The following is a 115343-nucleotide window of genomic DNA, read 5'->3' as shown; positions in this document are numbered from 1 at the left end:
ATAATGCGGGTTCAACAGAGCCGTATAGCCCTGAATGAAACCCTGTCTTTCCAGTCGGCGCACACGCTCAAGGCACGGCGTCGGGGAAAGTCCCACACGTTTTGAAAGCTCGACGTTGGAAATACGCCCATCCTTTTGCAATTCATTAAGAATGTTACGATCGATACGGTCGAGATCTTTGCCAGGGCGCTTCTTGCTATCTACCATTATTATTGTCTCTCTGTATTCCTTCCCTACTCCTGCCTGGACCCTGTGCACATCACTGTTCAGAGCCTGTACCCGTTAGTCATCACATCGCCTGGTTATGTATTAGACGCGATGCGGATTCGGGTTCTGTTGGTAAGAAGACCGTTGCCCGAAGGCAGTCACCGATATCACGTATGGCGTCTGTCCACGCCATGCGTAGATTTCACTGACCCGGTAAAAATGGCATTTACGTGCATGCCTATGCGGCATGCGGTTAACGCGGTTTTTTTTCTTCCTTGAATGTTTTCGCAAAAGCGCAGGGGATTGTCAAAGCAAAACATCGATTTTTAGTACAACATGCCGGATATTCATTACGGCAGGGTATTAATCCTCATTTTATTGCCGTACAAACGAGCGAATTTCGGTGCAAAGCGTGATGTTATAGCGCTTAATTCATCGTCGCTGGCTATTGCACATATCGATATCAAAATTGCTGCGCTCTTTTTTTACGGCAACAAATTCCCTACAATCCAGCCAAATGTCTGCCAACAACAATGGGGATCTCATGGGCACGGCCAAACACAGTAAGCTGCTAATTCTTGGTTCTGGACCTGCGGGATATACCGCGGCGGTCTATGCTGCACGCGCTAACCTGCAACCGGTTCTGATTACCGGCATGGAAAAAGGCGGTCAGCTGACCACCACCACGGAAGTGGAAAACTGGCCAGGCGACCCGAACGACCTGACCGGGCCGCTGCTGATGGAGCGTATGCATGAGCATGCGACGAAATTCGAAACCGAAATTCTGTTCGATCATATCAACAAGGTTGACCTGCAGAACCGTCCGTTCCGTCTGACGGGCGACAGTGGCGAGTACACCTGTGATGCACTGATCATCGCGACCGGCGCTTCTGCTCGTTACCTCGGTCTGCCGTCTGAAGAAGCATTCAAAGGCCGTGGCGTCTCCGCCTGCGCAACCTGCGATGGTTTCTTCTATCGCAACCAGAAAGTGGCGGTTATCGGTGGCGGCAACACTGCCGTGGAAGAAGCCCTTTATCTGGCGAACATCGCCTCTGAAGTGCACCTGATCCACCGTCGTGACACCTTCCGCGCAGAGAAGATCCTGATCAAACGTCTGATGGATAAAGTGGCGAGTGGCAATATCGTGCTGCACACCAACCGTACTCTGGAAGAAGTCACGGGCGATCAGATGGGCGTTGCCGGTCTGCGTATTCGTGATACCCAGAACACCGATAACGTCGAAACGCTGGAAGTGGCGGGTCTGTTTGTGGCGATCGGTCACAGCCCGAACACCGCGATTTTCGAGGGGCAACTGGAGCTGGAAAACGGCTACATCAAAGTGCAATCCGGTATTCACGGCAACGCGACCCAGACCAGCATTCCTGGCGTATTCGCTGCTGGCGATGTGATGGACCATATCTACCGTCAGGCGATCACCTCTGCTGGCACCGGCTGTATGGCCGCGCTGGACGCTGAACGCTACCTCGACGGGCTGGCGGAACAAGGTAAATAATCTTTACAAGTCAGTAACAAACGTAAATAAAGGCGGCGATAAGTCGCCTTTATTGTCTCTCCGTTGTAACATTGCGCTGCCCAACTTCTAATAACGTCACCTGCTAAGTACGCAATGGAAAAAACCCGTCAACAAGAATTAACACGCTGGCTGAAACAGCAAAGCGTTCTTTCCCGCCGCTGGCTAACCATCTCCCGTTTTCTGGGGTTTGTCAGTGGTCTGTTGATTGTTGCCCAGGCATGGCTGCTGGCCCGCATTCTTAATCACATGATCATGGAGAACATTCCGCGCGAAGCGCTCCTGTTGCCCTTTATCGTCCTGATCCTGATTTTTGTTCTTCGTGCCTGGGTGGTCTGGCTGCGTGAGCGCGTGGGTTTTCACGCCGGACAGCATATCCGCTATGAGATCCGCCGTCAGGTGCTTGACCGCCTTCAGGAGGCCGGTCCGGCGTGGATCCAGGGTAAACCCGCGGGAAGCTGGGCGACGCTGATCCTTGAGCAGATTGACGATATGCATGACTACTATGCGCGCTATCTGCCACAGATGGCGCTAGCCGTCTTCGTTCCGTTGCTGATTGTCATCGCCATCTTCCCGGTCAACTGGATGGCAGCGCTGATCCTGCTGGGCACAGCCCCGCTGATCCCGCTGTTTATGGCGCTGGTGGGCATGGGCGCCGCGGACGCTAACCGACGTAACTTTCTGGCTCTGGGTCGCTTAAGCGGCCATTTCCTTGACCGTCTGCGCGGCATGGAAACGTTGCGCATTTTTGGCCGCGGTGAAGCGGAAACTGAAAATATCCGCCTCGCATCGCAGGATTTCCGTCAGCGCACCATGGAAGTGTTACGTCTGGCGTTCCTCTCCTCCGGCGTACTCGAATTCTTTACCTCGCTGTCGATTGCGCTCGTGGCAGTCTACTTTGGCTTCTCGTATCTCGGCGCGCTGGATTTTGGCCACTACGGCACGGCGGTGACCCTTTCAGCCGGTTTCCTTGCGCTGATACTGGCCCCCGAATTTTTCCAGCCGCTTCGCGATCTGGGCACCTTCTATCATGCAAAAGCGCAGGCCGTGGGCGCGGCTGACAGCCTGAAGACGTTTATGGAAACGCCACTGGCGCATCCGGAACGCGGTGACGTGACGCTGAACGCCAAAGAGCCGGTTACCCTTGAAGCGCGTGATTTCTCCATTCTGTCGCCTGAAGGCAACGTGCTGGCAGGCCCGCTTAACTTTACCCTTCCGGCCGGAAAACGTGTGGTGCTCGTAGGCATCAGCGGTTCAGGGAAAAGCTCTCTGCTCAATGCGCTATCGGGTTTTATGGCCTACACCGGATCGCTGCGGATCAACCAAACTGAACTGCGCGATCTCGATCCGCTTGCCTGGCGTAAACAGCTTAGCTGGGTGGGACAAAACCCTCAGCTTCCTGCCGCCACGCTGCGAGACAATGTGCTACTGGCTCGCCCGGATGCGCGTGACGATGAACTGCAATCCGTGCTCGACCGCGCCTGGGTCAGCGAGTTTCTGCCGCAGCTTCCGCAGGGTGTCGATACCGTTGTCGGTGACCAGTCTGCCGGCCTGTCAGTCGGTCAGGCCCAGCGTGTGGCGGTTGCCCGCGCGCTGCTTAACCCATGCCAGCTCATGCTGCTCGACGAGCCAGCAGCGAGCCTTGACGCACACAGTGAGCAACGCGTCATGGATGCCCTGAATGCGGCCTCGCGGCAGCAGACCACCCTGATGGTCACCCATCAGCTGGAAGGTATTGCTGACTGGGATCAGATCTGGGTCATGGAAAATGGTCATATTGTTGAGCAAGGCGATTACGCCTCTCTCGTTGCCGCGCAGGGCCCGTTTGCCACCCTGCTGGCAAACCGTCAGGAGGATATCTGATGCGTGCTCTGCTTCCCTATCTTGCGCTCTATAAACGACATAAATGGATGCTGCTGCTGGGCATTGTGCTGGCGATTGTTACCCTGCTTGCCAGCATCGGTCTGCTTACGCTCTCCGGCTGGTTCTTGTCCGCTTCGGCCGTCGCGGGGTTCGCGGGTTTATACAGCTTTAACTATATGCTTCCTGCGGCAGGCGTTCGCGGCACCGCAATCACGCGTACTGCCGGACGTTATTTTGAGCGTCTGGTCAGCCACGACGCCACTTTCCGCGTGCTACAGCACCTGCGCATTTACACCTTCAGCAAACTGCTACCCCTCTCCCCTGCCGGGCTGGCACGTTTTCGTCAGGGTGAGTTACTCAACCGTGTCGTAGCCGATGTCGACACGCTGGATCACCTTTACCTGCGCGTCATCTCACCCATCGTGGGGGCGTTTGTGGTGATTGTGGTGGTCACGCTGGGGTTGTCGGTTCTGGACGTTCCCGTTGCGCTCACGCTGGGTGGCATCATGCTGCTGACGCTGATTATCCTGCCACCGCTGTTTTATCGTGCAGGTAAATCCACCGGCGAGAACCTGACGCGACTGCGCGGCGACTACCGACAGCAGCTGACATCCTGGCTGCAGGGACAGGCGGAACTGACCATTTTTGGTGCCAGCACGCGTTATCGCAGTCAAATGGAAAGCACTGAGCTGAACTGGCACGAAGCCCAGCGCCGCCAGTCGGAGCTGACGGCATTCTCCCAGGCGCTGATGATGTTAATCGGCGGCGTGGCGGTCATCGCCATGCTGTGGATGGCTTCAGGTGGCGTAGGCGGGAATACCCAGCCCGGCCCTCTGATTGCCCTCTTCGTTTTCTGCGCCCTGGCCGCATTTGAAGCGCTGGCCCCGGTGACGGGCGCCTTCCAGCATCTTGGACAGGTCATCGCTTCTGCCCTGCGCATCACCCAGATTGCCGAGCAGGAGCCGGAGGTTACATTCAGCGGCGCTCAGACCGCCGTGCCGGTGCAGGTTGCGCTGACCCTGGATAACGTCACCTTTGCCTATGAAAAACAGGCGCAGAACGCGCTGGAAGGGATCACGCTGTCTGTTAAAGCAGGCCAGCGGATTGCGCTCCTCGGTCGTACCGGTTGCGGTAAATCCACCCTTCTTCAGCTACTGACCCGTGCCTGGGATCCGCAGCACGGTCAGATTCAGTTTAACGATACGCCGCTGACCGACTTCAGCGAACAGACGCTGCGCAAGACCGTGAGCGTGGTTCCGCAGCGCGTGCACCTCTTCAGCGCGACGCTGCGTGATAACCTGCTGCTCGCGGCACCTCAGGCCTCCGACGATGATCTGCGCGCCATGCTGGAGCAGGTTGGGCTGCAAAAACTGCTTGAGAACGACGGGCTGAACGGCTGGCTCGGGGAAGGCGGTCGTCAGCTCTCCGGCGGCGAGTTGCGCCGTCTGGCGATTGCACGCGCGTTGTTGCACGATGCGCCACTGATGCTGCTTGATGAACCCACCGAAGGGCTGGATGCAACAACCGAGAGCCAAATCCTTGATTTACTGGCCCATGTTATGACCGGAAAAACCGTGCTGATGGTCACCCACCGCCTGCGCGGGCTGGCGAGTTTTGATCAGATAATTGTGATGGACAACGGACATATTATTGAGCAAGGTAGTCACACAGAACTGTTGGCGAAACAGGGTCGCTACTACCAGTTTAAACAGCGTCTGTAGACTATATTTGTACCGATCCTAACTCGCGTATTGGAGTTCTGCTGTCATGCGCCTGGTCCAGCTTTCTCGTCATAACATCGCGTTCCCTTCGCCGGAGGGAGCGCTGCGTGAACCTAATGGGCTGCTGGCCCTTGGCGGCGACCTCAGTCCTGCGCGGCTTTTGATGGCTTACCAGCGCGGCATTTTCCCGTGGTTTTCACCCGGCGACCCGATTTTATGGTGGTCGCCCGATCCCCGTGCCGTGCTGTGGCCGGCGCAGTTTCACCTGAGCCGCAGCATGAAGCGTTTCCATGCGAAATCACCCTACCGCGTCACCCTGAATCATGCCTTCGGTCAGGTCATTGAAGGCTGTGCCGAAGACCGTCATGAAGGAACCTGGATCACCCGCGATATCATTACCGCCTATCACCAGCTGCACGAGCTGGGTTTCGCGCACTCCATTGAAGTCTGGCAAGACGGTGAACTCGTCGGCGGGATGTATGGCGTTGCGCAGGGGACGCTGTTTTGCGGCGAATCGATGTTCTCCCGTGCCGTGAATGCCTCGAAAACCGCGCTGCTGATCTTCTGCCAGGAGTTTGCCCAGCGCGGCGGAAAACTGATGGATTGCCAGGTCCTCAATGAGCATACTGCCTCGCTCGGCGCGGTTGACATCCCCCGCCGCCACTACATAGAACATCTGGACGTTTGCCGTCAGGAGAAGCTCCCGCGAGACTTCTGGGTACCAAGAACGCTCTTTATGCCCAATGCCTAAATGTTTTCCGCATATTTTTTGTGAGGGTGTTATAATTATGCCGCAGAGTAGGTTCTGCCTGTTGCCTCGCCGCCGTTTGGGTCCTCCGCTTCAGATAACGTCCTGACGTTTATCCTGTTGTATCCCCTTTACGAATGCGCTTTCCGTTCGGTTGTACCGTGACGCTTGGGCAATGCGCCGAAACTATTTTGCTGCGTTTTAAACGCGCAATTCTTTACTTAATTGATGAATTTCGGCATTATCTTGCCGGTTCAAAACTTGGTAGTGATACCCCAGAGGATTAGATGGCCAAAGAAGACAATATTGAAATGCAGGGTACCGTACTTGATACGTTGCCTAACACCATGTTTCGCGTAGAGCTGGAAAACGGTCACGTGGTAACTGCGCACATCTCCGGTAAAATGCGCAAAAACTATATCCGCATTTTAACGGGCGACAAAGTGACTGTTGAACTGACCCCGTACGACCTGAGCAAAGGCCGCATTGTCTTCCGTAGTCGCTAATTGTTTTCGCCTGTAATGGCAGATGAATATATAAAGGTCGGGTTAACCCCGGCCTTTTTTATTTAACGGTTTAATGCCGGGCAGGAAGATGTATTGTCATGCGGGGCTGCGCCGGCGTGATTAAATCCCCGGCCATGGAATGCGCCATCTCATGCAGCAATCCCGTCAGGTACGGCAGCATATCCCGATCAAAATGGGACACCAGCAGCACGTGGTTTACTGCCCGGCAGTAGTCGCACTTTGTTTCGGTATCTTCCAGAAGCCACGCTTTTTGTCGCGGTGGTTCAGCGTCCTCCTCAAATTCCACTATCTGAAAATCACGCATTGATTCTGTGAGTCCGCTTTTGACTTCTTCCAGATACGCGCCTAAACAGCGGCACACGGGCTGCGTTTGCGGGTGGGCGTTGCAGTCCAGCAGAATTTCGGTGAGCAGCATGCAGCGCCCGGCCAGGGTCGGGAGATCGGGGTTGAGGGAGAGTTCGCTGTAGAGCTGGGAGAAAGAGTTTTCTGTATTCATTGGGTAATACCTTCACACACGTTGAGTTACCACCGCAGGAAACGCCAGATTCGCTGGCGGCGGACGAAAAGGAATTGGCGTACCAGTGTGTGTGCTACTGGCGCTTCAAAAGAAGCTTCCGATTCGCCCGCCAGATGCAGAATTATACCCTTTTCCTTAGGGCGAACGAAGCCTGCAGCAATGGTGCTGCTCACACACTTTCAGGACGCCAATCCTGACACCTGATTTTGCAGGTGCGCCGCCATTCTAGGACTGTGAATTTATACAGCAATGAGTGAGATGAAAATATGGAAAGCGCCTCGCAAAGTTTCGGTGCGGGCAGGGATAAAAAAACCGGGCAGTGAGTTGCCCGGTTTTTAAGACTAATGCAGGAAATTAGTGAGCCGCTTCCGGCTTGTGTTTCTGCGCACTCTGGAAATCGTACGTCAGCTCATTCTTCTCCTGGTCCAGCGCGACCGTCACCTGACCGCCGTCTACCAGCAAGCCAAACAGCAGCTCGTTCGCCAGCGGTTTCTTCAGGTTGTCCTGAATCACACGCGCCATTGGACGGGCACCCATCGCACGGTCGTAGCCTTTCTCAGCCAGCCAGTTGCGGGCCTCCTGGCTCACTTCCAGCGACACGCCTTTCTGATCCAGCTGAACCTGCAGTTCGACGATGAACTTATCCACTACCTGATGGATAACCTCGGTAGAGAGGTGATCGAACCAGATGATGTTGTCCAGACGGTTACGGAACTCCGGCGTAAAGATCTTCTTGATCTCTTCCATCGCATCGGTGCTGTTATCCTGATGGATAAGGCCGATAGATTTACGCTCCGTTTCACGTACACCGGCGTTGGTGGTCATCACCAGCACTACGTTGCGGAAGTCCGCCTTGCGCCCGTTGTTATCGGTCAGCGTCCCGTTGTCCATCACCTGCAGCAGGATGTTGAACACGTCCGGGTGCGCTTTCTCGATTTCATCGAGCAGCAGTACCGCGTGCGGATGCTTGATCACCGCGTCGGTTAACAGACCGCCCTGATCAAAGCCCACATAGCCCGGAGGCGCACCAATCAAACGGCTGACGGTGTGACGCTCCATGTACTCGGACATATCAAAACGCAGCAGCTCAATGCCCAGCGCTTTGGAAAGCTGAACCGTTACCTCGGTTTTCCCCACACCGGTCGGACCGGCGAACAGGAAGGAACCGACAGGCTTATGTTCATGCCCCAGTCCGGCACGGGCCATCTTGATGGCTTCGGTTAACGCCTCAATGGCTTTATCCTGCCCAAAGACCAGCATTTTCAGGCGATTGCCAAGGGTGCGCAGCGTGTCGCGGTCGCTCTGAGAAACGCTCTTCTCAGGGATACGCGCGATACGGGCCACCACGGTCTCGATATCCGCCACGTTAACGGTTTTCTTACGCTTGCTGGCTGGCATCAGACGCGCACGCGCCCCTGCCTCATCAATCACGTCAATAGCCTTATCCGGCAGATGACGATCGTTGATGTATTTCACCGCCAGCTCCACCGCCGCACGCACCGCTTTGGCGGTATAACGCACATCGTGGTGCGCTTCGTACTTCGGTTTCAGACCGTTGATGATCTGCACGGTTTCTTCAACAGAGGGTTCAGTCACATCGATTTTCTGGAAACGACGCGCCAGGGCACGATCTTTCTCAAAGATGTTGCTGAACTCCTGATACGTTGTGGAACCAATCACGCGGATCTTACCGCTGGAGAGCAGCGGTTTGATCAGGTTAGCGGCATCCACCTGGCCACCCGAGGCCGCACCGGCACCGATGATGGTGTGGATCTCATCGATAAACAGAATGCTGTTGGTGTCCTGCTCGAGCTGTTTCAAAAGCGCCTTAAAGCGTTTTTCAAAATCGCCGCGGTATTTAGTGCCCGCCAGCAGCGAGCCAATATCCAGCGAGTAGATGGTGCAATCGGCAATCACTTCCGGTACGTCGCCCTGCACAATACGCCAGGCGAGCCCCTCGGCAATCGCGGTTTTACCGACGCCGGATTCACCCACCAGCAGCGGGTTGTTCTTGCGGCGACGGCACAATACCTGGATCGCGCGCTCCAGCTCTTTATCGCGACCAATCAGCGGGTCGATACCGCCAACGCGAGCAAGCTGGTTGAGATTGGTGGTGAAGTTTTCCATACGATCCTCCCCGCCTGCTTGCTCTTCATTGTTATTGACCTGATTGCTGGAATCCGATGCCTGGTTCGGCTCGTCTTTACGCGTTCCGTGAGAGATAAAGTTAACCACGTCGAGTCGGCTGACTTCGTGTTTGCGCAGCAGGTAGGCTGCCTGTGACTCCTGCTCGCTGAAGATGGCGACCAGCACATTTGCGCCCGTCACTTCGCTACGTCCGGAAGACTGGACGTGGAAGACCGCACGCTGCAACACGCGCTGGAAGCTGAGCGTCGGCTGCGTGTCGCGCTCTTCTTCACTGGCTGGCAGCACCGGTGTGGTTTGTTCGATGAAGGCTTCGAGTTCCTGACGTAGCGCCACCAGATCCACGGAGCAGGCTTCCAGCGCTTCGCGGGCAGATGGGTTGCTAAGCAGTGCGAGCAGTAAATGCTCGACGGTCATAAACTCATGTCGGTGCTCACGCGCTCTGGCGAAAGCCATATTTAAACTGAGTTCCAGTTCTTGATTGAGCATAGGCACCTCCCCCAAATTTTATGCCTTATCAGGCCTTTTCCAGCGTACACAGCAACGGATGCTCGTTCTCCCTCGCATAATCGTTCACCATCGCGACTTTGGTCTCCGCCACTTCGGCGGTAAAGATGCCGCAGATAGCTTTGCCACGATAATGAACGGTAAGCATCAGTTGCGTTGCACGTTCTACATCATAAGAAAAGAACTTTTGTAGCACGTCAATAACAAATTCCATCGGCGTGTAATCATCGTTCATTAACATAACTTTATACATAGATGGCGGTTTTAGCGCGTCACGCACTTTATCTTCCGCCAGCTGGTCAAAATCCAGCCAGTCGTTGGTCTTACCCATTTTGCATAACCACTTTGAATCTACCTCAGATGTTAGATAACAATCATCTATTACTGTCATCCGCGATGTCTGTCACAAACTGTTGCAATAGCGTTAACTGCTTCAAACTTTGGTTGATTATTGTCCCATCTCAAGCGCCAAACGCTTGACGACTTCTTTCGTTTCTCTAAATTGTACAAGCGTGAGATGGCGAGGTTTTGAACAGCCCCCACTCCACCACCGGTTCATTCCATCTTAACTTATAAGATTTACGAAGGATGTCGAAGCATGGAAATGGGTACTGTTAAGTGGTTCAACAACGCCAAAGGGTTTGGCTTCATCTGCCCCGAAGGCGGCGGCGAGGATATCTTCGCTCACTATTCCACCATTCAGATGGATGGTTACAGAACGCTCAAAGCCGGGCAGTCCGTCCGGTTCGATGTACACCAGGGACCAAAAGGCAATCATGCAAGCCTGATCGTACCCATTGAAGCAGAAACGGTCGCATAGCTCTCTGTTTTATTGTGTACATCCCGCCGTCAAAATGCCAGCCCGATCGGCTGGCATTTTTATTTTCAGCCTATTCGCGAGCCAACGCATCCACAGGATCCAGACGCGCCGCATTGCGGGCAGGCAGCCAGCCAAACAAAATGCCGGTAAAAGTCGAACACAAAAATGCGGTAAGAATGGCCACCGGCGAGAAACCAATCTCCCAGCCGGGTAAAAAAAGCTGCAGAGCAAACGCGATCATCATCGACAGCGCAATGCCCATCGCGCCGCCCACCAGACACACCAGCACCGCTTCAATCAAAAATTGCTGCAGCACATCGCTGGCTCTGGCACCGACGGCCATGCGGATGCCAATCTCCCGGGTACGTTCCGTGACCGATACCAGCATGATATTCATCACCCCGATACCGCCAACCACCAGCGAGATCACCGCCACCAGCGTCAGGAACAGCTGAAGAGTACGTGTGGTCTTTTCCGCCGTTTTCAAGAGACCGTCCATATTCCAGGTGAAGAAATCTTTCTTCCCGTGACGCAACGTCAGCAGCCGTTCCAGCTGTTGCTCGGCCTGCGCGCTGTCGTAGCCCTCCTTCACGCGAACGGTGATGGAGTTCAGCCAGGACTGCCCCATAATCCGCCCGGAGATAGTGGTATAGGGCAGCCAGACGCGCAGGATCTTGCTGCTGCCAAACATCGACTGTTTCTCTTCCGCCACGCCAATCACCGTCGCAGGCATGTTTCCGACCAGGATAACCTCGCCCACCACGTTGGTTTTATTGGGGAAGAGCTGCCGGCGCGAGTTGGCATCAAGCACCACCACCTGCGCCCGGCCCGCTAACTGCTCGGCATTGAAGGTGGCACCTTCGCTGAAGGTCATGCCATAGACGTTAAAGTAATCGCCGCTGACGCCGTTGGCGCTGGCAGCAACGTCAACATTGCCTACCCGCAGACGGAGGTTTTGCGAGACCGCCGGCGTGGCCGAATTCACCCACGGCTGCTTCTGGATAGCCGCCAGATCGTCATACTTCAGTGCCTGCTGATACTGCGGCTCGTCATCGCCAAAATCTTTGCCGGGATAGACATCAATGGTGTTGGTCCCGATGGCCCGAATATCCGCCAGCACCAGCTGTTTGGCCGCGTCGCCCACGACCACAATCGACACCACCGAGGCGATACCAATGATGATGCCCAGCATGGTCAACAGGGTGCGCATTTTATTGGCAGCCATCGCCAGCCAGGCCATGGTCAGCGCCTCACGAAACCCGCTGGAAAATTGTCCCCAGCCGGTTGACGCCGGCAGGACTTCTTTCGGCGCCGCCGCCCGGGCGTGTCGCGCCGGCGGGTTGCTGACCAGCTCTCCGTCGCGGATCTCAATGATGCGCTCGGCCTGCGCAGCCACCTGCGGATCGTGGGTAACGATGATGACCGTATGCCCCTGATCGCGAAGCTGGTGAAGGATCGCCATCACCTCTTCACCCGAATGGCTGTCGAGCGCCCCGGTCGGTTCATCTGCGAGGATCACCTGACCGCCGTTCATCAGCGCGCGTGCGATACTGACACGCTGCTGCTGGCCGCCGGAGAGCTGCGAGGGCTGGTACTCCACCCGCTCCGCCAGCCCCAGACGCGTCAGCAGCATCTGGGCGCGCTCAAGGCGTTTTTTCCGCTCGACGCCGGCATAGACCGCCGGCACTTCGACGTTCTGCGCCGCCGTCAGGTGAGAGAGCAGATGGTAACGCTGGAAGATAAAACCGAAATGTTCCCGCCGCAGTATTGCCAGCGCGTCACCGTCCAGCGTGGAAACATCCATTCCGGCCACCCGATAGGTGCCGCTGGTGGGTCTGTCCAGACAGCCGAGAATATTCATCAGCGTCGATTTACCGGAGCCGGACGCACCGACAATCGCCACCATCTCGCCCGCTTCGACGCGCAGGGTGATCCCCTTCAGCACCTCAACCGGGCCATCACCCGACGGATAGCTGCGACGAATGTCATTCAGCTCAAGCAACGCCGTCATTTAGCGGCTCCGGGCAGGCTTTCGCTGGTGACAACCTCCTCACCCTCTTCCAGCCCTTTAACCACCACCACGTCGGTGTCATTACGCGCACCAATGACCACTTCTCGCTCACGCGTTTCGCCGTTGCGCAGCACTTTCACTTTATAGCGGCTCTCGCCGGTGGATTCACCCAGCGCAGAGAGAGGAATGGTGAGCACATTTTTCACGCCGGTAAGCTGAATGTGCACCTGTGCGGTCATATCCAGACGCAACACGCCCTGCGGGTTAGGTACTTCGAAGCGCGCATAGTAGAAGATGGCATCGTTCACTTTTTCCGGCGTCGGCAGAATGTCTTTTAGCGCGCCTTCATAACGCGTCTGAGGATCGCCGAGGACGGTAAACCAGGCTTTCTGCCCCGGCTTCAGATGAATAACATCCGCCTCTGAGACCTGAGCTTTCACCAGCATGGTGCTCATGTCTGCCAGGGTCAGAATGTTGGGCGCCTGCTGCGCCGCAATCACCGTTTGCCCCTGCAGCGTGGTAATTTGAGTCACTTCCCCGGCCATGGGCGCCACAATCTGCGTATAGTCGAGGTTGGTTTTGGCCGTATCCAGCGAGGCCTGGTTGCGCTTGATCTGCGCATCGATAGTCCCGATCTGCGCCTGCTTAACCGCCAGCTCGGTGGCGGCCGTGTCTAAATCTTGTTTCGAGATGGCCTGCGTTTTGGCCAGCGCCTGCTGACGCGTTAACGTCACCTGGGCCAGGTTACGCTCAGCCTGCGCCTGTGCACGCTGGGCATGCAGTTCCATGAGCGTGGCTTCCACCTCACGGATCTGGTTTTGCGCCTGCTCAGGATCGATAACGCCCAGCAGCTGGCCTTTTTTCACCTTGTCGCCAATCTCAACCGACAGCGTTTTCAACTGACCGCTTACCTGTGCACCCACGTCAACCTTGCGCAGGGCATCCAGTTTTCCCGTCGCCAGCACGTTTTGCTGCAGCTCGCCCGGACGGACAATCAGTGTTTGATACTGTGGTACAGGGGCATTCAGGATCTGCCATAGCCAGAACCCTCCCCCGATAACAATTACCGCCAGCAGCAGAAACCACGTTCTGCGTTTTCCCTTGAGGTTCATAAATATTCCAAATAAATGTTCTGGCAATTATAAACGTTGATTCTATCTAAACGACTCCTCAACGAAACCCCCGCGCACCGAAATCGCCTCAATTTGTTGATGAGATGTTGAAATTTCGCCTGCTGAAATAGAGCCCTTCCTTCAGAAGCAGGATCTAACATGTCTTCCATCGTCGATACACTTTTTTCTCATCAGCCCCAGCCTAAATCCGGCTGGCAGCTCTTCAATAATCTGGCCTTCGGGAAGATCACACCGGGGCTGGCATGGCAAAACCCCGCTTATCGACGTAAGTTCATGCTCCGTTCGCTGATGACACCGTTCAGCACCACGCGTCTGCTGTCAGAGCTGGCAAAGCAGCCGCGCCTGATGCAAATGTTGCAGGTGCAGCCGGGGCTGCCGTGCCGCCTGCACCGCCCGTGGTTAACGGTGGACATGGATCGCCGACAGGCGCTGGAATCGCTAACCTGGCACTACCAGACCATGACGCGCCAGCTTCCGGCAACGCTGGTCAAGGGTTACCTTTCACCGCAGGGGGCAACCCTGCTGACCCTGACCGGAAAAGACGAACAGCAGTTTACTGTGCGCCTGTGCGCCGACGCCTTCATGGATAAAGAGGGTGAAGCCACCCTCGTCTTTTGTAACCATCAGAATACCGTGCTGGCGGAAATGACCTTCACGCTGTGCCCGTTTGAAGGAAAAACAACGCTGTTCATCGGCGGCCTGCAGGGGGCAAAAGCACATGTTCCACATGAACTGATCCAGGGGGCGACCAAAGCATGTCACGGCCTGTTCCCGAAACGCCTGCTGGTTGAAACGGCAATGACGCTTGGCGCAGCTTTCCCGGTTGAGCATATTGTCGCGGTGAGTAACGCCACGCATATCTACCGCAGCTGGCGTTACCGCAAGAAAAAAGAGGGAAAACTGCTGGCCGATTATGACAGCTTCTGGCTCTCCCTCGGCGGGCAAAAACAGGATAACGGCCACTTCATGCTGCCGCTCGCCATGCCCCGTAAGCCGATGGACGAGATTGCGAGCAAAAAGCGCGCTGAGTACCGCCGCCGCTATGCGCTACTGGACAGCCTGACGCAACACGTCACGCAGGCGACCCGCGCTTAATCCGCTTTCCCGCGTGCCAGCCACAGCACGCGGGAGAACATCTTGCGCAGCAGCGTCGGCACGGACTCCACGCCACGTCTCCCCGCTTCCGTCGCCACCTCAATCGCTAAATCAGGTTTTGAAGAGCGGTGGATGGCTTTGGCAATCACGCGCCGCATGTTCATTGGCACATCCACCGGCACCATCGCAATCCGGTGGAACACGTCGTCGAACCCCTGACGGTACATAAAGTGCTCCATGTCCATGGCCGGCAGCATGGTTAGGTGGTCGCGCTCTTCTTCGCGCTCATTATTCAGCAGGCCACGCACGGTCGCGGCATATTTTTTCCCCGCTTCGTCACCATCCACCAGCACATGCCATTCAATGCCCATCCGCCGGGCGAATTTGATCAGCGGCTTGATCCCCGACTGGGCAAATTCGATAACCTTGATACCTTCGGCATCAAAATGGTGTCCGCACTGACGCGCCAGTTCGTTGATAACCCAGGTTTCCGTTTCTCCCTCAACCAGCAGCCAACAGCGGGCGAACAGCGACGACGCACGATTAAAGCGGATGTGGAACGAGATACGGCGCCCCTCTTCCGCATTCATCCCGCCCGGCCCGAGGCGATAGGCGGTGACGCGGGAAGACTCACGTACCAGACGGCAGACGTGCTCAACCGGGGTCAGCGACAATAACTCGCCGGAATTGGTGGTGGTCACGCGCTGCAGCGGCAGCAGATTCAACAGGTGCCACGCCACCGAGAGCATGATCGGGTGCAGGCGCGTTTCCGGGTCTTCCACCAGCAGCAGCGGGCGGGCGTCACGGTCGAGACGAACGGTGCCCTTGGCCTGCAAGAGCGTCGAAAACAGCCCCAGCAAAATCACCCGATGGGTACGGCCACCGGGCCTGTCGATCATCCGGTTAATGATATCGAGGTAACGCCAGCTGCGTTGTTCATCGTGAGAGCGGCGGCGCATCAGACGATGACGCGACTCCGACGTCCCCTGCTCGGAAAAATAGTGTTCCAGCAGTTGTACCATTGCCGACAACCCCTGGCGGATTTGACCATCGGTCAGATTTTGCGGACGCGCCACCAGCTCTCGCGCCAGGAAATCCAGCTCGCGGGCGGTCACTTCCACTTCCGGCATATTTGGTACAGTGCCGTTGCGGATCCGCCGCATAAAACGCGCATCACGCAGGCGCAACACCGGCATCAGGCGAATCAGGTGGCGAGCTAGGTCGTCGATGTCATCCAGCGGAATGGGGTTGGCTTTCTCATCGAGGAAATCACGCAGGGTTAATACGCCCTCGTTTTCTGCCATCTCACCTTCCAGCCGGTAGAAAATTCGGTGGAAACCGTCGTCGCACGGGACCCAGCAGGGTGATAACGGCCGGAAGCGACGCACGCGGTGACGCCCCGGCTCGGATTCGCGGAACGTCAGAATAATGTGCAGGTGTTTTTCGCGGCCATTCACATCGCCGGGAGGAAACCAGAAATCATCATGGGCAAAATGATACAGATCGTCTTCGGGCGAAAGCAGCAGCGTCAGCGCATCCAGCAGGCTGGACTTACCCCACGCGTTCTCACCGATCAGGACGTTGTTCTGCTCAAGCTGCAGCGACAGGCGGTTAATACCGCGGAACCCAACAATTTCCACACGTTCGAGAAGCATAAATCCCCCGCGAGATGATCACTTTTTCCTTTAAGTTATCAGCAGTATAGCGGCAGGAACTTTGACACGACAGCACAACCTTCGTGCTGTAGAGAATTGGTCTATGCTCTATTTACCGTCGATTTGAACAAGGAATGACATCACGTTGCCATAAATCAAATTAACCGAATTAATTTTAGTGGCGAAGGGATGTTTTTGTTTTTAAAATAATGGCTCTTTGAGTCGTCATCCCTTTTTTGACGATATCCCGCACGCAGGAACGCGTGTGAAGTTTATTATTGAGGTGGTTATGTTTAGAAAATTAGCAGCAGAATGCTTTGGTACATTCTGGCTGGTGTTTGGTGGCTGCGGTAGCGCCGTTCTGGCAGCAGCATTTCCGGAATTAGGTATTGGTTTTGTCGGCGTTGCGCTGGCATTCGGTTTAACCGTATTAACCATGGCGTTTGCCGTGGGTCATATTTCCGGTGGTCATTTTAACCCGGCGGTGACATTAGGTTTATGGGCGGGCGGTCGTTTCCCTGCTAAAGAAGTCATTGGTTATATTGTGGCCCAGGTTGTTGGCGGGATTATTGCTGCAGCGGTTCTGTACGTTATTGCCAGCGGTAAAGCCGGCTTTGACGCCGCCGCAAGCGGCTTCGCCTCAAACGGTTTCGGCGAACACTCCCCTGGCGGTTACTCCATGCTCTCTGCCATCGTGATTGAAATTGTGCTGACCGCAGGCTTCCTGCTGGTGATCCACGGCGCAACCGACAAACACGCCCCGGCGGGCTTTGCACCTATTGCCATTGGTCTGGCGCTGACGCTTATCCACCTGATCTCTATTCCGGTCACCAACACCTCCGTAAACCCGGCGCGCAGTACTGCCGTCGCAATTTTCCAGGGCGGCTGGGCGCTTGAGCAGCTGTGGCTGTTCTGGGTAATGCCAATCATCGGCGGTATTCTGGGCGGCGTGCTGTATCGCACCCTGCTGGAAAAACGCGATTAATTGCGTGTGCAGTCGGGTAGCACTTACGCTTACCCGACCTGCATGACAACACTCAGGCCGGGTCAGGCGTTGCTGCCACCCGGCTTTTTTGTTGCTCCTTTACCTGACAACGTTTATTGGGTAGTGTCTCTGGCGCTTAACAGATATTCACAAGGACCCGTTGTTCATGTTTTCAGGACTCCTCATCATTCTGCTGCCTCTGATTGTGGGCTACCTTATCCCGCTGCATCGCGAATCCGCGTTACGGCTTATCAACCGTTTTCTGAGCTGGATTGTCTACGTCATTCTTTTCTTTATGGGGATAAGCCTGGCGTTTCTGGATAATCTGGCCACCAATCTGCTGGCGATCCTGCATTATTCTGTCGTCACCTGCGCCGTTATTTTGCTGTGCAATATTGCCGCACTTTTCTGGCTTGAGCGCACTATTCCGTGGAAAAATCACCACCATCAGGAAAAACTGCCGTCACGAATTGCAATGGCGCTGGAATCTTTAAAATTATGCGGCGTCGTGGTGCTGGGTTTTGTTCTTGGGTTAAGCGGATGGAATTATTTACAGCACGCGACGGAAGCCAGTGAATATACCCTCATTTTCCTGCTGTTCCTTATCGGTATTCAGCTGCGAAATAATGGCATGACGTTGAAACAGATTGTCCTTAATCGCCGTGGAATGATCGTCGCGGTTATCGTCGTCATTAGCTCACTGGTGGCGGGCGTGATTAACGCTTTTATTCTCGGCCTGCCGTTAAAAACCGGTCTGGCAATGGCCTCCGGATTTGGCTGGTATTCCCTTTCCGGTATTCTGCTGACCGAATCGTTCGGTCCGGTCATCGGGAGCGCCGCCTTCTTTAACGACCTGGCGCGGGAATTAATTGCCATTATGCTGATCCCGGGCCTGGTGCGCCGCAGTCGCTCGACCGCACTGGGGCTGTGTGGCGCCACGTCGATGGACTTTACCCTGCCGGTTCTGCAGCGTTCAGGTGGGCTGGAGATGGTGCCTGCCGCCATCGTACACGGCTTTATTTTGAGCCTGCTGGTTCCCGTTCTGATGGCGTTTTTCTCCGCCTGATACTCCTCTGGCGGTAGGCTTTCTGCCGCCAAAATTGCGCTAAATCAATCTCCCTCTATTTTGTAGAAGAAAGCCCTTTTCACCGTTCAGTCACAGGCATAACCTCAAACATGTATATCAAATATAACTTTAACAGGTGTGATTATGTTTTGTGTGCAATGTGAACAAACCATCCGTACCCCGGCAGGCAATGGCTGCTCTTATGCGCAAGGTATGTGCGGCAAAACCGCAGAAACATCAGACCTGCAGGATCTGCTGATTGCCGCCCTGCAAGGCCTTTCCGCATGGGCATTCAAGGCCCGCGAATATGGCATTATTGACCACTATGTAGACAGTTTCGCCCCCCGCGCCTTTTTCTCCACGCTGACTAACGTTAACTTTGATTCCCCGCGCATCGTCGGCTATGCCCGCGAAGCAATTGCGTTGCGTGAAGCGCTGAAAGCGCAGTGCCTGAGCGCCGATGCCAACGCACGGGTAGAAAACCCAATGGCAGACCTGCAGCTGGTAAGCGACGACCTGGGCGAGCTGCAGCGTCAGGCAGCAGAATTCACCCCCAATAAAGACAAAGCGGCGATTGGCGAGAACATTCTCGGCCTGCGTCTGCTCTGCCTGTACGGCCTGAAAGGGGCCGCGGCCTATATGGAACACGCGCACGTCCTGGGCCAGTACGATAACGCTATCTATGCTCAGTACCACAAAATCATGGCGTGGCTGGGTACCTGGCCTGCCGAGATGAATCCGCTGCTCGAATGTTCAATGGAAATCGGCCAGATGAACTTCAACGTGATGCGTATTCTGGATGCCGGTGAAACCCGCACCTACGGCCACCCAACGCCGACGCAGGTTAACATTAAAGCGACCGAAGGCAAGTGCATCCTGATCTCCGGCCATGACCTGAAAGACCTCTATAACCTGCTGAAGCAGACCGAAGGCACGGGCGTTAACGTCTATACCCACGGCGAAATGCTGCCCGCACACGGCTACCCGGAACTGCGTAAATTTAAACACCTGGTCGGGAACTACGGCAGCGGCTGGCAGAACCAGCAGGTTGAGTTCGCCCGTTTCCCGGGCCCCATCGTGATGACCTCTAACTGCATCATCGACCCCACCGTTGGCGCGTATGACGACCGCATCTGGACCCGCAGCATCGTTGGCTGGCCGGGTGTGAGCCACCTGGAAGGGGATGATTTCGGCCCGGTCATCGCCCAGGCGCAGCAGATGGGTGGCTTCCCGTACAGCGAAATCGAACATCTGATCACCGTCGGCTTTGGTCGTGAAACCCTGCTCGGTGCCGCGGATTCACTGATTGACCTCGTGAGCCGTGAAAAACTGCGCCATATCTTCCTGATTGGCGGCTGTGACGGCGCGCGCGGTGAGCGTAACTACTTCACCGATTTCGCCACCAGCGTACCGGAAGATTGCCTGATCCTGACGCTGGCGTGCGGTAAATACCGTTTCAACAAGCTGGACTTCGGCAACATCGAAGGTTTGCCACGTCTGGTCGATGCGGGTCAGTGTAACGATGCCTACTCTGCCATCATTCTGGCCGTCACGCTGGCGGAAAAACTGGGCTGCGGCGTCAACGATCTGCCGCTGTCGCTGGTACTCTCCTGGTTTGAACAGAAAGCGATTGTCATCCTGCTGACCCTGCTCTCACTCGGCGTGACCAACATTGTGACCGGCCCCACCGCACCCGGCTTCCTGACACCGGATCTGCTGGCCGTGCTGAACGAGAAGTTTGGTCTGCGTTCCGTGACCACCGTAGAAGAAGATATGCAGCAGCTGCTGAGCGCGTAAGGAGTTATTCATGACCATGCCAACCTCACAATGCCCGTGGCGGATGCAAGTTCATCACATCCATCAGGAGACGCCGGATGTGTGGACGCTGTCCCTGCTGTGCCATGACTACTATCCGTACCGTGCAGGTCAGTATGCGCTGGTCAGTGTCCGCAACTCAGCGGACACGCTGCGCGCCTACACGATCTCCTCAACGCCGGGCGTGAGCGAGTACATCACGCTCACTATCCGCCGTATCGATGATGGCGCAGGCTCGCAGTGGCTGACCCGGGACGTGAAGCGCGGGGATTACCTCTGGCTGTCGGACGCACACGGGGATTTCACCTGTGACGATAAAGCGGAAGATAAATTCCTGCTGCTGGCCGCCGGGTGCGGCGTCACGCCGATCATGTCAATGCGTCGCTGGCTGGCGAAAAACCGTCCGCAGGCTGATGTTCAGGTGATCTTCAGCGTGCGCTCGCCGGAAGATGTGATCTTTGCCGAAGAGTGGCGTAACTATCCGGTGACGCTGGTGGCGGAACATAACGCAACCCACGGTTTTGTCGCCGGACGTCTGAGCCGTGAACTGCTGCAAAGCGTCCCGGATCTCGCGGATCGTACCGTGATGACCTGTGGGCCGGCGCCGTATATGGATATCGTTGAGCAGGACGTGAAAGCGCTGGGCGTGACCCGCTTCTTCAAAGAGCAGTTCTTCACCCCGGTGGCGGAAGCGGCAACCAGCGGAATTACGTTCACCAGACTGCAGCCTGCTCAGACTTTCTTTGGCCGGGTCGGCACCACGCTACTGGACGCGCTGGAAAGCAACAACGTGCCGGTGGTGGCAGCATGCCGTGCTGGCGTGTGTGGCTGCTGCAAGACCAAAGTGGTCTCCGGTGAGTACACCGTGACGAGCACCATGACGCTGACCGAGGCAGAAATCGCCGACGGATACGTGCTGGCGTGCTCGTGTCATCCACAGGGCGATCTTGTGCTGGCGTAGCGAATGACGGGGGTAAGCGCTCGCGTTTACCCCCGGTTAGTACGCCTACCGCCAGACCGGCGCTTTCCCCAACGCAAAACGCCCAGCGCCTAAACATGCTACCGCCAGCGCACCGATAAAGAAGTACACCAGGCTCTCAATCGCCCAGGCACCTACCGCGTCCAGCGCAAAGGTTTCCCCCGTCCCGACCATCAGCCACGCCACAATCATGGTAAACGCCAGCACCAGTGCCGCCGGGCGCGTAAAAAGCCCCACGATAATCAGGACAGGTGCCACCACTTCGCCAATGAGCACGCCGTAGGCGATAAACCCCGGTAATCCTTTTTCCACCAGCATGCCGCTGATGAACCCCACGCCACCCAATAACTTGTGTAAACCGTGAAAAAGCATCAGCCCACCGACGGCAAGTCGTAACAAGAGTTTGCCGGCATCGTCGCACGATAGCTTTTCATTAACAGCAATTAACAATGATTTAACCATTTGAAATGATTCCTGTTTTCATCTGTGTGATGACCAGATTATGCCGAATCATTGCGGGTGAAAAGCACCTTTTAATAAGGGGGAAAGCGCGGCAATACAGTGACTTTCTTCTAAGCTTGTAAGCGATATCACTTAAAGGAGATGGACACCCATGAAACAAACCGTGGCTGCATACATAGCAAAAACCCTCGAGCAGGCAGGCGTAAAGCGCATCTGGGGCGTAACCGGCGACTCCCTGAACGGGCTGAGCGATAGCCTCAATAAGATGAAGACCATTGAATGGATGCCAACCCGTCATGAAGAGGTTGCCGCCTTCGCGGCTGGGGCGGAAGCGCAGGTAACGGGTGAACTGGCCGTCTGCGCCGGATCGTGCGGACCGGGCAACCTTCACTTGATCAACGGCCTGTTTGACTGCCACCGCAATCACGTACCGGTCCTGGCGATTGCCGCTCACATCCCTTCTTCCGAAATCGGCAGCGGCTATTTTCAGGAGACGCATCCTCAGGAGCTGTTCCGTGAATGCAGCCACTATTGCGAATTAGTTTCCTCACCAGAACAGATCCCTCAGGTTCTGGCCATTGCAATGCGCAAAGCCGTGCTTAACCGCGGTGTTTCGGTGGTCGTTATTCCCGGTGACGTGGCGCTGAAGGCCGCGCCTGAAGGTGCCAGTTCGCACTGGTATCACGCCCCACAGCCTGTCATCACGCCGGCTGAAGAAGAGCTCAAAAAGCTCGCGCAGCTGCTGCGTTACTCCAGCAATATCGCCCTGATGTGCGGCAGTGGCTGTGCGGGCGCGCACAAAGAGCTGGTGGAATTTGCCGGCAAGTTAAAATCCCCGATTGTTCACGCCCTGCGCGGCAAAGAGCATGTCGAATATGACAATCCGTATGACGTGGGCATGACCGGACTGATCGGTTTTTCCAGCGGTTTCCACACCATGATGAATGCCGACACGCTGATCCTGCTCGGCACCCAGTTCCCGTACCGCGCGTTTTACCCGACGGATGCCAAAATCATTCAGATTGATATTAACCCGGGCAGTATTGGTGCCCACAGCAAAGTCGATATGGCGCTGGTAGGGGACATCAAATCCACCCTCGCCGCCCTGCTGCCGCTGGTGGAAGAAAAAACCGACCGGAAGTTCCTCGACAAAGCCCTCAGTGATTACCGCGATGCACGCAAAGGACTGGACGATCTTGCCAAACCGAGCGACAAAGCCATTCATCCCCAGTATCTGGCGCAGCAAATTAGCCATTTCGCGGACGACGATGCCATTTTTACCTGCGACGTGGGCACCCCGACCGTCTGGGCGGCACGCTATCTGAAGATGAACGGCAAACGCCGTCTGCTGGGGTCGTTCAACCACGGTTCGATGGCCAACGCCATGCCGCAGGCGCTGGGGGCCAAGGCCACCGCACCAGAGCGTCAGGTGGTGGCGATGTGCGGCGACGGCGGGTTCAGCATGCTGATGGGCGATTTCCTGTCGGTTGTGCAGATGAAGCTCCCGCTGAAAATCGTGGTCTTTAACAACAGCGTGCTGGGCTTTGTGGCGATGGAGATGAAGGCAGGTGGCTATCTGACGGACGGCACCGAGCTACACGACACCAACTTCGCGCGCATCGCTGAAGCCTGCGGCATCACGGGTATTCGCGTAGAGAAAGCCTCAGAAGTCGATGAAGCCCTGCAGCGCGCCTTCTCCATCGACGGTCCGGTACTGGTGGACGTGGTGGTGGCGAAAGAAGAGCTGGCGATCCCACCGCAGATTAAACTCGAGCAGGCCAAAGGATTCAGCCTCTATATGCTGCGCGCCATCATCAGCGGACGCGGTGATGAGGTAATCGAACTGGCAAAAACCAACTGGCTCAGGTAAAACATTTCACATAACCTCTTAAATTAAAGGGATGTGAAATGATTGATTTACGCAGTGATACCGTTACCCGACCGGGTCGCGCCATGCTCGAAGAGATGATGGCCGCCCCGGTCGGGGACGACGTCTACGGTGACGATCCAACGGTGAATGCGCTGCAGCGTTATGCCGCCGAGCTAAGCGGTAAAGAGGCTGCCCTGTTTCTGCCATCCGGCACCCAGGCCAACCTGGTGGCGTTGCTCAGCCACTGCGAACGCGGTGAAGAGTATATTGCCGGTCAGGGCGCGCACAATTACCTGTACGAAGCAGGCGGTGCGGCGGTACTGGGCAGCATTCAGCCTCAGCCGATTGATGCCGCCCCGGACGGCACCCTGCCGCTCGACAAGGTCGCGGCGAAAATCAAAGTCGATGATGTGCATTTCGCCCGCACCAGGCTGCTCAGTCTGGAAAACACCCACAACGGCAAAGTGCTGCCGCGCGAGTACCTGAAAGCAGCGTGGGAATTCACCCGCGAGCGCAAACTCGGGCTGCACGTGGACGGCGCGCGCATCTTTAACGCCGTGGTGGAGTATGGCTGCGAGCTGAAAGACATCGCGCAGTATTGCGATTCGTTCACTATTTGCCTGTCTAAAGGGCTGGGGACGCCCGTTGGCTCGCTGCTGGTGGGCAATGCGGACTACATCAAACGCGCGGTCCGCTGGCGTAAGATGACCGGCGGCGGGATGCGCCAGGCCGGTATTCTGGCGGCAGCCGGACTGTACGCCCTGAAAAACAACGTGGCCCGCCTGAAAGACGACCATGAAAACGCCGCGTGGATGGCCGCACAGCTACGCGAGATTGGTGCAGACGTTATGCGCCACGATACCAACATGCTGTTCATTCGCGTGGGCGAAGAGCACGCTGCCGCGCTGGGTGAGTTTATGAAAGCCCGTGGCGTGTTGATCAACGCCTCGCCGGTGGTACGCCTGGTTATGCACCTGGACGTTAATCGTCAGCAGCTGGCAGACGTGGTGAAACACTGGCAGGCGTTTTTACAGCGCTAAGGAGCAGAGCGTGCCGCAGCGTATTCTGGTACTCGGTGCCAGTGGGTATATCGGTCAGCATCTCACCACTGCGTTAAGTCAGCAGGGACACCAGGTGCTGGCCGTGGCACGCAACACGGAGCGTCTGCAAAAGCTGCACCTGCCCGGGGTGACCTGTCACAACGTCGATCTCAACTGGCCCACGACGCTGCCGGCGTTACTGGAAGGGGTCGACACGCTTTACTACCTTGTTCACAGCATGGGCGAAGGGGGCGATTTTATCGCCCACGAGCGTCAGGTGGCGATGAACGTCCGCGACGCGCTGTTGCTCACACCGGTGAAGCAGGTGATTTTTTTAAGCTCGCTGCAGGCGCCTGCTAACGAGCAGTCCGATCATCTTCGCGCCCGTCAGCTCACGGCTGAGACCCTGCGCGGCGCCAATATTCCCGTCACCGAACTGCGGGCGGGGATCATCGTCGGGGCCGGCTCCGCCGCGTTCGAAGTGATGCGCGACATGGTGTACAACCTGCCGGTGCTTACCCCGCCGCGCTGGGTGCGATCGCGCACCACGCCGATTGCGCTGGAAAATTTACGCCATTATCTGGTGGCCCTGCTGGACCATCCGGCTGAGCAACACCGTGTGCTTGAGGCTGCCGGCCCGGAAGTGCTGAGCTACCAGCAACAGTTCGAACATTTTATGCGCGTCAGCGGCCGCCGACGCTGGCTGATCCCCATTCCCTTCCCTACCCGCTGGATCTCGGTGTGGTTTTTAAACGTCATTACGTCCGTGCCGCCGACGACCGCAAAAGCGCTGATCCAGGGGCTCAAACACGATCTGCTGGCCGACGATCGCGCGTTGCGTGCGCTGATCCCCCAGACGCTGATCCGTTTCGATGACGCGGTACGCAATACGCTCAAGGAAGAGGAACAGCTGATGAACTCCAGCGACTGGGGCTACGACGCCCAGGCGTTTGCCCGCTGGCGGCCTGAGTACGGTTACTTTCCTAAACAGGCGGGCTGCACGGTGAACACCCCGGCAAGTCTGGCGGACCTGTGGGAGGTGGTGAATCAGATTGGCGGCAAAGAACGCTATTTCTTCGGCAATATCCTCTGGCAAACCCGTGGCGCACTGGATCTGCTGGTAGGACACAGGCTGGCGAAAGGCCGTCCTGCGCACCCGTATCTTGCGGTAGGCGATACGGTTGACAGCTGGAAGGTAATTATCGTCGAGCCCGAAAAACAGCTGGCGCTGCTGTTTGGCATGAAAGCGCCCGGCCTGGGACGGTTGTGCTTTACGCTAAAAGACAAAGGCGACCATCGTGAACTGGACGTTCGTGCCTGGTGGCACCCGCACGGTATGCCTGGGCTTTTCTACTGGTTGTTAATGATCCCCGCTCACCTGTTTATCTTTCGCGGAATGGCGAAACGTATCGCGCAGCTGGCAGAACAAAAGACGAAAATAACTCAATAAAACTCTTATTCTTTCACCTTTCCCATTGCAACCCGCCGTAATTCACGAAAGAATGCGCACGAAATTCTTTTTCAACACAGTGGATTGATATGAAGGTACTGGTTACCGGGGCGACCAGCGGCTTAGGCCGAAATGCGGTCGAGTTTCTGCGCAACAAAGGCATCAGCGTCAGGGCCACCGGTCGCAACGAAGCGATGGGTAAACTGCTGCAAAAAATGGGCGCAGAGTTTGTCCATGCCGACCTGACGGAGCTGGTCTCCTCTCAGGCCAAGGTGATGCTGGCCGGTATCGATACGCTGTGGCACTGCTCCAGTTTTACCTCCCCGTGGGGTACCCAGGAAGCTTTTGACCTCGCCAATGTGCGTGCCACCCGTCGTCTGGGTGAATGGGCCGTGGCCTGGGGCGTGCGTAACTTTATTCATATCTCCTCCCCGTCTCTCTATTTCGACTATCACCATCACCGCGACGTGCAGGAAGATTTTCGCCCGGCGCGCTTTGCCTGTGAGTTTGCCCGCAGTAAAGCGGCCAGCGAAGAGGTGATCGATCTGCTGGCGCAGTCGAACCCGCACACCCGTTTTACCGTATTGCGTCCTCAGAGCCTGTTCGGCCCGCATGACAAAGTGTTTATCCCGCGTCTGGCGCAGATGATGCACCACTACGGCAGCGTGCTGCTGCCCCGCGGTGGCGATGCGATGGTGGATATGACGTACTACGAAAATGCGGTCCACGCCATGTGGCTGGCAAGCCAGCCGGACTGCGATACCCTGATTTCCGGTCGCGCGTACAATATCACCAACGGTGAGCCCTGCACGCTGCGCAGCATCGTGCAAAGGTTGATTGACGAGTTGCAAATCGACTGCCGTATTCGTTCCGTGCCCTACCCGATGCTGGATATGATTGCCCGCAGTATGGAGCGTCTTGGGAGTAAATCGGCGAAAGAGCCTGCGTTGACGCACTACGGTGTCTCAAAGCTCAACTTTGATTTTACGCTGGATATCACCCGCGCAGAAAACGAACTGGGGTATAAGCCGATTGTCTCCCTGGATGAAGGGATTGTGCGTACTGCCGCCTGGTTGCGTGACCACGGTAAATTGCATCGCTAGTTGAGCGCGTTCATCTCAGAGAACAGAGACGAAAACGGCAACCCGAAGGTTGCCGTTTTGTTTTACAGCGCCGTCCAGGCGTCTGACCACGCCAGACCCGCGCCTGGCTCGTAGTACGCCGGGGCATTGTTACACCAGCCGCTGTACGGGAACGGTTTGCACTGGAACAGTTTACCGTGGTTATTCACGATATCGCCTGCCTTGTACTTGCTGTTCGCGCTCCACGCGGCGTAAGCACCAGAGGTACCGTCGTTTTCAGACGGCGTCGTGGCTTTCGCCTTAACGTTCAGCAGATAGGAGGTGGTGCTGCTCAGCTCGCCATCGCTCACGGTCAGGCTGACTTCGTACTGTTGAGCCGTCGCAGACTCGGGCGCGGTAAAGGTCACCACCGCCTTGTCTTCACCGGTGACCGTCTGGCCATCCTGTGAACGCCAGGTGTAGGTCAGCGTGTTGCCGTCCTGGTCAGTGGATCCTTCTGCGCTCAGGGATACCTGCGCGCCCGCTTCCACCGCACCGATTGGGCCCGCAATCTGCGCGACCGGGGCGTGGTTCACCACGGTCGGTTCTGCCGGCGTTTCGTCCGGAACCGGTGCCGGTGCCGGGGTTTCATCTTCCGATGGCGTCGGTGCCGGAGTGACCGGATGCTCGTCCGGCGTCACGGCGGAACCGTCATCGTTGATGATGTTGACGTTATAGAATTTCTTCACGCAGTTCGTGTAGTCACCTTCTTTAAAGGCGCTGAACGGCGTCTGATAACCGACCAGCTGGCAGGAATACGTTTTACCGTCTGGCGTATCGGCACTCCATCCCCAGTCCTGCTCCCAGTAAATCTTCAGCGCACCGGAGCCGCCTTCATCGAACTGCTTCATGTTGGCACAGCCGAGCACTTCATTTGCCGGGACAGGCACTTTCAGGTACTTCGCAAACTCTTTGTAGTACTTGATACGGTTTTCAGACTGGGCAATCTCAGTCGGGCCGCCACACTCTACGCCACCGTTAATGATCTGGGTGGTCACGCCGAAGCCCGGAACCAGGCCGTTGGCTTTGTCATGATCGTTTGGCTGCCAGGTGCCGTCGATAACCTGCAGCATGCTCGGTTTCGGCGGCTGCGGGTAGGCGAAGAAGAAGATGGCGCTTGCCAGGTTCAGCCAGGTGTCAGCCACCAGCTCCGGCTTGTCGAGCAGCGTGCGGACAGTGCCGAACATCGCTTCAGAGAACGGACCGTAGTTGTAGTTATAAGACAGCTGTTTTGCCCCACGGCCAAAGTAACTCACGAAATCGCCGTCTTTGTCTTTGCCGCACGGCCAGGTTTGTCCCTGCCAGATATCAGGATTACATTCGCCGTTGTAACCGCCTTTCTGCCCTTCGGTCCAGCCCATTTCGCGAACGTGAACCAGCGCCTGACGCCATTCGGCTTCCGGACGCCAGCTTTCGTGGCCGCCGGTTTCCTGTGCGAAGTGGGCAAACATGGTGGCCAGCTCTTTACGGCAGATGGCGTCGCTGTCACGGCCGTCGTTGTAGGTCTTACACAGCGCCGGGAATTTGCCCACCGCTTTCAGGAAGTTACTGTAGGTGTAGGACTGCGCTCGCATCGGGAAAAGGTATTCCCAGTCGCTGGCCTTCACAATGCCTTCAACGCGTTTGACGTTATCCGGGTTCGCTGCACGGCCTGGCTCAATCAGCTCAACCTGGGCATTATCCAGCGTACGAATGGTGTCTTTAACCGACGCCATCAGTGGAAAGTTAGTCAGTTCCTGTTCTTTCTTCGCCAGATCGCTGGCTTTCAGGGTGAACGGCTCGCTGGTGGTTGCCTGCAGCGTCGCAGCCTGTGCCATGAAAGGCGCAATGCATGCACCCGCAACGAGCACGCTCAGTAAGGTCCTTTTGGTCATTTCAACTCATCCTATATATAGCAACAAGGGTTAATGCAATCACGGTTTATGTATTATTCCCTTAATAAATAAACCAAAGAGTGCGGTAATTTTTCATTTTCTGAAGCGCACCTCTTGGTACGCTTCAAAAAACAAAAAGCAGAATTAATAAGAGGAACGAGGTTTTATCTCCTGATATTTCGCCCAGACCTTGCGGGCATAATTCATACGCTTTGAATAATTCTCTTTTTTCACTCCCGCGTTATAAGCCCCGACGGCTTCCCAGTTATAGCCATATACGTTGATCATCGTCGACAGTATTGACGCGCCCACCATAATGGAGGTGCAGGGCTCGGTCACAAGCCGGTTCTCGTCAATGCCCTGGCGCTGCAGTTCGCTGAAATGCGTGCTGTTAATCTGCATTAATCCCACATCCCGCGAGCCATCCTGATTCCACCCCACGGCATTCGGATTCATACCGGATTCCACCTGCGCAATGGCATATAATAAATACGGATCGACATGATAATAATGCGCCGCTTTATCCCAGCAATTTGCTGCCGCACTCTGACTTAAAATAAGCAATAACAATAAAAAGCGTTTCATCTCATTACCTGTTTATTTACTGACGATCCTTCTCCTTGCGCACGCTGTCTTATTCCGGAAGGGGTTGACCACACCCGAAATGGGGTGTGGTCAACGATTGCAGGCGATATCAAACCCGCAACCTCAGGCTAAGAAGGTTATTTGCAGTCTGCTGACGCGCCTTCTTTCACCCATACATCGCTGTTACCTGGTTTATCACCACGGGTCCACCATTTCGCACGGTAGACATACCCCTGGTAGGTGGTCGTATCGCCACCGTTGTAAACCACATCTGAACGCCAGTTCATTTTCACCTGGCTGACCAGCTCCCACGCATCCGCGTCAAAGCCAGGTTTATTGCCCTGTGTCCAGTACTTCGCTTTCCACACCAGGTTGTCGGCGCTCACGGTGTCACCACTGTTGTAGATTTTGCTCGCACTCCAGGCCGGGTACTGGCTGGCATTGGCATCAACAGGTGCATCACAACTGCCGGTGGCAGAGCCTTCATCAGAAGGTGGCGTGACCTCATCGGCAGGTGGTGTCACCTCGTCAGATGGCGGCGTGACCTCATCGGCTGGTGGTGTTACCTCGTCAGATGGCGGCGTGACCTCATCGGCTGCTTTTGGCGTGACAATAACCTGCACGTTCGATTGAACGCTGGTTTTACCGTCGCTGACCACCACGCTCAGGGTGTAGGTGGAATCGGAAGCGACAGCCGGTGCGGTGATATTCACGTTCGCGGTGTCAGTACCGGTTGCGTTCATGTCCGCCGGCACGCTCCAGGCATAGGTCAGCGCGTCACCATCCGGATCGGCCGCCTGCGCATGCAGGGCATAGGTTTCACCCGCCTGCAGCGTGATGCTTTCCATCGGGTTGACCACGGGTGCCTGGTTCGCTTTAGGTGCTTTGTTCACGACCTGAACATCAATGGCGTTCGTCAGGCCTTTCGCATCTTTCACCGTCAGGCGGAAGGAGAGCGTCTGGTTCTGAGTCACTGCCGCCGCGCCGAAGGAGGCTTTGGCTTTCGTGCTGTTGGTAAGGGTCACGGCTGGACCGGAAATCTGGGTCCACTTATAGGTAATGGCGTCGCCGTCCGGATCGCCAGACGCAGAGCCATCGAGGGTGACGGTAACAGGCCCGGTCACGGTCTGATCGGCAGCCGCAGCGATCGGCGCATGGTTGGTGACAACGGGATCAACCGGCGTTGAACCGCCGCCCAACAGGCTTTCGTTCATCGCATTAAGGATGTCGCCATTGTCCGAGTCGATGGACCAGGAGAACAGACCGCCCAGATTTTTCGCCAGCACATACTTACCTTTTGCCGTGGTAGAACGCGCGTCTTCATAGGTAATCAGATCGCCGGTGGCTTTATTGAACAGATACGGCGCTTCTGCCGCGGCATCGTATTTGTATTCCCAGCCTGGCTTGCCTTTGTACTCGTTCGCAATCTGACGGTAGTCAACCACGCCCGGTTCCCAGGTGCCTTTGACCGCCCCCGTTGCCGTACCGGTGAACGGATTGTCGCCGGTGTAGCCATGAACGCCGGTCCAGCCGCGACCGTACATGCCCGCCCCTACAACAATCTTGCCCGGCTGCACGCCCTGTTCCAGCAGCGCGTTCACGCCGTTTTCAGTGGTGTAGTTGGTGTCCGGTTTCCACTCCGCGCCGTGCAACGCCGCCTGGTGGCCGAGATCAGTGTTGCTCCAGCCGCCGTAGAAGTCGTAGCTCATCAGGAAGATGTGGTCGAGGTACTGCTGCGCCGTGGTGTAATCCACGTCTTCAATTTTGTCTTTACCGGAACCAATGGCGGTGGTCAGTTCGTACGTACGGCCCGTTTCTGCTGACAGCTCGTTCAGCATCGCGCGCAGATCGTGCATCACCGCGGTATAGGTGGCTTTGTCCTGAGCAGGGTTGCCAAGATTTTCCGACACGCCACCACCCCCCGGGAATTCCCAGTCAATATCGACCCCGTCGAAGAATTTCCAGGTTTTCAGGAACTCTTTCACGGAAGAGACGAAGCGCGCGCGGATCGCGGAATCATGCATCTGGAAGAACGGATCGGACATCGTCCAGCCGCCAATGGAAGGCAGCACTTTCAGATCCGGATGGGCTTTTTTCAGCGCCATCAACTGACCAAAGTTACCTTTGTAGGGGTCGTCCCAGTTGGTCACGCCGGCCTGCGGTTTTTGCAATGCCGCCCACGGATCGTGAATGGCCACGGTGTAATCCTGACGGCCCGCACAGGCGCGCTGCAGCGCGGCGAAGCTGTTGCCGTTCTCAACCGTTTTTAACCCGTCGTTGATGCCATCACCGCCACAGATCGGAATGAAACCGTACAAAATGTGGTTCAGGTTCGCCGCAGGGATTTTATCCACCGGGAACTCACGCCCATAGACGCCCCACTCAGGGAAATAGGCACCCACCACTTTGTCCGTATGTTGAGAGAAAGTTTTGTTATTTTCCTTCAGGGTGGTGTTCAGCGGCAGCAGATGGCTTCCGTCCGTGTCCGCCACGATGATCAGTTTGCTGGCACTTTTAGAACACCCGCTGGCGTTACAGAGTTCAACCTGCTCCTGATAGCGTCCGCCCTTTTTCACTTTGAAGGTGGCTGACCCGGAGGCGCTTGCGGCGCCACTCCACACGGCCTGACCATCCAGAAGCACTTTCGCCGAGGTTGGCGCATCGCCGCTCCAGACGTTCCACTCAACTTTCACATCCGCGCCATCATGGACTTTCACAAGGCTGTTATAGTCTTGCGCTGCCTGGTCAACTTCAACAATCGCAAACTTATCATTGCCACTGCTGAGGGTTGGCGTACCTGGCGCCGCCGCGAAGGCAGAGCTGGACGCCGCTGCAACGAAAAGCGCCAGATATTTAGGCTTCATAAATTTCATTTTTATTTCCTGATAAATTTATTTGTAAACGTTAATGACCCATGTCTTCCTTTAAAACATGGAATAGTTTTTTACAGACTTTGAATTTCAACTTAAGCAATAATCGTTAACCGCTATTTCTGTGGCGCGCTGTATTCCTCCATTAAAAGATACAAGCTCGAATTCTGTGAAGCTTATGTCTTTAACGATACGCTGAATAAATACTGTATTCCTTTCATTCCCCAATCGAAAAAATCACTAAAAAAACTTGACCGGTGTATTCAGAATGTGGAACAGGCAACCTGATAAACAAAAACCGTCATGCCGGCAAAAGCTAAATAAGGACCGAAAGAAATAATGCGGTTATTTTTATTCGCATGTCTTGTCGCGAAATATCCGACAATACCGCTTAACGCGGCAATCAATTCCAGGGTGGGCAGTGCCTGCCAGCCGCACCAGGCGCCTAACGCCGCCAGAAGTTTAAAATCGCCATAGCCTAATCCTTCTCGTCCGGTAAGCAGACGAAATGCCCAGTAGAGAGACCAGAGCGAAAGGTAGCCAGCCACCGCCCCCACCAGCGCATCCTTAAGCGGCAGCGTGTGGTCAACGAGGTGTAACAACAGTCCTGCCCACAGCAACGGCTGGGTCAGACAGTCAGGGAGCAACTGATGCTGCCAGTCAATCATCGCCAGCGGCAGCAGAAACGCGGCCAGCAACCACAGTGAGAACAACGCCGGTTCGCCCGGAATGCACAAGGCGGTGAGGCCAAAAAAGAGCGCGGTGACGAGTTCGAGCATCAATAAGCGCAGCGGGATGGCCGTGCCGCACTGCCTGCAGCGCCCGCGCAATACTAGCCAACTGACCAGCGGGATATTCTCCCAGGCCGCAAGATCATGCTGGCACACCGGGCAGTGAGAGGCCGGAAATAGCAAGTTGCCCGCGCCTTCCTCCTCCATCACCATGCCCGGCACGCGCTCGGCGACAACCCCCAGAAAACTGCCCACCATGCTGCCCAGGATCGCACTCATCACCGGGAACCCCACCGGATAGATTTCCCGCATCAGCGCAACGGTGTTCATGCGGTTTTGCGCCAGGTGAGCTGCACTTCGGCTTTCACATCACTGAGGTGATCGACCGGCGTAAGGTTCATTTTTTGCAGCCTGACGCCGGAGGTCTGGTTGATTTCCCGCAGCCAGTTTTTTAATTCATACACATTTACGCGGTTCACCACGAACGATAAGGTTTGCCCGTCCTGACGCACCTCCGTCAGGGAAAGGTTAATTTCATGAGCGCTGTTCTCCACCACCGTGCGCGGGTTATCCGTTTTAATGATCATCACCGGAAGGTGGTGTTTATCTATTTCTCTGCGCATCCAGTTCAGCGTCTCTTTTTGTCGGGTCAGCGTTGATTTGCTATTTTGAATCATATTATCCAGTGGCATCATGCCCGCGTAATAAACAGCCGCGGCCAGGAGGGCAACGGCACCGGTTTTTAAAATATATTTCTCCCGGATGCTGTATTGTTGATAACGCGACGTAAGCTTCGTGATTCGCTCTTTCATTTATATTTCCCTGCGATCATGGCGGTATAAGGTGCAGTGGTAGAAACAGGCTGTAGGGTGAAATCAAAATGCTCCCCTGTTTTCTCCACAAACGACTGCAGTGCGGCCTGGCTTTGCGCACTGACGCTCAGGGTCAGCGCATTTTGTTGCGCATCGTACTCAAGCAGGGAGATCTCAAGTGCGGGTACGGCCTGCCTGGATTGCTCAAGATCATCCAGCTGCAGGAATACCCCTTTGTGCTGCTTTTTCATGTTTTGACCAAAGTGGTATTTGATATTGGTCTGCTGGCGCATGCTGGGAAAATGGTGCTGATAAACCTGAACGATCTCCTGCTGAACCCGATTTTCCTGCTGTACCAGCATCCAGGCCATCGCGATCCGCGGGCCCAGCAACAGCCCGAGAGACAGCAGGCCCGCCGCCGCCATCGCGATTTTTATTCCTTTAGACGCGCTGCCTTTCCCTGCCTTCGGGCTGAATTCACCGTGCAGGAGGGTGACCCGACAGGATTGCCACTGGGGCTGGATCAGCACCAGCGGATGCTGCCACGGTTGCAGAAGATCCACCCCGACACCGGCTGGCGGTTCGCCGTAACAGCACACGTCACCGTCTGGGGTTTTTTGCATCAGCAGCGGCAGCAGGCTGGCCTCCATTTCGCTGGCGACATGGGGCGACAGGCGCAGCCAGTAGCGGTCATCCAGGGCAACCAGCGTGCTTCCTCCTGCCGTCACCGGCAGCAGCCAGGCATCCGGCAGCACCTGAATCACCTTCAAACCGGCCTCCTGGCAACGGGCTAACCACCCGCGCAGAAGATCGGTATCAATCGCCACCGCGTCAACGTCGGCCCCCTTTTTGTGAAGCACCGTCCAGTGAAGGTTGTCCACCTCGCCAATGAGCGTCTCTTCCGCCAGCCACGAGAACGCCGCCGTCTGAGAGGCAACTTTTTTCGGCAACGTAAAATGGCGGAAGATCATGTTGCCCGCGGGCAACAGTAAACAGACCCGGGCCGCGAGAGGATGGTCTGCCAGCGCGTCAAGGCGCTCCACAACGTCAACCTGCTGGCTGCCGGAAGCACACCACATTATTTTCCCGCCCTCACGGCTGTCGGGACGAACAAAAAGTACCTGTTTCATAGCCATCTGCTTTTCTTATTCAATCATTCGGTAACGACGTTGCCACGTCACGATCTCACCGGCTTCGTTATTGACCTGAAGCTGGCTTACCACGCGAAGCGTTAGCGCATCGGTGTTGCCGGTATAGTTAACGCGGAAGTACCGGCTTTGGGTGGAGAGTTGTCCGGCCACCTGCGGAAGGTCGTCTTTCACCTGCGGGAAGGCCTGCTCCAGCGCGTTGCTGAAGGTTTCCATATTTTCCCAGCCGGTTTCAGGACGCGATTCAATCAGGCGAACGGCATCGTCTTGCGTTATTTTTCCGGGGAACATGGCGGCCAGTAAGGCGGCCTGTTCCGGTTTCAGGGTGTTCACATCCACCTTGCTGGCGGTATCCGGTAAGGCACACAGCAGCGTGCTCACCTTCCGGTATGCCGTTGCCGGAAATGCCGGCAGCAGCGTGATCTCAGCGATCGTGCGCATCATCTGGTTTGCGGGCTGCCGGGGGGGCACCACGCCCGCCCAGGCATCGCTCTCCGCCCCCTCGCTGGCCGTGGTGGTATCGCCATCCAGATAGTCCACCAGCTGCGAGTAAACCTCGTGCGCCATGGACTGGCTGAGGCCACTCCCGGTCAGGAGTTGCTCAACAATCTGCTCTTTCCGCGGTTTTTCCGGCACCGCGGGCGCATTTTGCCCCTGCGCGATGTCATCGGCCGCCAGCAGGTTATTCACGTTGAAGCAGTCCTGGGCGTCTTCCACCTGACTGACCACCGTGTAATCGTCACCCCGGGTCTCCAGCGGCTGGTGCCAGTCACCCTGCAGGCTAAGGGCTTTACTCTCACCGCTGGCGTCGCTCTGCAGACGATCTTTGACCACCGTCTCCTGAGCCTGCATGGCCCAGCGCAGCTGCTGCTGACTCACCTGGTAATGGGTTTTCTGCAGATTGCGGCAGAACTGCTGGCTGATTCTGGCAGCCAGCGCCGACATCATGACCAGCAGGATCAGTACCACCAGCAGCGCGACGCCTTTCTGTTTACGTAAAGCCTTCATGATGTCGCTTCCGCTGCAGGTGGCGCGGCAGGTGCGTCTGCGGGCGCTGGCGCGGCGGCCTCGGGGATATCGCCCGGCGTCGTAAACACCCAGCGCCAGGTTTCCCCGTTTTCCATCGTCAGCGTCAGCTCGACGCCATCCGGCAGATGTGCCGGGTCGTTCCAGCTTTTTTGCCAGCCCTGACGGTAAAAACGCCACTGCAGGGATTTCACCTCGCCGACAATCGGCACCGCATCGGGTCTGGCATCCGCCGGGCTGTCAATCACCGGCCAGACATCCCGGTACAGTCGCCCCTCTTCCAGCCGCCAGCGCACGCGCTCCAGCTGTACGGTTCCGCTCACGCCGTTCAGCGTGGTCAGCTCAAGGCCGTCATCCCCCTGACGAAATGTATCCGGCTCGTTGCGCGGCGCACGCGCCTGAAGCTGATAGAAATCGCGCTCCATCAGGCTCCAGGCACGCTGAAGCTGATTGAGCTTTGCCGCGCTGGCCTCCGTCGCCGAACTGGTGCGCATCGCCCCGTCGAGGATTTGCCAGGCCAGGGTGCTGATCACTGCAAAAATGGTCAGCGCAATCATGATCTCCAGCAGGGTAAATCCCCGCTGGCGTCGGATTTTCTTCACGGTTCCTCTCCCGGCGCGATAACCTGCAGTGAAATAACCGGCTGGCTTTCATCGCCTTCTGCATAGACGCGGATGGCATTCGCCCAGCCGTTAGCCGCGGTTTTTACGCGCTGCTTTCGCCAGGCCCAGCTGCGCCCGCCCATGACCTCTGCCCCCTGCGCTTCAGCGTCAGGAAAATCACGTCTGTTGAGCTGCGCATCCGCCAGTTGATTTTCGGCGACCCAGCTGGCCTGCAATGTATCGGCCAGCCCGTGGGTGAAACGCACGTTCAGGGAGACCGAGTTCATCAGCGCCAGTGCGGCGGTGGAGAAGATGACCAGCGCGACCATCACCTCCAGCAGAGTCATCCCCTTTTGCTCTCTCTTGCCATTAGCCATCGTTTTCTACCGTTACAGGGGCCGCGCCTTGCGACACCACGCGGAAATGGTGCGCGTTGTCGCGGCTTTGCAGCGCCAGCGTAAAGCGGCTGATTTCACCGTCCGGCAGAAATAACACCTGCGGTTCGGATGTCACCGTGGCGGCGAGACGCTGCGGCGTGAGCGAGACGTGCATCTCCGGCGGGAAATCACCCCGGGTCGTTATCCGCCCCGCGGATAACGACACCCAGTGACGTTCACCGTTTTTATCCTCGAGCGTCACCAGCCGGTATTTATCCGCGGTCATAACCAACCCCACGATATTTCCGTCCATCACTGCCCGGTCTGAACCATAATCAACGAGGGCTTTTAATTGCTGACCAAATATATCTGCACCGCTGCGTGAGGGTATTGTTGAAACCACCATCATGGCGCAGCTGGCAAATATCACCAGCGCCAGAATAATTTCCAGCAACGTAAAGCCGCGTTGACGTTTCATTATTTCTCTTTCTTATCCAGAGACCAGTTTGTAATATCATCGGCGGTATTGGCTTCGCCATCCGGACCTGCGGAGAAAACGTCTACGGCACCGTGTTCACCCGGGCTGACCAGAATATAATCCCCGCCCCACGGGTCCTGCGGCAGGCGGCGGATATAACCGTCCGCACGGTAGCCGTTGGGAATGGGCGCAATCTCTGGCTTCGTGACCAGCGCCTGCAAGCCCTGCTCGGTGGTGGGATAGCGGTGATTATCCAGCTTATACATATCCAGCGAGCCTTCGAGCGCGACGATATCGCTGGTCGCTTTTTGGGTATCCGCTTTTTCTTTATTACCCATTAAATTGGGTACCACCATACTCGCGAGTACGCCGAGAATAACAATAACCACCATTAATTCGAGCAAGGTGAAGCCCGCCTGGCGAGCCAGGTGTTTACGTTTTATAGCCATGATTTAACCTACCATATTATTAAGTTGCAGAAGCGGTTGTAATATTGACAGGACGATGAATAAAACAATCGTCGCCATAGATACCACCAGTGCCGGTTCAAATACCGACAGCGTTAACGTAATACGATGCTGTAATGCCGATTCCTGGTTTTCCGCCGCGCGGTCCATTAAATGGCCTAATTCCCCACTCTCTTCCCCTGAGGCAATCATATACAGCATGGTCGGCGGGAATAATTTCGCCTGCTCCAGAGCCGCATAAAGCGATGCCCCCTGGCGCACGGTATCCGCCGCCTGCTCCAGCACCTGCCGGGCATACCGGTTTTCGATCCCGTCCATCGCGATATACATCCCCTCCAGCAGCGGCACGCTGCTGGCCTGCAAAATGCTCAGGGTACGGATATAGCGGGCGCTGTTGATGGCGCAGACCAGCTTTTTGACGGGCGAACCGTTCACCAGCCAGCTGTGCCAGCGAAAACGATTTTTAGCGTTTCGAAGCCAGGCCTTAAAAACCATCATCCCGCCTGCCAGGCTGCCGACGATATAGAGGCCGTAAACCTGCAGGAAATCACTCACCGCGATCAGCGTGCGGGTGGTGATCGGCAGCTGCTGTTTCATATGGGTGAACTGCTCAATCACCTGGGGCACAACCGCCACCAGCAGAATGCCGATCACCGCGATGGCCACCACGGTCAGGGTGATCGGGTAGACCATCGCCTGCGTCAGTTTGCTTTTCATCTTCTGACGCTGCTCGTTGTAGTCGGCCAGCTTTTCCAGCACGTCGCCCAGATGGCCGGTCTTTTCACCGGCCATTACCAGCGTGCAGTAGAGCTTGTCGAAGCTGCGCGGAAACTGGCTGAAAGCATCAAACAGCGTATGCCCTTCCACTACCTTCTCGCGGATGTCCACCACCATCGCCGCGAGCTTTTTATCCTCCGTCTGTTTCGCGATTGCCTTCAGCGCGCTCTCCAGCGGCAGCGCAGCGTTGACGAGCGTCGACAGCTGACGGGTAAACATCGACAGCACCGGCGTGGAGAGTTTTGCCCCGGCGTTCGCATTACCGGCAGCCGCAACCTCACGGATTTCGTTGATGCTGACGGGCATCAGCTTTTGCTCGCGCAACATCTGGCGGACCTGCTTTTGCCCCTCAGCCTGCAACGTGCCACGCCGGGTTTTGCCCGCGGTATCCATCGCCGTCCAGGCGTAGAAGGCCATTACGCATCTCCTCCGCGCTCGGCGGTGACGCGCATCACCTCTTCCAGCGAAGTGACGCCGCCGATCACCTTCAGCAGCCCGTTCTCACGCAGGCTGTAGGCCTGCTTAAAGAGCTCGGTTTCGATGGCCATTTCGTCTTTATCCTCATGAATGGCGCGGCGCAGGGTGCTGTCGACCACCAGAAACTCATGAATACCGGCGCGCCCCTGATAGCCGCTCTGGCGGCAGTGTTCGCACCCCACCGCGCGATAGATCGCGTGTGGCGGCTGGTCCATAAAGCTGAACAGCGCCTTTTCATTGTCATCCAGCGGACTGGTGGTACGGCAGTGCGGACACAGCCGACGCACCAGACGCTGGGCAATGACCCCCAGTAACGATGAACCGATTAAAAACGACTCCAGCCCCATATCCCGCAGGCGGGTTATCGCCCCGGCGGCGCTGTTGGTGTGCAGCGTAGACATGACCAGGTGACCGGTGAGCGACGCCTGCACCGCAATTTGTGCCGTCTCGGCGTCACGGATTTCGCCGATCATCACCACGTCCGGGTCCTGGCGCAGAATCGCGCGCAGCCCGCGGGCAAAGGTCATGTCCACGCGCGGGTTAACCTGCGTCTGCCCCACCCCTTCCAGCTCGTATTCAATAGGATCTTCTACGGTCAGGATGTTGCGCTCATGGCCGTTCAGCGCCGAGAGAATCGCGTACAGGGTGGTACTTTTACCGGAACCCGTTGGCCCGGTGACCAGGATAATGCCGTGCGGACGGTCAATCAGCCCTTGTAACTTCTCCCGTTCTTCATCAATCAGCCCAAGCTTGTTGATATCAGGCTTGAGATTGCTTTTATCGAGCAGACGCATGACCACGCGTTCACCATACTGGGACGGAATGGTCGATACGCGCACGTCGACCGCCTTACGGCCAATGCGCAGGGAAATACGGCCATCCTGCGGCAGACGTTTCTCCGCGATATCCAGCCGGGACATCACCTTGATACGCGAAACCAGCAGCGGCGCGAGCTTACGCGCGGGCTGCAACACCGGTCGCAGCACACCGTCGACGCGAAAGCGAATGCTCAGCGTACGCTCGAAGGTTTCAATATGAATATCCGACGCGCCCTCTTTTACCGCCTCGCCGAGAATGGCGTTGATCAGGCGGATCACCGGCGAGTTTTCATCGTTATCGAGCAGATCTTCGTTATCCGGGATCTCCTCGGTTAACGCCATCAGATCGATATCGGCGTCCATATCGTCCACCAGTTGCTGGGACACCCCGCTGCTCTGCTGCCAGATCCTGGCCAGCATTTCATCGAAGGCTTCCGCCGTCAGGGTGACCGGGACAAACGCGCGTCCCAGCACCCGGCGCACTTCCAGCAGCGCGAGTGCCGGTGTGTCATCACGGATATAGACCGCATCGTGATAAAATAAAACGCCGTTATCTTTTGCGTAGCCGCTGCTACACAGGGTTTTGCTCAGTTCGTCCACGTGATACCTCCGCCTTACTCTTTAAACGGATTGCGGGACGCGCTGGTTTTCACCGATGCAGCACTCGCAGCAGGGAACGCGGGTAACACGGCGTTATCCGCCGGTTCAATGATCCCGAGCTTTTTCTCCTCAACGCGCTGCTGCTGGCGGGCGCGGATCTGGTCATATTTCTCTTTCGACGCCGCGCTGTAGTTGTCGTCGTCACGCAGCACGGTGGTATGAATAAAGACCATCAGGTTGCGTTTGGACGCGTCCTGCGAGGTGTAGCGGAAAAGCTGCCCGACCAGCGGAATATCCCCCAGCAGCGGCACTTTGGAGACCGACTGCTTAGTGACATTCTCCATCAGGCCGCCGAGCACCACCGTTTGCCCGCTGTGCACCATCACTTCGTTATTGATGGTTCGGGTATTAAAGGTTGGGCCAAGGCTGGCGTCTTCCGTTGCGCTGTTGTCGACGCTTGAGACTTCCTGCTCAATCTTCAGGTGGATCATGTCGCCGTCGTTGATTTGCGGCACAATTTTCAGTTTGGTCCCCACCGTCTTGCGCTCTACGGAGTTAAAGACATTATCACCACTGGTGGTCTGCGAACCGGAAAGCACCGGCACGTCCTGACCGACATTAAATGACGCCTCTTTGTTATCCAGCGTGACCACGCTTGGCGTGGAAAGAATGTCGTTTTTGCCGTCAGTTGAGAGCGCGGTCATCAGCGCACCGAAATCACCGTTAAAGAAGCCGGTCGCCAGGCCAGTAAAGCTGGCGCCCTTGATGGTGCCATTTTTTATCTGACTAATGGGCAGGCCGGTGGAGCCGAACTGGACGCCACCGTGCTTGCCGGTCCACTGCACGCCGAGATCCAGACCGTTGCCGTCCTGCACTTCAGCAATGATGGCTTCCACCAGCACCTGCGGACGGCGGATGTCGAGCTTGTCGATCACCTTCTCAAGGGAGTTCATCACGTTAGGCTGCGCGGTGATCACCAGCGAGTTGGTTGACTCGTCGGCGGTAATATTCAGATCGGTTGCCGCGGTGGCGGTTTTCGCCTTTGCGGTGCCGGCTTTGTCTTTCAGCTGTTCGCCAATACCGGTGAGCACCGGAACCACTTTGGTGGCGCTGGCGTACTTGAGATAGAAGACGCGGGTATTCCCCTCGTTGTTCTGCTCGCGATCTAACTCATGGATCAGGCTGCGGGTACGCGTGCGCGCATCTTCCGAACCGCTGATCACCAGGCTGTTGGTTTCGTCATCTGCCACCACTTTGGTGGCCAACTGCGGCGCGTTCTGCCCTTTCTGCTCTTCGTTGTTGAGATTATTCAACATGTCGGAGAGCGCTTTGGCGGAAGCAAAGCGCAGAGGGACGATTTCGCGACGCTGAACACCGTCTTTATCCACGCGCTGGACCAGATCCACCAGCCGGTTCACCACGGACGCTTTACCGGTTAACAGCAGCACGTTGGAAGGCTCGAAGTGCACCACGTTGCCGATGCCGGTAGCATCGTTCAGTTGACGCAACAGCGGCGCGAGTTCACGCACCGGCACGTTTTCCATGCGCACGACACGGGTAATAATCTCATCGCCTTTGCCCGGGTTTGTGCTGTCTGCCAGCGGCGCACCGGCGGTGCGGGCCACGCTTGAGCGCACCACTTTAACCATGCCGTTATCCATCGGGATCACCGAGAGGCCGTAGAGATCCAGCACGCTCAGGAAGAACTGGTAATACTCATCCTCCGTCAGCACGTTGTAGGTTCTGACAGATACGGAGCCCTGAACCGACGGGTCGACGAGAATGGTTTTGTTAAGGTTGCGGCCTACCGTATCGATAAACTCGCGGATATCGGTATTTTTAAAACTCGCGCTAAAGTTGGCTGCGAGCAGCGAACCCGAATATAACGACAATGCGGTCAGCGCCACGCACGCCCATGGAAATTTCTTCATGTCTGTACACTTATTAATTGTTAAGAACATTGACCCGAATATTTTCAAGGTGAGCGTGACGTCTGACGACAACCTCCGCTTCTTTCATTTTTGACCATTCAGCAATAATATTTTTTGCCTTTACTTCATCGGTCATATCGACAGCATTCACTTCGACTGCCACGTCCCCTTTTTTCAGTCCTGAATGGCTATAAAAGGAAGAGGCATTCCGGGGATTAATGGCATAGCCTTCCAGTTGGCCTTTTTCGACAACCGGTTTTAATACCAGATAATCATTCAGATGCAGCGTGTCTGCGCCTGCATCTTTTGTCGATTTGGTTACCGGGCCGCTATCAACGCCGCCCTTGAAATAATCCGGTTTCTTTAAGGCCAGCGTCTGCGTGATGCCTTCATAATTCACGACGACACTGTCTTTGTTAATTTCCTGAATAAAGGCATCGTTAAACCCGGTCAGCGGCTCCCCTTCGCGGTAACTCTTCTGGCCCGCGGGCGTTTTAATAACAGCGAAGGAAAGCCAGGGGTCATCACTGCGCACAATGCCTTCTATTTCCGCCGCCAGCGGGACTTTTAGCGCAGCCGGCCCAGTGTCCTGACGCGCTGCCGCCGTGAAAAGGGTGAATGTTTTCTCTTCGCGGCGGTTTTTCAGCGGCTGCGCATCAGAGTTAGCCAACCTATTCGTAACCTTTTTATAATCTTTAAACGTGAAATACCCTTGCTGGCCGCTAAAAATTAACAGCGCCAACATCATGCAAGGGGTTATCCACCGTGACAGAAATGAGAACCTCATTTTTCATCTGGCCTTTAACAAAGCGAAAATAAGCAGCATCACGCTGCGACAAAACGTGTGAAGAGAGTAATGAGACGCGGTGAAAACGACCATCGACTTCGCCACCAACTTTAATAAAGAAAATTATTGACCGTCTAAAATCGAGGTGTTAGGACATTTCTGCCGGATATTTTTACCCAGTTGAAAAATTGATCGCCCCGTCTCCTTACCGTAATTTCACGACCTGTTGCTATTCCTAATCAGAGACGGTAAGTCGTTATGTATCAGAGCCACTTTACTTTTAAAAACCCGCCCTTCAGGAAGGTCACCCGCTTATCCGGGGATTTTCTGGTGCCTTATCATCAGGACGTCTTTAACCTGCTGAAAGAGAAAACCCAACAGGCGGGATTATGCGGGCTCTTTAGCGACGATACCTCGCTGTTGGGCCAGTTCAGCGATGCGCTGAAAAACAGCGACAACCGCGTTCTTGCCATCAACGCGTTTCCAAAACTGAGCGCCAGTAGCCTGCTGTACAAGCTCAGCCCGGACACGAAAGCAATCGCCAGCCGTATTCAGGCGGTCGATACCGTGCTGCAGCAGTGGCAAGCCGGGAAAACGCAGGCCACCGTGCTGGTCATTTCCCATACTGAAGCCATGAAAGAGACCTGCCGGACGGTGCTGGGGATGTTGCTCACCCGTGCGCAGGAGCTGGGGTTTCATTTATCGGTGGTGCTGACGGGCGCGGAAAATCAGGCGGCGCTGCTACAGCAATCTGATCTGCGTGAATATGTGCATACCCACCACACCTTGCGCCCCCTGACCTGCCGTGAATATCTCAGCTACGTGCAGGCGCAGTGCGAAGAGCACGGGGGCGAAAGCTCGCCGTTATCCCCGGCGCGCGTGCGTAAGATGCACGCAATGACAAAAGGGAAAATCAGTGAACTGAATGCGCTGGCGCACCTGTCGATGCTCGCGGCCTGGACCGAACGCGCAAGCCAGGTCAGTCCGCGACATTTACGCCTGGCGGCCGCAGAGGTGCTGCCCGCGAAAAAACAGGGTAAGCGTCTGGCAACGGTTTCACTGTTTGCCTCTGTGCTGTTCGCGGCTTGCGGCTGGTATTTCACCGCCTCAATGACTGCTCGCCTCCCGGTTTCTCTGCCGGTCCCGATAAGCTGGAAACACACGGCCGCCCCCGTTCAGGCCCCCGTCGTGCCGGTTATCGACAAGGAAATAGTCAATCAGCCGGACGCGATGCATCAGCTTTATCTGATGTGGGGGTATGACGCCTCGGCGGACGATGCGCTGTGTCAAAACGCGGTGAAGGTAAACCTGATGTGTAAGCAGGGAAATGCCTCTCCGGATGCGCTGGCAGGCGAAGGTTATCCGTGGGTGAGCGAGCTCAAAACCGGCAATCATCTTAACTATGCGGTGGTCGCCCGCGTCGGAGAAACCTCGATGGACCTGCTGATGAATAACCGGACCTGGCAGGTCAGCCGCAGCTGGTTTAACCGGCATGCAACCGGAAACTATACGCAACTGCACCGCCTGACGCCGGAAGGTAAAGACGCCATCAGCGCAACCAGTGACGGCAAAGAGATGACCTGGCTTGATCAGCAGCTGAGCCAGGCCCTTTCTCAACCTGAAACCCACGCTCAGCGCTGGACTGCGGAGATGATGAAACGCACCCGCGCGTTCCAGCAAAAAATGCACCTGCGTGTGGACGGTATTCCCGGCGAAGAGACATTGATGCAGTTAATGCGGGAAACCAACACCACGCCGAGCGTATTGATCCAGGCTTCGCATGCGATACCGGATGCGAAAATGCAGGAGAAGCATTCCTGATGTCTACTATCAGCCTTGCGGCTCAGCGCAGTTACACCACTGGGGAAGCGGTCTGGTTTTCATATCGCCTTCCCGGACTGAGAAACGTTTTTGCCCACACCGTTTTAGGACTCCTGGGTCTGTGCGCCATGCTGATGGCCGGGTTGTACGCGCATGTGTATTGGGATCTGCGCCACCCTGCACCCGCCCCCATCAACGCGAGCAGCGCCAGACCGGAAACACAGCTTTCAGATATGCATTATGTGTATGTGAGCAAACCCTTCCCGCATCCGCACCCTAAACCTGCGCCGGTGCATGAGGATATGCCTGCCCTGCAGGATCTGCCGATTAACGGCGATGATACCGACTGGCAGCAGGCGCCTGAAGGAGCGGCTCAGCACGATATCGCGCGGGATACGTTACCCGGTACCGGGGCGCACACCGACGCTTCTGCACGGGCTGGCAGCGACAGTTCCTCATTAACAGAATTGTTTAAGCAGGCGTTAAAAGAACAAGAGCAGGATTATTCGCAAGGCAAAATTCCCGCGCCGCCGGTTGACGAAACGCAGGATATTTCCCGGTCCCCTTTACGTCATAAAGGAGACCGGCTGGAGTAATTAATATTTTTCAGGCAAGGATGTCAGGTTAAGGAGTCGCCCCTTTTCCACCACAATATACTGACCCTTTTTCAGGTCAGAGAGAATTTTAATAATGGTACTGCGTGCCAGGTTGGTGTATTCCTGAATATAGTCATATATGTTGATATCACGCTGATGTTGAACAATCAGTTCATTAATCTCGTATAAAAATTCGCGCACTACCGAATAGGCACTGCGGGCAACCAGCACATCGTCACGCTTGCTCAGCATACAAATATACCAGGAGAGCACTTTCGTCAGTTCCGGCCACAGATTGTTTTCAGTCATTAGCTGGGCGAAGGCCTCTTTTTTTATCGAGCGCACGACGGTATTTGACCGAATGAGGCCATACATGTGCGTGGCGCTGTAAAACATAGAACAAAGCCCAAATATACACGGCCCCTGAACGGTGAACATGCACAGTTCATCAGATTCGCGGCGGAACTCAACGTCGCCACTGACGATAATATGAATATACTGTGAATCACTGGTAGATATTTTCTGCCACTTTTTTAACGTCTTCTCTTCAAATCCTGACGTTGCAGAAATAATTGCGTTGACTTCGTTTTGCGGACGTAATTTTTTACCGTAGATGCTTAACATTATTATACCCAATTTAAGATGTGAAATATAAAACTCAGGATTAAGACGTAAGGCCTCAACCCAGGAATATTTTCCTGATGAAACACTCAAGGAGAAAATAAAAGTAGAAATTGTTTACGTTAATTTGCTGCTTTACTTAGCAAGCTATGTGTCCATCTTAAATCCGGATAATTTTAAGTCAATTAACTAAAAATGAATTGAGTTTGTACTTAAGATTAATCTTACTTAAATTACGCGGAAAATACTCACGAGGGGGTATCCCGCAGGATCACCCCTGTCCGTACTTTTCCAGAAGCGCTTCAGCGATGGCCAGCGTTTCGCGGTCAGCCACACCATTCCACAGCTGTGGACGGAAGTGCATTTGAAACGCGGTAATCACTCTTTTCTGCTGCTGGGCTGTGGCAGCCTCAGGCACTTCATAGCCATACCGCGCTAACAGATCGAGCAGCAGTGCGCTGTCCACTTCCTGATAGCGTGGCTGCCCATTGAGATAAAAGTTGACGCGGTCCGGATCGGGCCAGGCACCAATTCCCTGCTGCGCCAGTTCGCGCCAGGGAAACAGCGGGCCGGGATCGTCTTTACGCTGGGGGGCAATATCAGAGTGCGCGACGACGTTCTGCGGCTTAATGTCGTAGCGGGCGATAATGTCTTTGGCGAGCGGGATCAGAGCAGCAATTTGCGCCGGCTCGAACGGGGTGAAGTGTTTTACTCCCGCCGTTTTTTGCCAGCCCCGGTTTTCCAGCTCAATCCCCACGGAGGTGTCATTAATACGGTTGGTGCCGCGCCAGAAGCTGATGCCGGCATGCCATGCCAGTTCGCTCTCCGGTACCAGCTGCCAGATACGCGGTTTGCCCTCAGGGGCAGGCGGTTTGGCGGGGATCAGGTAGTGAGAGCTGACATTCTTGTCGGTTAACGTCGCCAGCGAGCTGTCAAAGTCATCGGCGGTGTAGTGGATCACCAGCACCTTTATACGCGGGTAAGCCGCCTGGGCCTGATGGCGGGTATCCAGCTCATAGGCACCTTTATCAATAATGCCTTTTTCCGTGGCGCACCCTGCCAGCAACAGCGCCAGCAGGAGTGTGGCAAGCGAGCGCTTCATCGACGGGTTTTCACCGCCGTACCGCTTACGCTCACCATCAGCATGCTGGCATCTTTACCGACCGTTTCGTAGTCAATATCGATACCTACCACGGCATCTGCACCCAGCGCCTTGGCCTGCTCGCCAAGCTCTTTAAACGCAATTTCGCGGGCTTTGCGCAGCTCTTTCTCATACGCGCCAGAACGTCCCCCCACGATATCGCGAATGCCGGCAAAGAAGTCCCGGAAAATGTTCGCGCCCAGTATGGCTTCGCCGGTGACCACGCCGCAGTACTCGGTAATAGGTTGCCCTTCCAGGGTAGGCGTTGTTGAAAACTGCATACTTTCTCTCCTTCTTTAGCGTTCAATGCCTTAGGTACAGCATTATCGGTTCGTTACGCTATGATTGAAAGGATAGTTAATAAATAAGGAAATCAACATGCGCTATTCAGCTTTAACACTTTTCGTGCCCTGCGCGCTGGTGCTCAGCGCCTGCACCACCACGGTCACGCCAGCCTTTAAGGATATTGGTACCCGCAGCGGCCCATGCATTGAGGGCGGCCCGGATACCGTGGCGCAACAGTTCTATGATTACCGCATACAGCACCGCAGCAATGATATTACCGCCCTGCGACCGTATCTGAGTGACGGCCTGGCGAAACTGCTGAGCGACGCCACCCGCGATCCGCAGCATAACGCGCTGCTTAAATCCGATCCGTTCTCCAGCCGCGCCACGCTGCCTGACAGCGCCGAGGTCACCAGTGCTTCAACGATCCCAAACACCGATGCGCGAAACATTCCCCTGCGCGTCAAACTGACCCAGGGAACCCAAACCTGGCAGGATGAAGTGCTGATGATCCGTGAAGGTCAGTGCTGGGCGGTGGACGACGTAAGGTACGTCGGTGGCAGCGTTCACGCCCCGGCAGGCACGCTCCGCCAGTCGATAGAAAACCGCTAAGCCTCCCGTTTAAAAAGCGTTAACCCCGTAAAATGTGCGGCATTTCATGCGGAATGCCGACATTTATACTCGCCGACATTGCCGTTCGCTATTTTGTGCTATGTTTAGAGGGTATTGCGGGTTATATTTAACTTTTAACGCAGAAATATTGCATAACTATTCTGTCAACGGTACTATCTGCGGCCTCAATTGCTATAGATTGCCTGGATGAGTAAAGACTGCCCCGATGAGTATTAAACTAAACGGCATTAACTGCTTCTACGGCGCACACCAGGCGCTGTTTGACATCACGCTGGACTGCCCGGAAGGCGAAACGCTGGTTTTGCTTGGCCCAAGCGGTGCAGGTAAAAGCTCCCTTCTGCGTGTCCTTAATCTGCTTGAAATGCCCCGTTCGGGTACGCTGGCTATCGCCGGTAACCATTTTGATTTCGCGAAAACACCGTCTGATAAAGCGATTCGTGAACTGCGTCAAAACGTTGGCATGGTCTTCCAGCAATACAATCTCTGGCCGCATCTGACCGTACTGCAAAACCTGATCGAAGCCCCGTGCCGCGTGCTGGGCTTAAGTAAAGATCAGGCGATCGCGCGTGCGGATAAGCTGCTGGAGCGTCTGCGCCTCAAGCCTTACAGCGACCGCTATCCGCTGCACCTGTCCGGTGGTCAGCAGCAACGTGTGGCGATTGCCCGTGCGCTGATGATGGAGCCTGCGGTACTGCTGTTTGATGAACCGACCGCGGCGCTGGATCCCGAAATTACCGCCCAGATCGTGAGCATCATTCGCGAGCTGGCGGAAACCCATATTACTCAGGTCATCGTAACCCATGAAGTGGAAGTGGCGCGCAAAACGGCCAGCCGCGTGGTCTACATGGAAAACGGGTATATCGTTGAGCAAGGTGATGCGAGCTGCTTCTCAAACCCGCAAACCGATGCGTTCAAAAACTATTTATCTCATTGATTGTGTCAGGGGAAATGATAATGAAAAAAGTATTACTTGCCGCGCTGCTCGCCAGCGTCACCCTTTCCGCTACCGCAGCCCAGACGATTCGTTTCGCGACTGAAGCGTCTTATCCTCCGTTTGAATCCATTGATGCGAACAATAAAATTGTCGGCTTTGACGTGGATCTGGCAAACGCCCTGTGTAAAGAGATCGACGCAACCTGTACCTTCAGCAACCAGGCGTTCGACAGCCTGATCCCAAGCCTGAAGTTCCGCCGTATCGACGCCGTTATGGCCGGAATGGATATCACCCCTGAGCGTGAAAAACAGGTTCTGTTCACTACCCCTTACTACGACAACTCTGCCCTGTTTATTGGTCAGAAAGGCAAATTCACGTCGGTTGATCAGCTGAAAGGCAAGAAAGTGGGCGTGCAGAACGGCACCACGCACCAGAAATTCATCATGGATAAACACCCGGAAATCACCACCGTTCCGTATGACAGCTACCAGAATGCGAAGCTGGATCTGCAGAACGGCCGTATTGATGGCGTGTTCGGCGACACCGCCGTGGTGACCGAGTGGCTGAAAGCCAACGATAAACTGGCGCCAGTGGGCGATAAAGTGACCGACAAGGATTACTTCGGCACGGGTCTGGGTATTGCCGTTCGTCAGGGCAACACTGAGCTGCAGCAGAAATTCAACGCTGCGCTGGAAAAAGTGAAGAAAGACGGCACCTACGAAACCATCTACAAAAAATGGTTCCAGAAGTAATTCCTGATGAATGAAATTTTTCCTTTAGCAAGCGCCGCCGGGATGACCGTCGGCCTTGCCGTTTGCGCACTGATTATCGGCCTTGTGCTGGCGATGATCTTTGCGGTATGGGAATCAGCAAAATGGTTCCCTGTCGCATGGGCCGGCTCAGCGCTGGTCACCGTGCTGCGTGGGCTGCCTGAAATTCTGGTGGTCCTGTTTATCTATTTTGGCTCCTCGCAGCTGCTGTTAACGCTGTCGGACGGCTTCACCCTCAATCTGGGTGTGGTGCAGATCCCGGTGCAGATGCAGATTGAGAACTTTGACGTCAGCCCGTTCCTGTGCGGCGTGATTGCCCTCTCTCTGCTCTATTCCGCGTATGCTTCGCAAACCCTGCGCGGTGCGCTGAAAGCGGTTCCGCAGGGACAGTGGGAGTCTGGCCAGGCGTTAGGCTTGTCGAAATCGGCGATCTTCTTTCGTCTGGTGATGCCGCAGATGTGGCGTCATGCGCTGCCCGGGCTGGGTAACCAGTGGCTGGTGCTGCTGAAAGATACCGCGCTGGTAAGCCTGATCAGCGTGAACGATTTAATGCTGCAAACCAAAAGTATCGCGACCCGTACCCAGGAGCCGTTTACCTGGTACATCGTGGCGGCGGCTATCTACCTGGTGATCACGCTGGTGAGTCAGTACATCCTCAAGCGCATTGATCTGCGTGCGACGCGCTTTGAACGGAGACCAGGCTGATGCTTGACTATTTTCCGGAGCTGATGAAAGGGCTGCACACCAGCCTGACGCTGACCGTCGCATCGATCATCGTGGCGCTGATCCTGGCGTTGATCTTTACCATCGTCCTGACGCTAAAAACGCCGGTGCTGGTATGGATTGTGCGAGCCTACATTACCTTATTCACCGGTACACCGCTGCTGGTGCAGATCTTCCTGATTTACTACGGCCCGGGTCAGTTCCCGTCGCTGCAGGAGTATCCGGTTATCTGGCACCTGCTTTCTGAGCCATGGCTGTGCGCCCTGATTGCCCTTTCGCTGAACAGTGCGGCCTATACCACGCAGCTGTTCTACGGGGCTATCCGTGCCATCCCGGAAGGGCAATGGCAGTCCTGTGGTGCGCTGGGCATGAGCAAGAAAGACACGCTGGCTATCTTGCTGCCGTACGCGTTTAAACGTGCGCTCTCCTCCTACTCCAACGAAGTGGTGCTGGTTTTCAAGAGTACGTCTCTGGCCTACACCATCACGCTGATGGAAGTTATGGGCCACGGGCAGCTGCTCTACGGACGCACCTATGACGTCATGGTGTTCGGTGCCGCGGGCGTGGTCTATCTGGTGGTGAACGGTTTGCTGACGCTGATGATGCGCCTTATCGAACGTAAAGCGCTGGCGTTTGAGCGCCGTAATTAATCACCGATTTGCATAAATTTTATTGACGAAGACGGGCAAGTCTAATGACTGCCCGTCTTTTTTTATGGATTAAATAATATTTAATCATTTTTATTGAATATAAATTCATTAAATGGCATTGTATTTCCATGCCGCAGACACGGCGCATAAGACAGACTGACAGACGGGAGCATTACAATGAAAAAGTTAGTTCTGGCCGCTTTACTGGCCACTTTCGCCGCTGGCGCATCAGCTGCAGATAAAATCAACTTCGGCGTTTCGGCCACCTATCCGCCGTTTGAGTCGCTGGATGCCAGCAACCAGATTGTCGGTTTTGATATCGACCTCGCCAAAGCCCTGTGCAAACAGATGCAGGCCGACTGCACGTTCACGAACCATGCGTTTGACAGCCTGATCCCGTCGCTGAAATTCAAAAAATACGACGCGGTGATCTCCGGGATGGACATCACGCCAGAGCGTAGCAAGCAGGTCACCTTCACCGACCCGTACTACGCCAACTCGGCGGTGGTCATTGCGAAGAAAGGAGCTTACACATCCTTTGACCAGCTGAAAGGCAAACGCATTGGGATGGAAAACGGCACCACGCACCAGAAATACCTGCAGGACAAACATCCTGAAGTGAAAACCGTGGCCTATGACAGCTACCAGAATGCCATTATCGACCTGAAAAATGGCCGTATTGATGGTGTCTTCGGTGACACTGCGGTGGTGAACGAGTGGCTGAAAACCAACCCACAGCTGGGCACCGCGACCGAAAAAGTGACCGATCCACAGTACTTCGGTACGGGCCTGGGCATTGCGGTGCGTCCGGATAACAAAGCCCTGCTGGAAAAACTGAATGGCGCGCTGAAAGCAATTAAAGCTGACGGCACGTACAAGAAAATCAGCGATCAGTGGTTCCCGCAATAACAGCTTTTTGTCGGGTAGCCTGGCCTACGGGGGTGGTCTGTAGGCCGGGCAAACCCGGCAATTTCACAGTGGAACAAAGAAGCGAAAACGAGCCCCGTTCGTGGACTCCATCAGCCTGATCCCCCCGCCGTGCAGTTCCAGCATGCGTTTCACAATCAACAGCCCCAACCCGCCACGGTTTTCCCGTGATGCCTGCGGATTTAACGCCGAAGGACGCTCAAACAGATCGTTGCGAAGAGAAGCATCAACGCCGGTTCCATTATCAGCCACCTCAACCTGTAGCTGCGCGTTCTCCTGCCAGACCGCCAGACGGACCTCTCCACCGGTCGGCGTATGCCGCATCGCGTTATCCAGCAGGTTAGTCACCACCCGCTCAATCATCGAGACATCGGCATTCACCAGCGGCAACGGGCCCGGTACATCAATGCGCAGGTTCACCTCCCGCGTGCGGGCCGTGAGTTCAAATTTCTGCGCCACGTCTGAAATCAGCTCACCCATGGCAAAACGCTCGCGCTGCGGTTTGATGCCGCCGTGCTCAAGGCGCGCCAGTTCAAACAGCTGCTGCGAAAGATGACGCACTTTCTGCCCCTGGCGCAGCGCCGTGGCGAGATACTGCTGGTGCTCCTGTGGCGTCAGCGTCGCGGATTTCAGCGACAGGGTTTCGAGATAGCCCAGCAAGGAGGTGAGCGGCGTGCGTAAATCATGCGAAATATTGGCGATAAACTCCCGGCGCTGGCGATCGCTGTCGGCCAGCTGATCCCACTGCAGGGTGATTTTACGGGCCAGCTCGATAAACGTATTGCGCAGCGTGGCCACTTCATCCTTTACCGTGGTTTCTGTAGGCTGCGCCGCCAGCTGTTTAATGGCGCTAATGCTGTCCTGCTCCAGCCCGGCCACTTCCTGCGTAAGACGTTTGACCGGACGCGTTACCCAGTACCAGACCAGTAACCCCGCCAGCAAACCAAACAGCGCGACCCACATCAATGACCACAGGACGGTGCTCCAGAGCGCCTGATGCCAGGCCATCTCCGCCAGCGCGTTTGACTCTTCGCCCTGCAGAATAATGTACAGATAGCCTTTCAGTTCTCCGTCCTGACGCAACGGCGTTGCGCTGAAAACCTTTTTGTTCTGGCTTCGCGGGTCATCGCCCAGTACCGGCCGTGCGGCATCACTGAGGAAAGTCTGCACCGGCCCGAGGTCGATTTTTTGCCGCTGGATATGCCCCGGCGGCGCGGCGTCAGCCAGCAGTTCGCCATCAGGCGAGACAACGTACAGTTCGACGCTTGGATTGAAGGTCATCAGCCGGTCAAAGAGCGGTTTCAGCGCGTGGCGGTCAACCCTGCCCTGCGCATCCAGAATCGGTTCCCGCTGGACAATCTGCTGCGCCAGGCCACCAGACAGCCGCTGCACCATCGCATTACCGTACTGCGTGGTGCTGTAAAGTTGCACCGCGCAGGCGATGGTCGCACAGAGCGTCAGCAGCAGAATAAACAACAGCGTCAGGCGCTGGCTCAGGCTAAAGCGGCGCATCGTTTGGCTCCGCAAATTTGTAGCCTTTGCCCCAGACGGTGCGAATGATCTCCGGCTCGGCGGCGTCCTTCTCAATCTTGATGCGCAGGCGGTTAATGTGGGTGTTGACGGTGTGTTCGTAACCTTCGTGCTGATAGCCCCAGACCTGTTCCAGCAGCGCCAGACGCGAGAAAACTTCACCGGGATGACGGGCAAAGAAGTACAGCAGTTCAAACTCGCGCGGGGTGAGATCCACCACCTGGCCGTGCAAAAGCACGCTGCGCGCCAGCGGGTCGAGCGTCAGGCCGTGAGCCTGAATATTCCCGGCACTTTGCGCCTGCCCCATCGCCTGCTGGCGTCGGAACAGCGCCTTGATACGCGCAATCAGCTCCTGTACCGAAAACGGCTTGGCCAGATAATCGTCCGCCCCGGTTTCCAGCCCGGTAATACGATCGGTTTCGCTGCTGCGGGCGCTGATGATGATCACCGGCAGATAGCGGGTCATCTGGCGGATGCGACGGCAAATCTCCAGACCGTCGACGTTGGGGAGCATTAAATCGAGGATCACCGCGTCCCACGGCTGCTTCTCGAGGCGCTGTAAGGCATTGCCCCCGTCGGGCTCGTGGGTGATGGCGTAGCCTTCATCTTCTAAGTTGAGGCGCAGAAGCGCCGCGATATCGTGGTCATCTTCCACCAGCAGGATCTGCTTCATGGGTAAGCCTTCTTCAATTCTGATGAGATAAGCTTACCTGATTTCGCAGGCGGACAGAGTTCACATTTTGTTTAAGATTTAACGAGTAGCGTCAGGACTTCATAATGCGCGGTATGCGGGAACATATCGAACAGCTGGACGCGTTCAATGCGGTAGCCCGGCAGCATCGCGATATCTTTTGCCATCGTCTGCGCGTTGCAGCTGGAGTAGACGATGTAGTCCGGTGCCATCTGGCTCAGATAGTCGCACAGCGCTTTCCCGATGCCCCGGCGCGGCGGGTTCACCAGCACCAGTTCAGGCACATTGTCCTGCCCCGTCGCGAACTGCGTGGAGTCCAGCGCCTGGAAGTGCAGCCGGGTCAACCCAAGCTCTGCAGCAGACTGTCTGGCACAGGCAATCGCTTCGGCGGAGATCTCAATCCCGGTAAGCTGCATGTCTGGCGTGGCGCAGTGCAGACCGAAGCCGCCCACCCCGCAGAACAGATCCCACATATGATGGATATTTAACGCCCGCACCCAGTCACGGGCGGTGGCATAAAGCGCACTCGCGACGGTCGGGTTGGTCTGGAAGAAGCTTTGCGGACGGATCCACAGCGGTACATCGTTGAACGTTTCTGCCAGCGCATGCTGTTCGGTGAAGAAGATCTCCCGCTCCCCTTCCATGATAGCCATATGCACCGGCTGAATATTCGCAGTGATAACGGTTAACTGCGGAAGCTGTTGCTGAAGCCATGGCAACGCCGCGCGAAGCTGCTCCACCTTGGCTTCTGAGCGCAGAACAAAGCGCAGCATCATGCTGCCGTCTACCTGGCTTTCGGTAAGAAGAAGGTATTTCAGCTCGCCGCGCTTGCGGGCAACGTTATAGGGCGTTAATCCGGCACGGGCAATAAACGGTTTGAGCGCAGCAAAGACCGGGGCGAACGAGGCGGGATAAAGCGGACAGTCGGTTAAATCTTCAGGCGTACCCTCGCGATGCAACATGCCCAGCAGCGGTTTTTCAACACTGCCGCTCACCACCATTTTGGCTTTATTACGAAAGCCCTGCTCCGGCCCGCTGACGGGTGCGCACCATTCCCCCACGGCATGGTCTGCCAGCAGGTGTTGCAGGTCGGCCATTTTGGCGGTGAGTTGCTGAGAAACCGGCTGTTCTATCCACTGACAGGAGCGGCAGCGACCGGCGTCATAGAGTGCGCACTGCATATCAAAACCTTAAGAATCACGAGGGCTGCGATTATACACATTATTGCAGCTGGAAGAACCGCCGACTGGAAGCAGGCACGAACAGGAAGAACAGCACCAGCATATCCGGGAGTTTTTGCAAAAACAGCGCGTGCAAAATCTCGCGTTTTGATCCACCCGCAATGCTGAACAGTTCCGGATAGCCATACCCCAGCGAGGCGGCCCACAGATAGCTTGCCGCCGTAATTTGCGTCAGCAAATAGACCCAGCGCGCCCAGTTGCGTCCTCTGACCAGCGAAAATGCGCAGTAAATCTCGATAAACACCAGTACCAGGCTGCTCAAAAAGACCAGCGTCAGGTTCCACGTCTGTACGCTGCGGTGAATGAATTCAGCCATACCGCGCACACCCAGGGTGTTAAGGATCATCAGCACATCAAGACAGCGGATCATAATAATAGCGAGCGCCGCCACCTGCACCAGTGCAGGAACGTTTGGACGAGCGTGCGTAAGACGTGATTTTTTTAATAATCCCAATGTTTTACTTCCCTGAAAAACAGTGCCGCGTCATGCGCGGCACATCACTGGAAATTTTAAATCCTTCAGCCGCGTCTTGCACGCTGGATATCACGCACACGTTGTTTTTCCGCGCGCGCCATCAAATACCAAGCGATAAATCCGACAATTCCGACCACCCCGAGGATAATCGAGGCCAGGGCGTTAATCTCCGGATTGACCCCCATGCGTACGCTGGAGAAGACCAGCATAGGCAGCGTCGTCGCGCCAGGTCCTGAGACAAAGCTGGCGATAACCAGATCGTCGAGCGACAGCGTAAACGCCAGCAGCCAGCCGGAGATCACCGCCGGCATAATCATCGGCAACGTGATGATGAAGAAGACCTTCAGCGGCGTCGCACCGAGATCCATCGCCGCCTCTTCAATGGAGCGGTCCAGCTCGCGCAAACGCGAAGAGATAACCACCGCCACGTACGCGGTACAGAAGGTGACGTGCGCCAGCCAGATGGTGAGCATACCGCGATCTGCCGGCCAGCCAATGGCATGCGCCAGGGCGACGAACAGCAGCAGCAGCGCCAGACCGGTGATAACGTCTGGCATAACCAGCGGCGCGGTAATCATAAAGGCAAAGCCGTTCGACCCCCGAAAACGCCCGAAGCGCACCATGACCAGCGCGGCAATGGTCCCCAGCACGGAGGCCATCGTGGCCGCCAGCGCGGCGATGGTCAGGCTCAGCCCCACCGCGCTCATCATCGCGTCATCATGGAACAATTCGCCGTACCAGCGCGTCGACCAGCCGGCCCATACCGTTACCAGTTTGGAGCTGTTGAACGAGTAGATCACCAGCATCAACATGGGTGCATACAGGAAAGTAAAGCCAATCACCAGGATGGCAATTCGCCACGGGGAGCGCACTACCGGTAAGTTGTTCATCCGTGGTCTCCCATCTGTTTCTGCTGATGTTTGTGGAACCACATGATCGGTACGATCAGCAGGAGCAACATCACGATCGCCACCGCAGACGCCACAGGCCAGTCGCGGTTATTAAAGAACTCCTGCCACAGCACACGCCCAATCATGATGCTGTCCGGGCCACCGAGCAGTTCCGGGATAACAAACTCCCCTACCGCCGGGATAAAGACCAGCATCGACCCGGCAATAATGCCGCCCCGGGTCAACGGAACGATAACGCTGAAGAAGGTTTTAAGCGGGCGGGCACCAAGGTCAAGCGATGCTTCCACCAGCGAATAATCGATACGCGTCAGCGCCGTATAAATTGGCAGCACCATAAACGGCAGATAGGCGTAAACAATCCCGATATAGACCGCGAGATTGGTATGCAGGATTGTCAGGGGCTGATCGATAACCCCAAGCCACATCAGGAAGTTATTCAGCACACCGTTGTTTTTCAGGATCCCCATCCACGCGTAGACGCGGATCAGGAACGAGGTCCATGACGGCAGGATCACCAGCAACAGCAGAATGTTGCGCGTCGAGGATTTACTGTGCGCCACGGCCCATGCCAGCGGGTAACCCAGAAGCAGACAGCAGATCGTCGAGATCGCCGCCACCTGCAACGACTGCAGATAAGCTTCGAAATAGAGCGGATCTTCCGTCAACTGCAGGAAATTGCCGAGGTTAAGGGTCAGCGTCAGCTGTCCGTCAGCCCAGTCCAGCAGGTTGGTATAGGGCGGGATCGCCCGCGCCATTTCCGCCAGGCTTATCTTAAAAACGATCAGGAACGGCAGCAGGAACAGCAGGATCAGCCACACGTAAGGCATGGCAATCACCAGCTTGCGTCCGTGATTCATCTGCATGCGCGCCAGCCAGTGCGCGAAGCCACCCGGTTTCTCAACGCGGGCTGGAGGTTCTAAGGTACTCATTGTCCGCTCCTTATACCGTCAGCACTACACAACTGTCCGCATCCCAGCACAGGCGCACTTCGTCGCCCCAGGTCGGCTGTCCCTTGCGATAACGATGTTCGTTCTGCAGCTGGGCGCTGAGCATCTGCCCGCTTTTCAGACGCACATGGTAGATGGAGAGGTCGCCCAGGTAAGCAATGTGCACCACTTCCCCGACGGCGAAGTTAAAGCCATCGGCCGGCGGATCTTCGCACAGCATGATCTTCTCCGGGCGGAGCGCGACATACACCGGCACGTTATCCACCACCGAGCTATCCGGATCGACCTTAAGCGGATGCTGCAGCCCCGGCGACTCGATTACCAGACCGTCATCCTCGCGCGATTTTAGCAGCCCTTCGAAAACGTTGACCGACCCGATGAACTCCGCGCTGTAGCGGGTGGTCGGATGCTCATAAATCTCTTCCGGCTCGCCAATCTGTACGAACTTACCGCGGTTCATGATCGCAATACGCCCGGCCATGGTCATCGCCTCTTCCTGGTCGTGGGTAACCATCACGCAGGTCACCCCCACGCGCTCAAGGATATCCACCACTTCCAGCTGCATACGGTCACGCAGTTTTTTATCCAGGGCACCCATCGGCTCATCGAGCAGCAGCAGCTTTGGCCGTTTCGCCAGGCTTCTGGCCAGCGCCACGCGCTGACGCTGGCCACCAGAGAGCTGATGCGGTTTACGCTTCGCGAACTCCTGCATGTGCACCAGGCTGAGCATCTCTGCCACGCGGGCGGTGATTTCGGCTTTCGGCAGTTTGTCCTGCTTAAGACCAAAGGCGATATTCTGCTCCACCGTCATATGGGGGAAGAGCGCGTAAGACTGGAACATCATGTTTATCGGGCGCTGATACGGCGGCACGCGGGAAAGATCGACACCATCCAGCATGATTTGCCCGGCGGTAGGCTGTTCAAAACCGGCCAGCATACGCAGCAGGGTCGATTTACCGCAGCCAGATGCGCCCAGAAGGGCAAAAATTTCACCTTTGTAGATAGTCAGGCTGACGTCGTCCACGGCATGCTGACCATCGAAAGATTTGGTGAGGTTACGAATTTCAAGAAGCGGGGTCAGCGCTTTACGGACTTTCGCCTGCGGGCGGGGGATCGCGTCATTCACGGGGTGCTCTCCGGCAGAAATCAAAACTGGTGCAAACGCACCATCAGGGTGCGCATCGTCGGGCGGCGCTCACGCCAGCCCGACCGACGGGTTTAGCAGGCCCGGTGAGCGTTTTCGCCACCGGGCAACCGTACCGGACGCCGTTATTTACCGCTTTTCACTTTGGTCCACGCACGGGTACGTACGCGGTCAATTTTTGGATCCTGAACTTTCAGGGTGAACAGCTTGGCAAACACATCCGCCGGCGGATAGATAGCCGGGTTATTGCGGATCTCTTCGCTGACCAGCGGCACAGAGGCCTTGTTGCCGTTAGCGTAGTAGACGTGATCGCTGATATGCGCGATAACTTCCGGACGCATCAGGTAGTTAAGGAACTGGTAAGCTTCGTCTTTGTTTTTCGCGTCAGCCGGCATGGCGAAGACGTCGAAGAACGCCAGCGCGCCCTCTTTCGGAATGAAGTAGGAAACATTCACGCCGTTTTTGGCTTCTTTGGCGCGGTTAGCCGCCTGCCATACGTCCCCTGCCCAGCCAATCGCCACGCAGATGTCGCCGTTTGCCAGGTCGTTGATGTACTGCGAGGAGTGGAAGTAACGAATGTTCGGACGCAGCTTCAGCAGCAGATCGGTTGCCGGGCCGGTGTAATCATCGGCCTTGCTGCTGTTAGGATCTTTGCCCAGGTAGTTCAGCACGGTGGCGAAAATCTCTTCTGGCGCATCCAGGAAAGAGACGCCGCAGCTTTTCAGCTTCTCAAGGTTTTCCGGCTTCAGCACCACGTCCCAGCTGTCGAGTTTGACATCTTTACCCAGCACCGCTTTGACTTTATCGACGTTATAGCCAATACCGGTGGTCGCCCACAGATACGGCATCGCGTATTTGTTGTCCGGGTCATGCTTGGCGACCAGTTTAAGCACTTCCGGATCGAGGTTTTTCCAGTTCGGTAATTTGCTCTTATCGAGCGGCTGGAAGACACCTGCCGTCAGCTGACGCTCAAGGAAGCTTGCGGAGGGTACCACCAGGTCAAAACCGGTACTGCCCGCCATCAGTTTCCCTTCCAGCACTTCGTTGGAATCGAAAACGTCATAGACCACTTTAATGCCGGTCTCTTTTTCGAAATTAGCGACGGTATCCGGCGCGATATAGTCAGACCAGTTATAAACGTGCAGCGTTTTTTGTTCCGCAGCGAGCGTGCCGGCAGAGACGGCCATCAGAGCACCCGCAACCAGACCCGATAACCATTTTTTATTCAAGGCGATCATATCGTTATTCCTTCTGAAAGCTCGTTAACAAACGAACTAAAACTGTGCAATCTGAAGATATGCAATAATCATGCATAGTTTGTCGCTCTGCACGAAATAAAAAGAAACCTCTTTACCCGGCAGGATCCGCTCGCTTTTTTAAGCATCGCAAGAATAACTGTAGCCCGTGTCTCCGGCTATAGCCCAGACGAAAAAACGCCTTTTATCAATTTTTTATGCAGGTTATGTCTACGTGATAAGCCGAAATGGCGTTTGGGGAGGTGAAAAATTCTTTAAAGAAAGGTTAAAAGCAGCAGAAAAAATGGCGTTATGCAGCCGCTATGGCAGCGACTGCGCAAAAGTCAGACAGGCTTAGTGAAGAAAATTGGGAGATGCATCATTATTCTCTGCATCATCTTCCGTGCTATACAGCAGATGGTGCGCATTCGCTTCCATCATTACCATCGAAATTTGCTCTTCACTCAAGCGCATAAACCAGGAGAACTGCTTGAATGAGAGGCCGGCACCGGAGAATAAAGACTGGCAAACGACCAGTTTTGGCAGATTATCATCCTGTATATCGAGAAATGCTTTCACCGTCAAAGAACTGGCGTTGATGGCCGACAGGTCAGAGGCCAGGGCCAGCAGCGCAGACGGTTTCACTTCGGCCAGCGCAGAGAAGAGGATCACGTCGTTAATGAGATCGATTTTGGCATCGAAAATACCATCGAAATTTTGCATATGAGGCAAATGCAGCGCCTGGCAGGAATCACATTCAAAGAAAGTGATTCCGGCATCATCGAGCCATTGACGTAACGTATCCAGTGTTGGAACGACCTGTAAATCCATCGCTGTGCAGCCTCTTTAATAAAAACTTCGCATAGAGTACGCAAAAAGTGCGCTGTAATCCATTTAACCGCCCGTTTTCAGACAGTAGCCCGGCGTTGCGTGGCGCTCGACCCATGAGATCATTTTACCCGCAATATCGACCCCGGTGGTTTTTTCCACCCCTTCCAGTCCCGGTGAGGCATTCACCTCCATCACCAACGGCCCGCGCGTCGCCCGCAGTAAATCAACACCCGCCACATCCAGCCCCAGCGTTTGCGCCGCCTTCACGGCAATCTCACGCTCGCGATCGCTGATATCCGCGACTCTCGCCACGCCGCCACGGTGCAGATTAGAGCGGAAGTCGCCCTCTTTTGCCTGGCGTTCGATGGCCGCAACCACCTCGTTACCGACAACAAAACAGCGAATGTCGCGCCCTTTGGCTTCTTCAATGTACTCCTGCACCAGAATATGGGCATTCAGCCCACGAAAGGCGTCAATCACGCTTTCCGCCGCCTGCCGCGTTTCGGCCAGCACCACACCGATGCCCTGAGTGCCTTCCACCAGCTTGATCACTAACGGCGCGCCACCCACCATATCGATTAAATCGCTGGTGTCGTCCGGTGAATGCGCAATGCCGGTAACCGGAAGATCGATTCCCTGCCGGGCAAGCAATTGCAGCGAACGGAGCTTATCGCGGGCCCGAGATATCGCAACGGATTCATTGAGCGGATAGCTGCCCAGCATCTCAAACTGGCGCAACGCGGCCGTGCCGTAATAGGTTATCTGGGAGCCGATGCGGGGGATAACCGCATCAAAATGCGGGAGCTTGCGGCCTTTGTAATGAATCGATGAGGCAGCAGGATCAATGTTCATATAGCAGGACATCGGATCGAGGATCTCAACCTGATGCCCCCGTTTTGCCGCCGCTTCTCGCAGGCGTTTACATGAATAGAGCGTTCCATCCCGGGACAAAATGGCAATTTTCACCCTGCACCTCTCTAAAGACATGGAAAAAGCCTGCGTATCATACACGCAGGCAGGCGCAGGATGAATGGGCTATCGTGTCGCCCAGCCCTGTTTGTGCAGATAGTCGAGAATAAACGGGCGATTCTCTTTAATGATGGTGCGACGAATGTGGTCACTCCAGGTATCGCGACGGTTATTGCTGTCGCGCGTCATGTAGTAGTGCGCCAGCTCTTCATCGTATTGCGCCAGCACATCCTGATCGACAGGCTGGTAGTGGTTTTCATGCACCAGCATCGCCGCAGGCAGGCGCGGCTTGAGGTCCGGGTTATCCGCAGGCCAGCCAAGGCACAGGCCAAACAGGGGCAGAACATGTTTTGGCAGCTTCAGCAGTTCGGTAACGCTTTCGATATTGTTACGCAGCCCGCCGATGTACACGCCGCCCAGCCCCAGCGATTCCGCCGCCGTGAACGCGTTTTGCGCCATCAGCGCGGTGTCCACGACGCCCAGCAGCAGCTGTTCGGCAAGGCCAAGCTCGGCTTGCGGGCAGATCTGCAGATGGCGGTTAAAATCGGCGCAGAACACCCAGAACTCGGCTGCCTGTGCCACATGCTTCTGTCCACCGGTGAGGGTCACCAGTTGTTCACGCATTGCCGGGTCGGTAATACGAATAATGGAGCTGCACTGCAGGAAGCTGGAGCTGGATGTCGCCCTTGCACTGTCAATAATGGCTTCACGCTGCGCCGTCGTTATCGGCTCGTCGGTGAAGTGGCGAATTGAACGATGGGAACGTAGCAGGTCTATGGTTGGCGTCATCTTGTCTCTCTTTGTCTTGCGTGAATCATATCGCAGCCAGTATAGGCAATGATGCGCGCGATGTAATTGGCGAAACATAGCTGAGAGGTATTATAACGACAGGCGAAACCTTCTTTAATGACGGCAGGTTATCGGGCAATATAGACCCATTCGCCGTCAGGCTTGTTTTCGAGGAGAGAGAAATGTTTGCAGTAATTTTTGGTCGTCCAGGGTGCCCTTACTGTGTGCGCGCGAAAGAGCTGGCTGAGAAACTGACCGAAGAGCGTGATGATTTTAACTTCCGTTATGTCGATATCCACGCGGAAGGGATCAGCAAAGCCGATCTGGAAAAAACCGTGGGTAAACCGGTTGAAACCGTACCGCAGATTTTCCTCGATCAGAAACACATCGGCGGTTGCACAGACTTTGAAGCATACGCTAAAGAGCATCTGGGCCTGTTTGCCGCTCAGTAATGCTAAGACGCCCTCACCCTGAGGGCGTTTTTATTTGTGCTGTCTGCGCCGGGCCAACATGCTATGAACAAACAAAAAGCATAGCGCTCCCAGTGCGCACCAGAAGACGCCACTCAGCAACCACGCCAGCTCCTGCCAGAAACTTCGCGTAGAAATATACAGTGACCGCATCAGCAGCAGACACAGCGGCGCTGCAAGTATTGCGCCCAGTAACGGTTTCACCACTTCCCCCCGGCGGGAGAGAAAACTGGCAGCAGCCCCTGGCAGGGTGAAAAAGAGCAACCCCAGCTCCGGATGACCCGACGCCCTGAACGCCCCCTTCACATTAAAAGCGAGGGACATGCAAACGACAATGAACAGCAAAAAGCAGCTGATCACCCCCGCCCAGTTTCGTTTAATGTTCAAACTATCCTCCTGACTTATCTCTATCAAATACACTTTCGTCGGGTAGACGCCCAGTCAGATAAAGCAATGCGGCAATCCTTGCCAAAGTACACACAGGGTGAAGCGATAATAGGTGGCTGTCAGTAGCTAATACGATTAAACTAACCGCCAGCTAATGTTTTAGGGAATAAAGCTGGAAACAGGGAGCGTTAAAGCCTTTCCCTGACCCAGAAAACAGTAGCCCAAAAAGTCCTTTCATTCAACAACTTACTGGTAAACAAGAAGTTAGCCTCCGTGAATATAAACGTCGCAGACTTGTTAAATGGGAATTACATCCTGTTATTATTTGTGGTACTGGCGCTGGGCCTTTGCCTGGGTAAATTGCGCCTTGGTTCGGTTCAACTTGGTAATTCCATTGGCGTTTTAGTCGTCTCACTATTATTAGGCCAGCAGCATTTCAGCATTAACACGGACGCGCTCAACTTAGGCTTTATGCTGTTTATTTTTTGTGTTGGTGTGGAAGCCGGGCCCAACTTTTTTTCAATTTTCTTCCGCGACGGCAAAAATTATCTGATGCTGGCGCTGGTCATGGTCGGCAGCGCGCTGCTGATCGCCTTAGGGCTGGGTAAACTGTTTGGCTGGGATATCGGGCTGACGGCCGGTATGCTCGCCGGCTCGATGACCTCCACGCCGGTGCTGGTGGGTGCAGGCGATACTCTGCGCCACTCCGGCATGGCCGGTGCGCAACTCTCTACCGCGCTCGACCACCTGAGCCTGGGCTATGCCCTGACCTATCTGATTGGTCTGGTGAGCCTGATTGTGGGCGCCCGCTACCTGCCAAAACTGCAGCACCAGGATTTGCAGACCAGCGCTCAGCAAATTGCCCGCGAACGCGGTCTGGACACTGACAGCAAGCGTAAAGTCTATCTGCCCGTGATTCGCGCCTACCGCGTTGGGCCAGAGCTGGTTGCATGGGCGGACGGGAAAAACCTCCGCGAGCTGGGGATTTACCGCCAGACAGGCTGCTATATCGAACGTATTCGCCGTAACGGCATTCTGGCAAACCCGGACGGCGACGCCGTGCTGCAGATGGGCGATGACATTGCCCTGGTCGGTTACCCGGATGCCCACGCCCGCCTCGACCCGAGCTTCCGCAACGGTAAAGAGGTGTTTGACCGCGATCTGCTCGACATGCGTATCGTCACCGAAGAGATTGTGGTGAAAAACCATAACGCCGTCGGCCGTCGTCTGGCACAGCTGAAGCTGACCGATCATGGTTGCTTCCTCAACCGCGTGATCCGCAGCCAGATTGAGATGCCAATTGACGACAACGTCGTGCTGAACAAAGGCGACGTTCTGCAGGTCAGCGGCGATGCACGACGCGTGAAAACCGTTGCGGACCGCATCGGCTTTATCTCTATTCACAGCCAGGTCACCGACCTGCTGGCCTTCTGCGCCTTCTTTATCGTTGGCCTGATGATCGGGATGATCACCTTCCAGTTCAGCAACTTTAGCTTTGGCATCGGTAACGCTGCCGGGCTGCTGTTCGCCGGCATCATGCTGGGCTTCCTGCGAGCGAACCACCCGACCTTCGGCTACATTCCGCAGGGGGCGCTCAATATGGTGAAAGAGTTTGGTCTGATGGTCTTTATGGCGGGTGTCGGCTTAAGCGCCGGTAGCGGCATTGGCCACAGCCTGGGTGCTGTTGGCTGGCAGATGTTGGTTTCCGGACTTATCGTCAGCCTGGTACCGGTAGTGATTTGCTTCCTGTTCGGTGCCTACGTGCTGCGCATGAACCGCGCCCTGCTCTTCGGGGCAATGATGGGGGCCCGTACCTGCGCCCCGGCAATGGAAATTATCAGTGATACCGCACGCAGCAATATTCCTGCGCTGGGCTATGCGGGCACCTACGCTATCGCTAACGTACTGCTTACGCTGGCGGGTACGCTGATCATCATCATCTGGCCTGGACTCGGATAACTCTTAAGTTCTGCGCACGACGAAAAAATTTTCGTTACGCGCAGAACTTTTTTATCAGGGGGCAGTCATAACTATTGCCACTGCTTTTCTTTGATGTCCCCAATTTGTGGAGCCCATCAACCCCGCCGTTTTGGTTCAAGGTTGATGGGTTTTTTGTTGCCTGAAATTCCCCTCTTCAACATTCCGCCTTCCCTCTTTCCATTCAAACATATATGCTTAACCATATATATAACCAACCGCAGGAAAGCCGATGCTACATCCGGTCCAACTTTTCAAAGCCCTCTCCGACGAGACCCGCCTGTCCATCGTCATGCTTCTGCGCGAAGCCGGGGAACTGTGCGTCTGCGATCTCTGTTCCGCCACGGCTGAATCACAGCCCAAGGTATCGCGCCATATGGCACTGCTGCGTGAATCCGGGCTGGTGAGCGATCGCCGGGAGGGGAAATGGGTTTATTACCGTTTGTCCCCCACTATGCCGGCATGGGCTGCCACCGTGATTGACAACAGTTGGAACTGCTTGCGGGAAGAGACCCGCGTAAAGCTGAAAAACCGTCTTCCGGGCGCGTGTTAAAACACATTCATAAAAACAGATATAACGGAGTTCACGATGTTTCTGGCTGGGGCAATTTTTCTGTTTACACTGGTGCTGGTCATCTGGCAGCCCAGAGGGTTAAGTATCGGCTGGAGCGCCACGATGGGTGCTGTACTGGCGCTGGTCAGCGGCGTGATCCACATTAACGATATTCCGGTGGTGTGGGATATTGTCTGGAACGCGACGGCCACGTTTATCGCCGTCATCATCATCAGCCTGCTGCTTGATGAGTCCGGATTTTTCGAGTGGGCGGCGCTGCACGTGGCCCGCTGGGGTAATGGCAAGGGCCGGTTGCTGTTTACGTATATCGTTCTGCTGGGTGCGGCCGTTGCGGCGCTTTTTGCCAACGACGGCGCGGCGCTTATCCTCACGCCCATCGTTATCGCCATGCTGCTCGCCCTCGGGTTCAGCAATCAGGCCACGCTGGCGTTTGTCATGGCGGCTGGATTTATCGCCGACACTGCCAGCCTGCCGCTGATCGTTTCGAACCTGGTCAATATCGTATCGGCAGACTTCTTCTCGCTGGGGTTCAGCGAATACGCCTCGGTGATGATCCCCGTGGATCTCGCCGCGATTGCGGCCACGCTGGTGATGCTGCACCTGTTCTTTCGAAAGGACATTCCGCCGACATACGACCTGTCAAAACTCCGCGAGCCTTCCCGCGCGATTAACGATCTTCCAACCTTCAGAACGGGCTGGATTGTTCTGTTACTGCTCCTTGTCGGGTTCTTTGTACTTGAACCGCTCGGCATTCCGGTCAGTGCTATCGCGACAGCAGGCGCGTTGATTTTGTTTGCCGTTGCAAAGCGCGGGCATGCCATTAATACGGGAAAAGTGCTTCGTGGCGCACCGTGGCAGATCGTTATCTTCTCGCTGGGGATGTACCTGGTGGTGTATGGCCTGCGCAATGCCGGGCTGACGGAGTATCTGTCAGGGGTACTCAATCTCCTTGCCGGGCATGGCCTGTGGGCCACCACGCTCGGTACCGGGTTCATCACGGCGTTCCTGTCATCCATAATGAACAATATGCCGACCGTCCTGATTGGGGCACTGTCTGTCGATGGCAGCACGGCATCGGGTGTGATTAAGGACGCGATGATTTATGCCAACGTGATTGGCTGCGACCTGGGTCCGAAGATCACGCCTATCGGCAGCCTGGCCACCCTGCTCTGGCTCCATGTCCTGGCGCAGAAAAACATGACGATCACCTGGGGCTATTATTTCCGGACAGGCATCATCATGACGTTGCCGGTTCTGTTTGTGACGCTCGCCGCGCTGGCGTTACGTCTCTCCTTCACACTGTAATGAGTAACGGATATGAGCCATATCACCATTTACCACAATCCAGCCTGCGGCACCTCGCGCAACACGCTGGAGATGATCCGCAACAGCGGCACTGAACCCGAAATTATTCTGTACCTTGAGAACCCACCGTCTCGTGATGAACTGACCAGACTGATTGCTGAGATGGGGATTTCCGTGCGGGATTTGCTGCGCAAAAATGTCGAACCTTATGAACAGCTGGGCCTCGCCGCGGACCGGTTTACCGACGACCAGCTTATCGATTCTATGCTGCAGCATCCGATCCTGATTAACCGTCCGATCGTGGTGACGCCGCTGGGCACTCGCCTGTGCCGCCCTTCCGAAGTCGTACTCGATATCCTGCCTGATGCACAGAAAGGGGCGTTTACGAAAGAAGATGGCGAAGCGGTGGTGAACGCCAGCGGAAAAAAAATCTCCGGCAGCTAATCTGCTGATAGTGATGCCGTAAGTCTTGTGAGCCACATACCCTGCCCCGTGGCGGAGTTGCATCCGCCGTCACCCGACCCATAATTTGATGGACCGGGCTGGTGAGGGGATGCAGGTATGAGTCTCAAAAATAAAACCGCCGTTATCTTTGGTGGCAGCGGCGCTATTGGCAGCGCCGCTGCGTACGCGCTCGCCCGTGAAGGGGCTACGGTCTACCTCGCGGCACGCGATCAGGCCAGGCTGGAGCACGTCGCTAACCGCATTCACGCCGCTGGCGGGTCAGCCCGGCTGTTTGTTTTCGATGCTCTCGATGCCGACGCGACGCTCCCGGACGTTACCGGCATTGATATCGTCGTGAATGCCACGGGCTTTATGCACGACCAGGGTAAACGCCTCGACGCATTAACGCTCAGTGAATTCAGACAGGGGTTCGACCCTTTTCTGGCCGCCTGTTTCAACATCGCCAAAGCTGTCGCACCCCGTATGGGCGGTGAGCGTGCCGGAACGCTTATCACCGTCGTTGCGCCGGCTGCAAATATGGCGATGCCGGGACATCTCGGGCATATCGTTGGCTGCGCGGGAACGGAAGCGTTAACCCGTGCGCTCGCGGCGGAGCTGGGGGCAAAGAATATTCGCGTCCTGTGCGTGCGTTCGCATGCGATAGCCGACGCGGTTCAGGCCGGTTCCTGTGTGGGTGACCTGTTCGCCATCAAGGCGCAGGCGATGGGTATCAGCGTGGAGCAGTTTCTGGAGGGCGCGGCACAGAGCACGATGCTGAATCGCCTGCCGACGCTGGAGCAGGTGGCAGACACCATCGCGTTTCTGGCGTCAGATGCAGCCGGTGCCATCACGGGAACAACGGTAAACATGACGGCCGGCGCGACCACAATCTAACGTCCGCTCTCGCCCGCTATCCTGCCGACCATCGCCCGGATCTCCTCCCGGGTGAGCGGGGCTCTGTCGGTCACAAAGTGCAGCGTCATCCCTTCGATAAAGGCATCCAGCGCGCGGGTGGTCACCGGGTCGAACCACTGCTCAAGCGTGGTCTGGCTCATCTTCATCCAGTCCTGCATTACCGTTTTGAGCGCCGCACTGCGGTGCATAAAGGCATAGAGCTGGTACATCAGCGCCATATTCTGCGGCGTCGTGACCTGCGAACTGTGGATCAGCGTGGTGATGGATTCGCACGCCATTTCTGGCCCGGTCACGCCGGCGAAGAAATCCCGATACTGCTGCGACATCTGCCGGGTAAACCACGTAAAGGCCTCTTCCAGCAGCGACTCCATACCGTCAAAATAATAGGTCATCGACCCCAGCGGCACGCCCGCGCAGGTGGCGATTTTCCGGTGCGTCACGGCATGAATACCGTGCTCTGCAATGGTGTCCAGGGTCGCCTGCAGGATCTTCTCCCGGCGTTGAGGATCGTTCGGTGCTCTGCTCATAAATTCCCCACGTGGTTTGTGTACAAATGTACACAAACTTGCTAGTGTTGTCGCTATTGTTGTACTTCCGGTGCTGACTTCAATGACTCTGACCTCCCCCCGTAGAACCCTGCAGCTGCGCATGTGGGCGCTGTTTATGTTCTTCTTTATTCCCGGTCTGCTGATGGCCTCATGGGCCACGCGTACCCCGGCCATTCGCGATATTTTATCCGTCTCAACGGCCGAGATGGGCATCGTGCTATTTGGCCTGTCGATAGGCTCCATGAGCGGTATTCTGTGCTCGGCGTGGCTTGTCAAACGCTTCGGTACACGGGCGGTCATCCGCACCACCATGTGCTGTGCCGTGTTCGGGATGCTGGTGCTAAGCGTGGCGCTGTGGTTTGCCTCGCCGGTGCTGTTTGCCCTTGGGCTGACGGTGTTTGGCGGCAGCTTCGGTGCCGCTGAAGTGGCCATTAACGTTGAAGGGGCAACGGTTGAACGGGAGATGAATAAAACCGTACTGCCGATGATGCATGGCTTTTACAGCCTTGGCACGCTGGCCGGTGCGGGTGTGGGGATGGCGCTGACGGCCTCGGGCGTCGCCGCGAACCTGCATATTCTGCTGGCCGCACTGGTATGTATTATCCCCATTCTGACCGGTATCCGGGCGATCCCTGACGGCACCGGCAAGAACACCTCTGAAGAACACGCCACCGCGGAAAAAGGGCTGCCGTTTTACCGCGACATTCAGCTGATGCTGATCGGCGTGGTGGTGCTGGCGATGGCCTTTGCGGAAGGGTCCGCTAACGACTGGCTGCCACTGCTGATGGTTGACGGCCACGGTTTTAGCCCAACTTCCGGCTCCCTGATCTACGCCGGTTTCACCCTCGGGATGACCGTCGGGCGCTTTACCGGCGGCTGGTTTATTGACCGCTACAGCCGCGTGGCGGTGGTGCGTGCCAGCGCCCTGCTGGGCGGGCTGGGGATTGCGATGATCATCTTTGTGGACGTGGACTGGATTGCCGGTGTGTCGGTGATCCTCTGGGGTCTGGGGGCTTCGCTTGGCTTCCCGCTCACCATTTCAGCCGCCAGCGACACTGGTCCGGATGCACCGACCCGCGTCAGCGTGGTGGCCACCACCGGCTACCTCGCCTTCCTGGTGGGGCCACCGCTGCTCGGCTTCCTCGGTGAGCACTACGGGCTGCGCAGCGCCATGCTGGTGGTGTTAGGGTTAGTGATCATCGCAGCGCTGGTAGCGCGCGCGGTCGCGAAGCCGGAAACGGAACAAACGACACTGGAGAAGGGATATGAGCGTTAAACTGATCGCCGTCGACATGGACGGCACGTTTCTGAGCGATGCCAAAACCTATAACCGCCCGCGTTTTCTGGCGCAATATGCACGAATGAAAGCGCAAGGCATTCGCTTTGCGGTTGCCAGCGGCAACCAGTACTACCAGCTGATTTCCTTTTTTCCGGAGATTGCCCATGAAATTGCGTTTGTCGCGGAAAATGGCGGCTGGGTGGTCAGCGCCGGGGAAGATGTCTTTAACGGTGAACTGTCGAAGACGCACTTCGACACCGTTGCCGCCGTGTTAAACGATGTGCCGGGCATTGAGATTATCGCCTGCGGAAAAAGCAGCGCTTATACGCTGAAGCACTATGACGACGGCTTTAAGGATATCGCGGCAAAGTACTACCACCGTCTCGAAATGGTGAGTGATTTCGGCAACCTGAACGATATTTTCTTCAAATTCGGGCTTAACGTCTCTGACGACGACATCCCGCGTATTCAGGCGATGCTGCACGAAAAGCTGAACGACATTATGGTGCCCGTCACGACCGGCCACGGCAGTATCGACCTCATCATCCCCGGGGTGCATAAAGCCAACGGTCTGCGAATACTGCAAAAGCGCTGGGGCATTGATGACAGCGAAGTGGTGGCTTTTGGCGATAGCGGGAACGACGTAGAAATGTTGCGCCAGTCAGGGTTCAGCTTTGCGATGGCAAACGCCAGGCCGCATATTAAGGCGGTGGCGCGCTTTGAAGCCCCGCACAATAACGACGAAGGCGTGCTGGATGTAATTGATAAGGTGTTGAACGGCGAAGCGCCGTTTCATTGACGCCACCATGGCCCTCTCCCGCCGGGAGAGGGAAAACAGCTTACGGCTGTAAAGCATTCCCGACGCGTTTATCCTTCAGGAACACCACGATAAGCCCAACCCACAGCACGCCGTTAGCCAGATTAAACAGGCTGAACAGACCGTTGCCGCCAAATGCGTAGGCGTGTTTGCTCACCTCGATTCCAACGGTGAAAATCAGCATTTGCAACATGCCCATCGCCGCTGACACCGTGCCTTTGCTCATCTCGCTGGCAAACAGCGTCAGGCGCACCAGCCCGGCATTCGCCACACCGATACCGAACGCGTAAACGCTTAATCCTGCGGTCATCCACAGATACGCATGGGACGACACCACTGTCGCGACCGCCGCCAGAACCAGCCCGGCAGCGATGGGCCAGCCGCCCATAATGATCAAGGCACGCACCGTACGACGGGATGTGAGACGCGCCAGCACCAGGTTACCGATAATCAGCGCGCCAAAAATCGGCACCTGCAGCAGGCCATACTCATAGCTGCTGAGCTGCTCGCCGCTGATGATAATGACCGGCGACTGGGCAATCCACGCCAGCAGAGGCAGGCTAACAAACCCCGTCGCCAGCGCGCCCGCCACAAAGCGGCCGTTCTTCAGCACTTCTTTGTAATCCCGGCCCAGCTCTTTTAGCGACAGTTTCTCACCCAGACGGGTAGCGGTTTCCGGCATCGCGCGGTGCAGGCCAAAGAAAGCGACGGCGGCCAGCACGGCAAACAGCACGAACATCCCTTCCCACGGCGCAACGTGTACCCAGGCAGCGCCCACCAGCGGCCCCAGCAGGGGCGCGATCAGCGCCACGTTCGCCATTAGCGCGGTAATCTTGATACACACCGCTTCCTCAAACGATTCCTGGATGGCGGCATACCCGACGGCACCGATAAAGCAGAGGCTCACCCCCTGCAGGAAGCGCAGCAGGGTAAATTGCTCAATATTTTGCGCCAGCAGCGTGGCGAGGCAGGTCACGATAAACCACACCACGCCCGTCAGCATCACCGGACGACGGCCAATACGATCCGACAGCGGCCCTAACAGCCACTGCAAAAACATGCCGCCAGCCAGATAGGCAGTCATGGAGGTCGGTACCCATTCGATCCCTGCGTTGTACTGTTCGACAACGGCCAGCATGCCGGGCTGGATCATATCGTTGCCGATGTAAGTAGAGAATTCGTAGAGCACCAGACATAAGGGGAAAAGCAATGCCTGACGACCCAGACGTGAACCAGAAGAAGAACGGTTTAACATGCAATCTCTTTATCGTGACAAAATCGCGACGAGTGTAATGAAATGCCCTGGCCCGAGATAGTGATTTATCCAGAAGAAACAGAAATAAAGCACATATCGTCTTTGTTTAAGGTTTCCTTAAGTTGACAGATTTATGATAGCCCCATTTCTCGTCAACGACTCCGGATTATGGCACCCACTTCCAGCCGTTCAGAATTGTCTAACTTACAGACAAATAAGACAAAACGACTTTACCGTCTACCACCCCGCTTTTATGGTTATCAGCTTTTAATACTGATAGCCCTTGCCGTGCTATTTACCTGGCTATCCCGCGATGAAACGCTCGACAGATGGATCACCGGTTTATGGTATGACGCGGCTGCACACCGTTTTCCACTGCAGCAAGACCACCTGCTGGACCTGCTGAACCATCGACTGGCGAAGTACATCGCCATCGCAGCAGGTGCTGTTGCGCTCATTTATGGCGCGTTCAGGCGCAATGCGAGACTGGTCACGGCCGCGCTGCTGATGGGGCTTGGCGCGCTGGTGGTTGGCGTACTGAAAAGCATAAGCCATCACAGCTGCCCGTGGGATCTGGTGGAGTATGGCGGTAAGGCCGTTTCTTATCCGCTGTTCAGTGCCGCTCCCGCTGACAGCGGTCCGGGGCGCTGTTTCCCCGGCGGTCATGCCTCCAGCGGCTTTATGGTGATGGGACTGTTCTTTGCCTTCTGGCGCGAGCGTCCGCGTCTTGCCTGGTGCTTCGTCGTGCTGGGCGCCGCTTTAGGTCTGGCGATGGGTTACGGCCAGGTCATGCGCGGGGCGCATTTTTTCTCTCACAACCTGTGGGCTGGGTGGTGGGTCTGGTTTTCCCAGTTGGTGGTCTACGGTCTGGTCTCCACCTGGTTTGCTAAAGAGTGACAACGCTATGTTAGAGAATTTGAATTACCAGCTGTTTTATCTCATCAACGCCACTCCGGCCTCGCCAGAGTGGATGATTGATTTCGCCACCTTCCTGGCAAAAGATCTGATCAGTATCGTGCCGGTGCTGGCGGCGATCCTCTGGCTGTGGGGGCCGAGAAGCCAGGTGAAGGCGCAGCGTCAGCTGGTAATTAAGATGGCGATGGCCCTCGGGATCAGCGTGCTGGTCAGCTACATTCTGGGCCTGACGTTCCCGCACGACCGCCCATTCGTCGACCACGCGGGGTATACCTTCCTGCACCATGCTCCGGATGACTCGTTCCCAAGCGATCACGGGACGGTTATCTTTACCTTCGCGCTGGCCTTCCTGTTCTGGCATCGTCTGTGGTCGGGTGCGGTGCTGATGGTGGTGGCCGGGGCTATCGCCTGGTCTCGCGTTTATCTCGGCGTCCACTGGCCGCTGGATATGGTGGGGGGGTTGCTGGTCGGTCTCATCGGCTGCGTCAGCGCAGCGATCCTGTGGAATCTCTTCGGTGAAGCGCTCTACCGCGGCCTGTCTTATCTGTATCGCACCCTTTTTGCTATCCCGATCCGCAAAGGCTGGATACGTGACTAACCCCAGCCTGACAGGTTACACTTGAACCCCCGCCCTGCGGGGGTTCACTTTTTTATCCCGAGGAACTATGGAAACACGTCGCGATGACCGCATTGCTCAGCTGATACAGGCGCTGAAGCGCAGTGATAAGCTTCATCTTAAAGAAGCCGCCAGTCTCCTCGGGGTCTCTGAGATGACCATTCGCCGGGATCTGAACAGCGAGAGCGCGCCTGTCGTGCTGCTGGGCGGGTACATTGTGCTTGAGCCGCGTAGCGCCAGCCATTATCTGATCAGCGACCAAAAGACGCGCCTGGTGGAAGAGAAACGCAAAGCCGCCCGGCTTGCGGCCTCGCTGGTGCAACCGCATCAGACGCTGTTTTTTGACTGCGGCACCACCACGCCGTGGATAATCGAAGCGATCGACAGCAGCATCCCGTTTACGGCGGTGTGTTACTCGCTGAATACCTTTCTGGCACTGCAGGAGAAACCCGAGTGCCGGGTGATCCTCTGTGGCGGTGAGTTTCACGCCAGCAACGCCATCTTTAAGCCGCTGAATCTGCAGGATACGCTCAGCAACGTATGTCCGGATATCGCGTTTTATTCCGCAGCAGGAGTCACTGTCCGTCAGGGAGCAACCTGCTTTAACCTGGAAGAGTTGCCGGTCAAGCACTGGGCATTAAGCGCCGCGCAGTACCATGTGCTGGTGGTCGATCACAGCAAGTTTGGCAAGGTTCGTCCGGCAAGAATGGGTGAGTTATCGCGCTTTGACGCCATCGTCAGCGATTGCCGTCCGGATGAAGAGACCGTGGCCTACGCGAAAGCGCAGCAGGTGAAGTTGATGTACTGAGTCAGGTGCAGAGGTCATGCCGGGTGGCGCGATGCCACCCGACAATGGAGGCTTAACTGAACCAGCTGCCAAACCATCCGTGGAATTTCATCATGACGAAGTCCCACATCCGGCTAAAGAAACCGCCCTCTTCTACCGCTTCCATCACAATCAGCGGACGCTGTTCAATCGATTTGCCATTAAGCTGGAAATCAATCGTCCCGACCACCTGGCCTTTTTTCAGCGGCGCGGTGAGCTGGCTGTCGGTCAGGGTGTAGCTGGCTTTCAGGTTTTTCAGCTGACCACGAGGAATGGTCACCGACCCGCCTTCACCCGCCCCCAGGTTCACTTCACTCTTGTCACCAAACCAGACGCGCTGGCTGATGAACGTGGCATCCGGTTTAATTGGCGTGACGGTTTCATAGAAGCGGAAACCCCAGGTCAGCAATTTTTCTGATTCATTAAAACGAATGCGGTCGGTTTTGGTGCCCAGCACGACCGAGATCAGGCGCATATCGCCCTGAGTTGCGGAAGCGACCAGGTTATAACCCGCGCCGGCCGTGGTGCCGGTCTTCATACCGTCGACGTTGACGTTACTGCTCCACAGCAGACGGTTACGGTTCGGCTGGCGGATTTTATTGAAGGTAAACTCTTTCTCTTTGTGGATGGCATATTCATCCGGCACGTCGTGGATCAGCGCTTTGCCTAACAGCGCCATGTCGCGCGCGGTACTGAACTGACCCGGCGCATCCAGGCCGTGCACGGTTTTAAATGTGGTATTGGTCAGGCCCAGTTTTTGCGCATAGCCGTTCATCAGGCCAATAAAGGAGTCCTGGCTGCCCGCAACGTAATCGGCCAGCGCAATACAGGCATCGTTACCGGACTGGATAATGACCCCTTTATTCAAATCAGACACTGACACCTGATCGCCGGGTTTGAGGAACATCACCGATGACCCACGCAGCGCCGGGTTACCGGTCGCCCAGGCGTCCTTCCCGATGGTGACCATATCGTCAAGCTTGATTTTACCCGCTTTCAGCGCCTGACCCACCACATAGCTGGTCATGATTTTCGTCAGGCTTGCCGGGTCAAGTTTCTCATCCGCATTGCCTTCCGCCAGCACTTTACCACTGGAATAATCCATCAGGATCCAGGCGCGCGCATCCACAGGCGGCGCTTCGGGCGCAGCCTGTTCCGCTGCGTAGAGAGTTGGTACAAACAGGAAAAGGAGCGCAGAGCCTGCCGCCAGGCTGCGCAGAGAAGTCATTTTTCGCGTCATAAATGCCACCCGAGTGTCCATTCAAAAATTACGTCACATCACCGTGTCGCAAGAAGCGATGAGTAATAGCGCACTAAAACGGTTAAAGAAACCTAACCAAGGTAAAGTTATTAAAGTTTATGCAATAACATTCAGATACGCTTTGATTCAGGCGATTTTTTTGTCTTCTGTTGCGTAATTGTTAGGTTTATCTCACCATGGCAAATCGCTGGCGTTGATTCACATCTCAGGTTGTTTGACTATTTCGGGAGTTTCTATGATTACGCTGTGGGGCAGGAACAATTCAACCAACGTTAAGAAAGTCCTCTGGACACTGGAGGAGCTGGATTTACCGTTTAAGCAGGTGATGGCAGGTTTGCAGTTTGGGGTAAATAAAGATGCCGACTATCTGGCCATGAACCCAAACGGTCTGGTGCCCTTGCTGCGCGACGAAGAGACCGACGTGACGCTGTGGGAGTCCAACACCATCGTGCGTTACCTCGCGGCACAGTATGGTCAGAGCCGCCTGTGGGTGGACAATCCGGCCCAACGCGCTCAGGGTGAAAAGTGGATGGACTGGGCAAACCAGACGCTCTCCCCCGCACACCGCGTGATCCTGATGGGGCTTGTCAGAACCCCCGAAGCTGACCGCGACTATCCTGCCATTCATGCAGCCCAGGACACCTGTGAAAACCTGTTTGCGATGATGGACGACGAACTGGCGAAGCATCCGTGGTTCTCAGGCGAACGCTTCGGCGTAGGCGATATTGCCGTTGCGCCCTTCATCTGGAACCTGACCAACATTGACGTTACCTGGACGCCGCGCCCGCATCTTGAGCGCTGGCTGAAGCAACTGAGCGAGCGCCCGGCATACCGTCACGTGGTGATGATCCCGGTGACGTGATTACGATCCGGACGGGCTGACTTTCAACAGTTGCCCGTCCGTCTCATCGGTCAGGACATACAGATACCCATCCGGCCCCACCCGCACATCGCGAATGCGCTGGTCTCTGTCACCTAAAATTCGCCCCTTCTCGGTGACCGTGTTGCCCTCCACGCTCAGCACGATAACGTCTTTCTCCTTCAGCGCCCCGACAAACAGCGTGTTTTTCCACTGCGGGAATACGTCACTGTTGTAAAACGCCATCCCGCTCACGGCGGGGGACACTTTCCAGACAAACAGCGGCTTTTCCGTTCCCTCGACGTGCTCGCCCTGGGCTTCCGGGATCTTCAGACCGCTGTAGTTAATACCGTGCGTCGCCAGCGGCCAGCCGTAATTTTTGCCTTTCTCCGGGATATTGATTTCATCCCCGCCGCGCGGGCCGTGCTCGTTAAGCCATAGCGTGTCGCTCCAGGGGTTCATCGCCATCCCCTGCGGATTACGAATGCCGTAAGACCAGATTTCAGGCCGTGCGCCGGGAGTGTTCACAAACGGGTTATCGGCAGGCACTTTGCCGTCCTCCGTCAGGCGCACAACTTTGCCCTGCAGTTTATCCAGATCCTGCGCCGTCGGACGCTGGTTGTTCTCGCCCAGACCAATAAACAGATGGCCTTTGCCGTCGAAGACCAGTCGGCCACCGAAATGGTTACCGGTGGACAGTTTCGGCATCTGACGGAAGACCACCTGGAAACCGTCAATTCGGGAGAGATCATCGCTTAAGCGGCCATAGCCAACCGCCGTTCCCGCTTTGCCGTCATTCCCCGCCTCGGCATAGCTCAGCCAGACGCGGCGCGATTTTTCAAAATCCGGGGCGAGTGCCACGTCCAGCAACCCGCCCTGGCCGTTTGCCCAGACCTTGGGTACGCCGACGATCGGGTCGGAAAGCCCTTTTCCGGCCTGCCAGTGCTTTAACTGGCCTCCCTTAAGGGTCACCAGCAGCCCTTTATTGTCCGGCAGGAACGCCATCGACCAGGGATGATCGAGCCGGTTTTGCACAACGTCGACTTTTACCGCGTCAGGGGCGGCGAGGAGAGAAATCGGGAAAAATAACGCAGGCAGGAAAATCAGCGAAGATCGATGCATAACGCGCTCCTTTATCGGTTTATGGCATAAAGGTTAGCCACTGGGTCCGGGCACGTTATCACTTTTACAAAAGCTTAATCAGAAGGGGGAGTTGCCTCCCCCGGTGTCAGTGTTGTTCAAGCGTCTCGTGCTTGTTCAGACACATGATGCATAGAGAGAGCGTGGTCAGGCAGTTTTCAAGCTTCTCCGCGTTAACAGCGATAAAATTCGGGCAGTCGTGGCGTCCGTTCATCAAACATACCCCTGCAATGGAGAGCACCTCGGCGGCGCGGCGCAGCGCAACGAGTTCGCTTTCGGCGTATTCCGCTTTCAGGACGGGTGCTTTTTCACGCATGAAGTTGCAAAGTTCAAAGAGATTATCACGCAGATGTTCGCTTTCGCTGACTGACATATACCCTTTTGCCTTCCTCAACTGCAGGTACGCGGCAAGGTCGATTCGGGCATTGATCAGCTTGTTAAGCAGATCGCGTTTCAGTCTGTCAACGGACATGCTCTTTCCTCCTCTGTCAGCCATTGTGCACATTCAGAATAAGGTTATTTTTTGTACAGTTTAATGCCTGAGATCAATAATTCTTAACTGATTAACATTATTTACAATGTTACAACCTTCTCGTCGGTCATCCGCCCCGCAAAGAGTGTATAAATCCCCCGCGGAACGCTGTAAAATCCCGCCCTGATAACTCCATAATTGATGAATTTTTAACCTATGAGCAATGTTACGCACCAGCCTAAAATCGGCTTCGTCTCCCTGGGCTGCCCAAAAAACCTGGTGGATTCTGAACGCATCCTGACCGAACTGCGCACCGAGGGCTATGACGTGGTGCCAAGCTACGACAACGCCGACATGGTGATCGTTAACACCTGCGGGTTTATCGACAGCGCGGTTCAGGAGTCACTGGAAGCCATCGGTGAAGCCCTGACGGAAAACGGCAAAGTGATTGTGACCGGCTGTCTGGGCGCGAAAGTGGACCAGATCCGCGAAGTGCACCCGAAAGTGCTGGAGATCACCGGCCCGCACAGCTACGAGCAGGTACTGGAGCATGTTCATCACTACGTCCCTAAACCTAAGCACAATCCGTTCCTGAGCCTGGTGCCAGAACAGGGCGTGAAGCTGACCCCGCGTCACTATGCGTACCTGAAAATTTCCGAAGGCTGCAACCATCGCTGCACCTTCTGCATTATCCCGTCCATGCGTGGCGATTTGGTCAGCCGTCCGATTGGTGAAGTGCTGGCAGAAGCCAAACGTCTGGCAGACGCAGGCGTTAAAGAGCTGCTGGTCATTTCCCAGGATACCTCGGCTTATGGCGTCGACGTGAAGCATCGCTCTGGTTTCCACAACGGCGAGCCGGTGAAAACCAGCATGGTTGGCCTGTGCGAACAGCTTGCCAAACTGGGTATCTGGACACGTCTGCATTACGTCTACCCGTATCCGCACGTTGACGATGTCATCCCGCTGATGGCAGAAGGGAAAATTCTTCCGTATCTGGATATCCCGCTGCAACACGCCAGCCCGCGCATTCTGAAGCTGATGAAGCGTCCTGGCTCCGTCGATCGCCAGCTGGCACGCATCAAACAGTGGCGTGAAATCTGCCCGGACCTGACCCTGCGTTCCACCTTCATTGTGGGCTTCCCGGGCGAAACCGAAGAAGATTTCCAGATGCTGCTCGACTTCCTGAAAGAAGCACGTCTGGACCGCGTAGGCTGCTTCAAATACAGCCCGGTAGAAGGCGCGACCGCTAACGAACTGGCGGATCAGGTTCCGGAAGAGGTGAAAGAAGAGCGCTGGAACCGCTTCATGCAGCTGCAACAGCAGATCTCTGCTGAACGTCTGCAGGAAAAAGTGGGCCGCGAAATTCTGGTCATCATCGATGAAGTGGACGAAGAAGGCGCAATTGGCCGCAGCATGGCGGACGCCCCTGAAATCGACGGCGCGGTCTACCTGAACGGCGAAACCAGCGTTAAGCCGGGCGATATTGTCCGCGTGAAAGTTGAAAACGCCGACGAGTATGATTTGTGGGGAAGCCGGGTTTAACGGCGTTTTACCCTTCCCTTCACCCTCTCCCGCCGGGAGAGGGTTTCCATCCTACCCCTTAATCCTCGGATCCAGCGCGTCGCGTAACCCGTCACCCAGCAGGTTAAACGCCAGCACGGTCAGGAAAATGGCCAGGCTCGGGAAGATGGCCACGTGTGGTGCAATGACCATGTCCGCTCTTGCTTCATTCAGCATCGCGCCCCACTCCGGTGTAGGCGGTTGCGCACCCAGCCCCAGAAACGACAGGCTGGCCGCCGAGATAATCGACACGCCGATACGCATAGTAAAATAGACCACGATAGACGATACCGTTCCCGGCAGAATATGGCTGAACAGGATAGTGGCATCGCTGGCCCCCATGCTGCGCGCAGACTCAATAAAGGTTTGCTGTTTGAGCACCAGCGTGTTGCCTCGCACCAGACGCGCAAACGCCGGTATTGAGAAGACCGCAACCGCAATAATGACGTTAGCCATACCGCTGCCCATTATCGCCACCACCGCAATCGCCAGCAAAATGCCCGGGAAGGCAAACAACACGTCGCAGATACGCATGATAATGCGGTCCCACCAGCCTTCGTAATATCCGGCGACCAGACCCAGCACGGTGCCGATTGCCGCGCCAATCAGTACCGCAAAAACCCCGGCGGCGAGAGAGATCTGCGCCCCCACCAATACGCGGCTGAAGATGTCGCGCCCAAGCGAGTCCACGCCGAACCAGTGCAGCATCGACGGTCCGTCATTGAGACGGTCGTAATCAAAATAGTTTTCCGCATCAAACGGTGCGACCCACGGCGCAATGACCGCCACCACAATCAGCAGCAGGACAAACAGCCCCGCCGTCATGGCGACCGGCTGACGGCGAAAACGCCGCCAGAATTCAGACCAGGGCGTGCGGATATGGTCCGGCTTTAGCCCCGGCATAGCGTTTAACATGGCCTGACGACGCCAGTTCAACAATCGCATTTTACTTATACCTGATGGCCGGGTTAATGGCGGCGTAGAGCACATCCACCACTAAGTTGATAAGAATAAATTCCAGTGAGAAAAGCAGGACTTCGGCCTGAATAACCGGGTAATCACGCATTTCGACTGAATCCACCAAAAGACGTCCCAGCCCCGGCCAGTTAAAGACCTTCTCCACCACAATCGAGCCGCCCAGCAGAAAACCAAACTGGAGCCCCATCATCGTCACCACCGGGATCATCGCGTTACGAAAGCCGTGTTTGAGGATGACCCATTTCTCGCTGACCCCTTTCGCCCGGGCGGTGCGAATATAATCTTCGCTCAGCACGTCAACGAACGAGGCGCGGGTAAAGCGGGCCATCACGGCAGCAACAGCCGCGCCCAGCGTCATTGAGGGCAGAATGTAGTGTTTCCAGGTGTCGGCCCCGACCGTCGGCAGCCAGCCCAGCTCCACGGAGAATATCTGCATCAGCAGCATCCCCAGTGCAAATGCCGGGAAGGAAATGCCCGTGACGGCCAGAGCCATACCGAGCTTATCCGGCCAGCGGTTGCGCCAGACGGCAGCGACAATTCCTGCGCCAAGACCAAACAGCACCGCCCAGCTCATGCTGGCAATGGTTAACCAGAACGTGGGCATAAAGCGGCTGGCAATCTCTTCCGACACCGGACGACGTGACACCATAGAAGTGCCAAAGTCACCCTGCAGAACGTTGCCAATATAGTGGAGAAACTGCATATACAAAGGCTGGTCGAGGCCCAGTTGTTTTCGCACCAGCGCGATAACCGTTGCATCCGCATCTGACCCTGCAACCAGACGTGCCGGATCGCCCGGCAGCATATGAACAAACAAAAACACCAGCACCGCCACAATCAGCAGCGTCGGGATAAGCCCCAACAGGCTTTTACAAACATAATTCAGCATGCCTTTCCCTCTCATCCCACAGGCGGTGGCCTGCGGGCATGAGTATTATTTTAAATCTGCTTCATCAAAGCTAAAGCCCGTATCCGGCATGATGTAGAACCCGGTCAGCGCTTTGTTATGCGCGGAAACCAGTTTTTCCACCACCAGCGGTACCCACGGTGACTCTTTCCAGATGATATCCTGCGCCTCTTTATACAGGCGTGCTTTCTCTTCCGGTTTGGTCGTTTTCAGGGCATCCGCCAGGTCTTTATCCACCTTCGGGTTGCTGTAGAAGGCGGTGTTGAACAGGGTCGGCGGCCAGTTCTGTGAGGCAAACAGCGGCGACAGCGCCCAGTCCGCTTCACCGGTAGAGGCCGACCAGCCGGTGTAGAACATCCGTACGCCGCTCTCTTTCTGCCCTTTCCCTTCCACCTCAGCCGCACGCTGACCGGCATCCATCGCGGTGACCTGCGCCTTGATACCTACCTGTGCCAGCTGCTGCTGGGTAAATTGCAGCACCTTCTGAGCGGTACTGTGATTATGCGACGACCAGAGCGTGGTGCTAAAGCCGTTCGGGAAGCCCGCCTCTTTTAACAGCTCACGCGCTTTGGCCGGATCGTAAGGCCACGGTTGATAGTTTTGCGAATAGGCGATCGCCGGAGGCAGCACGCCGGTAGCCGGCGTGGCATAGCCAGCAAAGGCGACTTTTACCAGCGCCTGGCGGTTAATGGCGTAGTTGATGGCCTCACGCACTTTTGGGTTATCAAACGGTTTTTGCGTCACGTTCATGCTGATATAGCGCTGCATAATGGACGGGCTGGCGACCAGCTCCAGCTTGCTGTTTTTCTGCAGAATGGCGGCTTGCTCATAGGGGATCGGGAACGCGAACTGCGCCTCACCGGTCTGCAGCATCGCCGCGCGGGTGTTGTTGTCCACCACCGGACGCCAGGTAATGGTGTCCAGCTTCGGCAGGCCCGGCTGCCAGTAACCCGCAAACTTCTTAACCTTCACAAAGTCGGTCTGGTTCCAGGTGAGCAGCTCGTAGGGGCCGGTCCCCACCGGATGGAACCCGATCTCTTTGCCGTATTTTTTCAGCGCGGCAGGCGAAATCATCGCCGTGGCAGGATGCGCCAGAATATTGATAAACGCCGAGAACGGCTCTTTCAGGGTGATCTTCACCGTCGTCGGGTCGACCACCTCGGTGCTGGCGATGTTTTTATACAGGTTGTAGCGCTTGAGGCTATTTTCCGGGTTGCTGGCGCGATCGAGGTTTATCTTCACCGCCTCCGCGTTGAAATCTGTACCGTCCTGGAACTTCACGCCGGTTCTGAGCTTAATGGTATACACCAGCCCGTCGCTGGAAACGGTATACCCTTCCGCCAGCACATTTTTAAGTTTCATCTCGCTATCCAGGCCAAACAGCCCCTGATAGAACGATTTCGCCACCGCCTGGGAGAGCGTGTCGTTGGCATCATACGGATCCAGCGTGGTGAAATTGGAACCGACGGCGACCACCACATCTTTGGCAGCGAACGCCGGCGCGGCGGCCAGGGCTGCCGTCACGCTCGCGGCGAGTAACCATCTGCGCGCTACAAATTTAACCATTGTGTTCTCCTGCCTGTTTTAAGTTATAACCGCGAGAATGCATTGTCCTGACGCGGGGGGGCCACAAAATGCCCCGGGCCAACCTCGCGCAGCGCCACGCGCTCCACCGCCTCGCCCCGTTTACGAATATTGCTCGGCATTTCGTCCTGCAGCAGCACACGCTGGCCGTGGCGATGCTCAGGGTCGGCAACCGGCACTGCGGCGATAAGCTTGCGTGTGTAAGGGTGCTGTGGATTTTCAAATACCGCCCGGCGCGGTCCTATCTCCACAATTTGCCCCATAAACATCACCGCGACACGGTGGCTGATACGCTCAACCACCGCCATGTCGTGTGAGATAAAGAGGAAGGCAATCCCCATATCCCGCTGCAGGTCGAGCAGTAAATTAATGATTTGCGCCCGGATAGAGACATCCAGCGCCGAGACGGATTCATCTGCAATCACCACTTTCGGGTTAAGTGCCAGCGCGCGGGCAATGCAAATACGCTGCCGCTGACCGCCCGAAAACTCGTGCGGATAACGCCAGGCATGTTCCGGCTTCAGCCCCACGCGCTCAAGCAGCCAGGCCACCCGACGCTGCGCGGCTTCACCGTCGAGCAGGTTATGCACCCGCAGCGGCTCCATAAGTGAATACCCCACCGTGTGGCGCGGGTCGAGGGAGGCATACGGATCCTGGAAAATAAACTGGATATCTCGCCTCACCGCCTGCAGTTTGCTGTCCGGAAGGGTATCAATGCGTTCCCCGTTAAAGGTTATGCTGCCCTCCTGGGACTCTACCAGCCTGAGCAGCGCCCGCCCGGTGGTGGATTTTCCGCAGCCTGACTCTCCCACCAGCGCCAGCGTTTCGCCTGGCCATAAATCAAAACTGACGTTTTCAACCGCATGCACCTCGCGCTTCACGCGGTTAAACATTCCGCTGCGCAGGGGAAAACGGGTCACCAGATCGCGCACTTCCAGAATCGGCTTTCCGGGTACCACGGTATCCTGCTCGATTTCATCTTCCTGCTGGCCTGCCGCTTCGAGAGAAATCAACGGGAACCGGCGCGGTAAATCGCTGCCGTTCATCGCCCCCAACCGCGGAACCGCCGCCAGCAGCGCTTTGGTGTAAGGATGAACCGGCGCATGGAAAATCTGCTCAACCGTGCCGGTTTCCACGGCGTTGCCCTTATGCATGACCAGCACGCGATCGGCAATATCGGCGACCACGCCCATATCGTGGGTGATGAAAATCACCCCCATCTCCATCTCCTGCTGCAGCACTTTGATAAGCTGCAGAATTTGCGCCTGAATAGTCACATCCAGTGCCGTCGTGGGTTCGTCGGCAATCAGCACCGCGGGACGGCAGGAGAGCGCCATCGCAATCATGACGCGCTGACGCATACCGCCAGAAAGCTGATGCGGGTAGCGTCCCAGAATGGCCTGCGCTTCCGGTATGCGTACCAGGTCGAGCATGCGTTTCGCTTCACGAAGCGCCTCATCACCGCTCAACCCCTGATGCAGGCGGATGGACTCGGCAATCTGTTCCCCGACCGGAAAGACCGGGTTCAGCGAGGTCATCGGCTCCTGGAAGATCATCGCAATATCGGCCCCGCGCACGCTCTGCATCTGCGAGGCGCTCAGCTCATTTAAATCAATGACCTGGTGGTTACGCCGGCGCAGCAGCATTTTTTCGCAGCTGACCTGTCCGCCGGTCTGTTCCAGCAGACGCATCAGCGCCAGTGCGGTGACCGATTTCCCTGAACCGGACTCGCCCACAATCGCCAGCGTTTCGCCGCGGTTGAGCGAGAACGATAAATTCTGTACTGCGGGGATGAACTGCCGCTCTTCCTGAAACGCAATATTCAGTTGATGGACAGCCAGCACTTCACGGTTGTCCAGCTCTTCACTGTGCGGCACGCTTTGCCCCCTTATTCACGATAGATCCCCGTACTGGGTTCATCACCGGCATAACCCCACGCGCGGTACATACCTTCGCTGTTAAACGGCAATGCCACGTTACCCTCACGATCCACCGCAATTAACCCACCGACACCCCCCAGCGCGGGCAGTTTCTCCATCACCACGCGTTCACAGGCTTCGGCCAGGCTTAACCCGCCGTAATCCATCAGCGCGGTGATGTCGTACGCCGCGAGGGCGCGAATAAACACTTCACCGGTTCCGGTGCATGACACTGCCGCCGTGGCGTTATTGGCATAGCAGCCTGCCCCCGGCAATGGACTGTCACCTACCCGGCCCGGCAGTTTGTTGGTCATACCGCCGGTCGACGTGGCCGCAGCCAGATTCCCAGATTTATCAAGAGCCACCGCCCCTACCGTGCCCATTTTGCTGCGCTCATCGAGCGGCGCGGTATGGTCAAGCTGCGCCACGTTTGCAGAGCGCGCCTCAAGCAGCTGTTGATAACGCTCCGGCGTTGAAAACAGATCGGGAGAAACTGGCGTCATGCCATGTTCCGCGGCAAACGTCTCTGCCCCGGCCCCGGTCAGAAGAACATGCGGGCTCGCCTCCATCACCAGACGCGCGGCCATCACCGGATTACGCAGATGACTCACCCCCGCGACGGCACCCGCTTTAAGGGTGACACCGTCCATGACGCAGGCATCCAGCTCGTGCGTTTCATCGCGGGTAAAGACTGAACCAATGCCCGCGTTAAACAACGGGCACTCTTCCAGCAGACGTACCGCCTCGGTAACCACATCCAGCGCGCTCTCGCCCGCCTCCAGCATCCGCTGGCCCGTTTCCACAATGGCATACAGCGCATCAATATAACGTTTTTCCTGCTCGGGACTGAGCAGGGCACGGGTGATTGCCCCGGCGCCACCATGAATTGCGATTACCGCATTAACCATTCCCATCACCCGTTAGCCTGATTTGCGGCTTTTTCTATAAATATCATTATCGTCGCTGAAACTTCAGATGATTTTTGAATATAGAAAGACGCAACTGTGATGTAAAGCGTACACCCATCGGGTCATACAGTTAGTGGCACTTTTCTGCCATAATGGACGCTTTCGTCGTTACTCCGCAGGAGCCCACCATGGATTTTACCGCCGGACTGATGCCGCTTGAGGCGGCACTCACGCAGATGCTTGACCGAATTTCCCCCCTGCACGACCACGAGACGCTGCCATTGGTGCGCTGTTTTGGTCGTATTGCCGCGCGCGATATCGTCTCTCCGCTTAACGTGCCTGGGTTCGATAACTCCGCAATGGACGGCTACGCGGTACGCCTGGCGGATATCCGGACGGATACGGCGCTGCCCGTGGCGGGGAAAGCATTTGCCGGACAGCCGTTTAACGGTGAGTGGCCTGCGGGTAGCTGCATACGCATCATGACCGGTGCCCCCGTACCGCCAGGCTGCGAAGCGGTGGTGATGCAGGAAGAGACCGAACAAACGGAAGCGGGCGTCCGCTTCACCGCGAGTGTTAAAGCGGGACAGAATATCCGTCGTACCGGTGAAGACATCACGCGTGGCGCAACGGTATTTGCCGCCGGGCAGAAACTGACGGTGGGCGAACTGCCGGTGCTGGCCTCGCTCGGCATTGCAGAAATTGACGTTATCCGTAAGGTACGCGTGGCGGTCTTTTCCACCGGCGATGAACTCCAGCTTCCGGGCCAGCCACTGCAGGACGGCCAGATTTACGACACTAACCGCCTCGCGGTACACCTGATGCTTGAACAGCTGGGGTGTGAGGTCATTAACCTTGGCATCATTGCGGATGATCCGGAGAAACTGCGCGCCGCGTTTATTGAAGCGGACCGGTCGGCGGACGTGGTAATTAGCTCCGGCGGCGTTTCCGTAGGTGAAGCGGATTACACCAAAACCATTCTTGAAGAGCTGGGGGAGATCGGCTTCTGGAAACTGGCCATCAAGCCGGGCAAACCGTTCGCGTTTGGTCAGCTGAAACACAGCTGGTTCTGCGGCCTGCCGGGTAACCCGGTTTCCGCCGCCCTGACCTTCTACCAGCTGGTGATTCCGCTGCTGGCAAAACTGTCTGGTAACCAGGCCCACCCGCTGCCGGTTCGCCAGCGCGTACGAGCGGCGACGCGCCTGAAGAAATCACCGGGCCGTCTTGATTTCCAGCGCGGTATTCTGACGCGCAACGCTGAAGGCGAGCTGGAAGTGAGCACCACCGGACACCAGGGCTCGCACATCTTCAGCTCGTTCAGCCAGGGCAACTGCTTTATCGTTCTCGAGCGTGAACGCGGCAGCGTGGAGCCGGGTGAATGGGTTGAGGTGGAAAGCTTTAACCACCTCTTCGGAGGCTAACATGACGGCTGAACTCAGCGACCAGGAGATGATGCGCTATAACCGCCAGATTGTTCTGCGCGGTTTTGATTTCGACGGCCAGGAAGCGCTTAAGGCAGCACGGGTGCTGGTCGTGGGGCTGGGGGGGCTGGGCTGCGCTGCGGCCCAGTATCTGGCCGCGGCGGGGGTGGGCAATATGACGCTGCTGGATTTTGATACCGTGTCGGTGTCGAACCTTCAGCGCCAGACGCTGCACAGCGACGCGACCCTCGGCCAGCCCAAAGTGGAATCGGCCTGCGCGGCGCTGGCGCGCATCAATCCTCACGTGAAGTTCACCCTGATTGACGCCCTGCTGGATGATGAGGCGCTGTCGGCACAGATAGCACGACACGATCTGGTGCTGGACTGCACCGATAACGTCACCATTCGCAATCAGTTGAATGCAGGATGTTTTGCCCACAAAACGCCGCTGGTCTCCGGTGCCGCCATTCGCATGGAAGGCCAAATCAGCGTCTTTACCTACGCCGGGGGCGAACCGTGCTATCGCTGCCTGAGCCGTCTGTTTGGCGAGAACGCCCTCACCTGCGTGGAGGCGGGCGTCATGGCTCCGTTAGTCGGCGTCATAGGTTCGTTGCAGGCCATGGAAGCGATCAAAGTGCTGGCGCATTACGGGACGCCTGCCGCGGGGAAAATCGTGATGTATGACGCGATGACCTGCCAGTTCCGCGAGATGAAACTGATGCGCAACCCCGGCTGTGAGGTATGCGGACGCTAAATGGTTGCCGGGCAAGCGTTAGCATAACCCGGCAACCGTATCAGAGCGTCGTTCTGCCAAACGCCCCTTGCCAGTCCTGCTCAAACTTCACTATTGCCGCATCCACCGCAGGCGAAGTAATAAACTGCTGAGCAACATCCAGCGGCAGGGTGATGGATTCACAACCTGCCAGCAGGCAGTCCAGTGCCTGACGCGGCGTTTTGAAGCTCGCGGCCAGCACTTTTGACTGCGGGGCATGCAGCGTCAGAAGCTGCTGCAGTTCAACCACCGTCTGGATCCCGTCCCCGCCCTGCGCGTCCACGCGGTTAACGTAAGGGGCAACATACTCAGCGCCCGCCAGCGCGGACAGCATCCCTTGTGCTGCACCGTACACCGCCTTACCCAGCGTCGGGATCCCTTCCGCTTTCAGCATTTTGATCGCCGCCAGACCTTCCGCCGTTACCGGCACTTTAACCACCAGATCGTTGATAATGGTGCGCAGTTTACGCGCCTCTTCCACCATCCCTTCAGCGGTGGTCGCCATCACCTGCGCGAACAGGCGACCTTTCCCGCCGAGCGCATCCTGCAGCGCCGGTAGCAGCGCCTCGAGCGGCGTTTTCCCTGCCGCCACGATACTGGGGTTCGTGGTCACGCCCGCCAGCGGGAAGATACGCGCCAGCCGTTTCACTGCCGCGACGTCGGAAGTATCGAGATAAAGTTCCATGATGTAACCCTCAAATTTAGCCTGCACTTACCCTATCACGACAAAACCTGCTCAGGAGTTGACCTGCATCAAGATAACTTTCATTCGAAAGTAATTTAATCTTCATATGCAAGATGAGAGGCGAAAACATGATCTTCAATATTCAGCGTTACTCTACCCACGATGGCCCCGGTATTCGTACCGTTGTGTTCCTGAAAGGCTGCTCGCTGGGCTGTCGCTGGTGCCAGAATCCGGAAAGCCGCTCCCGCCACCGGGATGTGCTCTTTGACGCACGGCTGTGCCTGGAAGGCTGCGACCTGTGCCAGAAAGCGGCGCCGGGCATTATCGATCGTGCGCTGAATGGGCTGGTTATCCACCGTGAAAAGCTTAACGAAGAGACTCTCGACGCCCTCACCGACTGCTGCCCGACGCAGGCGCTCACCGTCTGTGGTGAAGAAAAGCAGGTTGAAGAGATTATGTCCACCGTACTGCGCGACAAGCCGTTCTATGACCGCAGCGGCGGCGGGATAACCCTGTCCGGCGGTGAACCGTTTATGAATCCCGATCTGGCTCATGCCCTGTTTAAAGCCAGCCATGAGCAAGGCATACATACCGCCGTGGAAACCTGTCTCCACGTGCCATGGCATTATATTGCACCCTCATTACCGTATGTCGATCTGTTCCTGGCGGACCTGAAACACGTTGATGGCAGGACGTTCAAACAGTGGACCGACGGTTCCGCCAAACGGATCCTTGATAACCTGAAACGCCTGGCCGCCGCCGGGAAACAGGTCACCATCCGCGTACCGCTGATTCAGGGCTTCAACGCCGATGAAGCGTCGATTACCGCCATCACTAACTTTGCCGCAGACGAACTCCACGTCCGCGAGATCCATTTTCTGCCGTACCACACGCTGGGCATGAACAAATATACCCTGCTCGGCCAACCCTACTCTGCCCCTGATAAACCGCTGGATGATCCTGCGCTTCTGGACTTCGCACAGCAGTACGCCTGCCAGAAAGGGTTAACCGCGACCTTACGAGGATAAACTTATGACGACCCTGAATCTCAGCACCCTTAGCGAGCGCATAAAAGCACACAAAACGGCCCTGGTGCATATCGTGAAGCCGCCGGTCTGTACCGAGCGCGCCCTGCATTACACCGAGATGTACCAGCAGCATATGGACAAGCCGATCCCGGTGCGTCGCGCGCTGGCGCTGGCGCATCACCTCGCGCAGCGCACCATCTGGATAAAACACGATGAGCTCATCATCGGTAACCAGGCCAGTGAAGTCCGCGCCGCGCCAATTTTCCCGGAATACACCGTCTCGTGGATTGAAAAAGAGATTGACGATCTGGCGGACCGTCCGGGCGCAGGCTTTGCGGTGAGCGAAGAAAACAAGCGCGTATTGCATGAGATCTGCCCATGGTGGCGCGGCCAGACGGTGCAGGATCGCTGCTACGGCATGTTCACCGACGAGCAAAAAGGGCTGCTGGAAACCGGCATTATCAAAGCGGAAGGTAACATGACCTCCGGCGACGCACACCTGGCGGTTAACTTCCCGCTGCTGCTGGAGAAAGGCCTCGATGGTCTGCGCGACAAAGTGGCCGAGCGTCGTTCGCGTATCAACCTGACGGTGCTCGACGACCTTCACGGGGAACAGTTCCTGAAAGCGATCGATATTGTGCTGGAAGCGGTCAGCCTGCACATCGAACGTTTCGCCGCGCTGGCGCGTGAAATGGCGGCAACCGAATCCCGTGAAAGCCGTCGCGACGAGCTGCTGGCGATGGCAGAAAACTGTGATGTGATTGCCCATCAGCCGCCAACAACCTTCTGGCAGGCGCTGCAGCTGTGCTACTTCATTCAGCTGATTCTGCAGATTGAGTCCAACGGCCACTCCGTCTCGTTTGCCCGCATGGACCAGTACCTCTATCCGTACTACCGCCGCGACGTGGAGCTAAACCAGAGCCTCGACCGCGAACATGCCATTGAGCTGCTGCACAGCTGCTGGCTGAAGCTGCTGGAAGTGAACAAAATCCGCTCCGGCTCGCACTCCAAAGCCTCAGCGGGTAGCCCGCTGTATCAGAACGTCACCATCGGCGGACAGACGCTGATCAACGGTGAGCCTATGGACGCGGTCAACCCGCTCAGCTACGCGATTCTGGAATCCTGCGGTCGCCTGCGCTCCACGCAGCCAAACCTGAGCGTGCGTTATCATGCGGGCATGAGCAATGACTTCCTCGACGCCTGCGTGCAGGTGATCCGCTGCGGCTTTGGTATGCCCGCGTTCAACAACGATGAGATTGTCATTCCGGAATTTATCAAGCTCGGCGTCGAAAAAGAGGATGCCTATGACTATGCCGCGATTGGCTGCATCGAAACCGCAGTGGGTGGCAAATGGGGTTATCGCTGCACCGGCATGAGCTTTATCAACTTCGCCCGCGTGATGCTGGCAGCGCTGGAAGGCGGCCGCGATGCCACCAGCGGTAAGGTATTCCTGCCACAGGAGAAAGCACTCTCTGCCGGTAACTTCGATAACTTCGAAGAGGTGATGGCGGCGTGGGATACCCAGATCCGTTACTACACCCGCAAATCTATCGAGATTGAGTATGTGGTGGACACGATGCTGGAAGAGAACGTCCCCGATATTCTCTGCTCAGCGCTGGTAGATGACTGTATAGAACGCGCGAAAAGCATCAAACAAGGCGGCGCGAAGTATGACTGGGTGTCAGGCCTGCAGGTGGGTATTGCTAACCTGGGCAACAGCCTGGCCGCGGTGAAAAAACTGGTCTTCGAACAGGGTACGATAGGTCAGCAACAGCTGGCCGCCGCTCTGGCCGATGATTTCGACGGGCTGACCCACGAGCAGCTGCGTCAGCGGCTGATCAACGGCGCGCCAAAATACGGTAACGATGACGACAGCGTGGATATGCTGCTGACCCGTGCCTACGAAACCTATATCGCCGAGCTGAAGCAGTACCATAACCCGCGCTATGGCCGTGGTCCGCTTGGCGGGAACTACTATGCCGGCACGTCATCTATCTCCGCGAACGTGCCGTTTGGCGCGGCAACGATGGCAACCCCGGATGGACGTAAGGCGCATACTCCGCTGGCAGAAGGAGCCAGCCCGGCCTCCGGTACTGACCACCTCGGCCCGACGGCGGTGATCGGCTCTGTCGGCAAACTGCCAACCGAAGCGATCCTCGGCGGGGTACTGTTAAACCAGAAGCTCAATCCGTCGACGCTGGAAAATGACAGTGACCGTCAGAAACTGATGGTGCTTCTGCGTACCTTCTTTGAAGTGCACAAGGGCTGGCATATTCAGTACAACATCGTTTCGCGTGAAACGCTGCTGGAAGCGAAGAAACACCCGGACCAGTATCGTGACCTGGTGGTGCGCGTCGCAGGGTACTCCGCGTTCTTTACCGCCCTGTCGCCGGATGCGCAGGACGATATTATTGCGCGTACCGAGCACACGCTTTAACTCTCTTCAGACTTATGCCCTCTCCCATCAAGGAGAGGGAACCCGTCTTTGAGCGGCAATTTCGGTTGCCGCTTTGCTTTGACTTTCGAATGAAATTAAATTTGTGCTCTCCGTCACCTTGTTATTAGAATGTTTCAAACGCAGTGACTCAGGAGCACAGTATGACCGTAAAAGTTATCGTCACCGATATGGACGGAACTTTCCTTGATGATGCCAAGCAGTACGACCGCAACCGCTTTCAGGCACAGTTTGAGCAGCTTAAAGCCCGTAATATTGAATTTGTTGTCGCCAGCGGCAACCAGTATTACCAGCTCATCTCCTTCTTCCCGGAACTGAAAGATCAGATCTCCTTCGTGGCGGAAAATGGCGCGCTGGTGTTCGATCACGGTGAGCAGATTTTTCACGGTGAACTGACCCGCCATGAGTCGCAAATTGTCATTGGCGAGTTGCTGAAAGACAACGCGCTCAACTTTGTGGCCTGTGGGCTGGAGAGCGCCTACGTCAGCGAACGGGCGCCGGACGCGTTTGTGGCGCTCATGTCAAAGCACTACCACCGCTTAAAACGCATCCGTGATTACCGCGAAATTGACGACGTGCTGTTCAAATTCTCCCTGAATCTGCCGGACAGCGATATCCCGAATCTTGTCGACAAACTGCACGTCTCCCTCGACGGGATTATGAAACCCGTCACCAGCGGTTTTGGGTTTGTCGATTTAATTATCCCGGGCCTGCACAAAGCCAACGGCATTAGCCGTCTGCTGAAGCGCTGGAAAATCTCCCCACAGGCGTGCGTGGCCATCGGGGACAGCGGCAACGATGCGGAAATGCTGAAGCTGGTGAAATACAATTTTGCCATGGGCAACGCGGCGCAGAGCATTAAAACGATCTGCCGCTACAGCACGGATGACAACAACCACCAGGGCGCACTGAATGTGATTCAGGCCGTGCTTGACGACCACTCCCCGTTCGACGCGTAATCTCTCTCTTGCCGGAGCACTGCTCCGGCACCTCACTCTTTTTCCATCCTGTGGCACACGTCAAATATTTAAACTTGCATTAACTAATTTTTAACTTAAAGTATCACTTGTAGATATTTTTACTTTCGAATGAAAGATGCGAGGCAGTTATGACGTTTACCAGTGAAAGTTTGCCTGCGGACCATAAAGCAGCGATTCGTCAGTTGAAGCGTGAATTACGTGCGCAGATCGGAGACGTTCAGGCGGTATTCGACACGCTCAGCGATAAAATCGCGACCCGCGTGGCGGAAATTAATGCCCTGAAGAACAAAGGTGAAACCGTCTGGCCGGTTATCCCGTTTGCGGATGTGAAAAACGGGACGATCACCCAGGCACAGCGTGACGCGGTCAAACGCCGTGGCTGCGCGGTGATTAAAGGTCACTTCCCTCGCGAGCAGGCGCTGGCGTGGGATCAATCGATGCTCGACTACCTCGATCTCAACCGGTTTGATGAGGTCTATAAAGGTCCGGGCGATAACTTCTTTGGTACCTTAACCGCTTCACGTCCGGAAATTTATCCTATCTACTGGTCGCAGGCGCAAATGCAGGCCCGGCAGAGTGAAGAGATGGCGCAGGTACAGTCGTTCCTGAACCGTTTATGGACCTTCGAGAGTAATGGCAAACAGTGGTTCGATCCGGACGTCAGCGTCATTTATCCGGACCGTATTCGTCGTCGCCCACCGGGTACTACCTCTAAAGGGCTGGGTGCGCATACCGATTCCGGCGCGCTGGAGCGCTGGCTGCTGCCGGCCTATCAGCAGGTCTTTGCCCGCGTTTTTGACGGCAACGTGGATAAATACGATCCGTGGAACGCCGCACACCGTACCGAAGTGGAAGAGTACACCGTGGATAACACCACAAAATGTTCTGTATTCCGCACCTTCCAGGGCTGGACGGCGCTGTCAGATATGATCCCGGGTCAGGGGCTACTGCATGTGGTGCCTATTCCGGAAGCGATGGCCTACATTCTGCTGCGTCCGCTGCTGGATGATGTCCCGGAAGATGAACTCTGCGGCGTCGCGCCGGGACGTGTCCTGCCGGTCTCCGAGAAATGGCATCCGCTGTTAATCGAAGCGCTGAGCAGCATCCCTGCACTGGAAGCAGGCGATTCCGTGTGGTGGCACTGTGACGTCATCCACTCCGTTGCACCGGTGGAAAATCAGCAAGGCTGGGGCAACGTGATGTATATCCCTGCCGCCCCGATGTGCGAGAAAAACCTCGCCTATGCGAAAAAAGTGAAAGCAGCGCTGGAAACCGGTGCATCGCCGGGCGATTTCCCGCGCGAAGATTATGAAAAAAACTGGCAGGACCGCTTTACCGTGAACGATCTGAATATTCACGGCAAGCGTGCACTGGGCATGGCTTAACTGTCGTATAACCCTTCCCGCTCCACGGCGGTGCGTCGTTTCCCCTGACGTATCCGCCGGACAGATCCCCGCACGGCCAGCGTGCCGTTAAGCATTAATGTTCCCACCGGCGCATCCGGGCGCATCAGCCGTTGCTGAAGCATATGCACCGCTTCGGTTCCCAGTTCATCGCGCGGTACGTGCACCGCCGTGAGCGGAACATCCTGAATGGCCGCCAGATTAAACCCGTCAATGCTCATCACCGAGATATCCTGCGGCACGCGCAAGCCCTGTTTTTGCAGCGCACTGATGGTGCCTGCCGCCATAAAATCGCCGCCGACCAAAAATGCGGTGGGCAGATCCTTACCCTGCATTTGACGGAGCCAGGAGGTGACCAGCTCTTCCGTTTCGCGCGCGCTGAAGCTCGGAGCCACCAGCAGATCGCGTTTATCGTTGAATTTCAGGTTGTGAGATTGCCACGCATCGCGGATCCCGGCCAGACGCAGTTCCATGGTGTAACGCCGCAGGCAGAGGACATTCATCACCTCACGGTGTCCCATTTCAAACAGATAGTCCGCGGCCCGCTCACCTATCGCGCGGTGGTCCGGTGCCACTGCAGGCAGACGCATATGCCGGTCGCGGCAGTTAATCAGCATGCAGGGTTTACCCACATCCACCGCCAGATCGTGGATATGCGGATCGTCGATACCGAGAAGAATAGCGGCCTGTGTCTCCGGCTCGTTCATCCGTGCCAGAAAAAGCTGTGCGTCGCTGTCATTTTCTTCCAGCGCGCAATAACGCAGACGGACATCGTGGGAAGCAAGGCCTTTACTCACGCTCTGGATCACGCGGTAGTAAAAGATGTCGGACCGCTCGTCAAAGGCGCGCTGTGGCGCAAAAACCACCAGGCTGTTGAGCAGCAGACGCCCCGCCGCCAGACCGTCCATCACTCCCAGCTCCCGCGCGCAGGCCAGTACCCTGGCGCGCGCTTTTTCACTGGTGTTCGCTTTTCCTGCCAGCACCCGCGACACGGTGCTGATGGAGAGCTGCGTGCGGGCGGCAATTTCGGTGATTTTTAGCCTTTTGTCCATTTTGTGATCTGGCTCCATTTGCGAAATGAAAAAATTTTCATAGCGTACTCATCAGGCAGTAACGGGCATAAAAAGCATCATGCCAGATGATTTATGTCATTGATGAGAAATTTTGCACAAAATCCACTATTGCCCGCTCATTTTCTCCCTTAAGGTGAATTTGTCACACCACTTCCATACTAGTTGTATAGCAACTTCTAAATTAAAACGGATAGAAATCAAAGTCATAAAAATCTGTGTGACACCTGAACCTCCGTCCCCTTACCGTCCGTCTTGTGGAGAGTAAAATGAGTCAGGACATCAATAACACCGTTGCGACAAGCAAAACCCGTCGCGTCATTAAGAACCTGCGCTGGTATGTGCTGGTGCTGTTCTTACTGGGCGTCACCGTTAACTACATCACCCGAAACTCGCTGGGTATTCTCGCCCCTGAGTTGAAAGAGAGCCTTGGGATCACCACCGAGCAATACTCCTGGATCGTCGGGGCATTTCAGATTGCCTACACCATTTTCCAGCCTCTGTGCGGCTGGTTGATCGACGTGATTGGTCTGAAAATTGGCTTTATGGTTTGCGCCGGGATCTGGGCGCTGATGTGTATTTTCCACGCCGGGGCGGGCAGCTGGCTGCACCTGGCTATCTTGCGCTTCTTTATGGGTGCTTCTGAAGCGGCCGCCACGCCGGCGAATGCGAAAACCATTGGCGAATGGTTTCCGAAATCGGAACGTCCTGTCGCGGCCGGTTGGGCGGGCGTAGGGTTCTCCATTGGCGCGATGCTGGCACCGCCCATTATCTATTTCGCGCACGCCTCGTTTGGCTGGCAGGGCGCGTTTATGTTTACCGGCGTGCTGGCACTGCTATGGGTGATCCTCTGGTGGGCTTTTTACCACAACCCGGAACAGCATCCGAACCTGAGCAAGGACGAGCTGGCGTTTATCAAGCAGGATAACGAACCGCCTGCGGTAAAACTGCCCTTCCTCACCGCGCTGAAAAATGTCTCCAAAAATAAGCGCTTCTACGGTATCGCCCTTCCGGCGTTTATGGCCGAACCGGCCTGGGCCGTGCTGAGCTTCTGGGTTCCGCTGTATCTCGCCAAAGAGCACGGCATGGATTTGAAGCAGATTGCGATGTTTGCCTGGCTGCCGTTCCTTGCCGCGGACCTCGGCAGCGTGGCAAGCGGCTACCTCACCCGTCTGTATGCCCGACTGTTCGGCTGCAGCCGTGTGAACTCGGTGGTGGCCAGCTCCGTCACCGGCGCATTCCTGATGATCTCCCTGGCGGTCGTGGCCATTACCCGCGACCCGTATATCACCATCGTGCTGATCTCCATCGGCGGTTTCGGGCATCAGATCATCTCCTGCATGCTCAGCGCCCTGGTCGTGGAGTCATTTGATAAAGGTCAGATGGCGACCGTTAACGGCATGCGCGGCTCGGCGGCCTGGATCGCCAGCTTCCTGTTCTCCCTGTTAATTGGGGTGACCGCCGACAAAATCGGCTTTAACCCGCTCTTTATTGCCATGGGGTTCTTTGACCTGATTGGCGCTGTTTTCCTGGTGGCATTTATTGCTGAACGTCGCGCCAAGCGCGCCTGATAGTGGATGTATTGCATATGAAAACCCTGAAAAACTGGACCGTTGATAAGCAGTCGGCAAATCATCTGGAACTGCTGGTCGATAACCAGCACCATCTGTGCCTGTATGTGCTGGAAGAAAATCTGTTCCGCGTGCTGATTAAACGCAAAGGTGAGCTGACGCTGGATCGCACCTGGAGCATCGCCCCGCAACAAGATGTGCCGTGGGAAGGTCGCCGCCGCGACGACCTGAGTGGTTTCACCTGCCCCGCCTGGACGCTAACGCAACAGGACGACGTGCTGACGGTTGCTACCGAACAGCTGCGTGTGACCGTGCATCAGCCGCTGTGGCTGGAGTGGCACTACCGCAATGAGACGGGTGAGTGGCAGCCGCTGGTCAACGACCGTCCAACCAGTGCCTATCTGCTGAATGCCCATGGCGACGGTGCAGCGCACTACCTGAGCCGCCGCAAGGATGAACGCTTCTACGGTCTGGGTGAGAAAGCCGGCGATCTGCAGCGTAACGGTAAACGCTACGAGATGCGCAACCTCGATGCAATGGGGTACAACGCGGCCAGCACCGATCCTCTGTACAAACATATTCCGTTCACCCTCACCCGTCGCGATGACGTGAGCTACGGGCTCTTCTACGACAACCTGAGCAGCTGCTGGCTGGATCTGGGCAACGAGATTGACAACTATCACACCGCCTATCGTCGCTGGCAGGCGGAAGCGGGCGACATCGATTACTACCTGTTCACGGGCAAACGGGCGCTGGACGTGACCAAAGCCTTCGTGCGTCTGACCGGGAAAACGCTCTTCGGGCCGAAATGGAGCCTGGGTTACAGCGGTTCGACCATGCATTACACCGACGCGCCGGATGCGCAGAACCAGCTGATGAACTTTATTCGTCTGTGCGAAGAACATGCTATTCCCTGCGACTCGTTCCAGCTCTCTTCGGGCTATACCTCGATCAACGGCAAGCGCTACGTCTTTAACTGGAACCACGACAAGGTGCCGCAGCCGAAGGTGATGACCCAGGCTTTCCACGACGCGGGGTTAAAGCTGGCGGCCAACATCAAGCCATGCCTGCTGCAGGATCACCCGCGCTATAACGAAGTTGCGGAAAACGGGTTGTTCATCCGCGATTCAGAAACCGACGCGCCAGAACGCTCTAGCTTCTGGGATGACGAAGGTTCTCACCTTGATTTTACCAACCCACAGACGGTGAAATGGTGGCAGGAAGGGGTAACCACGCAGCTGCTTGAGATGGGGATCGACTCCACCTGGAACGACAACAACGAATATGAAGTGTGGGATGGCGAAGCCCGCTGCCACGGCTTTGGCAAGGAAATCGCGATCAAGCACATTCGCCCGGTGATGCCGCTGCTGATGATGCGTGCCTCGCTGGAAGCGCAGCAGCGTTTTGCCCCGGAAAAACGTCCGTATCTCATTTCCCGCTCCGGCTGCGCGGGCATGCAGCGTTACGTCCAGACCTGGAGCGGCGATAACCGTACCAGCTGGGACACCCTGCGCTATAACACCCGCATGGGTCTGGGAATGAGCCTGTCCGGGCTGTTTAATGTGGGTCATGATGTCGGTGGTTTCTCCGGCGACAAACCCGACGCGGAACTGTTCGTACGCTGGGTGCAAAACGGCGTGATGCATCCGCGCTTTACCATTCACTCATGGAATGATGACCACACCGTTAACGAGCCGTGGATGTATCCGGGCGTGACGCCGGCTATTCGTGGTGCCATTGAATTACGCTATCGTCTGCTGCCGTACCTTTATACCCTGCTCTGGCAGGCGCATGCCGACGACGAACCGATGCTACGCCCGACCTTCCTCGACCACGAACACGATGCGCAGACGTTTGAGGAGAACGATGATTTCCTGCTGGGTCGCGACCTGCTGGTGGCAAGCGTGGTAGAGGCCGGGCAGCGCGAGCGCCGCGTCTGGCTGCCGGATAACGAAACGGGCTGGTACGATTTTTACACCCACGAGTGGTTCGCTAGCGGGCAGTGGATCGTACGTGATGCGCCGCTGGAGAAATTGCCGCTGCTGGTACGTGCCGGTGCGGGTCTGCCGCTCAGCGAACGCATTACGCATGTCAGCGCGGAAAAAGACAATACCCGTGAGCTGAAACTGTTCCCGGTGAAAGGCGTCGGTTCAACCGCGGGCCTGCTGTTTGAAGACGATGGTGAAAGCTGGGGCTATCAGAACGGCAATGCGCTGTGGGTGGAATGGGACATGGCATGCGACGGTGCCACCATCAACCTGAAGGTCAGTGCGCGGGGAGATTATCGTCCGGCGTGGAAAGCGCTGAAGATATCGTTACCGGCCGGGGAAAAACGCACGCTGCTGGTGAATGGTATTGAAGGGAATGAATGGGTGGTCTAGTACGGCCTGATGCCCGCTCCCACAGGGAGAGGGCATCAAACACAGGCCCGGTAGGCGTAGCGCCACCGGGCTTTTTTTAACCCTCGATACCTTTACTGCGCAGGTAATCTTCGTAGTTACCGGTGAAGTCCACCACGCGCTCAGGCGTAATTTCGATCACGCGGGTCGCCAGCGAGCTGACGAATTCACGGTCGTGAGAGACGAAGATCAGGGTCCCCTGATACATCTCCAGCGCCATGTTCAGCGATTCGATAGATTCCATATCCAGGTGGTTAGTCGGTTCATCCATCACCAGGATATTAGGTTTTTCCATCATCAGCTTACCGAACAGCATGCGCCCTTTTTCACCACCGGAAAGCACTTTAGCAGGCTTCTTGATGTCGTCCTGGCTGAACAGCAGACGACCCAGAATGCTGCGCACCGCCTGCTCGTCGTCGCCTTCCTGCTTCCACTGGCTCATCCAGTCGAAGACGGTCAGGTCGTTTTCGAACTCGTATTCATGGTCCTGTGCGTAATAACCAATCTGCGCGTTTTCAGACCACTTCACGGTACCGTTATCCGGCTGCAGTTCGCCGACCAGGGTTTTCAGCAGGGTGGATTTACCCACGCCGTTGGCACCCAGAATGGCGATCTTCTCGCCCACTTCCAGCAGCAGGTTAAAGTTTTTAAACAGCGGACCGTTTTCAAAACCTTTAGCCAGGGCTTCCACTTCCAGCGCATTACGGAACAGTTTCTTGTCCTGCTCGAAGCGGATGAATGGGTTCTGACGGCTGGACGCTTTCACTTCATCAAGCTTGATCTTGTCAATCTGGCGCGCACGAGAGGTCGCCTGGCGAGATTTAGAGGCGTTCGCGCTGAAGCGGCTGACGAAAGACTGCAGATCAGCAATCTGGGCTTTCTTCTTGGCGTTATCCGCCAGCAGACGTTCACGCGCCTGCGTGGCTGCCGTCATGTACTCATCGTAGTTGCCCGGATAAACGCGCAGCTCGCCGTAGTCCAGGTCCGCCATGTGTGTACACACCATGTTCAGGAAGTGACGGTCATGCGAGATGATGATCATGGTGCTGTCGCGATCGTTCAGCGTCTGCTCCAGCCAGCGGATGGTGTCGATGTCCAGGTTGTTCGTTGGTTCGTCGAGCAGCAGGATATCCGGATTGGAGAACAGCGCCTGCGCCAGCAGAACACGCAGTTTCCAGCCTGGCGCGACTTCGCTCATCGGGCCGTAATGTTGTTCTACCGGAATACCCACACCCAGCAGCAGCTCGCCCGCACGCGCTTCCGCAGAGTAGCCATCCATTTCGCCGTACAGCACTTCGAGATCGGCCACTTTGTAGCCATCTTCTTCGCTCATCTCCGCCAGAGCGTAGATGCGATCGCGCTCCTGCTTCACTTCCCACAGCTCCGCGTGTCCCATGATAACGGTGTCAAGGACGGTGAACTCTTCAAAGGCGAACTGATCCTGACGCAGCTTACCGATGCGCTCGTTTGGATCGAGCGAAACGTTGCCCAGCGTCGGCTCTAAATCACCGCCGAGGATTTTCATAAAAGTAGATTTACCGCTACCGTTGGCGCCAATCAGGCCGTAACGGTTGCCGCCGCCAAATTTGACGGAAATGTTTTCGAACAGCGGCTTACTGCCAAACTGCATAGTGACGTTGCTGGTAACTAACACGGGGAGATTCCTGCGAAAAGTGTGATAAACACGGCATTATGCCACAATTCCGAATTGAGATCCCGCGTTGCGGCAATCCGCTAAACTTTAACAAAATCGAAAAAAATGTGATTTCGTACACATCTGAATTCCCTGTTAGCGGGAATGCACATATAATGCGCTCCCATCAAGATTCAGACTTATCAACTCATCGCCGGAATGGCTTAGATACCTCGCACAACATGAACATGAAATTAACAACGCTTTTTGCGGCGGCGTTAGCCGTAGTAGGTTTTTGCAAAACCGCTTCTGCGGTGACTTATCCGCTGCCGACAGACGGTAGCCGTCTGGTTGGTCAAAACCAGGTGGTCACGGTGCCTGAAGGCAACGCTCAGCCACTGGAATATTTCGCGGCGCAGTACCAGTTGGGCCTGTCTAACATGCTGGAAGCGAATCCGGGTGTTGACCCGTATCTGCCTAAAGCCGGTACCGTGCTGAACATTCCTCAGCAGCTGATCCTGCCGGATACCGTCCATGAAGGTATCGTCATCAACAGCGCGGAAATGCGTCTGTATTACTACCCGAAAGGCACCAACACGGTTATCGTGCTGCCAATCGGTATCGGCCAGCTGGGTAAAGACACCCCAATGAACTGGACGACCAAAGTTGAGCGTAAGAAAGCAGGCCCAACCTGGACGCCAACCGCCAAAATGCACGCGGAGTACATCGCTGCGGGTGAACCTCTGCCAGCCGTTGTACCGGCAGGCCCGGATAACCCAATGGGTCTGTACGCGCTGTACATTGGCCGTCTGTACGCGATTCACGGGACCAACGCCAACTTCGGTATCGGCCTGCGCGTAAGCCACGGCTGCGTACGTCTGCGTAACGAAGACATCAAATTCCTGTTCGAAAACGTGCCGGTCGGAACCCGCGTCCAGTTCATCAACGAACCGGTTAAAGCGACGTCTGAGCCGGATGGCAGCCGTTACATTGAAGTACACAACCCGCTGTCCACCAGTGAAGACCAGATCAACAACAACGAAATCGTTCCGGTTACGCTGAACAGCGCGGTGCAGTCCGTGACCTCTCAGCCGGATGTAGAGACAGCGATTGTTGACCAGGCCGTTCAGAACCGTTCTGGTATGCCAGTGCGTCTGAACTGACCTTCTGCCCGGTGGCGCTTTGCTGACCGGGTCTGAGAATAAAAAAGCGGGCTCTGATGCCCGCTTTTTTTTATCCGTTATTGACGATAACTATCCCGCCGTGGTCGTAACGGTAGTGACAGTGGGCATACTCAAGCGGTGTGCCATCCTCCAGATAGATAACCTGCTCCACCTCCAGCACCGGATCGGTCTGCTCGCAGATAAGGTGTTGCATATCCAGCGCGTTCGGTTTTAGCGCCCGCACCACCCGGTACGACCCCATAATTTTCAGCCCCAGCGTCTCCTGCACGTAGCGGAACACGGAGCCTTCAAGATGGCTTTTATTCAGACCGGGCACCAGATTAAGCGGCATAACGGTGGAGTCCAGCGACATCGGCTCACCGTTGAGCAGACGCAGCCGAACAAAGTCATAGACAGGCGCATCGGCGTTAATCATCAGCGAGGCCTGCTCCTTCTCGTTTGGAAAACGCAGCTCGAAATGGACCACGACGCTGGAAACGGTACCCAGATGCTCCCAGGTTTTTGTTGCGCCGAAGTAGTCGCTGCCGGAAAGATCCCACTGCGAGAGTTGCAGGAAATTTTTGCGGATAAACGTCCCCTGCCCCTGACGGGTATAGATCAGCCCTTCCACAATTAACTGGCGTATGGCCTGCTGTATGGTCATCCGGCTGGTGCTGAACTCCGCCGCCAGGGCAAACTGGTCCGGGAGCGGTTCGTTGGCGGCGTATTGCTGGCTAATAATGCGTTTCTTAATTTCCCGCGCTATGGTGATGTACTTCGCCGCCATCGTCCTTCCTTTTTGTTAGTTTTCTGTCCCGCTGTTTTTTAATGCCACTCTCTCGGCAATTTTGAGGAAAGGCAGGTAGAAGAATACACCAAATACAATGATTGCCAACTGCACGACCACGGCGCGCCAGTCCCCTGCCGTTGCCAGCCAGGCGCTCAGAATGGGCGGGGTTGTCCACGGGATCATAACCACACAGCGCGACATTAACCCCAGGGTCGTACAGAACCACGCAAACCAGATACCTATGGCAGGTAGCAGCACAAAGGGGATCATCAGCGGCAGGTTGAACACAATCGGCAGGCCAAAAATGACCGGCTCGTTGATGTTAAACAGGCCCGGCGCCAGCGACAAACGGGCCACCTGTTTCGCCGATTTTTGCCGTGAGAAGACGAAAATGGCAATCAACAGGGAAATCGTGCTGCCGGTGCCCCCCACCATACCAAAGGTCGGTACAAAGATATTATTGATGATATGTGGGACAGGCTGACCGTTGGCAAAGGCCAGCATATTCTCGTTGGTGTTGATCAGCAGAAACGGCTCCAGCACCACGCTGTTAACCACCGACTGATGGATCCCAAGCGTGAACAGGAAGTTACCAAAGCTATAGATAAAAATCGTGCCCGGCAGGCTGGTGTTGATCAGGCGCAGCGGCTGCTGAATAAAAGTGGTGATCAGGTGGATGAGATCCGTGTGCAACACGTTCGCCAGAAGCGCGGCCAGTATGGCAAACAGGGAAAGCGTCAGGATCGTCGGGATCAGCGCGGTAAACGATTTGCTGACCGCAGGCGGTACATTTTCACCTAAAGAAATGTGCAGCGCTTTCAGACGAGAAATGGCGATAAACAGTTCCGTTGAGAGCAGACCAATCAGCACCCCGGCAAAAATGCCGGTTGAGCCAATATTGGAGAACGTCAGCACCTGCGTGACGTTCACCGTGGCGTCGCTGCCGACGGGCGTGAGCTGTAAGCGCATCGGCATCATAATGATAAAACTGCTGATGGCGATAACCACTGCCGAGACCGGGTTGTCGAAGTCTTTGTTGCGTGCCAGCGACCAGGCAATCATCGGTGCCAGCAACAGCGCGGCGATATTCAGCGTACCGTTAATAATCGCCTCGCCCCACACCTTAAAATGCACCAGCGTGTCGCCTTCAAAAATCCATGGAAATACCACGTTATTCACCAGCACCGCCAGACCGGCAAGGATGAAAATGGGCATGACCGTGGCGAAGGCATCGCGCAGGGAACGCAGGTGCACCTGGTTTGCCAGGCGCGCCGAGAACTCAACAAATCTGTCGACAAAAGACTGCATATGCGGTGTTATTTTTGTTTCAGACATAGCGGATATTTCCCTTCAATCAGTCACAAAAACGGCCCGGCAGCGTACGGCTTACATCTCGCGTCCGTTGGTATGGATAACCTGTTTCAACCATGCGTAGCTCTTCTTCGGTACGCGCTTTAAGTCTTTGAGGTCGTGGTTTTCACGGTTCACATAGACCACGCCGTAACGCTTACGCATGTCTCCCTGTGAACTCAGAATGTCGATTAAGCCCCAGCCGAGGTAACCGATCACCTCTGCGCCATCCTCAAACATGGCTTGTTTCATCGCCTCGATATGCGCCCGGTGGTAGTCAATACGGTAGATATCTTCAATCGGATTCACACCGTCCCAGGACTCGATCACCCCAATACCGTTTTCAATCGGGAATACCGGCATACGCCAGTCGTTGTAATAGCGGGTGATGATGGTGCGAAAGCCCAGCGGATCAATCTGCCAGTTCCATTCGGTCGCTTTCAGGTACGGGTTATTTTTATCACCGTGCAGAAGGTAATCGTTGACCGGCGTTCCTTCGAGGATCGCATCGCTGTCGAGGGTTTTACTGGCGTAGTAGCTGAAGGCCATATAGTCGTTTTTGGTACGCGCCAGCAGCGCAAGATCCTCAGCGCGGTAGATATCCGCAAAACCTTGCTGTTCAACGACCGCCATCACCGCCGGGCTGTAACCCTGGCCGGCAAAGACGCGCAGCAGGTTCTGGTTGAGGAATTCGTCATACTGCTGGGCGCAGAAGATATCACGCGGTTTACAGGTCGCCGGATAGACCAGCTGGTGCGCCAGCATACCGCCCATCAGCTGGCCCGGACGGGTCTGGTGCAGGTATTCGGTCAGGGTCATATGCGCGACCATGGTGTGGTGCTGCAGTTCATACAGCTCGCGCAGGGTTTTCTCGCCTTTCATATAGCCCGAGATCCGGAAGGCTTCCGGCATGTGGAAGATGTTCTGCTCGTTAAACGTCAGCCAGTACTTCACCCGGTCGCCGTAACAGTCGATCATCTTTTTGCCGTAGCGGATAAACGCGTCCATCACACGGCGATCGTTAAAACCGTTGTACTCCTGCGCCAGCGCCAGCGGCATATCGAAGTGGTAGAGGCAGATCATCGGCTCAATGCCGCGGGCAATTAAATCGTTAATAAAGCGGTCATAAAAGGCGATGCCTTCGTCGTTGAAGTCACCGTCGCCCTGTGGACATACGCGGCTCCAGGCGATCTGAAAGCGGTAGCAGTTCATGCCCAGATCCTGCATCAGGTCGAAATCTTCCCGATAGCGGTGGTAGGAATCGGTCGCGACTTTCCAGTCAGACACGTTCTCCCCGGCTTCGCGAATGTCATATACCGACATTCCCTTTCCTCCCTCATTCCAGGCCCCTTCCGTCTGCATACTGGATACGGAATTGCCCCATAAAAAATTGGCTGGCAGAAATTGATTCATGATCGCTCCCTATATGACTAGTCATTTAAAATTTCATGACTAGTCATATAGGCGAAGACGAAAAATCAATCAAAGAGGAGGATCGTTTTTTGTGAGCAAGGCGGGAAAAAAACCCGGTCAGCGAAGCGAGACCGGGGAGAAGGACGGTTATTGTTGTGCGAGCTGATGACGACGATATTCACCCTGCCGCTCCAGCATCCAGCCCGGGTATTCGCGCGGCAGCGCGCTGACGGCATCAAGCTGTTTAAGCTCATCTTCGCTTAAACGGATCCCGGTGGCGGCAATGTTGTCGTCCAGCTGGTCGACACGTTTGGCACCAATAATGACGCTGGTTACGGCCTTCTGATGCAGCAACCACGCCAGCGCAATTTGTGCCACTGAGACACCTTTGCGCTCGGCCAGGGTGCGCATCACATCCACGCAATCGAAAGCACGCTCTTTATTCACCGGCGGGAAGTCAAATTCCAGGCGGCGACCGCCGGATTCACTCTGCCCGTCACGGCCATATTTTCCGCTAAGCAGACCGCCTGCCAGTGGGCTCCAGACCATCAACCCGACGCCTTCACTCTGCATCATCGGTATCAGTTCACGCTCAAGATCGCGCCCGGCGATGGTGTAATACGCCTGCAGCGAAGCAAAACGCGCCAGTCCAAGGCGTTCGGAAATGCCCAGCGCTTTGGCAATCTGCCACGCCGCCCAGTTAGAGACGCCGATATAACGCACGTGCCCATGCTGCACCAGGTTATCCAGCGCGTAGAGCATCTCTTCGACCGGGGTTGCCGGGTCAAAACCGTGGAGCTGATACAGATCGATATGATCAAGCTGCAGACGGCGCAGGCTCTCTTTGACGCTACTGATGATGTGATAGCGCGAACTGCCGCGGGAGTTCACCCCGGCCGTGCCCGTTTCGCCAAACACTTTGGTGGCAACCACCACATTTTCGCGCGGAATTTTCAGGTTCTTCAGCGCCTGGCCGGTGATCTCCTCCGAGCGCCCTTCCGAATACACATCCGCGGTATCGATGAAATTAATTCCGGCATCCAGTGCACGGCCCACCAGCTGCTCGGCTTCACTTTGCTGCAGCTGACCAATCTTGCCCCACATGCCGCCTTCTCCGCCGAAGGTCATGGTGCCAAGGCACAGTTCAGACACAAACAGACCGGTATTGCCCAGTTTTTGATAACGCATAAGATAATCCTCGCATGTCGTTCGATGGGTACCCGATAGTTATACCCGCCCCATAGCCATCGCGAATGTGGTGTTCCTGTCCGTTTCTTGCCCAATCCTCTGAATCTTATCCGCGCGGAGCCTCACCAAAGACCTTGTAATCCGGTAATTGCACCTGCTGATACGGCTCCCAGCCGCCGCCCAGCGCTTTGTAGAGCGCAACCAGATCGAGAGCGCTTTGTACCTGCGCCTGCGCGCGTTGCTGCTGCGCCTGCGCCAGCTGCCGCTGGGCATCCAGCACGTCAATAAAGCTGGCGATCCCCTGCCGGTAGCTGTCGCTTGCCAAATCAAACGCGTTTTGCAACGCATCGATGGTTTTAGCAAGGCCGGCTTCACGCTGCTGATCGGTGCGGTAGCTCACCAGCGCATTCTCTACGTCCCCGAGCGCGGTGAGCACCGTCTGGCGGTAGTCGAGCACTGCCGCGCCCTGCTGCGCACGCGCCACCTTCACGCTCGAGACCAGTCTTCCGCCCTGGAAAATCGGTATCGAGACCTGCGGGCCGAAGCTGTAGAAGTGGCTGCTCCAGTCCGTCAGCCAGTTGGTTTCGCTGTTTCGCAGGCCGAACTGCCCGGAGAGGGTAAAGCTCGGGAACAGCTGCGCCACGGAAACGCCAATTTGCGCCGTGGCGGCGTGGAGATTGGCTTCCGCCTCGCGCACGTCAGGACGACGACGGGCCAGCGTAGAGGGGATACCCGTTTGTACGATATCCGGCAGGGCGGGCATCGGCTGCGCCGACTGCAGCTCCGCATCCAGCGCCCCCGGCGGCTTGCCGAGTAAAATCGCGAGACCATTCATTGCCTGCCGTGCCTGGGCCTGATACTGAGGAAGCTGCGCTTCGAGGTTCCCCAACTGGGCACGCGCATTTTCAACGTCCATCTGCGGTGACAGCCCGCCCCGCTGGCGGCTTTCGGTGAGTTCCAGGGTTTGTTGCGCGCTCTTAATCTGGGTGTTCAGCGTGGCAATGATGCTCTGCGCACCCCGCAGCTGCAGCCATGCGCGCGCCACTTCCGCCTCCAGCGACACCAGCGCGTCGTTACGCTGCTCTATCGCCGCTTTCTGCTGCGCTTCGGCAGCCTCTACCTGTCGGCGCACCTTGCCCCACAGGTCGATTTCCCACTGCGCATCGAAGCTCCCCTGGTAAAGATTGATCGGCTGCGTCAGCGGCCCTAGCGCGCCCCTGAGTTCAGGATCCACGTTATCAAGCTGGTCGTACACGCCGTGGGATTTCAGCTCTCCCTCCAGCCCAAGCTGCTGGCGCGTGGCCTGCAGATTACCGTTTACGGAAGGGTAAAACGCCCCACCCGCCTGGTTAATCTGTTCGCGCGCCCCGGCAATACGCAATACCGTCTGCTGCAGGGATAAATTTCCCGCGATCGCGCGCTCTATCAGGCTGTCCAGCTGCGGTGAACCGAAGGTTTTCCACCAGCGTGGGTTGGTTGCCGTCGAGGCCGTTTTTGACTTCACGCCGCTGTCACCCGGGTCGTTCCAGTGTGTCGGGGTCTGCGACGCCGGCGGCTGGTAATCCGGCCCCATGGCACAGCCTGCCAGCAGCATGATCATCAGGGGGGTTAAACGTCTGTGTATCATCAATGTGCTCCTGCACTCCCCTCGCTCTTAACCGGCGAGAGCAACAAACAAAACGGAATCAGTAACATGGCTACCACACTCAGAATGGTGAACACGTCGATATACGCCAGGAAGCGCGACTGCTCGATCATGGTCTGGTACATGCGCCCGGTGGCGATACCGGTAGGGTCCCCGACCTGAGTGGTGAAGTTCTGGATCGCCTGTGCGCTTTCGCGTATCGCCAGCTGGAACTGTTCATTAAACGGTGACGCGTGATAGGCCAGATGCGCGCTGTGCGCCTGGGAACGTTCGGTAATGGCCGCCGTAGAAAGCGAGATGCCAATTGAGCCCGCCACGTTGCGGAACATGGTGAACAGCGCCGCCGCATCGGCGTTCAGCCGCCTCGGTATCGAAATAAAAGCAATGGTGGTGAGAGGAACAAACAGGAACCCAAGCCCTATCGACTGGGCGCTGCGGAACAACACCAGCGTTTCGAAATCGATATCCGGGGTCAGCGTACGTGACCAGAAGAACGACACCGCCAGGCAGGTAAAACCGAAAGCGATAATCCAGCGCGTCTGCACCACCGGCATCAGCTTCAGCACCAGCGGGATAGTCAATACGATCAACACGGCGCCCGGCGAAAGCACCAGCCCCGACCAGGTGGCGGTGTAGCCCAGATCCTGCTGTGCAAGCTGCGGAATCACCACCGAACTGCCGTACAGAATCATCGCCATGCCCGCCATCAGCAGGCTGGAGATGGCGAAGTTGCGATCTTTCATGCAGTGCAGATCTACCACCGGTTTTTTGGCATACACCAGCCAGTAAATCGCTCCAATAATGCCGATGAGCGTCAGCACGGCGAAGGTGCGAATAAAGTTCGAATAAAACCAGTCCTCATCTTCTCCCCGGTCGAGCATCACCTGCAGGCAGCCCAGCCCCAGCGCGATCAGGCCGATCCCCGTCCAGTCGATAGACAGCTTCTCTTTCGATTTGCTTTCCCATGGCGGGTCTTCCAGCAGCTGGTAGATCGCCAGCACCGTTACAATCCCCACCGGAATGTTGATGAAGAAAACCCAGCGCCAGGAGTAGTTATCGGTGATCCAGCCGCCCAGCGTCGGGCCAAGTACCGGCGCAACGATGATGGCGATTGACGACAGGCCAAACGCTTTACCCCGGTCCTCGGGTTTAAAGTAGTCGAGCAGCACCGACTGCTGCGTGGGCTGCAGCCCCCCGCCGAAAAAGCCCTGCATTACGCGAAAGAGAATGATTTGCCACAGCTCGGTGGCGATCCCGCACAGGAACGAACAGACGGTGAACATCACGATGCAGATGAGGAAGAACTGCTTGCGGCCAAAAACCCGGCTCAGGAAAGCCGATATCGGCAGCACTATGCCGTTTGCCACCAGGTAGCTGGTCAATACCCAGGTGGATTCGTCGTAGCTGGACGAGAGCGACCCGGCCACATGCGGGAGCGCCACGTTAACGATAGTGGTGTCGAGGATCTCCATAAACACCGCCAGCGTGACCACAATCGCCACCGCCCACGGATTACTGGCGGGTCGCCAGTTGTCGTGGCTGTGATCCGTCATTCCACTGTCACCTTCGGTGCAACCGACAGCCCAAGCGGCAACGGTTTGTTGGGATCCAGCCCTTTATCAATCACGATCTTCACCGGCACGCGCTGAACGATTTTGACAAAGTTACCGGTAGCGTTTTCCGACGGGAAGGCGGAGAAGCGCGAGCCGCTGCCCTGTTGAATACTGTCGACATGGCCTTCGAGCGCCATATCCGGCCAGGCATCTACGGACACCTCGACCTTATCGCCCGGCTTCATGCGTTCGAGCTGCGACTCTTTAAAGTTCGCCACCACCCACACATTCGGAGAGACCAGTGAAAACAGCGCGGTACCCGCCTGCACCAGGGTGCCGGGCTGGACGTTGCGTTTAGTGACAAAACCGTCAAACGGGGCGCGGACTTCGGTGTAAGAGAGGTTCAGCGTCGCGGTTTCCAGCTGCGCTTTGGCCTGATCGACCTGGCGCTGACGCGCTTCCACATTGGTTTCCTGCTGGCGGATCTGCAGCTGTACCTGCTCTGCCACTTCAAGCTGCGCCTGCGCACTTGCCAGGCCCGCCTGGGCACTGCGCAGCTGGGCATTGGCGGTATCAATACTTTGCTGGGTGGTCGCTCGCGGGTCAACGCCTCGCTGGCGGCGATACTCCGCCTGCGCATTGGCCAGATCGGCCTGCGCTTTAATCACCTGCGCTTTGGCTTCATCACGCTGAGCGGGATACTGGACTTTTGACAGCGCCAGCTGCGCCTGAGCCTGATGCAGCTGGGCTATCGCCAGCCCAAGCTGGGCCTGCGCCTGATCGCGCTGGGCGGTGGTATCACGCGGATCGATAACCACCAGCAGGTCACCCTTTTTCACCCGCTGGTTATCGCGCACGCGCAGCTCGGTGACATAGCCTGCCGTTTTCGGGGCAATCGTCACCACATCACCGTCGGTAAAGGCGTCGTCAGTGGTCTCTTCGTTACGGGTTAAAAACCACCAGACCAGCGCCACGATAACCATCACCACCACGACAATGCCAAGGATGATTAACGGTTTTTTGCCCGGGCGCTTACGCTGTTTAGTGTTGTTTTCCTGCTCGTCAGCAGGCAGGTTTTGATCTTCAGCCATAGGTCAGCAACAGTCCTGTCAGTGAGCGGCATCACACTATGCCGTTCACTAAAGCTAGGACGTTGCTATACGTTTGCCAGGAAAAACTGACAAATTGCGCACTATATGAGAAGGAAAATTCCGAAACCGATCGCCGCGGCCCAAATCAGCATCGGGATCGACCAGACATGGAAACGCCACCAGATACGACGATCGTTAGCCATACGCAGGGCAATCAGGTTAGCAAGCGAACCGGGCAGCAGCCCAAACCCACCGATATTCACCGCCCACGCCAGCAGCGTGTCAGGGGGAACGTAGTTGAGGAGTAAAATGGTGGAAGGCACGTTGCTGATGAACTGTGACAGACCAATCGCCGTGAGCCACAATCCCGGCTGCGACAGGCCGCTGACGCTGTGCAGAACGTGTTGCAGAACCGGAAGCTGGATAAGCAGATGCACATCAATAAACATCACCATAAAGACCAGCAATAACGTCCAGTCCACGCTGATCAGCACGCGCCGCGCCAGGAATAAAAAACCGGCGGCGACGAGCAGTACGCCCGCCAGTTCATACTTCAGTTCCAGCGCGAACAGGAAAACGATGTACAGCGCCAGACAACTCCACACCAGACGCGGCTGCCACTGCGGGCCCGTGGTACCGCTGTGATACTGCAGTTTTTTGACCGGGAACGCGAACCAGCAGACCGCCAGCAGCGACACCATCATCACCAGCGCCAGCGGAGCCATCTGCCAGGTAAAAGCGGCAAACGACAGCCCGGAGCGTCCCCACAGGAGAATATTTTGTGGGTTGCCAATAGGGGTCAGAAGCGAACCGGCGTTAACGGCCAGCGCCTCGAAGATGATCAGCCGGCTAACCGGGATCTCGCAGAGCTTACGCAACGTGAGCGTGAGTGGCACGATGATAAACAGCGCCACGTCGTTGGTCAGAAACGTCGACAGCACCGCAGCAGAGAACACCATAAACAGCGCCAGGCGGCGTTCAGTGGCAAAGCGGCGCACCATTTTACGTCCCAGGACGTCAAAATAGCCACTCAACTCTACCCCTTTGGTGAGCATCATCAGGCCACTGAGGGTAATGATGGTGCGCCAGTCAATCACCGCAGGCCAGGTGTGTGGCGCAAACGGCACAAAGATGCTTAATACTGCGCCAATGATGAATAAGAGATGGAAGAAACGATCGCGTGCCAGGGCCTGCAGTCCGGGGATGTTCATTCAGCGGAGGGACCATATTTAAGGGTAAATTCGCGAAACTTAACCAGCGTCTCTTCGCTGACGTGGTGTTCCATTCCTTCCGCGTCCCGGCGGGCAATTTCCGGGCTTACGCCCAGCACCAGTAAGAAGTTTTCGACGAGCTGGTGGCGCTCGCGACTCTCCTGGGCGAGTTTCTCCCCTTCCGGCGTCAGAAAGACGCCGCGCCAGGGGATCATTTCAATCAGGCCCACGGAGGCCAGACGTTTTAACATTTTTGCCACTGTCGGTTGGGAAACGCCCAGCCGTGCAGCCATATCCACCTGGCGCGCCTCCCCGACCTCGCGAATCAAATCGGAAATCAGTTCAACATAGTCATCAATCAGCTCACGACGGTGCGCTTCACGTACCTGGCGAAAACCTTCGACATGTTCTTCAACATTCACCAGTTGCGTCGTTTTTCTGATTGTTGGCTTACCTGCGCGACGGTTCATTGTACTTCCTCAGTGGGGTGACGCTTCCAGCGCCCGGTATCGAGAGCGCACATTGTAAACCATCCCTCTACAAGCACAAAAAATTAACGAAATAGCCATAGCTATACAATATAGCCTGTGCTATATCTGTATGTAATGCAGTCACCCTTCACGGATCGAAGGGATCAAAAATCAGGAGGTCTCATGAACGAATTCAAGAGGTGTATGAACGTGTTTACCCACTCTCCCTTTAAAGTACGCCTGATGCTGTTGAACATGCTGTGCGATATGTTTAACAACAAACCCCCGCATCAGGACGACAAACCTTCCCACTAAGCGGTGTTGCGGTACGCCGCTTCATTTTTCCGTCACAAACCCTCTGTACACTGGCTTTTAGCCGCCCTATTCCCGATCTTTTTTACGGATTTGCAATCCCCTTCGCAAAACATCTGCTTAGCAACTGTTGCTATTATTTAGCGCTCGCACTATCTTCTTGCAGCCCTGCACAATTTGCGGCTCGCTGAAGCGGACCCTCATTCCCTCTCCACGCACTGTCAGGCAGGTTATGACCCTTGACGCCAGGGTGAGCACATGGCGTTTTTATCCATGATAGTGACCTATGAATTTAACCCTGATAGACACCGTTGTTACCCGTAGCCGGGCCC

The 115343-nt window shown here is 56.2% G+C and carries 107 protein-coding genes (2 of these 107 only partly in view); 47 read left to right on the top strand and 60 right to left on the bottom strand.

Features of this window, described 5'->3' with window-relative positions; translation table 11 throughout:
• Positions 1-207, bottom strand: the start of a protein-coding gene (gene lrp / locus AAIR21_RS08535) for a leucine-responsive transcriptional regulator Lrp (protein WP_000228469.1). Its footprint begins 288 nt before the window's first position; 207 of the gene's 495 nt are visible here — the first part of the coding sequence; it begins with the start codon at positions 205-207; the stop codon falls past the left edge of the window.
• A gap of 544 nt (positions 208-751) precedes the next feature.
• Between lrp and trxB the strand changes: the two genes are divergently transcribed.
• The 5 genes from trxB to infA all read left to right on the top strand — a co-directional run bounded on the left by trxB (position 752) and on the right by infA (position 6576).
• Complete coding sequence (gene trxB, locus AAIR21_RS08530; RefSeq protein WP_025204565.1) at positions 752-1720, top strand: thioredoxin-disulfide reductase; 969 nt, start codon at positions 752-754, stop codon at positions 1718-1720.
• 114 nt (positions 1721-1834) lie between these two features.
• The gene (cydD, locus tag AAIR21_RS08525) at positions 1835-3601 is read left to right on the top strand and encodes a heme ABC transporter permease/ATP-binding protein CydD (protein WP_020884832.1); all 1767 of its coding nucleotides are present in this window, start codon (positions 1835-1837) and stop codon (positions 3599-3601) included.
• On the top strand, positions 3601-5322 hold the full coding sequence (gene cydC, locus AAIR21_RS08520) for a heme ABC transporter ATP-binding protein/permease CydC (protein WP_183516504.1): 1722 nt from the start codon (positions 3601-3603) through the stop codon (positions 5320-5322). The genes cydD and cydC overlap by 1 nt, the downstream gene beginning before the upstream one ends.
• 46 nt (positions 5323-5368) lie before the next feature.
• The gene (gene aat / locus AAIR21_RS08515; RefSeq protein ID WP_020884834.1) at positions 5369-6073 is read left to right on the top strand and encodes a leucyl/phenylalanyl-tRNA--protein transferase; all 705 of its coding nucleotides are present in this window, start codon (positions 5369-5371) and stop codon (positions 6071-6073) included.
• Between the two features lie 284 nt (positions 6074-6357).
• Positions 6358-6576, top strand: coding sequence for a translation initiation factor IF-1 (gene infA / locus AAIR21_RS08510; RefSeq protein WP_002211347.1), 219 nt, complete (start codon positions 6358-6360; stop codon positions 6574-6576).
• 70 nt (positions 6577-6646) lie between these two features.
• Here infA and AAIR21_RS08505 read toward each other — a convergent pair whose 3' ends face one another.
• The 3 genes from AAIR21_RS08505 to clpS all read right to left on the bottom strand — a co-directional run bounded on the left by AAIR21_RS08505 (position 6647) and on the right by clpS (position 10097).
• Positions 6647-7093 (bottom strand): hypothetical protein, encoded by a 447-nt coding sequence (locus AAIR21_RS08505; protein WP_183516505.1) that lies wholly within the window; start codon positions 7091-7093, stop codon positions 6647-6649.
• Between the two features lie 375 nt (positions 7094-7468).
• The gene (clpA, locus tag AAIR21_RS08500; RefSeq protein WP_020884836.1) at positions 7469-9748 is read right to left on the bottom strand and encodes an ATP-dependent Clp protease ATP-binding subunit ClpA; all 2280 of its coding nucleotides are present in this window, start codon (positions 9746-9748) and stop codon (positions 7469-7471) included.
• A 28-nt stretch (positions 9749-9776) separates the two neighbouring features.
• The gene (gene clpS, locus AAIR21_RS08495; RefSeq protein ID WP_006174393.1) at positions 9777-10097 is read right to left on the bottom strand and encodes an ATP-dependent Clp protease adapter ClpS; all 321 of its coding nucleotides are present in this window, start codon (positions 10095-10097) and stop codon (positions 9777-9779) included.
• Positions 10098-10364: 267 nt separating this feature from the next.
• Here clpS and cspD point away from each other — a divergent pair, with 267 nt between their 5' ends.
• A complete protein-coding gene (gene cspD, locus AAIR21_RS08490; RefSeq protein WP_008499993.1) occupies positions 10365-10586 on the top strand; it encodes a cold shock-like protein CspD in 222 nt (73 codons plus the stop codon).
• Positions 10587-10656: 70 nt separating this feature from the next.
• Here cspD and macB read toward each other — a convergent pair whose 3' ends face one another.
• Positions 10657-12597, bottom strand: a complete 1941-nt coding sequence (gene macB, locus AAIR21_RS08485; RefSeq protein WP_434680666.1) for a macrolide ABC transporter ATP-binding protein/permease MacB — start codon at positions 12595-12597, stop codon at positions 10657-10659.
• Positions 12594-13709 carry a macrolide transporter subunit MacA gene (gene macA / locus AAIR21_RS08480; protein ID WP_059305595.1) on the bottom strand — a complete coding sequence of 372 codons (1116 nt, stop codon included), beginning with the start codon at positions 13707-13709 and terminating at the stop codon, positions 12594-12596. The genes macB and macA overlap by 4 nt, the downstream gene beginning before the upstream one ends.
• 159 nt (positions 13710-13868) lie before the next feature.
• On the opposite strand from macA, the gene AAIR21_RS08475 reads away from it, so the two are divergent.
• Positions 13869-14825 (top strand): VirK/YbjX family protein, encoded by a 957-nt coding sequence (locus AAIR21_RS08475; RefSeq protein ID WP_183516506.1) that lies wholly within the window; start codon positions 13869-13871, stop codon positions 14823-14825.
• Here the strand turns inward: AAIR21_RS08475 and AAIR21_RS08470 are convergent.
• Positions 14822-16480, bottom strand: coding sequence for an ATP-dependent endonuclease (locus tag AAIR21_RS08470; protein ID WP_014169354.1), 1659 nt, complete (start codon positions 16478-16480; stop codon positions 14822-14824). The two genes, AAIR21_RS08475 and AAIR21_RS08470, sit on opposite strands and share 4 nt — an antisense overlap.
• 289 nt (positions 16481-16769) lie before the next feature.
• Between AAIR21_RS08470 and aqpZ the strand changes: the two genes are divergently transcribed.
• From aqpZ to hcr, 4 genes are all read left to right on the top strand, one after another.
• Complete coding sequence (gene aqpZ, locus AAIR21_RS08465) at positions 16770-17465, top strand: aquaporin Z (RefSeq protein ID WP_025204573.1); 696 nt, start codon at positions 16770-16772, stop codon at positions 17463-17465.
• Between the two features lie 166 nt (positions 17466-17631).
• On the top strand, positions 17632-18531 hold the full coding sequence (locus AAIR21_RS08460; RefSeq protein ID WP_113656792.1) for a lysine exporter LysO family protein: 900 nt from the start codon (positions 17632-17634) through the stop codon (positions 18529-18531).
• Positions 18532-18675: 144 nt separating this feature from the next.
• Positions 18676-20328, top strand: a complete 1653-nt coding sequence (gene hcp / locus AAIR21_RS08455; protein WP_183516507.1) for a hydroxylamine reductase — start codon at positions 18676-18678, stop codon at positions 20326-20328.
• Positions 20329-20338: 10 nt separating this feature from the next.
• Positions 20339-21307 (top strand): NADH oxidoreductase, encoded by a 969-nt coding sequence (gene hcr, locus AAIR21_RS08450; protein ID WP_014169350.1) that lies wholly within the window; start codon positions 20339-20341, stop codon positions 21305-21307.
• A 45-nt stretch (positions 21308-21352) separates the two neighbouring features.
• Here hcr and AAIR21_RS08445 read toward each other — a convergent pair whose 3' ends face one another.
• A complete protein-coding gene (locus AAIR21_RS08445; RefSeq protein ID WP_032677784.1) occupies positions 21353-21787 on the bottom strand; it encodes a DoxX family protein in 435 nt (144 codons plus the stop codon).
• A 151-nt stretch (positions 21788-21938) separates the two neighbouring features.
• On the opposite strand from AAIR21_RS08445, the gene poxB reads away from it, so the two are divergent.
• The 4 genes from poxB to AAIR21_RS08425 all read left to right on the top strand — a co-directional run bounded on the left by poxB (position 21939) and on the right by AAIR21_RS08425 (position 27250).
• A complete protein-coding gene (gene poxB / locus AAIR21_RS08440) occupies positions 21939-23657 on the top strand; it encodes a ubiquinone-dependent pyruvate dehydrogenase (protein WP_014169348.1) in 1719 nt (572 codons plus the stop codon).
• Between the two features lie 38 nt (positions 23658-23695).
• On the top strand, positions 23696-24697 hold the full coding sequence (ltaE, locus tag AAIR21_RS08435; RefSeq protein ID WP_020884843.1) for a low-specificity L-threonine aldolase: 1002 nt from the start codon (positions 23696-23698) through the stop codon (positions 24695-24697).
• Between the two features lie 10 nt (positions 24698-24707).
• Positions 24708-26147, top strand: a complete 1440-nt coding sequence (locus AAIR21_RS08430) for an SDR family oxidoreductase (RefSeq protein ID WP_079231226.1) — start codon at positions 24708-24710, stop codon at positions 26145-26147.
• An 89-nt stretch (positions 26148-26236) separates the two neighbouring features.
• Positions 26237-27250: an NAD-dependent epimerase/dehydratase family protein gene (locus AAIR21_RS08425; protein WP_020884845.1), complete on the top strand. Its 1014-nt coding sequence runs from the start codon at positions 26237-26239 to the stop codon at positions 27248-27250.
• A gap of 62 nt (positions 27251-27312) precedes the next feature.
• Here AAIR21_RS08425 and AAIR21_RS08420 read toward each other — a convergent pair whose 3' ends face one another.
• The 15 genes from AAIR21_RS08420 to gspC form a co-directional block, all read right to left on the bottom strand.
• On the bottom strand, positions 27313-29142 hold the full coding sequence (locus AAIR21_RS08420; protein WP_014169344.1) for a chitinase: 1830 nt from the start codon (positions 29140-29142) through the stop codon (positions 27313-27315).
• A gap of 144 nt (positions 29143-29286) precedes the next feature.
• Entirely contained in the window at positions 29287-29727 is a 441-nt protein-coding gene (gene iagB / locus AAIR21_RS08415) for a type III secretion system invasion protein IagB (protein ID WP_020884847.1), read from the bottom strand.
• 137 nt (positions 29728-29864) lie between these two features.
• Positions 29865-32600, bottom strand: coding sequence for a glycosyl hydrolase family 18 protein (locus tag AAIR21_RS08410; protein ID WP_032681347.1), 2736 nt, complete (start codon positions 32598-32600; stop codon positions 29865-29867).
• A 260-nt stretch (positions 32601-32860) separates the two neighbouring features.
• Positions 32861-33658, bottom strand: coding sequence for a prepilin peptidase (locus AAIR21_RS08405; protein ID WP_063156212.1), 798 nt, complete (start codon positions 33656-33658; stop codon positions 32861-32863).
• Positions 33655-34140 (bottom strand): type II secretion system protein GspM, encoded by a 486-nt coding sequence (gene gspM / locus AAIR21_RS08400; protein ID WP_020884851.1) that lies wholly within the window; start codon positions 34138-34140, stop codon positions 33655-33657. The genes AAIR21_RS08405 and gspM overlap by 4 nt, the downstream gene beginning before the upstream one ends.
• On the bottom strand, positions 34137-35270 hold the full coding sequence (gene gspL, locus AAIR21_RS08395) for a type II secretion system protein GspL (RefSeq protein WP_183516509.1): 1134 nt from the start codon (positions 35268-35270) through the stop codon (positions 34137-34139). The genes gspM and gspL overlap by 4 nt, the downstream gene beginning before the upstream one ends.
• 15 nt (positions 35271-35285) lie before the next feature.
• Positions 35286-36296 carry a type II secretion system minor pseudopilin GspK gene (gene gspK / locus AAIR21_RS08390; protein ID WP_183516510.1) on the bottom strand — a complete coding sequence of 337 codons (1011 nt, stop codon included), beginning with the start codon at positions 36294-36296 and terminating at the stop codon, positions 35286-35288.
• Positions 36293-36916, bottom strand: coding sequence for a type II secretion system minor pseudopilin GspJ (gspJ, locus tag AAIR21_RS08385; RefSeq protein ID WP_020884854.1), 624 nt, complete (start codon positions 36914-36916; stop codon positions 36293-36295). The genes gspK and gspJ overlap by 4 nt, the downstream gene beginning before the upstream one ends.
• Entirely contained in the window at positions 36913-37293 is a 381-nt protein-coding gene (gene gspI / locus AAIR21_RS08380; protein ID WP_183516512.1) for a type II secretion system minor pseudopilin GspI, read from the bottom strand. Before gspI ends, gspJ begins: the two co-directional genes overlap by 4 nt.
• Positions 37286-37771, bottom strand: a complete 486-nt coding sequence (gspH, locus tag AAIR21_RS08375; RefSeq protein ID WP_014169335.1) for a type II secretion system minor pseudopilin GspH — start codon at positions 37769-37771, stop codon at positions 37286-37288. The genes gspI and gspH overlap by 8 nt, the downstream gene beginning before the upstream one ends.
• The gene (gspG, locus tag AAIR21_RS08370) at positions 37771-38220 is read right to left on the bottom strand and encodes a type II secretion system major pseudopilin GspG (RefSeq protein WP_014169334.1); all 450 of its coding nucleotides are present in this window, start codon (positions 38218-38220) and stop codon (positions 37771-37773) included. Before gspG ends, gspH begins: the two co-directional genes overlap by 1 nt.
• Before the next feature lie 3 nt (positions 38221-38223).
• On the bottom strand, positions 38224-39432 hold the full coding sequence (gene gspF / locus AAIR21_RS08365; protein ID WP_183516513.1) for a type II secretion system inner membrane protein GspF: 1209 nt from the start codon (positions 39430-39432) through the stop codon (positions 38224-38226).
• Complete coding sequence (gene gspE, locus AAIR21_RS08360) at positions 39432-40910, bottom strand: type II secretion system ATPase GspE (RefSeq protein ID WP_014169332.1); 1479 nt, start codon at positions 40908-40910, stop codon at positions 39432-39434. The genes gspF and gspE overlap by 1 nt, the downstream gene beginning before the upstream one ends.
• Positions 40911-40924: 14 nt before the next feature.
• Positions 40925-42841, bottom strand: coding sequence for a type II secretion system secretin GspD (gspD, locus tag AAIR21_RS08355; protein WP_047742434.1), 1917 nt, complete (start codon positions 42839-42841; stop codon positions 40925-40927).
• Positions 42842-42854: 13 nt separating this feature from the next.
• On the bottom strand, positions 42855-43586 hold the full coding sequence (gene gspC / locus AAIR21_RS08350; protein ID WP_059306526.1) for a type II secretion system protein GspC: 732 nt from the start codon (positions 43584-43586) through the stop codon (positions 42855-42857).
• 300 nt (positions 43587-43886) lie between these two features.
• On the opposite strand from gspC, the gene AAIR21_RS08345 reads away from it, so the two are divergent.
• Together AAIR21_RS08345 and AAIR21_RS08340 are read left to right on the top strand one after the other, a co-directional pair.
• Positions 43887-45449, top strand: a complete 1563-nt coding sequence (locus AAIR21_RS08345) for a peptidoglycan-binding domain-containing protein (RefSeq protein WP_183516514.1) — start codon at positions 43887-43889, stop codon at positions 45447-45449.
• Positions 45449-46045 (top strand): hypothetical protein, encoded by a 597-nt coding sequence (locus AAIR21_RS08340; protein ID WP_183516515.1) that lies wholly within the window; start codon positions 45449-45451, stop codon positions 46043-46045. Before AAIR21_RS08345 ends, AAIR21_RS08340 begins: the two co-directional genes overlap by 1 nt.
• On the opposite strand, the gene AAIR21_RS08335 is transcribed toward AAIR21_RS08340, so the two are convergent.
• The 3 genes from AAIR21_RS08335 to AAIR21_RS08325 form a co-directional block, all read right to left on the bottom strand.
• On the bottom strand, positions 46046-46669 hold the full coding sequence (locus tag AAIR21_RS08335) for a helix-turn-helix domain-containing protein (protein WP_032677768.1): 624 nt from the start codon (positions 46667-46669) through the stop codon (positions 46046-46048).
• 268 nt (positions 46670-46937) lie between these two features.
• Positions 46938-47768: an N-acetylmuramoyl-L-alanine amidase gene (locus AAIR21_RS08330; RefSeq protein WP_032677767.1), complete on the bottom strand. Its 831-nt coding sequence runs from the start codon at positions 47766-47768 to the stop codon at positions 46938-46940.
• Positions 47765-48088, bottom strand: a complete 324-nt coding sequence (locus AAIR21_RS08325) for a heavy metal-binding domain-containing protein (RefSeq protein ID WP_006174327.1) — start codon at positions 48086-48088, stop codon at positions 47765-47767. The genes AAIR21_RS08330 and AAIR21_RS08325 overlap by 4 nt, the downstream gene beginning before the upstream one ends.
• 97 nt (positions 48089-48185) lie before the next feature.
• On the opposite strand from AAIR21_RS08325, the gene AAIR21_RS08320 reads away from it, so the two are divergent.
• From AAIR21_RS08320 to artJ, 6 genes are all read left to right on the top strand, one after another.
• Positions 48186-48704 (top strand): lipoprotein, encoded by a 519-nt coding sequence (locus tag AAIR21_RS08320; RefSeq protein ID WP_014169325.1) that lies wholly within the window; start codon positions 48186-48188, stop codon positions 48702-48704.
• Between the two features lie 226 nt (positions 48705-48930).
• On the top strand, positions 48931-49659 hold the full coding sequence (gene artP / locus AAIR21_RS08315; protein ID WP_014169324.1) for an arginine ABC transporter ATP-binding protein ArtP: 729 nt from the start codon (positions 48931-48933) through the stop codon (positions 49657-49659).
• Positions 49660-49679: 20 nt separating this feature from the next.
• Positions 49680-50411: an arginine ABC transporter substrate-binding protein ArtI gene (artI, locus tag AAIR21_RS08310; protein ID WP_020884864.1), complete on the top strand. Its 732-nt coding sequence runs from the start codon at positions 49680-49682 to the stop codon at positions 50409-50411.
• A gap of 6 nt (positions 50412-50417) precedes the next feature.
• Positions 50418-51134, top strand: coding sequence for an arginine ABC transporter permease ArtQ (gene artQ, locus AAIR21_RS08305; protein ID WP_014169322.1), 717 nt, complete (start codon positions 50418-50420; stop codon positions 51132-51134).
• On the top strand, positions 51134-51802 hold the full coding sequence (gene artM / locus AAIR21_RS08300) for an arginine ABC transporter permease ArtM (protein ID WP_025204592.1): 669 nt from the start codon (positions 51134-51136) through the stop codon (positions 51800-51802). Before artQ ends, artM begins: the two co-directional genes overlap by 1 nt.
• 177 nt (positions 51803-51979) lie before the next feature.
• Positions 51980-52711 (top strand): arginine ABC transporter substrate-binding protein ArtJ, encoded by a 732-nt coding sequence (artJ, locus tag AAIR21_RS08295; protein ID WP_020884865.1) that lies wholly within the window; start codon positions 51980-51982, stop codon positions 52709-52711.
• 63 nt (positions 52712-52774) lie between these two features.
• Here artJ and AAIR21_RS08290 read toward each other — a convergent pair whose 3' ends face one another.
• The 11 genes from AAIR21_RS08290 to nfsA all read right to left on the bottom strand — a co-directional run bounded on the left by AAIR21_RS08290 (position 52775) and on the right by nfsA (position 63492).
• Positions 52775-54241: a sensor histidine kinase gene (locus AAIR21_RS08290; RefSeq protein ID WP_020884866.1), complete on the bottom strand. Its 1467-nt coding sequence runs from the start codon at positions 54239-54241 to the stop codon at positions 52775-52777.
• A complete protein-coding gene (locus AAIR21_RS08285; RefSeq protein ID WP_014169317.1) occupies positions 54228-54932 on the bottom strand; it encodes a response regulator transcription factor in 705 nt (234 codons plus the stop codon). The genes AAIR21_RS08290 and AAIR21_RS08285 overlap by 14 nt, the downstream gene beginning before the upstream one ends.
• 71 nt (positions 54933-55003) lie before the next feature.
• Positions 55004-56131 (bottom strand): 23S rRNA (uracil(747)-C(5))-methyltransferase RlmC, encoded by a 1128-nt coding sequence (gene rlmC / locus AAIR21_RS08280; RefSeq protein ID WP_434680638.1) that lies wholly within the window; start codon positions 56129-56131, stop codon positions 55004-55006.
• A gap of 40 nt (positions 56132-56171) precedes the next feature.
• Positions 56172-56645, bottom strand: coding sequence for a YbjO family protein (locus AAIR21_RS08275; RefSeq protein WP_014169315.1), 474 nt, complete (start codon positions 56643-56645; stop codon positions 56172-56174).
• A gap of 65 nt (positions 56646-56710) precedes the next feature.
• Positions 56711-57556 (bottom strand): putrescine ABC transporter permease PotI, encoded by an 846-nt coding sequence (potI, locus tag AAIR21_RS08270; RefSeq protein WP_020884869.1) that lies wholly within the window; start codon positions 57554-57556, stop codon positions 56711-56713.
• Positions 57553-58506, bottom strand: a complete 954-nt coding sequence (gene potH / locus AAIR21_RS08265) for a putrescine ABC transporter permease PotH (protein WP_014169313.1) — start codon at positions 58504-58506, stop codon at positions 57553-57555. The genes potI and potH overlap by 4 nt, the downstream gene beginning before the upstream one ends.
• 10 nt (positions 58507-58516) lie before the next feature.
• On the bottom strand, positions 58517-59650 hold the full coding sequence (potG, locus tag AAIR21_RS08260; protein ID WP_020884870.1) for a putrescine ABC transporter ATP-binding subunit PotG: 1134 nt from the start codon (positions 59648-59650) through the stop codon (positions 58517-58519).
• A 143-nt stretch (positions 59651-59793) separates the two neighbouring features.
• A complete protein-coding gene (gene potF / locus AAIR21_RS08255) occupies positions 59794-60906 on the bottom strand; it encodes a spermidine/putrescine ABC transporter substrate-binding protein PotF (RefSeq protein WP_014169310.1) in 1113 nt (370 codons plus the stop codon).
• A gap of 351 nt (positions 60907-61257) precedes the next feature.
• On the bottom strand, positions 61258-61734 hold the full coding sequence (locus AAIR21_RS08250) for a YbjN domain-containing protein (protein ID WP_020884871.1): 477 nt from the start codon (positions 61732-61734) through the stop codon (positions 61258-61260).
• Between the two features lie 63 nt (positions 61735-61797).
• On the bottom strand, positions 61798-62700 hold the full coding sequence (gene rimK, locus AAIR21_RS08245; RefSeq protein ID WP_020884872.1) for a 30S ribosomal protein S6--L-glutamate ligase: 903 nt from the start codon (positions 62698-62700) through the stop codon (positions 61798-61800).
• A gap of 69 nt (positions 62701-62769) precedes the next feature.
• On the bottom strand, positions 62770-63492 hold the full coding sequence (gene nfsA / locus AAIR21_RS08240) for a nitroreductase NfsA (RefSeq protein ID WP_020884873.1): 723 nt from the start codon (positions 63490-63492) through the stop codon (positions 62770-62772).
• Positions 63493-63674: 182 nt separating this feature from the next.
• On the opposite strand from nfsA, the gene AAIR21_RS08235 reads away from it, so the two are divergent.
• Positions 63675-63944: a GrxA family glutaredoxin gene (locus AAIR21_RS08235; RefSeq protein WP_014169305.1), complete on the top strand. Its 270-nt coding sequence runs from the start codon at positions 63675-63677 to the stop codon at positions 63942-63944.
• A 30-nt stretch (positions 63945-63974) separates the two neighbouring features.
• Here the strand turns inward: AAIR21_RS08235 and AAIR21_RS08230 are convergent, their stop codons facing one another.
• The gene (locus tag AAIR21_RS08230) at positions 63975-64349 is read right to left on the bottom strand and encodes an inner membrane protein YbjM (protein WP_020884874.1); all 375 of its coding nucleotides are present in this window, start codon (positions 64347-64349) and stop codon (positions 63975-63977) included.
• 273 nt (positions 64350-64622) lie between these two features.
• On the opposite strand from AAIR21_RS08230, the gene AAIR21_RS08225 reads away from it, so the two are divergent.
• The 5 genes from AAIR21_RS08225 (at position 64623) to AAIR21_RS08205 (ending at position 69543) form a co-directional block, all read left to right on the top strand.
• Positions 64623-66308, top strand: coding sequence for an aspartate:alanine antiporter (locus tag AAIR21_RS08225; protein ID WP_014169303.1), 1686 nt, complete (start codon positions 64623-64625; stop codon positions 66306-66308).
• Between the two features lie 250 nt (positions 66309-66558).
• The gene (locus tag AAIR21_RS08220) at positions 66559-66879 is read left to right on the top strand and encodes a metalloregulator ArsR/SmtB family transcription factor (protein WP_079231239.1); all 321 of its coding nucleotides are present in this window, start codon (positions 66559-66561) and stop codon (positions 66877-66879) included.
• Between the two features lie 36 nt (positions 66880-66915).
• Positions 66916-68205: an arsenic transporter gene (locus tag AAIR21_RS08215; protein WP_020884876.1), complete on the top strand. Its 1290-nt coding sequence runs from the start codon at positions 66916-66918 to the stop codon at positions 68203-68205.
• A 12-nt stretch (positions 68206-68217) separates the two neighbouring features.
• Positions 68218-68649 (top strand): glutaredoxin-dependent arsenate reductase, encoded by a 432-nt coding sequence (gene arsC / locus AAIR21_RS08210; protein WP_020884877.1) that lies wholly within the window; start codon positions 68218-68220, stop codon positions 68647-68649.
• A 117-nt stretch (positions 68650-68766) separates the two neighbouring features.
• The gene (locus tag AAIR21_RS08205) at positions 68767-69543 is read left to right on the top strand and encodes an SDR family NAD(P)-dependent oxidoreductase (protein ID WP_020884878.1); all 777 of its coding nucleotides are present in this window, start codon (positions 68767-68769) and stop codon (positions 69541-69543) included.
• On the opposite strand, the gene AAIR21_RS08200 is transcribed toward AAIR21_RS08205, so the two are convergent.
• A complete protein-coding gene (locus tag AAIR21_RS08200; RefSeq protein ID WP_020884879.1) occupies positions 69540-70091 on the bottom strand; it encodes a TetR/AcrR family transcriptional regulator in 552 nt (183 codons plus the stop codon). The two genes, AAIR21_RS08205 and AAIR21_RS08200, sit on opposite strands and share 4 nt — an antisense overlap.
• A gap of 82 nt (positions 70092-70173) precedes the next feature.
• On the opposite strand from AAIR21_RS08200, the gene AAIR21_RS08195 reads away from it, so the two are divergent.
• The gene (locus AAIR21_RS08195; RefSeq protein ID WP_020884880.1) at positions 70174-71388 is read left to right on the top strand and encodes an MFS transporter; all 1215 of its coding nucleotides are present in this window, start codon (positions 70174-70176) and stop codon (positions 71386-71388) included.
• Entirely contained in the window at positions 71378-72190 is an 813-nt protein-coding gene (locus tag AAIR21_RS08190) for a Cof-type HAD-IIB family hydrolase (RefSeq protein WP_020884881.1), read from the top strand. Before AAIR21_RS08195 ends, AAIR21_RS08190 begins: the two co-directional genes overlap by 11 nt.
• Positions 72191-72230: 40 nt before the next feature.
• Here the strand turns inward: AAIR21_RS08190 and AAIR21_RS08185 are convergent, their stop codons facing one another.
• Positions 72231-73463: an MFS transporter gene (locus AAIR21_RS08185; protein ID WP_014169295.1), complete on the bottom strand. Its 1233-nt coding sequence runs from the start codon at positions 73461-73463 to the stop codon at positions 72231-72233.
• A gap of 168 nt (positions 73464-73631) precedes the next feature.
• Here AAIR21_RS08185 and AAIR21_RS08180 point away from each other — a divergent pair, with 168 nt between their 5' ends.
• From AAIR21_RS08180 to deoR, 3 genes are all read left to right on the top strand, one after another.
• Complete coding sequence (locus AAIR21_RS08180) at positions 73632-74360, top strand: phosphatase PAP2 family protein (RefSeq protein WP_020884882.1); 729 nt, start codon at positions 73632-73634, stop codon at positions 74358-74360.
• A 7-nt stretch (positions 74361-74367) separates the two neighbouring features.
• The gene (ybjG, locus tag AAIR21_RS08175) at positions 74368-74976 is read left to right on the top strand and encodes an undecaprenyl-diphosphate phosphatase (protein WP_020884883.1); all 609 of its coding nucleotides are present in this window, start codon (positions 74368-74370) and stop codon (positions 74974-74976) included.
• 67 nt (positions 74977-75043) lie between these two features.
• Positions 75044-75802: a DNA-binding transcriptional repressor DeoR gene (gene deoR / locus AAIR21_RS08170; protein ID WP_014169292.1), complete on the top strand. Its 759-nt coding sequence runs from the start codon at positions 75044-75046 to the stop codon at positions 75800-75802.
• Positions 75803-75854: 52 nt separating this feature from the next.
• On the opposite strand, the gene dacC is transcribed toward deoR, so the two are convergent.
• Positions 75855-77060: a serine-type D-Ala-D-Ala carboxypeptidase gene (gene dacC / locus AAIR21_RS08165; protein ID WP_020884884.1), complete on the bottom strand. Its 1206-nt coding sequence runs from the start codon at positions 77058-77060 to the stop codon at positions 75855-75857.
• A 256-nt stretch (positions 77061-77316) separates the two neighbouring features.
• Here dacC and AAIR21_RS08160 point away from each other — a divergent pair, with 256 nt between their 5' ends.
• Entirely contained in the window at positions 77317-77943 is a 627-nt protein-coding gene (locus AAIR21_RS08160) for a glutathione S-transferase family protein (protein WP_020884885.1), read from the top strand.
• On the opposite strand, the gene AAIR21_RS08155 is transcribed toward AAIR21_RS08160, so the two are convergent.
• Complete coding sequence (locus AAIR21_RS08155; RefSeq protein WP_020884886.1) at positions 77944-79062, bottom strand: PQQ-dependent sugar dehydrogenase; 1119 nt, start codon at positions 79060-79062, stop codon at positions 77944-77946.
• Between the two features lie 106 nt (positions 79063-79168).
• Entirely contained in the window at positions 79169-79552 is a 384-nt protein-coding gene (gene bssR / locus AAIR21_RS08150; protein WP_020884887.1) for a biofilm formation regulator BssR, read from the bottom strand.
• 216 nt (positions 79553-79768) lie between these two features.
• Here bssR and rimO point away from each other — a divergent pair, with 216 nt between their 5' ends.
• On the top strand, positions 79769-81094 hold the full coding sequence (gene rimO / locus AAIR21_RS08145) for a 30S ribosomal protein S12 methylthiotransferase RimO (RefSeq protein ID WP_014169287.1): 1326 nt from the start codon (positions 79769-79771) through the stop codon (positions 81092-81094).
• 51 nt (positions 81095-81145) lie between these two features.
• Here rimO and gsiD read toward each other — a convergent pair whose 3' ends face one another.
• The 5 genes from gsiD to iaaA are packed head-to-tail and all read right to left on the bottom strand — an operon-like array spanning position 81146 to position 87408.
• Positions 81146-82057 carry a glutathione ABC transporter permease GsiD gene (gene gsiD / locus AAIR21_RS08140; RefSeq protein ID WP_020884888.1) on the bottom strand — a complete coding sequence of 304 codons (912 nt, stop codon included), beginning with the start codon at positions 82055-82057 and terminating at the stop codon, positions 81146-81148.
• 1 nt (position 82058) lies between these two features.
• Complete coding sequence (gene gsiC / locus AAIR21_RS08135) at positions 82059-82979, bottom strand: glutathione ABC transporter permease GsiC (protein ID WP_434680618.1); 921 nt, start codon at positions 82977-82979, stop codon at positions 82059-82061.
• Between the two features lie 45 nt (positions 82980-83024).
• On the bottom strand, positions 83025-84563 hold the full coding sequence (gsiB, locus tag AAIR21_RS08130) for a glutathione ABC transporter substrate-binding protein GsiB (RefSeq protein ID WP_020884890.1): 1539 nt from the start codon (positions 84561-84563) through the stop codon (positions 83025-83027).
• Between the two features lie 23 nt (positions 84564-84586).
• Entirely contained in the window at positions 84587-86458 is a 1872-nt protein-coding gene (gene gsiA, locus AAIR21_RS08125) for a glutathione ABC transporter ATP-binding protein GsiA (RefSeq protein ID WP_014169283.1), read from the bottom strand.
• A gap of 11 nt (positions 86459-86469) precedes the next feature.
• Positions 86470-87408, bottom strand: a complete 939-nt coding sequence (gene iaaA / locus AAIR21_RS08120; protein WP_434680615.1) for a beta-aspartyl-peptidase — start codon at positions 87406-87408, stop codon at positions 86470-86472.
• Between the two features lie 188 nt (positions 87409-87596).
• On the opposite strand from iaaA, the gene moeA reads away from it, so the two are divergent.
• Entirely contained in the window at positions 87597-88829 is a 1233-nt protein-coding gene (moeA, locus tag AAIR21_RS08115; protein ID WP_020884892.1) for a molybdopterin molybdotransferase MoeA, read from the top strand.
• A gap of 1 nt (position 88830) precedes the next feature.
• Positions 88831-89583: a molybdopterin-synthase adenylyltransferase MoeB gene (moeB, locus tag AAIR21_RS08110; protein ID WP_020884893.1), complete on the top strand. Its 753-nt coding sequence runs from the start codon at positions 88831-88833 to the stop codon at positions 89581-89583.
• A 40-nt stretch (positions 89584-89623) separates the two neighbouring features.
• Here moeB and fsa read toward each other — a convergent pair whose 3' ends face one another.
• Positions 89624-90286 (bottom strand): fructose-6-phosphate aldolase, encoded by a 663-nt coding sequence (fsa, locus tag AAIR21_RS08105; protein ID WP_434680611.1) that lies wholly within the window; start codon positions 90284-90286, stop codon positions 89624-89626.
• 128 nt (positions 90287-90414) lie between these two features.
• Here fsa and AAIR21_RS08100 point away from each other — a divergent pair, with 128 nt between their 5' ends.
• From AAIR21_RS08100 to AAIR21_RS08085, 4 genes are all read left to right on the top strand, one after another.
• Entirely contained in the window at positions 90415-91314 is a 900-nt protein-coding gene (locus tag AAIR21_RS08100; protein ID WP_020884895.1) for a glycyl-radical enzyme activating protein, read from the top strand.
• Between the two features lie 4 nt (positions 91315-91318).
• A complete protein-coding gene (locus AAIR21_RS08095; protein ID WP_020884896.1) occupies positions 91319-93751 on the top strand; it encodes a formate C-acetyltransferase/glycerol dehydratase family glycyl radical enzyme in 2433 nt (810 codons plus the stop codon).
• Positions 93752-93912: 161 nt separating this feature from the next.
• Positions 93913-94728, top strand: a complete 816-nt coding sequence (locus AAIR21_RS08090; RefSeq protein ID WP_020884897.1) for a Cof-type HAD-IIB family hydrolase — start codon at positions 93913-93915, stop codon at positions 94726-94728.
• A 149-nt stretch (positions 94729-94877) separates the two neighbouring features.
• A complete protein-coding gene (locus AAIR21_RS08085) occupies positions 94878-96134 on the top strand; it encodes a DUF1479 domain-containing protein (RefSeq protein WP_014169275.1) in 1257 nt (418 codons plus the stop codon).
• Here AAIR21_RS08085 and AAIR21_RS08080 read toward each other — a convergent pair.
• Positions 96131-97204: a LacI family DNA-binding transcriptional regulator gene (locus AAIR21_RS08080; protein ID WP_020884898.1), complete on the bottom strand. Its 1074-nt coding sequence runs from the start codon at positions 97202-97204 to the stop codon at positions 96131-96133. The two genes, AAIR21_RS08085 and AAIR21_RS08080, sit on opposite strands and share 4 nt — an antisense overlap.
• 287 nt (positions 97205-97491) lie before the next feature.
• On the opposite strand from AAIR21_RS08080, the gene AAIR21_RS08075 reads away from it, so the two are divergent.
• Together AAIR21_RS08075 and AAIR21_RS08070 are read left to right on the top strand one after the other, a co-directional pair.
• Complete coding sequence (locus tag AAIR21_RS08075; protein ID WP_020884899.1) at positions 97492-98793, top strand: MFS transporter; 1302 nt, start codon at positions 97492-97494, stop codon at positions 98791-98793.
• A 17-nt stretch (positions 98794-98810) separates the two neighbouring features.
• The gene (locus AAIR21_RS08070) at positions 98811-101174 is read left to right on the top strand and encodes a glycoside hydrolase family 31 protein (RefSeq protein ID WP_020884900.1); all 2364 of its coding nucleotides are present in this window, start codon (positions 98811-98813) and stop codon (positions 101172-101174) included.
• Positions 101175-101250: 76 nt separating this feature from the next.
• On the opposite strand, the gene AAIR21_RS08065 is transcribed toward AAIR21_RS08070, so the two are convergent.
• Entirely contained in the window at positions 101251-102846 is a 1596-nt protein-coding gene (locus tag AAIR21_RS08065) for an ABC-F family ATPase (protein WP_020884901.1), read from the bottom strand.
• A 221-nt stretch (positions 102847-103067) separates the two neighbouring features.
• On the opposite strand from AAIR21_RS08065, the gene ldtB reads away from it, so the two are divergent.
• Positions 103068-103988 carry a L,D-transpeptidase gene (gene ldtB, locus AAIR21_RS08060; RefSeq protein ID WP_025204618.1) on the top strand — a complete coding sequence of 307 codons (921 nt, stop codon included), beginning with the start codon at positions 103068-103070 and terminating at the stop codon, positions 103986-103988.
• 70 nt (positions 103989-104058) lie between these two features.
• Here the strand turns inward: ldtB and AAIR21_RS08055 are convergent, their stop codons facing one another.
• The 9 genes from AAIR21_RS08055 to mntR form a co-directional block, all read right to left on the bottom strand.
• Positions 104059-104775, bottom strand: coding sequence for a GntR family transcriptional regulator (locus AAIR21_RS08055; protein ID WP_014169269.1), 717 nt, complete (start codon positions 104773-104775; stop codon positions 104059-104061).
• A gap of 15 nt (positions 104776-104790) precedes the next feature.
• Positions 104791-106113: a PTS sugar transporter subunit IIC gene (locus AAIR21_RS08050; protein ID WP_020884903.1), complete on the bottom strand. Its 1323-nt coding sequence runs from the start codon at positions 106111-106113 to the stop codon at positions 104791-104793.
• A 51-nt stretch (positions 106114-106164) separates the two neighbouring features.
• Positions 106165-107541 (bottom strand): glycoside hydrolase family 1 protein, encoded by a 1377-nt coding sequence (locus AAIR21_RS08045; protein ID WP_020884904.1) that lies wholly within the window; start codon positions 107539-107541, stop codon positions 106165-106167.
• A 147-nt stretch (positions 107542-107688) separates the two neighbouring features.
• The gene (locus AAIR21_RS08040; RefSeq protein ID WP_014169266.1) at positions 107689-108729 is read right to left on the bottom strand and encodes an aldo/keto reductase; all 1041 of its coding nucleotides are present in this window, start codon (positions 108727-108729) and stop codon (positions 107689-107691) included.
• 106 nt (positions 108730-108835) lie between these two features.
• A complete protein-coding gene (locus AAIR21_RS08035; RefSeq protein WP_020884905.1) occupies positions 108836-110356 on the bottom strand; it encodes an efflux transporter outer membrane subunit in 1521 nt (506 codons plus the stop codon).
• Positions 110356-111927 carry a DHA2 family efflux MFS transporter permease subunit gene (locus AAIR21_RS08030; protein WP_014169264.1) on the bottom strand — a complete coding sequence of 524 codons (1572 nt, stop codon included), beginning with the start codon at positions 111925-111927 and terminating at the stop codon, positions 110356-110358. The genes AAIR21_RS08035 and AAIR21_RS08030 overlap by 1 nt, the downstream gene beginning before the upstream one ends.
• Positions 111924-113018, bottom strand: a complete 1095-nt coding sequence (locus AAIR21_RS08025) for an HlyD family secretion protein (RefSeq protein ID WP_020884906.1) — start codon at positions 113016-113018, stop codon at positions 111924-111926. Before AAIR21_RS08025 ends, AAIR21_RS08030 begins: the two co-directional genes overlap by 4 nt.
• 101 nt (positions 113019-113119) lie before the next feature.
• Positions 113120-114229: an anion transporter gene (locus AAIR21_RS08020; protein ID WP_020884907.1), complete on the bottom strand. Its 1110-nt coding sequence runs from the start codon at positions 114227-114229 to the stop codon at positions 113120-113122.
• The gene (gene mntR, locus AAIR21_RS08015) at positions 114226-114699 is read right to left on the bottom strand and encodes a manganese-binding transcriptional regulator MntR (protein WP_014169260.1); all 474 of its coding nucleotides are present in this window, start codon (positions 114697-114699) and stop codon (positions 114226-114228) included. Before mntR ends, AAIR21_RS08020 begins: the two co-directional genes overlap by 4 nt.
• Before the next feature lie 183 nt (positions 114700-114882).
• Here mntR and mntS point away from each other — a divergent pair, with 183 nt between their 5' ends.
• Positions 114883-115014 carry a manganase accumulation protein MntS gene (gene mntS / locus AAIR21_RS08010; RefSeq protein WP_020884908.1) on the top strand — a complete coding sequence of 44 codons (132 nt, stop codon included), beginning with the start codon at positions 114883-114885 and terminating at the stop codon, positions 115012-115014.
• 283 nt (positions 115015-115297) lie between these two features.
• Positions 115298-115343: the 5' portion of a phosphoethanolamine transferase gene (locus AAIR21_RS08005; protein WP_183516516.1), read on the top strand. 1538 nt of this gene lie beyond the right edge of the window; only the first 46 of its 1584 coding nucleotides appear in the window; its start codon is at positions 115298-115300; the stop codon falls past the right edge of the window.

Source organism: Enterobacter sp. PTB (assembly GCF_051130085.1).
In the GTDB taxonomy this organism is placed as follows: Bacteria; Pseudomonadota; Gammaproteobacteria; order Enterobacterales; family Enterobacteriaceae; genus Enterobacter; species Enterobacter ludwigii.
Note: the sequence above shows the minus strand (reverse complement) of the source record. Positions and strands in the feature narration are given on the sequence as shown.

What these genes read in the sequence shown, in the direction of transcription:
- trxB (WP_025204565.1), top strand. Translation starts at nt 752, where the DNA reads ATGGGCACGGCCAAACACAGTAAGCTGCTAATTCTTGGTTCTGGACCT.
- cydD (WP_020884832.1), top strand. Translation starts at nt 1,835, where the DNA reads ATGGAAAAAACCCGTCAACAAGAATTAACACGCTGGCTGAAACAGCAA.
- cydC (WP_183516504.1), top strand. Translation starts at nt 3,601, where the DNA reads ATGCGTGCTCTGCTTCCCTATCTTGCGCTCTATAAACGACATAAATGG.
- aat (WP_020884834.1), top strand. Translation starts at nt 5,369, where the DNA reads ATGCGCCTGGTCCAGCTTTCTCGTCATAACATCGCGTTCCCTTCGCCG.
- infA (WP_002211347.1), top strand. Translation starts at nt 6,358, where the DNA reads ATGGCCAAAGAAGACAATATTGAAATGCAGGGTACCGTACTTGATACG.
- AAIR21_RS08505 (WP_183516505.1), bottom strand. Translation starts at nt 7,093, where the DNA reads ATGAATACAGAAAACTCTTTCTCCCAGCTCTACAGCGAACTCTCCCTC.
- clpA (WP_020884836.1), bottom strand. Translation starts at nt 9,748, where the DNA reads ATGCTCAATCAAGAACTGGAACTCAGTTTAAATATGGCTTTCGCCAGA.
- clpS (WP_006174393.1), bottom strand. Translation starts at nt 10,097, where the DNA reads ATGGGTAAGACCAACGACTGGCTGGATTTTGACCAGCTGGCGGAAGAT.
- cspD (WP_008499993.1), top strand. Translation starts at nt 10,365, where the DNA reads ATGGAAATGGGTACTGTTAAGTGGTTCAACAACGCCAAAGGGTTTGGC.
- macB (WP_434680666.1), bottom strand. Translation starts at nt 12,597, where the DNA reads ATGACGGCGTTGCTTGAGCTGAATGACATTCGTCGCAGCTATCCGTCG.
- macA (WP_059305595.1), bottom strand. Translation starts at nt 13,709, where the DNA reads ATGAACCTCAAGGGAAAACGCAGAACGTGGTTTCTGCTGCTGGCGGTA.
- AAIR21_RS08475 (WP_183516506.1), top strand. Translation starts at nt 13,869, where the DNA reads ATGTCTTCCATCGTCGATACACTTTTTTCTCATCAGCCCCAGCCTAAA.
- AAIR21_RS08470 (WP_014169354.1), bottom strand. Translation starts at nt 16,480, where the DNA reads ATGCTTCTCGAACGTGTGGAAATTGTTGGGTTCCGCGGTATTAACCGC.
- aqpZ (WP_025204573.1), top strand. Translation starts at nt 16,770, where the DNA reads ATGTTTAGAAAATTAGCAGCAGAATGCTTTGGTACATTCTGGCTGGTG.
- AAIR21_RS08460 (WP_113656792.1), top strand. Translation starts at nt 17,632, where the DNA reads ATGTTTTCAGGACTCCTCATCATTCTGCTGCCTCTGATTGTGGGCTAC.
- hcp (WP_183516507.1), top strand. Translation starts at nt 18,676, where the DNA reads ATGTTTTGTGTGCAATGTGAACAAACCATCCGTACCCCGGCAGGCAAT.
- hcr (WP_014169350.1), top strand. Translation starts at nt 20,339, where the DNA reads ATGACCATGCCAACCTCACAATGCCCGTGGCGGATGCAAGTTCATCAC.
- AAIR21_RS08445 (WP_032677784.1), bottom strand. Translation starts at nt 21,787, where the DNA reads ATGGTTAAATCATTGTTAATTGCTGTTAATGAAAAGCTATCGTGCGAC.
- poxB (WP_014169348.1), top strand. Translation starts at nt 21,939, where the DNA reads ATGAAACAAACCGTGGCTGCATACATAGCAAAAACCCTCGAGCAGGCA.
- ltaE (WP_020884843.1), top strand. Translation starts at nt 23,696, where the DNA reads ATGATTGATTTACGCAGTGATACCGTTACCCGACCGGGTCGCGCCATG.
- AAIR21_RS08425 (WP_020884845.1), top strand. Translation starts at nt 26,237, where the DNA reads ATGAAGGTACTGGTTACCGGGGCGACCAGCGGCTTAGGCCGAAATGCG.
- AAIR21_RS08420 (WP_014169344.1), bottom strand. Translation starts at nt 29,142, where the DNA reads ATGACCAAAAGGACCTTACTGAGCGTGCTCGTTGCGGGTGCATGCATT.
- iagB (WP_020884847.1), bottom strand. Translation starts at nt 29,727, where the DNA reads ATGAAACGCTTTTTATTGTTATTGCTTATTTTAAGTCAGAGTGCGGCA.
- AAIR21_RS08410 (WP_032681347.1), bottom strand. Translation starts at nt 32,600, where the DNA reads ATGAAATTTATGAAGCCTAAATATCTGGCGCTTTTCGTTGCAGCGGCG.
- AAIR21_RS08405 (WP_063156212.1), bottom strand. Translation starts at nt 33,658, where the DNA reads ATGAACACCGTTGCGCTGATGCGGGAAATCTATCCGGTGGGGTTCCCG.
- gspM (WP_020884851.1), bottom strand. Translation starts at nt 34,140, where the DNA reads ATGAAAGAGCGAATCACGAAGCTTACGTCGCGTTATCAACAATACAGC.
- gspL (WP_183516509.1), bottom strand. Translation starts at nt 35,270, where the DNA reads ATGAAACAGGTACTTTTTGTTCGTCCCGACAGCCGTGAGGGCGGGAAA.
- gspK (WP_183516510.1), bottom strand. Translation starts at nt 36,296, where the DNA reads ATGAAGGCTTTACGTAAACAGAAAGGCGTCGCGCTGCTGGTGGTACTG.
- gspI (WP_183516512.1), bottom strand. Translation starts at nt 37,293, where the DNA reads ATGGCTAATGGCAAGAGAGAGCAAAAGGGGATGACTCTGCTGGAGGTG.
- gspH (WP_014169335.1), bottom strand. Translation starts at nt 37,771, where the DNA reads ATGAAACGTCAACGCGGCTTTACGTTGCTGGAAATTATTCTGGCGCTG.
- gspG (WP_014169334.1), bottom strand. Translation starts at nt 38,220, where the DNA reads ATGGCTATAAAACGTAAACACCTGGCTCGCCAGGCGGGCTTCACCTTG.
- gspF (WP_183516513.1), bottom strand. Translation starts at nt 39,432, where the DNA reads ATGGCCTTCTACGCCTGGACGGCGATGGATACCGCGGGCAAAACCCGG.
- gspD (WP_047742434.1), bottom strand. Translation starts at nt 42,841, where the DNA reads ATGAAGAAATTTCCATGGGCGTGCGTGGCGCTGACCGCATTGTCGTTA.
- gspC (WP_059306526.1), bottom strand. Translation starts at nt 43,586, where the DNA reads ATGTTGGCGCTGTTAATTTTTAGCGGCCAGCAAGGGTATTTCACGTTT.
- AAIR21_RS08345 (WP_183516514.1), top strand. Translation starts at nt 43,887, where the DNA reads ATGTATCAGAGCCACTTTACTTTTAAAAACCCGCCCTTCAGGAAGGTC.
- AAIR21_RS08340 (WP_183516515.1), top strand. Translation starts at nt 45,449, where the DNA reads ATGTCTACTATCAGCCTTGCGGCTCAGCGCAGTTACACCACTGGGGAA.
- AAIR21_RS08335 (WP_032677768.1), bottom strand. Translation starts at nt 46,669, where the DNA reads ATGTTAAGCATCTACGGTAAAAAATTACGTCCGCAAAACGAAGTCAAC.
- AAIR21_RS08330 (WP_032677767.1), bottom strand. Translation starts at nt 47,768, where the DNA reads ATGAAGCGCTCGCTTGCCACACTCCTGCTGGCGCTGTTGCTGGCAGGG.
- AAIR21_RS08325 (WP_006174327.1), bottom strand. Translation starts at nt 48,088, where the DNA reads ATGCAGTTTTCAACAACGCCTACCCTGGAAGGGCAACCTATTACCGAG.
- AAIR21_RS08320 (WP_014169325.1), top strand. Translation starts at nt 48,186, where the DNA reads ATGCGCTATTCAGCTTTAACACTTTTCGTGCCCTGCGCGCTGGTGCTC.
- artP (WP_014169324.1), top strand. Translation starts at nt 48,931, where the DNA reads ATGAGTATTAAACTAAACGGCATTAACTGCTTCTACGGCGCACACCAG.
- artI (WP_020884864.1), top strand. Translation starts at nt 49,680, where the DNA reads ATGAAAAAAGTATTACTTGCCGCGCTGCTCGCCAGCGTCACCCTTTCC.
- artQ (WP_014169322.1), top strand. Translation starts at nt 50,418, where the DNA reads ATGAATGAAATTTTTCCTTTAGCAAGCGCCGCCGGGATGACCGTCGGC.
- artM (WP_025204592.1), top strand. Translation starts at nt 51,134, where the DNA reads ATGCTTGACTATTTTCCGGAGCTGATGAAAGGGCTGCACACCAGCCTG.
- artJ (WP_020884865.1), top strand. Translation starts at nt 51,980, where the DNA reads ATGAAAAAGTTAGTTCTGGCCGCTTTACTGGCCACTTTCGCCGCTGGC.
- AAIR21_RS08290 (WP_020884866.1), bottom strand. Translation starts at nt 54,241, where the DNA reads ATGCGCCGCTTTAGCCTGAGCCAGCGCCTGACGCTGTTGTTTATTCTG.
- AAIR21_RS08285 (WP_014169317.1), bottom strand. Translation starts at nt 54,932, where the DNA reads ATGAAGCAGATCCTGCTGGTGGAAGATGACCACGATATCGCGGCGCTT.
- rlmC (WP_434680638.1), bottom strand. Translation starts at nt 56,131, where the DNA reads ATGCAGTGCGCACTCTATGACGCCGGTCGCTGCCGCTCCTGTCAGTGG.
- potI (WP_020884869.1), bottom strand. Translation starts at nt 57,556, where the DNA reads ATGAACAACTTACCGGTAGTGCGCTCCCCGTGGCGAATTGCCATCCTG.
- potH (WP_014169313.1), bottom strand. Translation starts at nt 58,506, where the DNA reads ATGAGTACCTTAGAACCTCCAGCCCGCGTTGAGAAACCGGGTGGCTTC.
- potF (WP_014169310.1), bottom strand. Translation starts at nt 60,906, where the DNA reads ATGATCGCCTTGAATAAAAAATGGTTATCGGGTCTGGTTGCGGGTGCT.
- AAIR21_RS08250 (WP_020884871.1), bottom strand. Translation starts at nt 61,734, where the DNA reads ATGGATTTACAGGTCGTTCCAACACTGGATACGTTACGTCAATGGCTC.
- nfsA (WP_020884873.1), bottom strand. Translation starts at nt 63,492, where the DNA reads ATGACGCCAACCATAGACCTGCTACGTTCCCATCGTTCAATTCGCCAC.
- AAIR21_RS08235 (WP_014169305.1), top strand. Translation starts at nt 63,675, where the DNA reads ATGTTTGCAGTAATTTTTGGTCGTCCAGGGTGCCCTTACTGTGTGCGC.
- AAIR21_RS08220 (WP_079231239.1), top strand. Translation starts at nt 66,559, where the DNA reads ATGCTACATCCGGTCCAACTTTTCAAAGCCCTCTCCGACGAGACCCGC.
- AAIR21_RS08215 (WP_020884876.1), top strand. Translation starts at nt 66,916, where the DNA reads ATGTTTCTGGCTGGGGCAATTTTTCTGTTTACACTGGTGCTGGTCATC.
- arsC (WP_020884877.1), top strand. Translation starts at nt 68,218, where the DNA reads ATGAGCCATATCACCATTTACCACAATCCAGCCTGCGGCACCTCGCGC.
- AAIR21_RS08205 (WP_020884878.1), top strand. Translation starts at nt 68,767, where the DNA reads ATGAGTCTCAAAAATAAAACCGCCGTTATCTTTGGTGGCAGCGGCGCT.
- AAIR21_RS08200 (WP_020884879.1), bottom strand. Translation starts at nt 70,091, where the DNA reads ATGAGCAGAGCACCGAACGATCCTCAACGCCGGGAGAAGATCCTGCAG.
- AAIR21_RS08195 (WP_020884880.1), top strand. Translation starts at nt 70,174, where the DNA reads ATGACTCTGACCTCCCCCCGTAGAACCCTGCAGCTGCGCATGTGGGCG.
- AAIR21_RS08190 (WP_020884881.1), top strand. Translation starts at nt 71,378, where the DNA reads ATGAGCGTTAAACTGATCGCCGTCGACATGGACGGCACGTTTCTGAGC.
- AAIR21_RS08185 (WP_014169295.1), bottom strand. Translation starts at nt 73,463, where the DNA reads ATGTTAAACCGTTCTTCTTCTGGTTCACGTCTGGGTCGTCAGGCATTG.
- AAIR21_RS08180 (WP_020884882.1), top strand. Translation starts at nt 73,632, where the DNA reads ATGGCACCCACTTCCAGCCGTTCAGAATTGTCTAACTTACAGACAAAT.
- ybjG (WP_020884883.1), top strand. Translation starts at nt 74,368, where the DNA reads ATGTTAGAGAATTTGAATTACCAGCTGTTTTATCTCATCAACGCCACT.
- deoR (WP_014169292.1), top strand. Translation starts at nt 75,044, where the DNA reads ATGGAAACACGTCGCGATGACCGCATTGCTCAGCTGATACAGGCGCTG.
- dacC (WP_020884884.1), bottom strand. Translation starts at nt 77,060, where the DNA reads ATGACGCGAAAAATGACTTCTCTGCGCAGCCTGGCGGCAGGCTCTGCG.
- AAIR21_RS08160 (WP_020884885.1), top strand. Translation starts at nt 77,317, where the DNA reads ATGATTACGCTGTGGGGCAGGAACAATTCAACCAACGTTAAGAAAGTC.
- AAIR21_RS08155 (WP_020884886.1), bottom strand. Translation starts at nt 79,062, where the DNA reads ATGCATCGATCTTCGCTGATTTTCCTGCCTGCGTTATTTTTCCCGATT.
- bssR (WP_020884887.1), bottom strand. Translation starts at nt 79,552, where the DNA reads ATGTCCGTTGACAGACTGAAACGCGATCTGCTTAACAAGCTGATCAAT.
- rimO (WP_014169287.1), top strand. Translation starts at nt 79,769, where the DNA reads ATGAGCAATGTTACGCACCAGCCTAAAATCGGCTTCGTCTCCCTGGGC.
- gsiD (WP_020884888.1), bottom strand. Translation starts at nt 82,057, where the DNA reads ATGCGATTGTTGAACTGGCGTCGTCAGGCCATGTTAAACGCTATGCCG.
- gsiC (WP_434680618.1), bottom strand. Translation starts at nt 82,979, where the DNA reads ATGCTGAATTATGTTTGTAAAAGCCTGTTGGGGCTTATCCCGACGCTG.
- gsiB (WP_020884890.1), bottom strand. Translation starts at nt 84,563, where the DNA reads ATGGTTAAATTTGTAGCGCGCAGATGGTTACTCGCCGCGAGCGTGACG.
- iaaA (WP_434680615.1), bottom strand. Translation starts at nt 87,408, where the DNA reads ATGGTTAATGCGGTAATCGCAATTCATGGTGGCGCCGGGGCAATCACC.
- moeA (WP_020884892.1), top strand. Translation starts at nt 87,597, where the DNA reads ATGGATTTTACCGCCGGACTGATGCCGCTTGAGGCGGCACTCACGCAG.
- moeB (WP_020884893.1), top strand. Translation starts at nt 88,831, where the DNA reads ATGACGGCTGAACTCAGCGACCAGGAGATGATGCGCTATAACCGCCAG.
- fsa (WP_434680611.1), bottom strand. Translation starts at nt 90,286, where the DNA reads ATGGAACTTTATCTCGATACTTCCGACGTCGCGGCAGTGAAACGGCTG.
- AAIR21_RS08100 (WP_020884895.1), top strand. Translation starts at nt 90,415, where the DNA reads ATGATCTTCAATATTCAGCGTTACTCTACCCACGATGGCCCCGGTATT.
- AAIR21_RS08095 (WP_020884896.1), top strand. Translation starts at nt 91,319, where the DNA reads ATGACGACCCTGAATCTCAGCACCCTTAGCGAGCGCATAAAAGCACAC.
- AAIR21_RS08090 (WP_020884897.1), top strand. Translation starts at nt 93,913, where the DNA reads ATGACCGTAAAAGTTATCGTCACCGATATGGACGGAACTTTCCTTGAT.
- AAIR21_RS08085 (WP_014169275.1), top strand. Translation starts at nt 94,878, where the DNA reads ATGACGTTTACCAGTGAAAGTTTGCCTGCGGACCATAAAGCAGCGATT.
- AAIR21_RS08080 (WP_020884898.1), bottom strand. Translation starts at nt 97,204, where the DNA reads ATGGACAAAAGGCTAAAAATCACCGAAATTGCCGCCCGCACGCAGCTC.
- AAIR21_RS08075 (WP_020884899.1), top strand. Translation starts at nt 97,492, where the DNA reads ATGAGTCAGGACATCAATAACACCGTTGCGACAAGCAAAACCCGTCGC.
- AAIR21_RS08070 (WP_020884900.1), top strand. Translation starts at nt 98,811, where the DNA reads ATGAAAACCCTGAAAAACTGGACCGTTGATAAGCAGTCGGCAAATCAT.
- ldtB (WP_025204618.1), top strand. Translation starts at nt 103,068, where the DNA reads ATGAACATGAAATTAACAACGCTTTTTGCGGCGGCGTTAGCCGTAGTA.
- AAIR21_RS08055 (WP_014169269.1), bottom strand. Translation starts at nt 104,775, where the DNA reads ATGGCGGCGAAGTACATCACCATAGCGCGGGAAATTAAGAAACGCATT.
- AAIR21_RS08050 (WP_020884903.1), bottom strand. Translation starts at nt 106,113, where the DNA reads ATGTCTGAAACAAAAATAACACCGCATATGCAGTCTTTTGTCGACAGA.
- AAIR21_RS08045 (WP_020884904.1), bottom strand. Translation starts at nt 107,541, where the DNA reads ATGAATCAATTTCTGCCAGCCAATTTTTTATGGGGCAATTCCGTATCC.
- AAIR21_RS08040 (WP_014169266.1), bottom strand. Translation starts at nt 108,729, where the DNA reads ATGCGTTATCAAAAACTGGGCAATACCGGTCTGTTTGTGTCTGAACTG.
- AAIR21_RS08035 (WP_020884905.1), bottom strand. Translation starts at nt 110,356, where the DNA reads ATGATACACAGACGTTTAACCCCCCTGATGATCATGCTGCTGGCAGGC.
- AAIR21_RS08030 (WP_014169264.1), bottom strand. Translation starts at nt 111,927, where the DNA reads ATGACGGATCACAGCCACGACAACTGGCGACCCGCCAGTAATCCGTGG.
- AAIR21_RS08025 (WP_020884906.1), bottom strand. Translation starts at nt 113,018, where the DNA reads ATGGCTGAAGATCAAAACCTGCCTGCTGACGAGCAGGAAAACAACACT.
- AAIR21_RS08020 (WP_020884907.1), bottom strand. Translation starts at nt 114,229, where the DNA reads ATGAACATCCCCGGACTGCAGGCCCTGGCACGCGATCGTTTCTTCCAT.
- mntR (WP_014169260.1), bottom strand. Translation starts at nt 114,699, where the DNA reads ATGAACCGTCGCGCAGGTAAGCCAACAATCAGAAAAACGACGCAACTG.
- mntS (WP_020884908.1), top strand. Translation starts at nt 114,883, where the DNA reads ATGAACGAATTCAAGAGGTGTATGAACGTGTTTACCCACTCTCCCTTT.